Origin of the sequence: Pseudomonas sp. 8 R 14, from assembly GCF_900005955.1 — a bacterium.
GTDB classification, from domain to species: Bacteria; Pseudomonadota; Gammaproteobacteria; order Pseudomonadales; family Pseudomonadaceae; genus Aquipseudomonas; species Aquipseudomonas marginalis.
The window spans coordinates 56,214-170,847 of sequence record NZ_CVTH01000058.1; the positions used below are offsets into that span (position 1 = coordinate 56,214).

Annotated in this window: 98 protein-coding genes and 2 tRNA genes (2 of these 100 only partly in view); 57 read left to right on the forward strand and 43 right to left on the reverse strand. The window is 61.9% G+C overall.

What is annotated here, in order from left to right:
* The 4 genes from speA to BFQ01_RS12775 all read right to left on the reverse strand — a co-directional run.
* Nucleotides 1-1,880: the 5' portion of an arginine decarboxylase gene (gene speA / locus BFQ01_RS12760; protein ID WP_065925556.1), read on the reverse strand. 34 nt of this gene lie to the left of the window's left edge; only the first 1,880 of its 1,914 coding nucleotides appear in the window; it begins with the start codon at nucleotides 1,878-1,880; its stop codon lies off the left edge, out of view.
* Between the two features lie 143 nt (nucleotides 1,881-2,023).
* The gene (locus tag BFQ01_RS12765) at nucleotides 2,024-2,395 is read right to left on the reverse strand and encodes a translation initiation factor Sui1 (RefSeq protein WP_027607992.1); all 372 of its coding nucleotides are present in this window, start codon (nucleotides 2,393-2,395) and stop codon (nucleotides 2,024-2,026) included.
* Nucleotides 2,396-2,711: 316 nt separating this feature from the next.
* The gene (locus BFQ01_RS12770) at nucleotides 2,712-3,248 is read right to left on the reverse strand and encodes an NUDIX hydrolase (protein WP_065925557.1); all 537 of its coding nucleotides are present in this window, start codon (nucleotides 3,246-3,248) and stop codon (nucleotides 2,712-2,714) included.
* A gap of 2 nt (nucleotides 3,249-3,250) precedes the next feature.
* Nucleotides 3,251-4,228, reverse strand: a complete 978-nt coding sequence (locus tag BFQ01_RS12775) for a DUF2333 family protein (protein WP_370671257.1) — start codon at nucleotides 4,226-4,228, stop codon at nucleotides 3,251-3,253.
* A 389-nt stretch (nucleotides 4,229-4,617) separates the two neighbouring features.
* Between BFQ01_RS12775 and BFQ01_RS12780 the strand changes: the two genes are divergently transcribed.
* The 13 genes from BFQ01_RS12780 (at nucleotide 4,618) to BFQ01_RS12840 (ending at nucleotide 21,552) form a co-directional block, all read left to right on the forward strand.
* On the forward strand, nucleotides 4,618-6,288 hold the full coding sequence (locus tag BFQ01_RS12780) for a response regulator (RefSeq protein WP_065925558.1): 1,671 nt from the start codon (nucleotides 4,618-4,620) through the stop codon (nucleotides 6,286-6,288).
* A 53-nt stretch (nucleotides 6,289-6,341) separates the two neighbouring features.
* A complete protein-coding gene (locus tag BFQ01_RS12785; RefSeq protein ID WP_065925559.1) occupies nucleotides 6,342-8,303 on the forward strand; it encodes a methyl-accepting chemotaxis protein in 1,962 nt (653 codons plus the stop codon).
* 318 nt (nucleotides 8,304-8,621) lie between these two features.
* The gene (aroQ, locus tag BFQ01_RS12790) at nucleotides 8,622-9,077 is read left to right on the forward strand and encodes a type II 3-dehydroquinate dehydratase (protein ID WP_065925560.1); all 456 of its coding nucleotides are present in this window, start codon (nucleotides 8,622-8,624) and stop codon (nucleotides 9,075-9,077) included.
* A gap of 24 nt (nucleotides 9,078-9,101) precedes the next feature.
* On the forward strand, nucleotides 9,102-9,563 hold the full coding sequence (accB, locus tag BFQ01_RS12795; RefSeq protein WP_027607997.1) for an acetyl-CoA carboxylase biotin carboxyl carrier protein: 462 nt from the start codon (nucleotides 9,102-9,104) through the stop codon (nucleotides 9,561-9,563).
* 17 nt (nucleotides 9,564-9,580) lie between these two features.
* A complete protein-coding gene (accC, locus tag BFQ01_RS12800; protein ID WP_027607998.1) occupies nucleotides 9,581-10,942 on the forward strand; it encodes an acetyl-CoA carboxylase biotin carboxylase subunit in 1,362 nt (453 codons plus the stop codon).
* 174 nt (nucleotides 10,943-11,116) lie between these two features.
* On the forward strand, nucleotides 11,117-11,995 hold the full coding sequence (gene prmA, locus BFQ01_RS12805) for a 50S ribosomal protein L11 methyltransferase (protein ID WP_027607758.1): 879 nt from the start codon (nucleotides 11,117-11,119) through the stop codon (nucleotides 11,993-11,995).
* A gap of 30 nt (nucleotides 11,996-12,025) precedes the next feature.
* A complete protein-coding gene (locus BFQ01_RS12810; RefSeq protein ID WP_065925561.1) occupies nucleotides 12,026-13,264 on the forward strand; it encodes a DUF3426 domain-containing protein in 1,239 nt (412 codons plus the stop codon).
* A 185-nt stretch (nucleotides 13,265-13,449) separates the two neighbouring features.
* Nucleotides 13,450-14,463, forward strand: coding sequence for a tRNA dihydrouridine synthase DusB (gene dusB, locus BFQ01_RS12815; RefSeq protein ID WP_065925562.1), 1,014 nt, complete (start codon nucleotides 13,450-13,452; stop codon nucleotides 14,461-14,463).
* Nucleotides 14,460-14,780, forward strand: a complete 321-nt coding sequence (fis, locus tag BFQ01_RS12820) for a DNA-binding transcriptional regulator Fis (protein ID WP_002555375.1) — start codon at nucleotides 14,460-14,462, stop codon at nucleotides 14,778-14,780. Before dusB ends, fis begins: the two co-directional genes overlap by 4 nt.
* A gap of 81 nt (nucleotides 14,781-14,861) precedes the next feature.
* Nucleotides 14,862-16,469 carry a bifunctional phosphoribosylaminoimidazolecarboxamide formyltransferase/IMP cyclohydrolase gene (gene purH, locus BFQ01_RS12825; RefSeq protein WP_065925563.1) on the forward strand — a complete coding sequence of 536 codons (1,608 nt, stop codon included), beginning with the start codon at nucleotides 14,862-14,864 and terminating at the stop codon, nucleotides 16,467-16,469.
* Nucleotides 16,470-16,641: 172 nt separating this feature from the next.
* A complete protein-coding gene (purD, locus tag BFQ01_RS12830; protein WP_065925564.1) occupies nucleotides 16,642-17,934 on the forward strand; it encodes a phosphoribosylamine--glycine ligase in 1,293 nt (430 codons plus the stop codon).
* 102 nt (nucleotides 17,935-18,036) lie between these two features.
* A complete protein-coding gene (locus BFQ01_RS12835; RefSeq protein ID WP_065925565.1) occupies nucleotides 18,037-20,808 on the forward strand; it encodes a hybrid sensor histidine kinase/response regulator in 2,772 nt (923 codons plus the stop codon).
* 147 nt (nucleotides 20,809-20,955) lie between these two features.
* The gene (locus BFQ01_RS12840) at nucleotides 20,956-21,552 is read left to right on the forward strand and encodes a MarC family protein (protein WP_003217330.1); all 597 of its coding nucleotides are present in this window, start codon (nucleotides 20,956-20,958) and stop codon (nucleotides 21,550-21,552) included.
* Here BFQ01_RS12840 and BFQ01_RS12845 read toward each other — a convergent pair.
* From BFQ01_RS12845 to cobG, 5 genes are all read right to left on the reverse strand, one after another.
* A complete protein-coding gene (locus BFQ01_RS12845; protein ID WP_065925566.1) occupies nucleotides 21,549-22,328 on the reverse strand; it encodes a hypothetical protein in 780 nt (259 codons plus the stop codon). The genes BFQ01_RS12840 and BFQ01_RS12845 overlap by 4 nt on opposite strands.
* Nucleotides 22,329-22,565: 237 nt before the next feature.
* On the reverse strand, nucleotides 22,566-24,203 hold the full coding sequence (gene cobJ, locus BFQ01_RS12850; RefSeq protein ID WP_065925567.1) for a precorrin-3B C(17)-methyltransferase: 1,638 nt from the start codon (nucleotides 24,201-24,203) through the stop codon (nucleotides 22,566-22,568).
* On the reverse strand, nucleotides 24,203-24,934 hold the full coding sequence (locus tag BFQ01_RS12855; protein WP_065925568.1) for a precorrin-2 C(20)-methyltransferase: 732 nt from the start codon (nucleotides 24,932-24,934) through the stop codon (nucleotides 24,203-24,205). Before BFQ01_RS12855 ends, cobJ begins: the two co-directional genes overlap by 1 nt.
* Nucleotides 24,934-25,560 carry a precorrin-8X methylmutase gene (locus tag BFQ01_RS12860; RefSeq protein ID WP_065925569.1) on the reverse strand — a complete coding sequence of 209 codons (627 nt, stop codon included), beginning with the start codon at nucleotides 25,558-25,560 and terminating at the stop codon, nucleotides 24,934-24,936. Before BFQ01_RS12860 ends, BFQ01_RS12855 begins: the two co-directional genes overlap by 1 nt.
* Complete coding sequence (gene cobG, locus BFQ01_RS12865) at nucleotides 25,553-26,899, reverse strand: precorrin-3B synthase (protein ID WP_065925570.1); 1,347 nt, start codon at nucleotides 26,897-26,899, stop codon at nucleotides 25,553-25,555. Before cobG ends, BFQ01_RS12860 begins: the two co-directional genes overlap by 8 nt.
* Before the next feature lie 38 nt (nucleotides 26,900-26,937).
* Between cobG and BFQ01_RS12870 the strand changes: the two genes are divergently transcribed.
* From BFQ01_RS12870 to BFQ01_RS12885, 4 genes are all read left to right on the forward strand, one after another.
* Nucleotides 26,938-28,143: a bifunctional cobalt-precorrin-7 (C(5))-methyltransferase/cobalt-precorrin-6B (C(15))-methyltransferase gene (locus tag BFQ01_RS12870; RefSeq protein ID WP_065925571.1), complete on the forward strand. Its 1,206-nt coding sequence runs from the start codon at nucleotides 26,938-26,940 to the stop codon at nucleotides 28,141-28,143.
* Nucleotides 28,140-28,865, forward strand: a complete 726-nt coding sequence (locus tag BFQ01_RS12875; protein WP_065925572.1) for a cobalt-precorrin-6A reductase — start codon at nucleotides 28,140-28,142, stop codon at nucleotides 28,863-28,865. Before BFQ01_RS12870 ends, BFQ01_RS12875 begins: the two co-directional genes overlap by 4 nt.
* Before the next feature lie 128 nt (nucleotides 28,866-28,993).
* A complete protein-coding gene (locus BFQ01_RS12880; RefSeq protein ID WP_065925573.1) occupies nucleotides 28,994-29,272 on the forward strand; it encodes a hypothetical protein in 279 nt (92 codons plus the stop codon).
* Complete coding sequence (locus BFQ01_RS12885) at nucleotides 29,269-29,757, forward strand: PIN domain-containing protein (RefSeq protein ID WP_027607744.1); 489 nt, start codon at nucleotides 29,269-29,271, stop codon at nucleotides 29,755-29,757. Before BFQ01_RS12880 ends, BFQ01_RS12885 begins: the two co-directional genes overlap by 4 nt.
* A gap of 58 nt (nucleotides 29,758-29,815) precedes the next feature.
* Here BFQ01_RS12885 and BFQ01_RS12890 read toward each other — a convergent pair whose 3' ends face one another.
* Nucleotides 29,816-30,067 (reverse strand): DUF6124 family protein, encoded by a 252-nt coding sequence (locus tag BFQ01_RS12890; RefSeq protein WP_027607743.1) that lies wholly within the window; start codon nucleotides 30,065-30,067, stop codon nucleotides 29,816-29,818.
* A 518-nt stretch (nucleotides 30,068-30,585) separates the two neighbouring features.
* On the opposite strand from BFQ01_RS12890, the gene BFQ01_RS12895 reads away from it, so the two are divergent.
* The 11 genes from BFQ01_RS12895 to BFQ01_RS12945 all read left to right on the forward strand — a co-directional run bounded on the left by BFQ01_RS12895 (nucleotide 30,586) and on the right by BFQ01_RS12945 (nucleotide 41,338).
* Nucleotides 30,586-30,894, forward strand: coding sequence for a type II toxin-antitoxin system RelE/ParE family toxin (locus BFQ01_RS12895; protein ID WP_065925574.1), 309 nt, complete (start codon nucleotides 30,586-30,588; stop codon nucleotides 30,892-30,894).
* A gap of 3 nt (nucleotides 30,895-30,897) precedes the next feature.
* Entirely contained in the window at nucleotides 30,898-31,185 is a 288-nt protein-coding gene (locus BFQ01_RS12900; protein ID WP_065925575.1) for an addiction module antidote protein, read from the forward strand.
* Nucleotides 31,186-31,282: 97 nt separating this feature from the next.
* Nucleotides 31,283-31,678, forward strand: a complete 396-nt coding sequence (locus BFQ01_RS12905) for a DUF2946 domain-containing protein (RefSeq protein WP_065925576.1) — start codon at nucleotides 31,283-31,285, stop codon at nucleotides 31,676-31,678.
* 47 nt (nucleotides 31,679-31,725) lie between these two features.
* Complete coding sequence (locus BFQ01_RS12910; RefSeq protein ID WP_065925577.1) at nucleotides 31,726-32,208, forward strand: copper chaperone PCu(A)C; 483 nt, start codon at nucleotides 31,726-31,728, stop codon at nucleotides 32,206-32,208.
* An 11-nt stretch (nucleotides 32,209-32,219) separates the two neighbouring features.
* On the forward strand, nucleotides 32,220-32,621 hold the full coding sequence (locus BFQ01_RS12915) for a DUF2946 domain-containing protein (RefSeq protein ID WP_065925578.1): 402 nt from the start codon (nucleotides 32,220-32,222) through the stop codon (nucleotides 32,619-32,621).
* Between the two features lie 93 nt (nucleotides 32,622-32,714).
* Nucleotides 32,715-34,784: a TonB-dependent copper receptor gene (locus tag BFQ01_RS12920; protein WP_065925579.1), complete on the forward strand. Its 2,070-nt coding sequence runs from the start codon at nucleotides 32,715-32,717 to the stop codon at nucleotides 34,782-34,784.
* Between the two features lie 132 nt (nucleotides 34,785-34,916).
* A complete protein-coding gene (locus BFQ01_RS12925; protein WP_065925580.1) occupies nucleotides 34,917-36,299 on the forward strand; it encodes a PepSY-associated TM helix domain-containing protein in 1,383 nt (460 codons plus the stop codon).
* Between the two features lie 152 nt (nucleotides 36,300-36,451).
* A complete protein-coding gene (locus tag BFQ01_RS12930; protein ID WP_065925581.1) occupies nucleotides 36,452-38,560 on the forward strand; it encodes a TonB-dependent receptor in 2,109 nt (702 codons plus the stop codon).
* 44 nt (nucleotides 38,561-38,604) lie between these two features.
* A complete protein-coding gene (locus tag BFQ01_RS12935) occupies nucleotides 38,605-39,387 on the forward strand; it encodes an ABC transporter ATP-binding protein (protein WP_065925582.1) in 783 nt (260 codons plus the stop codon).
* The gene (locus tag BFQ01_RS12940) at nucleotides 39,384-40,331 is read left to right on the forward strand and encodes an ABC transporter substrate-binding protein (protein WP_065925583.1); all 948 of its coding nucleotides are present in this window, start codon (nucleotides 39,384-39,386) and stop codon (nucleotides 40,329-40,331) included. Before BFQ01_RS12935 ends, BFQ01_RS12940 begins: the two co-directional genes overlap by 4 nt.
* A complete protein-coding gene (locus BFQ01_RS12945) occupies nucleotides 40,328-41,338 on the forward strand; it encodes a FecCD family ABC transporter permease (RefSeq protein ID WP_065925584.1) in 1,011 nt (336 codons plus the stop codon). The genes BFQ01_RS12940 and BFQ01_RS12945 overlap by 4 nt, the downstream gene beginning before the upstream one ends.
* Before the next feature lie 3 nt (nucleotides 41,339-41,341).
* Here BFQ01_RS12945 and BFQ01_RS12950 read toward each other — a convergent pair whose 3' ends face one another.
* Entirely contained in the window at nucleotides 41,342-47,902 is a 6,561-nt protein-coding gene (locus BFQ01_RS12950) for a DUF4329 domain-containing protein (RefSeq protein WP_176718750.1), read from the reverse strand.
* Between the two features lie 312 nt (nucleotides 47,903-48,214).
* On the opposite strand from BFQ01_RS12950, the gene urtA reads away from it, so the two are divergent.
* The 11 genes from urtA (at nucleotide 48,215) to ureC (ending at nucleotide 58,164) form a co-directional block, all read left to right on the forward strand.
* Nucleotides 48,215-49,480 carry an urea ABC transporter substrate-binding protein gene (gene urtA / locus BFQ01_RS12955; RefSeq protein WP_027607732.1) on the forward strand — a complete coding sequence of 422 codons (1,266 nt, stop codon included), beginning with the start codon at nucleotides 48,215-48,217 and terminating at the stop codon, nucleotides 49,478-49,480.
* Between the two features lie 76 nt (nucleotides 49,481-49,556).
* Nucleotides 49,557-51,059, forward strand: a complete 1,503-nt coding sequence (gene urtB / locus BFQ01_RS12960; protein WP_065925586.1) for an urea ABC transporter permease subunit UrtB — start codon at nucleotides 49,557-49,559, stop codon at nucleotides 51,057-51,059.
* Complete coding sequence (urtC, locus tag BFQ01_RS12965) at nucleotides 51,059-52,126, forward strand: urea ABC transporter permease subunit UrtC (protein ID WP_065925587.1); 1,068 nt, start codon at nucleotides 51,059-51,061, stop codon at nucleotides 52,124-52,126. Before urtB ends, urtC begins: the two co-directional genes overlap by 1 nt.
* The gene (gene urtD / locus BFQ01_RS12970; protein WP_174562753.1) at nucleotides 52,123-52,956 is read left to right on the forward strand and encodes an urea ABC transporter ATP-binding protein UrtD; all 834 of its coding nucleotides are present in this window, start codon (nucleotides 52,123-52,125) and stop codon (nucleotides 52,954-52,956) included. Before urtC ends, urtD begins: the two co-directional genes overlap by 4 nt.
* A 12-nt stretch (nucleotides 52,957-52,968) precedes the next feature.
* Nucleotides 52,969-53,667: an urea ABC transporter ATP-binding subunit UrtE gene (gene urtE, locus BFQ01_RS12975; RefSeq protein WP_016972546.1), complete on the forward strand. Its 699-nt coding sequence runs from the start codon at nucleotides 52,969-52,971 to the stop codon at nucleotides 53,665-53,667.
* A gap of 33 nt (nucleotides 53,668-53,700) precedes the next feature.
* Nucleotides 53,701-54,540, forward strand: a complete 840-nt coding sequence (locus BFQ01_RS12980) for an urease accessory protein UreD (RefSeq protein WP_027607727.1) — start codon at nucleotides 53,701-53,703, stop codon at nucleotides 54,538-54,540.
* A 146-nt stretch (nucleotides 54,541-54,686) separates the two neighbouring features.
* A complete protein-coding gene (gene ureA, locus BFQ01_RS12985; RefSeq protein ID WP_003171437.1) occupies nucleotides 54,687-54,989 on the forward strand; it encodes an urease subunit gamma in 303 nt (100 codons plus the stop codon).
* Between the two features lie 9 nt (nucleotides 54,990-54,998).
* A complete protein-coding gene (locus tag BFQ01_RS12990; RefSeq protein WP_065925589.1) occupies nucleotides 54,999-55,511 on the forward strand; it encodes a GNAT family N-acetyltransferase in 513 nt (170 codons plus the stop codon).
* Nucleotides 55,512-55,516: 5 nt separating this feature from the next.
* Nucleotides 55,517-56,050: a GNAT family N-acetyltransferase gene (locus BFQ01_RS12995; protein ID WP_027607725.1), complete on the forward strand. Its 534-nt coding sequence runs from the start codon at nucleotides 55,517-55,519 to the stop codon at nucleotides 56,048-56,050.
* The gene (locus tag BFQ01_RS13000; protein WP_027607724.1) at nucleotides 56,047-56,352 is read left to right on the forward strand and encodes an urease subunit beta; all 306 of its coding nucleotides are present in this window, start codon (nucleotides 56,047-56,049) and stop codon (nucleotides 56,350-56,352) included. Before BFQ01_RS12995 ends, BFQ01_RS13000 begins: the two co-directional genes overlap by 4 nt.
* Before the next feature lie 111 nt (nucleotides 56,353-56,463).
* Nucleotides 56,464-58,164: an urease subunit alpha gene (gene ureC, locus BFQ01_RS13005; protein ID WP_065925590.1), complete on the forward strand. Its 1,701-nt coding sequence runs from the start codon at nucleotides 56,464-56,466 to the stop codon at nucleotides 58,162-58,164.
* Nucleotides 58,165-58,210: 46 nt separating this feature from the next.
* Here ureC and BFQ01_RS13010 read toward each other — a convergent pair whose 3' ends face one another.
* Complete coding sequence (locus tag BFQ01_RS13010; protein ID WP_065925591.1) at nucleotides 58,211-59,149, reverse strand: DnaJ C-terminal domain-containing protein; 939 nt, start codon at nucleotides 59,147-59,149, stop codon at nucleotides 58,211-58,213.
* A 238-nt stretch (nucleotides 59,150-59,387) separates the two neighbouring features.
* On the opposite strand from BFQ01_RS13010, the gene BFQ01_RS13015 reads away from it, so the two are divergent.
* Nucleotides 59,388-60,656: an Hsp70 family protein gene (locus BFQ01_RS13015; RefSeq protein ID WP_065925592.1), complete on the forward strand. Its 1,269-nt coding sequence runs from the start codon at nucleotides 59,388-59,390 to the stop codon at nucleotides 60,654-60,656.
* Nucleotides 60,657-60,739: 83 nt separating this feature from the next.
* On the opposite strand, the gene BFQ01_RS13020 is transcribed toward BFQ01_RS13015, so the two are convergent.
* The 3 genes from BFQ01_RS13020 to BFQ01_RS13030 all read right to left on the reverse strand — a co-directional run bounded on the left by BFQ01_RS13020 (nucleotide 60,740) and on the right by BFQ01_RS13030 (nucleotide 63,103).
* Nucleotides 60,740-61,753, reverse strand: coding sequence for an AI-2E family transporter (locus BFQ01_RS13020; protein ID WP_065925593.1), 1,014 nt, complete (start codon nucleotides 61,751-61,753; stop codon nucleotides 60,740-60,742).
* 190 nt (nucleotides 61,754-61,943) lie between these two features.
* On the reverse strand, nucleotides 61,944-62,243 hold the full coding sequence (locus BFQ01_RS13025; protein ID WP_065925594.1) for a PsiF family protein: 300 nt from the start codon (nucleotides 62,241-62,243) through the stop codon (nucleotides 61,944-61,946).
* A gap of 71 nt (nucleotides 62,244-62,314) precedes the next feature.
* Nucleotides 62,315-63,103 (reverse strand): AraC family transcriptional regulator, encoded by a 789-nt coding sequence (locus tag BFQ01_RS13030; protein WP_065925595.1) that lies wholly within the window; start codon nucleotides 63,101-63,103, stop codon nucleotides 62,315-62,317.
* 97 nt (nucleotides 63,104-63,200) lie between these two features.
* Here BFQ01_RS13030 and BFQ01_RS13035 point away from each other — a divergent pair, with 97 nt between their 5' ends.
* The gene (locus BFQ01_RS13035; protein ID WP_065925596.1) at nucleotides 63,201-64,079 is read left to right on the forward strand and encodes a DMT family transporter; all 879 of its coding nucleotides are present in this window, start codon (nucleotides 63,201-63,203) and stop codon (nucleotides 64,077-64,079) included.
* On the opposite strand, the gene BFQ01_RS13040 is transcribed toward BFQ01_RS13035, so the two are convergent.
* The gene (locus tag BFQ01_RS13040; RefSeq protein WP_065925597.1) at nucleotides 64,076-64,966 is read right to left on the reverse strand and encodes an esterase/lipase family protein; all 891 of its coding nucleotides are present in this window, start codon (nucleotides 64,964-64,966) and stop codon (nucleotides 64,076-64,078) included. The two genes, BFQ01_RS13035 and BFQ01_RS13040, sit on opposite strands and share 4 nt — an antisense overlap.
* A 176-nt stretch (nucleotides 64,967-65,142) precedes the next feature.
* Between BFQ01_RS13040 and BFQ01_RS13045 the strand changes: the two genes are divergently transcribed.
* Nucleotides 65,143-65,673 carry a ferritin-like domain-containing protein gene (locus BFQ01_RS13045; protein WP_027607715.1) on the forward strand — a complete coding sequence of 177 codons (531 nt, stop codon included), beginning with the start codon at nucleotides 65,143-65,145 and terminating at the stop codon, nucleotides 65,671-65,673.
* 418 nt (nucleotides 65,674-66,091) lie between these two features.
* Here BFQ01_RS13045 and BFQ01_RS13055 read toward each other — a convergent pair whose 3' ends face one another.
* Complete coding sequence (locus BFQ01_RS13055) at nucleotides 66,092-67,069, reverse strand: hypothetical protein (protein WP_065925599.1); 978 nt, start codon at nucleotides 67,067-67,069, stop codon at nucleotides 66,092-66,094.
* A gap of 345 nt (nucleotides 67,070-67,414) precedes the next feature.
* Nucleotides 67,415-69,484 (reverse strand): AsmA family protein, encoded by a 2,070-nt coding sequence (locus BFQ01_RS13060; protein WP_065925600.1) that lies wholly within the window; start codon nucleotides 69,482-69,484, stop codon nucleotides 67,415-67,417.
* Nucleotides 69,485-69,842: 358 nt separating this feature from the next.
* Here BFQ01_RS13060 and BFQ01_RS13065 point away from each other — a divergent pair, with 358 nt between their 5' ends.
* Both BFQ01_RS13065 and BFQ01_RS13070 read left to right on the forward strand, forming a co-directional pair.
* Nucleotides 69,843-70,214, forward strand: a complete 372-nt coding sequence (locus BFQ01_RS13065; protein WP_065925601.1) for a hypothetical protein — start codon at nucleotides 69,843-69,845, stop codon at nucleotides 70,212-70,214.
* Between the two features lie 163 nt (nucleotides 70,215-70,377).
* Nucleotides 70,378-71,010: a TetR family transcriptional regulator gene (locus BFQ01_RS13070; protein WP_065925602.1), complete on the forward strand. Its 633-nt coding sequence runs from the start codon at nucleotides 70,378-70,380 to the stop codon at nucleotides 71,008-71,010.
* A 5-nt stretch (nucleotides 71,011-71,015) separates the two neighbouring features.
* Here BFQ01_RS13070 and BFQ01_RS13075 read toward each other — a convergent pair whose 3' ends face one another.
* Nucleotides 71,016-71,537: a C40 family peptidase gene (locus BFQ01_RS13075; RefSeq protein WP_065925603.1), complete on the reverse strand. Its 522-nt coding sequence runs from the start codon at nucleotides 71,535-71,537 to the stop codon at nucleotides 71,016-71,018.
* Between the two features lie 340 nt (nucleotides 71,538-71,877).
* Here BFQ01_RS13075 and ureE point away from each other — a divergent pair, with 340 nt between their 5' ends.
* The 5 genes from ureE (at nucleotide 71,878) to BFQ01_RS13100 (ending at nucleotide 75,527) form a co-directional block, all read left to right on the forward strand.
* A complete protein-coding gene (gene ureE, locus BFQ01_RS13080) occupies nucleotides 71,878-72,378 on the forward strand; it encodes an urease accessory protein UreE (RefSeq protein ID WP_065925604.1) in 501 nt (166 codons plus the stop codon).
* Nucleotides 72,375-73,049, forward strand: coding sequence for an urease accessory protein UreF (locus tag BFQ01_RS13085; protein WP_065925605.1), 675 nt, complete (start codon nucleotides 72,375-72,377; stop codon nucleotides 73,047-73,049). The genes ureE and BFQ01_RS13085 overlap by 4 nt, the downstream gene beginning before the upstream one ends.
* Nucleotides 73,050-73,070: 21 nt before the next feature.
* The gene (ureG, locus tag BFQ01_RS13090) at nucleotides 73,071-73,685 is read left to right on the forward strand and encodes an urease accessory protein UreG (RefSeq protein WP_012721947.1); all 615 of its coding nucleotides are present in this window, start codon (nucleotides 73,071-73,073) and stop codon (nucleotides 73,683-73,685) included.
* 22 nt (nucleotides 73,686-73,707) lie between these two features.
* On the forward strand, nucleotides 73,708-74,280 hold the full coding sequence (locus BFQ01_RS13095; RefSeq protein ID WP_065925606.1) for a HupE/UreJ family protein: 573 nt from the start codon (nucleotides 73,708-73,710) through the stop codon (nucleotides 74,278-74,280).
* A gap of 125 nt (nucleotides 74,281-74,405) precedes the next feature.
* Nucleotides 74,406-75,527 (forward strand): AGE family epimerase/isomerase, encoded by a 1,122-nt coding sequence (locus tag BFQ01_RS13100; RefSeq protein ID WP_065925607.1) that lies wholly within the window; start codon nucleotides 74,406-74,408, stop codon nucleotides 75,525-75,527.
* A 155-nt stretch (nucleotides 75,528-75,682) separates the two neighbouring features.
* Here the strand turns inward: BFQ01_RS13100 and BFQ01_RS13105 are convergent, their stop codons facing one another.
* The 8 genes from BFQ01_RS13105 to BFQ01_RS13140 all read right to left on the reverse strand — a co-directional run bounded on the left by BFQ01_RS13105 (nucleotide 75,683) and on the right by BFQ01_RS13140 (nucleotide 85,636).
* A complete protein-coding gene (locus BFQ01_RS13105; RefSeq protein WP_053134501.1) occupies nucleotides 75,683-76,447 on the reverse strand; it encodes an SDR family oxidoreductase in 765 nt (254 codons plus the stop codon).
* A gap of 786 nt (nucleotides 76,448-77,233) precedes the next feature.
* Nucleotides 77,234-77,950: an ABC transporter ATP-binding protein gene (locus BFQ01_RS13110; RefSeq protein WP_065925608.1), complete on the reverse strand. Its 717-nt coding sequence runs from the start codon at nucleotides 77,948-77,950 to the stop codon at nucleotides 77,234-77,236.
* Nucleotides 77,947-78,822: an ABC transporter ATP-binding protein gene (locus BFQ01_RS13115; protein WP_027607703.1), complete on the reverse strand. Its 876-nt coding sequence runs from the start codon at nucleotides 78,820-78,822 to the stop codon at nucleotides 77,947-77,949. The genes BFQ01_RS13110 and BFQ01_RS13115 overlap by 4 nt, the downstream gene beginning before the upstream one ends.
* Nucleotides 78,819-80,096 carry a high-affinity branched-chain amino acid ABC transporter permease LivM gene (gene livM, locus BFQ01_RS13120; RefSeq protein WP_027607702.1) on the reverse strand — a complete coding sequence of 426 codons (1,278 nt, stop codon included), beginning with the start codon at nucleotides 80,094-80,096 and terminating at the stop codon, nucleotides 78,819-78,821. The genes BFQ01_RS13115 and livM overlap by 4 nt, the downstream gene beginning before the upstream one ends.
* Before the next feature lie 2 nt (nucleotides 80,097-80,098).
* Nucleotides 80,099-81,013, reverse strand: a complete 915-nt coding sequence (locus BFQ01_RS13125) for an ABC transporter permease subunit (protein WP_003236186.1) — start codon at nucleotides 81,011-81,013, stop codon at nucleotides 80,099-80,101.
* Nucleotides 81,014-81,195: 182 nt separating this feature from the next.
* Nucleotides 81,196-82,332, reverse strand: coding sequence for a branched-chain amino acid ABC transporter substrate-binding protein (locus BFQ01_RS13130; protein WP_027607701.1), 1,137 nt, complete (start codon nucleotides 82,330-82,332; stop codon nucleotides 81,196-81,198).
* Between the two features lie 374 nt (nucleotides 82,333-82,706).
* Nucleotides 82,707-83,990, reverse strand: a complete 1,284-nt coding sequence (locus tag BFQ01_RS13135) for an L-pipecolate oxidase (protein WP_065925609.1) — start codon at nucleotides 83,988-83,990, stop codon at nucleotides 82,707-82,709.
* A 155-nt stretch (nucleotides 83,991-84,145) separates the two neighbouring features.
* A complete protein-coding gene (locus tag BFQ01_RS13140; RefSeq protein WP_065925610.1) occupies nucleotides 84,146-85,636 on the reverse strand; it encodes an L-piperidine-6-carboxylate dehydrogenase in 1,491 nt (496 codons plus the stop codon).
* A gap of 153 nt (nucleotides 85,637-85,789) precedes the next feature.
* Between BFQ01_RS13140 and BFQ01_RS13145 the strand changes: the two genes are divergently transcribed.
* The 3 genes from BFQ01_RS13145 to nadE all read left to right on the forward strand — a co-directional run bounded on the left by BFQ01_RS13145 (nucleotide 85,790) and on the right by nadE (nucleotide 88,872).
* Nucleotides 85,790-86,680 (forward strand): LysR family transcriptional regulator, encoded by an 891-nt coding sequence (locus BFQ01_RS13145; RefSeq protein WP_065925611.1) that lies wholly within the window; start codon nucleotides 85,790-85,792, stop codon nucleotides 86,678-86,680.
* A gap of 146 nt (nucleotides 86,681-86,826) precedes the next feature.
* On the forward strand, nucleotides 86,827-88,041 hold the full coding sequence (gene pncB, locus BFQ01_RS13150) for a nicotinate phosphoribosyltransferase (protein WP_065925612.1): 1,215 nt from the start codon (nucleotides 86,827-86,829) through the stop codon (nucleotides 88,039-88,041).
* Nucleotides 88,042-88,044: 3 nt separating this feature from the next.
* Nucleotides 88,045-88,872 carry an ammonia-dependent NAD(+) synthetase gene (gene nadE, locus BFQ01_RS13155; RefSeq protein ID WP_027607697.1) on the forward strand — a complete coding sequence of 276 codons (828 nt, stop codon included), beginning with the start codon at nucleotides 88,045-88,047 and terminating at the stop codon, nucleotides 88,870-88,872.
* Between the two features lie 74 nt (nucleotides 88,873-88,946).
* Here the strand turns inward: nadE and azu are convergent, their stop codons facing one another.
* On the reverse strand, nucleotides 88,947-89,393 hold the full coding sequence (azu, locus tag BFQ01_RS13160; RefSeq protein WP_027607696.1) for an azurin: 447 nt from the start codon (nucleotides 89,391-89,393) through the stop codon (nucleotides 88,947-88,949).
* A 332-nt stretch (nucleotides 89,394-89,725) separates the two neighbouring features.
* Here azu and BFQ01_RS13165 point away from each other — a divergent pair, with 332 nt between their 5' ends.
* Nucleotides 89,726-89,908, forward strand: coding sequence for a hypothetical protein (locus BFQ01_RS13165; protein ID WP_032890516.1), 183 nt, complete (start codon nucleotides 89,726-89,728; stop codon nucleotides 89,906-89,908).
* 103 nt (nucleotides 89,909-90,011) lie between these two features.
* On the opposite strand, the gene BFQ01_RS13170 is transcribed toward BFQ01_RS13165, so the two are convergent.
* The 13 genes from BFQ01_RS13170 to rnr form a co-directional block, all read right to left on the reverse strand.
* Complete coding sequence (locus BFQ01_RS13170; RefSeq protein ID WP_065925613.1) at nucleotides 90,012-90,902, reverse strand: transglutaminase family protein; 891 nt, start codon at nucleotides 90,900-90,902, stop codon at nucleotides 90,012-90,014.
* The gene (locus BFQ01_RS13175; RefSeq protein WP_065925614.1) at nucleotides 90,902-93,388 is read right to left on the reverse strand and encodes a circularly permuted type 2 ATP-grasp protein; all 2,487 of its coding nucleotides are present in this window, start codon (nucleotides 93,386-93,388) and stop codon (nucleotides 90,902-90,904) included. Before BFQ01_RS13175 ends, BFQ01_RS13170 begins: the two co-directional genes overlap by 1 nt.
* Before the next feature lie 96 nt (nucleotides 93,389-93,484).
* Nucleotides 93,485-96,775, reverse strand: coding sequence for a transglutaminase family protein (locus BFQ01_RS13180; protein ID WP_065925615.1), 3,291 nt, complete (start codon nucleotides 96,773-96,775; stop codon nucleotides 93,485-93,487).
* A gap of 342 nt (nucleotides 96,776-97,117) precedes the next feature.
* Nucleotides 97,118-97,576, reverse strand: coding sequence for a hypothetical protein (locus BFQ01_RS13185; RefSeq protein WP_065925616.1), 459 nt, complete (start codon nucleotides 97,574-97,576; stop codon nucleotides 97,118-97,120).
* The gene (locus tag BFQ01_RS13190; protein WP_065925617.1) at nucleotides 97,573-98,493 is read right to left on the reverse strand and encodes an NAD synthetase; all 921 of its coding nucleotides are present in this window, start codon (nucleotides 98,491-98,493) and stop codon (nucleotides 97,573-97,575) included. The genes BFQ01_RS13185 and BFQ01_RS13190 overlap by 4 nt, the downstream gene beginning before the upstream one ends.
* Before the next feature lie 157 nt (nucleotides 98,494-98,650).
* Nucleotides 98,651-100,954, reverse strand: a complete 2,304-nt coding sequence (locus BFQ01_RS13195) for a YgiQ family radical SAM protein (RefSeq protein WP_065925618.1) — start codon at nucleotides 100,952-100,954, stop codon at nucleotides 98,651-98,653.
* 96 nt (nucleotides 100,955-101,050) lie between these two features.
* Nucleotides 101,051-102,448, reverse strand: a complete 1,398-nt coding sequence (gene dnaB, locus BFQ01_RS13200; protein ID WP_017526410.1) for a replicative DNA helicase — start codon at nucleotides 102,446-102,448, stop codon at nucleotides 101,051-101,053.
* A gap of 110 nt (nucleotides 102,449-102,558) precedes the next feature.
* Nucleotides 102,559-103,005 (reverse strand): 50S ribosomal protein L9, encoded by a 447-nt coding sequence (rplI, locus tag BFQ01_RS13205; RefSeq protein WP_003171376.1) that lies wholly within the window; start codon nucleotides 103,003-103,005, stop codon nucleotides 102,559-102,561.
* An 18-nt stretch (nucleotides 103,006-103,023) separates the two neighbouring features.
* A complete protein-coding gene (locus tag BFQ01_RS13210; RefSeq protein WP_065925619.1) occupies nucleotides 103,024-103,914 on the reverse strand; it encodes a hypothetical protein in 891 nt (296 codons plus the stop codon).
* Nucleotides 103,915-103,950: 36 nt separating this feature from the next.
* Nucleotides 103,951-104,181, reverse strand: coding sequence for a 30S ribosomal protein S18 (rpsR, locus tag BFQ01_RS13215; protein ID WP_003171373.1), 231 nt, complete (start codon nucleotides 104,179-104,181; stop codon nucleotides 103,951-103,953).
* A 29-nt stretch (nucleotides 104,182-104,210) separates the two neighbouring features.
* Nucleotides 104,211-104,633: a 30S ribosomal protein S6 gene (gene rpsF / locus BFQ01_RS13220; protein WP_003171371.1), complete on the reverse strand. Its 423-nt coding sequence runs from the start codon at nucleotides 104,631-104,633 to the stop codon at nucleotides 104,211-104,213.
* A 247-nt stretch (nucleotides 104,634-104,880) separates the two neighbouring features.
* Nucleotides 104,881-105,636 (reverse strand): 23S rRNA (guanosine(2251)-2'-O)-methyltransferase RlmB, encoded by a 756-nt coding sequence (gene rlmB / locus BFQ01_RS13225; protein ID WP_010213600.1) that lies wholly within the window; start codon nucleotides 105,634-105,636, stop codon nucleotides 104,881-104,883.
* Nucleotides 105,633-108,266: a ribonuclease R gene (gene rnr / locus BFQ01_RS13230; RefSeq protein WP_065925620.1), complete on the reverse strand. Its 2,634-nt coding sequence runs from the start codon at nucleotides 108,264-108,266 to the stop codon at nucleotides 105,633-105,635. Before rnr ends, rlmB begins: the two co-directional genes overlap by 4 nt.
* Nucleotides 108,267-108,490: 224 nt before the next feature.
* On the opposite strand from rnr, the gene BFQ01_RS13235 reads away from it, so the two are divergent.
* From BFQ01_RS13235 to BFQ01_RS13250, 4 genes are all read left to right on the forward strand, one after another.
* Nucleotides 108,491-108,577 (forward strand) — tRNA-Leu (locus BFQ01_RS13235).
* Between the two features lie 154 nt (nucleotides 108,578-108,731).
* A tRNA-Leu gene (locus BFQ01_RS13240) sits at nucleotides 108,732-108,818 on the forward strand.
* Nucleotides 108,819-108,964: 146 nt separating this feature from the next.
* A complete protein-coding gene (locus BFQ01_RS13245) occupies nucleotides 108,965-109,990 on the forward strand; it encodes an iron ABC transporter substrate-binding protein (protein WP_065925621.1) in 1,026 nt (341 codons plus the stop codon).
* Complete coding sequence (locus tag BFQ01_RS13250) at nucleotides 109,990-111,555, forward strand: ABC transporter permease (protein ID WP_065925622.1); 1,566 nt, start codon at nucleotides 109,990-109,992, stop codon at nucleotides 111,553-111,555. Before BFQ01_RS13245 ends, BFQ01_RS13250 begins: the two co-directional genes overlap by 1 nt.
* 46 nt (nucleotides 111,556-111,601) lie before the next feature.
* On the opposite strand, the gene BFQ01_RS13255 is transcribed toward BFQ01_RS13250, so the two are convergent.
* Nucleotides 111,602-113,536: a methyl-accepting chemotaxis protein gene (locus BFQ01_RS13255; RefSeq protein ID WP_065925623.1), complete on the reverse strand. Its 1,935-nt coding sequence runs from the start codon at nucleotides 113,534-113,536 to the stop codon at nucleotides 111,602-111,604.
* Nucleotides 113,537-113,675: 139 nt separating this feature from the next.
* Nucleotides 113,676-114,634, reverse strand: partial view of an adenylosuccinate synthase gene (locus BFQ01_RS13260; RefSeq protein ID WP_027604896.1) — the 3' portion only. Its footprint extends 331 nt past the window's final position; the window shows 959 of its 1,290 coding nt (coding positions 332-1,290); its start codon lies beyond the right edge, outside the window; it ends in the stop codon at nucleotides 113,676-113,678.

Genomic DNA, 114,634 nt, shown 5'->3' on the forward strand with positions numbered 1-114,634 from the left:
AGGCGCAAGGCATCAAGGAACTGGGTACGTTCCGACGCGGAGATCTTCGCGCTCGCACACTTGTCACGGTAGTGCGTCATCAACTCCTCCGGCGACAAGTGCACATAGCGCAGCATGTCTTCGATGGTGTCGTGGGTCTCGATCCCGGCGCTGTACACCGAACCGTCTTCGCGCTGGTAGATGTTCACCGAGTCGGTGTCACCGAACAGGTTGTGCATGTCGCCAAGGATTTCCTGGTAGGCGCCGACCAGGAAGATGCCCAGCAGGTAGTCTTCGCCTTCGTTCAAGGCGTGCACCGGCAGGCTGGTCTCGATGCTCTGCTCGTCGACGTATTGCTTGATCTTGCCGTCGGAGTCGCAGGTCAGGTCTTGCAGCACGGCGCGGCGCAGCGGCTCTTCGTCGAGGCGGTGCAGCGGCAGGATCGGCAATACCTGGCCGATGGCCCAGGTGTCCGGCAGGCTCTGGAACACCGAGAAGTTGCAGATGTACTTGTCGGCCAGCTTGTCGTTGAGTTCGTCCAGCACCTGGCGGTGCGAGCGCTGGCGGGCTTTCAGCGAGTTGTGCAGGCGGCGGCACACGGCGAAGTAGCACTGTTCGGCCAGGGCTTTTTCGGCCAGGGTCAGTTTGCCGTCGGCGTACTGGGTGGCCACGTCGCTCATGTAGTGGGTGGCGCGCCAGTAGGTTTCGGTGACCATCTCGATGTCGGTCGGGCCCAGCAGGTCTACCAGCCACTGCACGGTTTCCGGCAGGCTTTCCTTGTTTTCGATGGTCGGGATTTCGTCGTTGTGTTTCTCGACGTCGGTCACCTGCACCACCAGCATGGCGTGGTGCGCGGTCAGGGAGCGGCCGCTTTCAGAGAAGATATTCGGGTGCGGCAGGCTCTGCGCGTCGCAGAATTCCTTGAGCATGCCCACGACCACACCGGCGTAGTCGTCCATGTCGTAGTTGATCGAGCTGGCGTTACGCGAGTGAGTACCGTCGTAGTCCACGCCCAGGCCACCGCCGACGTCGATGTGATCCACCGGCAGGCCGAGGTTGCGCAGTTCGCCGTAGTAACGAATGGCTTCCTTGAACCCGTGCTGGTAGTCGGCCAAGTTGGCGATCTGCGAACCCATGTGGAAGTGCAGCAGGCGGATGCCCTGGTCCAGGCCCGCCGCGCGGAAGCGCTCGACCACCGACAGCAGTTGCGCCGCCGACAACCCGAACTTGGACTTCTCGCCACCGGTGTCCGCCCACTTGCTCGACGCCAGGGAAGACAGGCGCACGCGCAGGCCCACCTGTGGCTTGACCTTGAGGCTGGCGGCCTCTTCGATCACCAGTTCAACCTCGGATTCTTTCTCGATCACGATAAATACGTTGTGGCCGAGCTTCTGGCCCATCAGCGCCAGGCGGATGAACTCGCGGTCCTTGTAACCGTTGCAGACGATGGTGCCGCCCTTCGGCGCCAGGGCCAGCACGGCCAGCAGCTCAGGCTTGGAGCCGGCTTCGAGGCCGATGGAAACATTCTGGGTGGCGATGATGTTCTCGATCACCGCTTCCTGCTGGTTCACCTTGATCGGGTACAGTGCGGTGTACTTGCTCTGGTACTCCAGGCGCTCGATGTTGGCATCGAAAGCGCCGGTCAGCTGGCGTACACGGTCTTGCAGGATGTCGGGAAAACGCACCAGCAGCGGCAGGGAAAGGCCGCTCTTGCGCAGCTCGTCCACTTGCTCGTAGAGGTCGACGGGTGTGCTGTTCGGGCCGTTCGGACGGACTTCAACGCGACCGGCATCATTGATCGCGAAATACCCGGCCCCCCAATGGCGAATCCCGTAAACACTGCGGCTGTCCGCAACTGTCCATTGGCTGCCATCGTCTTTGCGTGTGCGTCGTACGGACATCGAAGTCCCCTATAAATGAAGGCGAAGGCGCCACCTCTCGTTCGAGGCTGGCGCAGTCTAAAGAATGAAAATGACGATTTGCCTGTAAGCAAGGTAGACCCCACTCGCAGGACAGAGTTTAGACACAGGTTGGGAAGAGGCTTTCAGCCGCCGGACTTCTTGGCCTTGTAACCCAGCCTGATCAGCTCGGCCAACAGCAGTTCGACGTGATCGCCCTGGATCTCGATGACACCGTCTTTCAACGCGCCACCGGTGCCACAGCGCTTTTTCAGCGTGGTGGCCAGTGCCTTGAGCGGCTCTTCGGCCAACGGCACGCCGGTGATGGTGGTCACCGTCTTGCCGCCACGGCCTTTGCTTTCGCGGCGCACGCGGGCAATACCGTCGCCTTCGGGGATCAGGGTCTGTTTGCAGGTACACGAATCCACGGGCTGACGACAGTCCGGGCAGTGTCGACCTGCGTCGGTGGAAAATACCAGGCCGCCGAGGGCGGCGAAGGATGCGGCTTTTTTGGCCACCGGCAATCCTCTCGGGAGGACAAAGACTGATCGGCCTCCGCTAAGGGACGACCGACCGCGAAGCCCCACTCAGGCAGGGGCAGCGCTACCGAGCCGCCAAGGCTGATCCCCACCTGTAGGAGCGAGCTTGCTCGCGAAAATCGTCAACGATGAAGCGTGCATTCCGAATGCACGCGGCGTTCTTGAGTTTTTCGCGAGCAAGCTCGCTCCTACAGTGATCCCAGGGTGAAACAATGGCGGTTCGGGTGAAAAGTCGCGCAGTGTAACGGCAAAAAGCCCACTTGCTAAGAGCCAAATGGCGCCAATTTATGCAGCTTTAGCGACGCGAGGCCAGATAGCGCCGCAAGCCCTCCTGGGCGTCCGGGCAGTAAGGCTTGTGCTCGGCTTCCTGCAGGACCGTTTCTACGGGCAAAAAGCGCGCCTCCATGACTTCTTCAGGCTGCAGGCGCAATGGCCCATCCCAGATCGCCGAGTAGGATTTGCACCAGAGCCGACTCTCGCCATCCTCAAAGTAGAAATGGTCATGCTCGGTCAGTTCCACCCCGCCAACACCCAGTTCCTCTTCCAGCTCGCGGGCCGCAGATAACGCGTAGGACTCTCCCGCCGCGACCATCCCGCCCGCCGCCGTATCCCAGAACCCCGGGTACAGGGCCTTGCTCAGGGTGCGCCGATGCACGCACAGCTCACCCTTGGAATTGAACAGGAAGATAAAGGTGCAACGGCCGATCAGGCCGCGCTGGCGCAAATCGGACCTGACGAGGTGGCCGAGCAGGTTGTCCCGCTCGTCGACCCAGCAGATCAGTTCGGCATCAGAGGCCGCACGGTGCGCGGCCTCGTTTTGAGCTGCGTCCATCATCAACCCTGGTTGAGCAGTTGACGCAAATCGATCACCGCCGCGTTGGCCCGGGAAATGTAGTTGGCCATGACCAGCGAATGGTTAGCCAACACGCCGAAACCGCTGCCGTTGAGGATCATCGGGCTCCAGACCGGCTCTTGCGAAGCCTCCAGCTCACGAATGATCTGACGCACGCTGACGGTGGCGTTTTTCTTGGCCAGCACGTCGGCAAAGTCGACTTCGATGGCACGCAACAGGTGGGACAGCGCCCAGGCCTGGCCACGGGCCTCGTAGAACACGTTATCGATCTGCATCCAAGGGGTTTCCACCACTTCTTCGTCGACCTGCGGCACTTCACCCGGCGCCAGGGCTTCGGTTTTCAGTGCGGTGTTCAATTTAACCCGGCCCACGCTGGCCGACAGGCGTTGCGACAGCGAGCCCAGGCGGGTGGCCACATCGCCCAGCCAGTTGTTCAGGTTGTCGGCGCGGGCATAGAACAAGGCGCCACGCTGATTCGGGTCGGACAGGCGTGCTTCATAGCGGTTCAGGGAGTTGATGCCTTCCTGGTACTCCGACTCACTGGACGGCAGCACCCAGCTCTTGTTGTCGAAGTTGAACCGCGGCTCGGCCTTGGCCAGATCGGCGTCTTCGGCCGACTGCGACTGGGAGCGGGCGAAGTCTTTACGCAAGGCGCGGGTCAGGTCGCGCACCTGCACCAGCACGCCGTATTCCCAGCTGGGCATGTTGTCCATCCACAGGCCCGGCGGGAAACGGTCGTTGGAAATATAGCCACCGGGCTTGTTCAACAACGTGCCAACCACGGTCTTGAGGGTTTCGACGGTGGTATAGCCCACCACCATCTGCTTGCCTTCCTTCTCGGCGGCAAGTTGCGCATTCTGCTGGACCGGGAACAGCGCCGGCTCTTCGCTCCAGTACCAGCCCAGGGCGCCGGTGACCAACAGATACAGGCCGAGCACGCTGAGCACGGCTCGGCTCATCAGCAAGGTACGAAAATAGCTGCGGTTGGCCGACTTGGGCTCAGGGGCAGGGCCTTTGGCACTGCCCGCACGGTTTTTCCAGTCCAGCATGGCGATATCCTTTCAATCACTTGAGTTCATGCACTTGAATTGAGGGCGTGCGTTCAAACACTCCGACCACAACCCTACCCCATCGTGCCCGCCCATGCGGGGCTTTTCACCAAACGTGCATACGGCAAGCATTCGACTATAAAGGATGCACGCTTTTTAAGCTGCGCGACCGTCAGGTCACCAACTGAATATCAGGGACACGCAGTTAATTGACATATGACACTCATCCCATTGGAAAGAGGTGCTAGCATAGAGCCATCAGTTCGACCTCAGCATGCACCCTCACTAGTAGTCAGGATATGACCGAGCCAGAAGACCCCAGCCGTGAGCGTCTCAAGCAGCATTTTGCCCAGCGGGTAATTCATCAGGCACGTCAAATTCTTGAGATCTGGCAGCGCCTGCAACGCAGCGAATGGTCAGGCGCCGACCTCTCCGAACTCAGCGAGGCCAACCTGCGCCTGCAACGCTTCGCCGAGCGCTTCGAACAACCCGAACACGGCCAACTGGCCCGGCACATCGGCGAATCGCTCAAGGCCGTCGACGAAAACCGCGGACGCCTGAGCAGCCACCTGATCACCGAACTCAACCGCTTGATGCAGCGCCTGTCCCGCACCGGCCTGCGCCAGGGCGACCAGCTGGAACAAACCTTCCTGCCGCCGATGCGCAAGCCGATCTACGTGATGCTGGCCGATCACGACCGCGCCGAGCGCCTGGCCAAGCAGCTGGAATTCTTTGGCATGAGCGCCCAATCCCTGGACAGCGTCGCGGCGTTTCGCGCGTCCCTGGCCGAGCGCCTGCCGTCGGCGATCGTGATGGACGTGGATTTCTGCGGCGCCGGCCTGGGCCTCAAGCTCGCCGCCGAAGCCCAGGAAGGCCTGGAGCATAAACTGCCGCTGTTGTTTTTCAGCCTGCACGAAACCGACACCCCTACTCGCCTCGCCGCCGTGCGCGCCGGCGGCCAGGAATTCCTCACCGGCACGCTGGAAGCCTCCAGCCTGCTGGAAAAGATCGAAGTACTGACCTGCGTCGCCCAGTACGAACCGTACAAAGTGCTGATCATCGATGACTCGCGGGCCCAGGCGCTGCACACCGAGCGCTTGCTCAACAGTGCCGGCATCGTCACCCGCACCTTGATCGAGCCGATCCAGGCCATGGCCGAGCTGGCAGACTTCCAGCCCGACCTGATCATCCTCGACATGTACATGCCGGCCTGTACCGGCACCGAACTGGCCAAGGTCATTCGCCACAATGACCGTTACGTCAGTGTGCCGATCATCTACCTGTCGGCCGAAGACGACCTGGACAAGCAGCTGGACGCCATGAGCGAAGGCGGCGACGACTTCCTCACCAAACCGATCAAGCCGCGCCACCTGATCACCACGGTGCGCAACCGCGCCGCCCGTGCGCGCAACCTCAAGGCGCGGATGGTGCGCGACAGCCTGACCGGGTTGTACAACCACACCCATATCCTGCAATTGCTTGAAGACTGCAGTTTCCGTGCGCGCCGCGAGGACAAGCCGTTGAGCTTTGCCATGCTCGACATCGATCACTTCAAGCGGGTCAATGACAGCCACGGCCACCCCATGGGCGACCGCGTGATCAAGAGCCTGGCGCTGTTTCTCAAGCAACGCCTGCGCAAGACCGACTACATCGGCCGCTACGGCGGTGAAGAATTCGCCATCGTGATGCCCGACACCGACCTGGAATCGGCCTGCAAGGTACTGGATGAAATTCGTGGGCGCTTTGCCGAGATTCACTACCCGGCGCAGCCGCAGGATTTGTGGTGCACCTTCAGCGCCGGGGTGGTGGAGCTGTGTGACGGCTCCGACAGCCTGATGATGGCCGCCCAGGCCGACGAGGCGCTGTACCGCGCCAAGGATGCCGGGCGTAACCGCGTGCAAGCGGCGCGCACGTCAAAGCAAAGGGCCACCTTTTCACCAGAATCCACTGATTCCGTCATAACCCTGTAATGAAAACGCAATAACTTCAGGCACTTACCTTTTGCTGTCGGTTGATACCCCGCATGCGCCTGAAGCTGCTGACCAATCTCAATACCCTCCTGCTGGTGGCCGTGTGCCTGGCACTTGGAGCGACGCTGTGGTGGTCGCAACGGGCGCTGGAACGGCCTTATTTGCTGATGGAGCGCTACCTCGGCCTGTCACAGACCTTCCAGAACCAGGCCGCACGCAATATCGACGACTATCTGGGCAGCGGTGATGCATTGCGCTTGAGCAGCGCCAGCCAGAGCCTGGAAAGCCTGTTGCAGCACCTGGATGAACTGCCCGCCGACCTCGCGCAGAACCTGCGCCCCAGCCTTGCGGACCTGAATACCTTCAGCAAGACCGACCTGCTGGCGGCCGGTAAGTTGGCAGGTGACCCACAAGCCCTGTTGCTGCAGGCCGAGCGGGAGCTGGGCGCCAACCTGGAGCAGTTGAGCCAGTACGCCAAGGGCGTCAACAGCGCCGAGGCCGCGCGCTACCTGCCGCCGCTGCTGGCGGCCTCACAGCACCTGGGCAAGCTGTCCCTGGCTCGCGACAAACTGGTGAGCAGCGGCCGCGCGGAACTGGCGGACGATGTGGAACGCGAAGTCAGCAATATGCGCAGCCAGGCCGACCTGCTGGAGCAACTGCCATTACTCGGGGTAAAGGCCAGCGCAGAATCCAACACCGATGACTTTTCGGCCTTGATGGGCCTGGAAAACAGCGCAAAAACCGAAGCCCAGGACACCGGCGTCGAGCTCAAGCGCGAACTCAACGGCCTGCTGGCCCGCTACCCCGCCGAACTCCAGCGCACCCGCACGCAGATCCAGCAGCGTGCCGACCTGGCCGCCGCCACCCACTTGAAAATCGCGGCCGTTCAGCAGGCCATCGCCGGCCTCGAGCCGGCGGTGCGCGCGCAACACGGTAAGATCCAGGGCGAAGTGCGCCTGATGCAAGGGGTGATGATCGGCCTGATTCTGCTGATCGCCCTGTTGATCGACACCCTGCAGCGGCGCCTGGCGCGGGTGCTGACCAACCTGGCCCCCGCCTTGTCGACCTGGGGCGAGGGCAACTTCAGCCAACCGATCACCTTGGGCAAGACCAACCGCGAACTGCGCGACATCGAAGCGTCCCTCAACCGTTTACGCGCCTATCTGGTGGATCTGGTGGGTACCATCCGTGGCAATGCCGAAGAAGTGGCCGGCAGCAGCCGCGCCCTGGCCGAACTGAGCAGTGGCCTGCACGACGGCGCCGAGCGCCAGGCCGGGGATACTGCGCAGATTCGTGATTCCCTGGGCGAACTGGAAGCCACCATCCAGCAAGTCGCCGGTGATGCCAGCCAGGCGGCCGGCGCCAGTCGCAGCGCGGGCCAGGCGGTCGAGCAAGGCCAGCGCGTGATCGGCCTGAGCCTGACCGGCCTGCACGCGCTGGTGGGTGAAGTGCAGCAAAATGCGCAGATGATCGAAAAACTTGCCGAGGAGTCCGCCACCATTGGCGGCGTATTGACCGTGATTCGCTCGATTGCCGACCAGACCAACCTGCTGGCGCTCAACGCCGCCATCGAAGCCGCACGCGCCGGTGAGGCCGGGCGCGGCTTTGCCGTAGTCGCTGACGAAGTGCGCACCCTGGCCCAACGCACCGCTGGCGCCACCGCCGAAATCCAGGGCTTGATCACCGGCCTGCAAACCGCTGCGCACCAATCGGTGCAGGGCATGCGCGCCCAGGTTGAACACGCCGAGGCTACCGCCCAGCAAGCCCAGGCTGCGGATGGCGCGCTGGATGAAATCGTCGGCGCGATCCAGACCATTTCCGACACCGCCGTGCGGATTGCCGATGTAACGGCGCAGCAAAGTGGCGCCGTGAGTGAGATTCGCGACAACAGCGAGCGGATTCATCAGCTCGGCGAGGATAATTTGCTGCGCATCGGCCAGGGCCGCAGCCAGGGTGAGCATTTGCTGGTGCTGGGTGGGCAGCTCAATACGGCTGTGCAGGCGTTCCGTGTCTGACCGGCCCCATGAAGATCCAAAATCAAATGAAGATTAAAATGTGGGGGGCTTGCCCCCGATAGCGGTGGATCAGTTACACATGCGAGACTGACACACTGCAATCGGGAGCAAGTCGAATCGTCGCACCGCCCCTCCCACATTTGATCTCCACGGGATTCAAGGGCGTATTACCCATGACCGGATCCCGACCCCCAGTCACAAATTTTGCGCAATCCTCGCTAATCGTGCCGCCTACTGCATAGAACTGGACAGTCACAAAGGCTTTGCGGCATAGTCGCCGGGTTCTGCCTTGCCCACATCAATAACAAGGAACAGCCGATGGCGACCTTACTGGTTCTTCACGGACCCAACCTGAACCTGCTCGGCACCCGTGAACCGGGCGTCTACGGGGCAGTGACCCTCGATCAGATCAACCTTGACCTGGAACGACGGGCACGTGAAGCCGGCCACCATCTGCTCTACCTGCAAAGCAATGCCGAGTATGAATTGATTGATCGCATCCATGCCGCCCGTAGCGAAGGCGTGGACTTTATCCTGATCAATCCCGCCGCTTTTACGCACACAAGCGTTGCATTACGTGACGCGCTGCTGGCGGTGAGCATCCCATTCATCGAAGTGCATTTATCGAACGTGCACAAACGCGAACCTTTCCGCCATCACTCCTACTTCTCCGACGTTGCGGTAGGAGTGATCTGCGGCCTTGGCGCCAGCGGTTACCGACTGGCCCTGGAGGCCGCCCTGGAACAGCTTGAAGAACAGGCCAAGCGCCCCTGACCGACCCTTGGGAGTTGATGATTCATGGATATCCGTAAAGTTAAGAAACTGATCGAACTGCTGGAAGAATCCGGTATCGACGAGCTGGAAATCAAGGAAGGCGAAGAGTCCGTACGGATCAGCCGCCACAGCAAGACCCCGGCCCAACAGTTCTACGCACCACAGATGCAAGCACCGGCACCGGCTGCTGCTCCGGCCGCCGCGCCTGCTGCCGCCGCCGCACCTGCCGCACCGGCAGCCCCTGCGCTGAACGGTTTCGTGGTCAAGTCGCCAATGGTCGGTACGTTCTACCGCACCCCGGCACCGACCTCGCCAGCCTTCGTTGAAGTAGGCAAGACCGTGAAAGTGGGCGACACCATCTGCATCGTTGAAGCGATGAAGATGATGAACCACATCACGGCCGAAAAAGCCGGCGTCATCGAATCCATCCTGGTAGAAAACGGTCAGCCGGTTGAGTACGACCAGCCGCTGTTCACCATCGTTTGAACCGCGGAGCGCCTTCGATGTTGAAACCTGCGAAGAAACTGCAAAAAGTCCTGATCGCCAACCGCGGCGAGATCGCGCTGCGTATCCTGCGCGCCTGTAAGGAAGAGGGCATCAAGACCGTCGCTGTTTACTCGACGGCCGATACCGAATTGATGCACGTGAAACTGGCGGACGAGAGCATCTGCATCGGCCCGCCACTGGCCACGAACTCGTACCTGAAAGTCTCGAACATCATCGCCGCCGCTGAAGTGACCGGCGCTGATGGCATCCACCCGGGCTACGGCTTCCTCGCGGAAAACGCCGATTTCGCCGAACAGGTGGAAAAATCCGGGTTTGCCTTCATCGGCCCGAAAGCCGAAACCATTCGCCTGATGGGCGACAAGGTCTCGGCCAAGGACGCCATGATCGCCGCCGGCGTGCCAACCGTTCCTGGCTCCGACGGCCCACTGCCTGAAGACGAGGAAACCGCACTGCGCATTGGTCGCGAAGTCGGCTACCCGGTGATCATCAAGGCCGCCGGTGGCGGTGGTGGTCGCGGCATGCGCGTGGTGCATAAGGAAGAAGAGCTGATCGAAGCGGCCAAGCAGACTCGCTCCGAAGCGGCTGCCTGGTTCGGCAACCCGATGGTCTACCTGGAGAAGTACCTGACCAACCCACGTCACGTGGAAGTGCAGGTACTGTCCGACGGCCAGGGCCACGCCATCCACCTGGGCGATCGCGATTGCTCGCTGCAACGTCGTCACCAGAAGGTGTTGGAAGAAGCCCCGGCACCGGGTCTGGATGAAAAAGCGCGTCAGGAAGTCCTGGCTCGCTGCGTCAAGGCGTGCATCGACATCAACTACCGTGGCGCCGGTACCTTTGAGTTCCTCTACGAGAACGGCCGTTTCTACTTCATCGAGATGAACACTCGCGTGCAGGTAGAGCATCCGGTGTCGGAGATGGTCACCGGTATCGACATCGTCAAGGAGATGCTCAGCATCGCCGCCGGCAACGTGCTGTCCTTCACCCAGGACGACGTGAAGATCCACGGTCACTCCCTGGAGTGCCGGATCAACGCCGAAGACCCGAAGACCTTTATCCCAAGCCCTGGCCTGGTCAAGCATTTCCACGCGCCCGGCGGCAACGGCGTACGTGTGGATTCGCACCTGTACAGCGGCTACAAGGTTCCGTCCAACTACGACTCGCTGATCGGCAAGCTGATCACCTGGGGCGCGACCCGCGACGAGGCCATGGCCCGTATGCGCAATGCCCTGGACGAAATCGTGGTCGACGGCATCAAGACCAACATCCCGCTGCACCGGGACCTGGTTCGTGATGAAGGCTTCTGCGAAGGTGGTGTGAACATTCACTACCTGGAACACAAGCTGGCCAACCAGTAAGTGTTCCACCCAACAAAGCCGCCTTCGGGCGGCTTTGTTGTTTCTGCACACCGCCCCTCCCACATTTGGTCCGCATTCACTCAGTAATGTCGTCTTATGCTGTTCGCTCGCGTAAACTTGCGCGCTTTCGCAGCCTACCCCGCTGCACACTCATTTTTTTCAAAGGTGCCCGCCATGCCTTGGCTGCAAGTCCGTCTCGCCATCAGCCCAGAACAAGCCGAAACCTACGAAGACGCGTTCCTCGAAGTGGGCGCCGTCTCGGTGACCTTCATGGACGCCGAAGACCAGCCGATCTTCGAACCCGAGCTGAATACCACCCCGCTGTGGTCCCACACCCATCTGCTGGCCCTGTTCGAAGACGGCACCGATGCCGCCGCCGTACTGGCCCATATGGAATTGCTCACCGGCAGCCCGTTGCCCGAGCATCACAGCGAAATCATCGAAGACCAGGACTGGGAACGCAGCTGGATGGACAACTTCCAGCCGATGCGCTTCGGCCAACGCCTGTGGATCGTGCCGAGCTGGCATGCCGCCCCGGAGCCGAACGCGGTCAACCTGCTGCTGGATCCGGGCCTCGCATTCGGCACTGGCACCCACCCCACCACCGCGCTGTGCCTGGAGTGGCTGGACGGCCAGGACCTGACGGACAGCCACGTGCTGGATTTCGGCTGCGGCTCGGGGATCCTGGCGATTGCCGCCCTGTTGCTGGGCGCCAAGGAAGCCGTGGGCACCGACATCGACGTGCAGGCCCTGGAAGCGTCCCGGGATAACGCCGGGCGCAACAACATTCCTGAAGGCAAATTCCCGCTCTACCTGCCGCAGGATTTGCCCCAGGTGCAGGCCGACGTGCTGGTCGCCAATATCCTCGCCGGCCCGCTGGTGTCCCTGGCGCCACAACTGTCGAGCCTGGTCAAGCCGGGCGGGCGCCTGGCGCTGTCGGGCATCCTCGCCGAGCAGGGCGAAGATGTCGCCGCCGCCTACGCCAAGGATTTCGAGCTGGATCCGATCGCTAACCGTGATGGCTGGGTACGCATCAGCGGGCGTCGGCGCTAGAATGAGCGCTTGCCTGAATCGGATGGCCGCATGACCGACAGTTTCGTCACCCAGTGCCCGCATTGCCAAACCCGCTTTCGCGTCAACCACGCCCAATTGAGCGTGGCTCGCGGCGTGGTTCGCTGCGGCTCGTGCCTGCAAGTCTTCAACGCTGCCCGCCAGCTGCTGGAGCAGCGCGCCCAGGCGCCTGCGCCGGAGCAACCGGCCACGATCGAGCCCGTGCGCGAAGCCGCGCCTGAGCCGCAGCGGGCAATCAGCCAGAAGCAGTGGAGCGCCGAAGAGCTGGACCTGGACAACCTGGATCTGGACAAGGAACTGGCCAAGCTGGAACGCCGCGAGATTCAGCACACGCTGCCCGTGGGCGCAGAACGCCGCCAGCCCGGTGCCGACCGTCGGCAGAAAGAAGACGCTCTCAGCGCCAGCCGCGAAACCGTCAAGGCCGAAGAAGAAAAATGGGCCGCCAGCCTGTTCAGCGAACCGCCTGGAGAACGCGCCAACGCTTCCGAAGACGAACCTGAACCGGCCAAAGCCCCTGCGACCAGGCAGCGCACCGAGCCCTCCATGTCGTTGCACCTCGACGATGAGCCTGCGCTGCGCTCAACCCCGGAAGATGAACACTCCGACCCGCCGTTCACGCCCCTGACAGCGGCAGCGGATGAAGCGGAGCCCGAAGAGCGTGTGCAATCCCATCGCAAGCGCCCACGCCCCGAGGCCGGCGTCCATGACGACCTGCTCCAGGACCTGGAAGACGACCCTCTGCACCTGTACGCGCAAAAACGCCCGCAGGGCCTGGGCCGTCGCCTGATCTGGATACTGCTGGTACTGATCGCCGCCGCCGGCCTGGCTGCGCAGTACATTGCCTATCAGTTCGACGATCTGGCCCGCCAGGACGCTTACCGCCCATGGTTCCAGCAACTGTGCCCCACACTGGGCTGCACGGTGCCGTCGCGGGTCGATATCGCCCATATCAAGAGCAGTAACCTGGTGGTACGCAGCCACCCGGAGTTCGCCGGGGCGCTGGTGGTGGATGCGATCATCTATAACCGCGCGACGTTCTCCCAGCCCTTTCCGCTGCTGGAACTGCGTTTCGCCGACCTCAACGGCAACCTGATTGCCAGTCGTCGCTTCAAGCCCGCCGAATACCTGAGCGGCGAGTTGGCCGGGGTGAGCGAAATGCCATCACAAACCCCGATCCATATCTCCCTGGATATCCTCGATCCGGGCAATAAAGCCGTGAATTACAGCCTGAGCTTCCACTCGCCCGAGTGAATCGGCCTACGCACCGTCGCTTGACGGTGGAGTATTGACTGGGCGCCGCCCATCCAAACCGGCGGCGATAAAGAAATAACTGTTCAGATTTTATCCAATTCAGCCTTTATCCAGTCATCGAGAGCGGGTATCATGCCAACCCTTTTTCGAACTCTAATGATCCGGCCCCACAACAGGGAAGTCCTATGTCGGCGGTACGCATCGGCCCATATACATTGCAGAATGGCTTGATTCTCGCCCCGATGGCGGGCGTCACCGACCAGCCCTTTCGTCAGCTGTGCAAGCGTTTGGGCGCGGGTCTAGTAGTCTCGGAAATGGTCACCAGCGACATGAGCTTGTGGAACACCCGCAAATCGCGGATGCGCATGATCCACGAAGGTGATCCCGAGCCCCGCTCGGTCCAGATCGCCGGGGGTGATGCGCAGATGCTGGCGGATGCGGCCCGGGCCAACGTGGCGTTGGGCGCACAGATCATCGATATCAACATGGGCTGCCCGGCCAAGAAGGTCTGCAACAAGGCCGCCGGTTCCGCGCTGTTGAAAGATGAGCAGTTGGTTGCGGAGATCCTGCAGGCCGTTGTTGCCGCAGTGGATGTGCCGGTGACCCTGAAGATTCGTACCGGTTGGGACCGGGACAACAAGAACGGCCTGACGGTGGCGAAGATCGCCGAACAGGCAGGCATTACAGCGCTGGCGGTGCATGGTCGCACCCGCGCCGACCTTTACACCGGTGAAGCCGAGTACGACACCATCGCCGCGATCAAGCAGGCGGTGTCGATGCCGGTATTTGCCAATGGCGACATCGACTCGGCCGAAAAAGCCCGGCGCGTGCTGCACGCCACCGGTGCCGATGGTGTGTTGATTGGCCGGGCCGCCCAGGGGCGGCCGTGGATTTTTCGTGAGGTCGAGCATTTCCTGCGTACGGGTGAAGTCCTGCCGGCGCCGGAACTGGTCGAGGTGGAACGTATTCTGCTAGAGCATCTGGCTGCACTTCACACCTTCTATGGAGAGGTGATGGGCGTGCGTATTGCTCGCAAGCATGTGGGTTGGTATCTCGCAACCCTGCCAGGCGCCAGGGAGTTTCGCGCCGGGTTCAATCGTTTGGATGAAACGCAAGCACAGGTCACCGCCGTTCGTGAGTTTTTTGCCGAACGAGACAAGAGCCTGAGAGCAGGGGACGGAGAATGGGTGGCCGCATGACGATGATGACCGAGACTTTAGTGAGTGGAACAACACCCGTGAGCGACAACGTCAATTTGAAACAGCACCTCAACACGCCGAGCGAAGAAGGCCAGACCCTTCGCGGGAGTGTCGAGAAGGCGCTGCATAATTATTTCGCCCACCTTGAGGGCGCTTCCGTCACGGACGTGTACAACCTGGTGCTCTCCGAAGTCGAGGCGCCCCTGCTCGAAAGCGTGATGAACTACGTCAAGGGCAACCAGACCAAAGCCAGTGAGCTGCTGGGCCTCAACCGTGGCACCTTGCGCAAAAAGCTCAAGCAATACGATTTGCTGTAAGCATTCAATCAAACCAGAAAGGCGCCCGCGTAAAACCGGTCGCCTTTTTTGCTGACTCCTTTGCTTTTGATGGAAATTGAAATGACCGACCAGACTACCCGCCTGCCGATCCGCCGCGCCTTGATCAGTGTCTCCGACAAGACCGGGATCCTCGAATTTGCCCGGGAGCTGGAAGCCCTGGGCGTGGAAATCCTCTCCACGGGCGGGACCTTCAAGCTGCTGCAGGACAACGGCGTGGCCGCAGTGGAAGTGGCGGACTACACCGGCTTCGCAGAAATGATGGACGGTCGCGTCAAGACCCTGCACCCGAAAATCCACGGCGGCATCCTCGGCCGTCGCGGCATCGACGACGCCATCATGACCGAGCACGGCATCAAGCCGATCGACCTGGTGGCCGTCAACCTCTACCCGTTCGAAGCCACCATCAACAAGCCAGGCTGCGACCTGCCGACCGCCATCGAAAACATCGATATCGGCGGCCCGACCATGGTTCGCTCGGCGGCCAAGAACCACAAAGACGTGGCCATCGTGGTCAACGCCAGCGACTACGCCCACGTGCTGGAAAGCCTGAAAGCCGGCGGCCTGAGCTACGCCCAGCGTTTCGACCTGATGCTCAAGGCGTTCGAACACACCGCCGCCTATGACGGCATGATCGCCAACTACATGGGCACCGTGAACCAGGCCGCCGAAACCCTGAGCACAGAAGGCCGCAGCCAGTTCCCGCGCACCTTCAACAGCCAGTTCATCAAGGCCCAGGAAATGCGCTACGGCGAGAACCCGCACCAGAGCGCGGCGTTCTACGTGGAAGCCAAGCCTGCCGAAGTGGGCATCGCCACTGCGACCCAACTGCAAGGCAAAGAACTGTCCTACAACAACGTGGCCGACACCGACGCCGCGCTGGAGTGCGTGAAGAGCTTCGTCAAGCCGGCCTGCGTGATCGTCAAGCACGCCAACCCGTGCGGCGTGGCCGTGAGCCCGGACGCTGAAGGCGGCATTCGCCAGGCGTACGAACTGGCCTACGCCACCGACACCGAATCGGCCTTCGGCGGCATCATCGCCTTCAACCGTGAACTGGATGCAGAGACGGCCAAGGCCATCGTCGAGCGTCAGTTCGTCGAAGTGATCATCGCCCCTTCCGTGAGCGAAGAAGCCCGCGCCATCGTGGCCGCCAAAGCCAATGTGCGCCTGCTGGCCTGCGGCGAGTGGTCGGCTGAACGTGCCGCTGCCTGGGACTACAAGCGCGTCAACGGCGGCCTGCTGGTACAGAGCCGCGACATCGGCATGATCGGCAGCGCAGACCTCAAGGTAGTGACCAAGCGCGCCCCGACCGAGCAAGAGATCAACGACCTGATCTTCGCCTGGAAAGTGGCCAAGTACGTTAAATCCAACGCCATCGTCTACGCCAAGAACCGCCAGACCATCGGTGTCGGCGCTGGCCAGATGAGCCGCGTGAATTCGGCGCGTATCGCCGCGATCAAGGCCGAGCATGCCGGTTTGCAGGTGGCCGGCTCGGTGATGGCGTCGGATGCATTCTTCCCGTTCCGTGATGGCCTGGACAACGCCGCGAAAGCCGGCGTGACTGCCGTGATCCAACCGGGTGGCTCGATGCGTGATGCCGAGGTGATCGCCGCTGCTGATGAAGCCGGCATTGCCATGGTCTTCACCGGCATGCGCCACTTCCGTCACTGATCCAAATGTGGGAGGGGCTTTTTGTGGTGAGCGGGCTTGCCCCGCGCTGAGCTGCGCAGCAGCCCCACTGGATCTCCAGTGAACACAGCGGGGGGCAAGCCCCCTCACCACAAAAAGCCCTCCCACATTTAAAAGCGCTCCAGCGGCGCCTACAGAATTTGAGGTTTTTGAAATGAATGTTTTGATCATTGGCAGCGGTGGCCGTGAACACGCCCTGGCCTGGAAAGTTGCCCAGGACCCACGGGTCCAGAAAGTCTTCGTCGCCCCCGGCAATGCCGGTACCGCCATCGAAGCCAAGTGCGAAAACGTCGCCATCGACGTACTGGCCCTTGAGCAACTGGCCGACTTCGCCGAGAAAAACGTCTCCCTGACCATCGTCGGTCCGGAAGTGCCATTGGTTGCCGGTGTCGTAGACCTGTTCCGCAGCCGCGGCCTGGATTGCTTCGGCCCAACCGCCGGCGCCGCCCAGCTGGAAGGCTCGAAAGCCTTCACCAAGGATTTCCTGGCGCGCCACAAGATCCCGACGGCCGACTACCAGAACTTCACCGAGATCGAGCCCGCCCTGGCCTACCTGCGTGAAAAAGGTGCGCCGATCGTGATCAAGGCCGACGGCCTGGCCGCCGGTAAAGGCGTGATCGTCGCCATGACCCTGCAGGAAGCCGAAGACGCCGTGCGTGACATGCTCGCCGGTAACGCCTTTGGTGACGCGGGTTCGCGCGTCGTCATCGAGGAATTCCTCGACGGCGAAGAAGCCAGCTTTATCGTGATGGTCGACGGCAAGAACGTGCTGCCGATGGCCACCAGCCAGGACCACAAACGCGTCGGCGACGCCGACACTGGCCCGAACACGGGCGGCATGGGTGCCTACTCCCCTGCCCCGGTGGTGACCGCCGACGTGCACCAGCGCGTGATGGACCTGGTGATCTGGCCGACCGTGCGCGGCATGGCCGATGAAGGCAATGTGTACACCGGTTTCCTCTACGCCGGACTGATGATCGACAAAGCCGGTAACCCGAAAGTCATCGAGTTCAACTGCCGCTTCGGCGACCCGGAAACCCAGCCGGTGATGCTGCGCCTGCAATCGAGCCTGGTGCTGCTGGTGGAAGCCGCGCTGGCCCAGGCCCTGGACAAGGTTGAAGCGCAGTGGGATCCACGTCCGAGCGTCGGCATTGTGCTGGCCGCCGGTGGCTACCCGGCCGACTACGCCAAGGGCGATGTGATTGAAGGCCTGGACGCGGCGGCCACCTTGGAAGGCAAGGTGTTCCATGCGGGCACCGCGCTCAAGGACGGCAAGGTCGTGACCGCCGGAGGCCGTGTGCTGTGCGCCACCGCCATGGGTGCCAGCGTCGACGCCGCACAGCAACAGGCGTACAAGCTGGCCGCAAAAATCGACTGGCAAGGCTGCTTCTACCGCACGGACATCGGCTACCGCGCCATTGCCCGTGAACGTGGCGAAAGCCAGTAACGCTAGCTATCCGTTCGGTTAGGCAAGGGCTTCTGGCCCTTGCCGTATACAGGCCTCCCCGCGCATAGTTAACCGTGCATCAACCTACGAAGGGATTTCGCCGTGCGCTGGCTCAGGATCGCCATAGGTTTTACTGTCAGTCTGCTGACGCTGCTCTGCCTGTTCCCGGCCCAGGCCGCCGCGCAAGGCAGTGGCTGGGCAGTATTGCTTGATGAACAGGCCGACCTGCAGCTGAGCGACATCCGTTCCTCGCGCTACACCAATCAATTCAGCCCCATCGAACTGGACCGCATTACCGCCGCGGAACCGGACGGTGCGTTGTGGGTACGTTTCAAGCTGCAACCCGGCAAGCACGAGCAGGTGCTGCGGGTATTCGCCCCGGACCTGGCGCACCTGAGCCTCTATGTGCTGGACGGCGACACCCTGATCGAGCAACAAAGCAGCGGTAACCGCCAGCCCCAGGCGGAACGCCCGCTGCCCAGCAACGACTTCATGCTGCCGATGCCCCAGAGCCAACAGACCCTCGACGTCTACCTGCGCCTGGTTTCCGAGCACGAACTGCGCCCCTATATCACCCTGGAACCGGCCGTGCTGGCCGCCGCCGACCAGACCCAGACATTGATCTACGGCCTGCTGTTCGGCTGCCTGCTGATGCTGATCCTGCACAACCTCACTCGCTTCGCTTACCACCGCTCGCGCAGCAGCCTGTGGCTGGCGGCCTGCGAACTGCTGCTGATGCTCAGCCTGGCGCTGCTGCTCAACCTGGTAGGCCCATGGCTGCCGAACTGGCACGCGGTCCAGACCCCGGGCGCCTACCTGGCCCTGCTGCTGACAGCGCCCTGCGGGCTGATGTTTGCCTATCGCTTCTTCATGCCCCTGGGTCCGCACCCGCTGAACAAGCTGTTGATGGCCGACATCCTGTTTATCGTGCTGTGCGGCCTGCTGCTGTTGTTCGTCAGTACCCTGCCGCTGAACATCATCACCTACGCGCTGGTGGCCCTGGCGGGCCTGAGCATGCTGTTTGTCTCGGCGTATCACTGGCAGAAAGGCTATCGCCCGGCGCGCTTGTTCGTGGCGGGCATGGTGGTGTTCAACATCGGCACGCTGATCATTCTCCCGGCGTTGCTGGGGCTGACGATGGTGTCGCCCCAGGGGTTGATCGTCACATTGCTGGCCTTCATCTGCCTGAGCGGCCTGTTGATGAGCCTGGCCCTGGGCGAGCGCCAGCGCGCGATTGTCGAGGCCCGCTTCAGCCTCAGCCGCGACCTGGCCGCCAGCAATGCCGAGATCGCCGCCAAGGCCGAATTCCTGGCCAAGATCAGCCACGAAATCCGCACCCCCATGAACGGCGTGCTGGGCATGACCGAACTGCTGCTGGGCACGTCACTGTCGGTGAAACAGCGCGACTACGTGCAAACCATCCACAGCGCCGGTAACGAGCTGCTGACATTGATCAACGAGATCCTCGACATCTCCAAGCTCGAATCCGGGCAGATCGAGCTGGATGACGTGCAATTCGACCTCAATGCGCTGATCGAAGACTGCCTGAGCATCTTCCGCGCCAAGGCCGAGCAGCAGAACGTCGAGTTGATCAGCTTCATCCAGCCACAGGTGCCCCGCGTCATCAGCGGCGATCCGACCCGCCTGCGCCAGGCGCTGTTGAGCCTGCTGGAAAACGCCCTGCACAAAACCGACGAAGGCGAAGTGCTGATCGTCGTCGCCCTGGATGACCGCAGCACCAAGCCGCGCCTGCGCATTGCCGTGCAGGACAGCGGCCTGCCAATGGAAGCCGCTGAACGCGAGGCCCTGCTGCACAGCGAACTGCACAGCAAGAACTTCCTCTCGGCCACCCGCTTGAGCGGCCACCTGGGCCTGGTGATCGCGCGCCAGCTGATCCTGTTGATGAACGGTGAGTTCGGCATCAAGAGCGGCAGCCATCAGGGCAGCACGTTATGGCTGACCCTGCCGCTGGACCCGGAACGCCTGGAACACCCCACCTCCGACCTCGACGGCCCGCTCAAAGGCGCGCGCGTGCTGGTGGTGGACGACAACGATACGTGCCGCAAAGTGTTGGTGCAGCAATGCTCGGCCTGGGGCCTGAATGTCAGCGCCGTGCCGTCGGGTAAAGAGGCCTTGGCCTTGCTGCGCACCAAGGCGCACCTGCGCGATTACTTCGATGTGGTGCTGCTGGACCAGAACATGCCCGGCATGACCGGCATGCAACTGGCGGCGAAGATCAAGGAAGACCCGAGCCTGAACCACGACATCCTGCTGATCATGCTCACCGGCATCAGCAATGCGCCGAGCAAGATCATCGCGCGTAACTGCGGGATCAAGCGCATCCTCGCCAAGCCGGTTGCCGGTTACACCCTCAAGACCACCCTGGCCGACGAGTTGACCCAACGCAGCAAAGGTGGCGTGCAGCCCCGTCCGCCCCTCAGCGTCCCGGCGGCGGTGACCGTGCCCAGCGACTTCAGGATCCTGGTGGCCGAAGACAACAGCATCTCCACCAAAGTGATTCGCGGCATGCTCGGCAAGCTCAACCTCGACCCGGATACCGCCAGCAACGGTGAGGAAGCCCTCGAGGCGATGAAGGCCCAGCGTTATGACCTGGTGTTGATGGACTGTGAGATGCCGGTTCTCGATGGTTTCTCGGCTACCCAGCAACTGCGGGCGTGGGAAGTCAGCCACCAGCGCATTCGCACACCCGTGGTAGCGCTCACGGCGCATATCCTCTCGGAGCACAAAGAACGCGCACGCCAGGCGGGGATGGACGGGCACATGGCCAAGCCGGTGGAGTTATCACAATTGCGTGAGCTGGTGGAGTTCTGGGTGGCGCAGCGTCAACAACGGCCTGAACACGCCCCGTCCTGACTTTAAATGCAATTCCAATGTGGGTGGGGGCTTGCTTCAGTCAAGAGCGAACACTGTAACTGACTGGCATTAGGGCGAGCCCCCTCCCACATTTGATCTCTGGCGCCTGATAGACTCTCCACACTTTCCCCGCCTGCGAGCCCCCCCATGCTCCACGTGTTATTCAGCGTTTACCTGAAGATGCTGGTGCTCTACAGCCCGTTCTTCGTGCTGTCCTGCTTTATCAGCCTGACCCGTGGTTATTCGAGCAAAGAGCGGCGGCGCCTGGCCTGGAAAGTAGCGCTGGCGACCCTGGTGTCGAGCGTGTTGCTCTACCTGTTCGGCCGGGTGATCTTCAGCGTGTTCGGCATCACCGTGGATGCCTTTCGCATCGGCGCCGGCAGTGTGCTGTTTATCTCCGCCCTGGGCATGGCCCAGGGCAAGTCGGCCGTGCAGACCGACAATGTGCAGCAGGACGTGACCATCGTGCCGCTGACCATTCCCCTCACGGTCGGCCCCGGCACCATCGGTGCGCTGTTGGTCATGGGCGTCAGCCAACCGCACTGGGATGACAAGATCACGGCCATCCTCAGCATCGCCCTGGCCAGCCTCACGGTCGGTGTGGTGCTGTACCTGTCCAACCGTATCGAACGGATTCTCGGTGACCAGGGCCTGCAGATTGTCAGTCGGTTGATGGGATTGTTCGTGTGTGCCCTCGCCGCGCAAATCATCTTTACCGGGGTGCGCGGCTACCTGGTGCCTTAGATCCGGTATTTGGCAATCGCCGACTGCACCTTGTCGCCCGCGCTCTCGCGCATCAGTTGGAGGGTTTTTTCGTTGACCATCGAGGTATTCAGCACCAGGCAGGTCTGCCCGCTGAAGGCCTCGAACGAGGAACTGTCCCACTCCAGAAACGGCAGCCCCACCTGTTTGTTCACGCCTTGGGTGCTGTACGTCACCAGCACCATCATCAATTCGCCGTCGGTTTCGGCGCAGGATGCCAGGCCGAAATCACCGCCCTGGTGCACCGTACTGTTGCGCTTGAACAGTTCGAAAGAACTCGGTTGCTGCTTCAGTGCCTCCAGCGCATCGGCCGCCAGTTTCGGCAGCGCCGTAACCAGCGGTCCCGAAACCGACACCCCCGCCAGTATCGCGGTGATGATATTCAACGCCGCCAGTTGCACGGTCAGGCCCTTGCCCGACTGTGAGACCCGCTCGAAACTGCTGCGCACCGGTAGCCAGCCCAGGCTGATCATCACCTTGATAAATTCGTCGTACCAGGCCTCGGTACCTCGCTGGATTTTCAATACATCGCTGACGTAGCCGCTGGCCAGCAGATAGCTTTTGCGGATGTATTCCCGGTTCAACCCGGACAGCCCCTCGGCAAACGAAATCACGCTGTTGTTGACTACCGCCGCGTTGCAGTCGTCCTCCGTGTCGAGCGGCAATGAGGGCTGCGCACCTCGCGCCCTCGGCAATGTGTAGCGCGCAATCAACTTGCGCCGTTTTGTGTTGTTGATCCTTCTGTGATGTCGCTCCATTTCAGTTCTCCACAAACACCCCGGCTCGGGGCTTGTGTCCACACTAGTCCAGTCAGCGGCGGCTCTTCCATGCCACAAACATCGCTTGCCGGCACGCGGCAAAAAACGCTGCCCAGCAATGACAGGGCGCCCCTCGGGGCCTTCCGGCTTTCGTCACTCAAAAAAGAAAAAGCCCCGAGCAACAGCAGGTGATCACCCATTGTCATTCGGAGCTTTCGTGCAGCCACCCAAGCGTTTTCAGGAGGCAGGCTTTGCACCGTACCAGCGCGGCGTGTACACCCATTCACCGCCATCGGCGCGAGGGAATGTGCAGGTAGTGGATGAGCCGACCAGCACCATGGTGCGCATGTCCACCTGGTCTGGCGTGAGTTGCCCGAGGGTGGTGACGCGCAGGGTCTGGCCGGGGCGACCGATATCGCGACCCAGCACTACCGGGGTCTCAGGCGTGCGGTGTTGCGCGACTATTTCCAGGGCGCGCCCCAGCTGCCAAGGCCGCGAACGCGAAATCGGGTTGTAGAACGCCAGGGCCAGGTCGGCCTGGGACGCGAGGTCCAGGCGCTTTTCGATGATCGACCAGGGCTTGAGGTTGTCCGACAGCGACATCACGCAAAAGTCGTGGCCCAACGGCGCGCCGGCCTGGGCCGCGGTGGCCAGGGAGGCCGAAACCCCCGGCAGGATTTCCAGGTCGACCTGATGCCACGCCGGATCGCCGGACTCGTGCAACGCCTCGATCACCGCCGCCGCCATGGCGAAGACGCCCGGGTCGCCGGACGACACCACCACCACCGAACGCCCCTGGGCGGCCAGCTCGAAGGCGTGGCGGGCGCGCTGCATCTCTTCGCGGTTATCGGTGCAATGCTGTACCTGATCGTCACGGAACGGCCCGGCCATGCGCACATAGGTTTCATAGCCCAGCACATCGGTGCAGCGCGCCAGTTCGGCCTTGACCGCCGGCACCATCAGCTCGGCGGCGCCAGGGCCCAGGCCAATCACGGCAAGGCGGCCACGGCGGCGGCCGACCTGGGCCAGGTCCAGCGGTTGGTCAGCCACCTCGATGACAATATCGGCAGCCTGGGTAACGCCGCCAAAGCGCAGCGGCACGCCCAACGCCGACGCGGCTTCGTGCAACGACGGGTCAGCCATCTGCGTATCGCTGGCCAACAGGCACGCCAGGGATTGCACGGCAATGCCCGCCTCGTGCAAGGCCGCGCGCACACGCTCGGCCAACTGCGTACCCGGCTTGCAGGTCACGCACACCGTCTTTGGATAGATCAGCAACTCGTTGGCGGAAGGCACACGCTCGGCACTGCCCACGCGAATGGCTAGATGCGCTTGCTGGTCCTGGGGCAAATTCGCCTGGTCCAACCACGGCGCCGCGCCTTCGATGCGCACGCTTTCGCCGGCCAGCAGGTCGGACACGAAGCGCTTGCCCAGCTCCAGGTCCGCCAGCTCATAACCCGCAGGCGGGTTGAGCAGGCAGGTGCCGAAACGCAACTCGCCACTGGTGGTGATCGCCGCAGTGACACCCAGCGCCGCCGCGATGTCCCGTGCCATGACGTTCACCCCGCCAAGACCACCGAGCAACGGCACCACGGCGCTGCCATCTTCCGCCACGGCCAGCACGGCGGGTTCTTCGCCTTTCTCCAGCAGCAGCGGCGCCAGGGTGCGGATCACGATGCCGGCGGCACACAGGGCGATCAGCGGCGTGCCCTGCTGGTAGAGCTGACGCAGGGTCGCGCCGAATTCGCCGTAAGGCTGGTCCGCCCCCTCAACCCGCCCGGCCAGGCCGTGGATCAGTGCCCCAGGGTAAACCTGCTGGATCCTGCGCGCGGTGGCCAGGCTGCCCTGGCCCAGAATGACAATCGCCGGGTTCATCAACCTTGCCACCTTTCACCCGGCACGATGATCAGCGAGAAGTACGGCGAAGACATCGGCTCCACCTGGTCCAGCGCCACGATTTTCTGGTTGGCCATGGTCGCGCGCTCCACATACAGCGCGCGCTCGGCCAGGCCAAGTTCTTCGAGTACCTGGCGCACCTTGGGGAAGTTGCGCCCCAGCTTCATGATCACCGCCGCGTCAGCATCCGCCAGGCGGCGCTTGAGGTCTTCGTGGGGCAATACGCCCGACAGCACCGACAGGCTCTGGTTGCGATACACCAACGGCGCGCCCAGCACCGAGGCGCCGCCAAGCATCGAGCACACACCGGGGATAACCTGGGCTTCGTAGCGCTCGGCCAAGCGGTCATGCAAATACATATAGGAGCCGTAGAAGAACGGATCGCCTTCACAGATCACCGCCACGTCGCGACCGGCGTCCAGGTGCACGGCCACCTCGACACTGGCGGTGTCGTAGAAGTCGCTGATCACTTGTTCATAGGACAACGGCGCCGGCAGCGCTTCGGTGGTTACCGGGTACACCAGCGGCATCAGGGTTTGTTGCGGCACCAGGTGGTCTTCGATGATGCCGAAGGCGTTACCCTTCTTGCCCTTGGCCACGAAATAGGCCACCACCGGCGATTCGCGCAGCAGGCGCAGGGCCTTGAGGGTAATCAGTTCCGGGTCGCCGGGGCCGACGCCCAGGCCGATCAAACGTCCGCGTGCCGGCATTATTCGACCTCCGTGGCGAGCGCATTCACCGCCGCCGCGGCCATGGCACTGCCGCCCAGGCGGCCCTGCATGATCACGAACGGTACGCCACGGCTGTCCGCCGCCAGCATCGCCTTGGATTCGGCAGCGCCGACAAAGCCGACCGGGAAGCCGAGGATCAACGCCGGTTTCGGTGCCCCCGCGTCAAGCATTTCCAGCAGGTAGAACAACGCGGTCGGCGCGTTGCCGATTACCACCACGCTACCTTCCAGGTGCGGACGCCACAGCTCCAGGGCCGCAGCGGAGCGGGTATTGCCCAGCTCCCGCGCCAACTCCGGCACGCTGTCGTCGCGCAGGGTGCAGATCACCGGGTTGTTGGCGGGCAGGCGCGCACGGGTCACGCCTTCGGAGACCATCCGCGCATCACACAGAATCGGCGCGCCAGCGGCCAGCGCATCGCGCCCGGCCTTACCCGCACCTTCGGAGAACTGCAGGCCGTCGATGGCCTCGACCATGCCGCAGGCATGGATCACCCGCACCGCGAGTTTCTCCAGGTCGGCCGGGATACGCTCCAACTTGGCTTCCGCGCGAATAATGGCGAAGGAGTTGCGATAGATCTCCTGACCGTCGCGGATGTAATCAATCATCGGTGTTGCTCCGTGGGTGAGCGCGCAGCAAGGCGCCCGCCGCTTCAATGGAAAGGGTGCGTGCGCGCAGCCGGCCGAAACCGGGGTGGGCTGCATCGCGAAAATACAGGTCGTAGTGGCCGGGGCTCACCGCCAGCAAGGTGACCGGCGCGATATGTGCGGCGGCGCAGGAACGTGGGCAGCCGGACAGGTGCACGTCATGGCCGGGATGCAGCGCGGCCAAGTGCACGGCGTCGGCCTTGGTGTCGGCGAGGGCTTTGGCGCAGCCGCTGGAACCGGTGCAGGCGATCACGCGGGCCAAGGGTTGGTCGACGGTGCAGAGGAAGCCCAGTTGCGCCAGGCGTTGGGTCAAGGCGTGAGGTTTTTCGACGTTGGGCAGTAACACACCTTGCCAGGGGGTGAAGCGCAAGGTGCCGTCGCCATATTCGCTGGCGAGCTGCGCCACGCCTGTGAGCATCGTCGAATCCAGGCGCCCCAAGGGTGCGATGGCCGCGACGTAGAATTGATTGCTTTGAGCCTGTGGATAACTCCCGAGGTGCAGCAAAGCGCCGCTGGGCGGGCGTTTGAAGCCATCGGCCGGCAGCAGCGGCAGGCTGAGGCGGCTCAACAACTTATCCACAGCCAGGTGGCGCATGCGGGTTTGCTCGGGGGTGGCGAGGTCAAGAAACGCCTCCAGCACTGCCACCACCAACCCATGACCCTGTGCCAACGGCACGGCGGCCAACGGTGCATCCAATCCTGGACAACCTGCCAGGCCGAACGCGAGGAGTGTCTCGCCATTGCGTACGAACGCCGACAGCCACAGATCATGATGATGCTCGAGCATCGCCAGGGCCTCACCGCCATCCAGTTGCACGGCGAACTTGGCCGACAGCTCATGGAAACGCGGACGGTTTTGCAGGGTGGCGAGGATCTGCTCGGCCAGCGGCCGGGTGTCGAACAGCATCTGCGGGTCGATACCGGCGCTGGGGCTGAGCATCAGGTTGCGCACGTCATCGCCAGCGGCGTTACTCGGGCCCAGATCGGCGGCCAGCAGCATGGCGATCAAGGCGTCTTGCTCGGCACCGATCCCACGTATCTGCAGGTTGGCGCGGTTGGTCGCCTCGATCACCCCGCCCGCATAGGCCAGGGCCGCGTCCGCCACGGCACGGGCCTGGGCGGCGCTGATCGAGCCACCGGCCAGTTTGATCCGGCAGATGCCGCCATCCAACGCCTGGACGATACGCAGCAACCCCGGACAAGCCGAGGGGCGCAAGGTATTCACAGCGGGCGTTGGGTTCACGGGGCTACCGGTTGACGGGTAAAGGCGCGGTATTATGCCTGCTTTGTCCGGCGGCATGAAAAGCCTGCCCGTCGGATGTCGCTCAAGGAATTGATATGTCGCCCTGGCTGACGGTTGTAGGCATCGGTGAAGACGGCTTCAAGGGGCTGGGCAGGAATGCCCGGCATGCCCTGTTGCGCGCTTCGCGGATTATAGGTGGCCAGCGCCAGTTGGACCTGTTGCCGGTGTGTATTCGCGGTGAGCGCCAGGTGTGGCCGAGCCCGTTCTCCCTGGAACCGGTACTGGCGCGGCGTGACGAGCCTGTGTGCGTGCTGGCCAGTGGTGACCCGATGTTTTATGGCGTGGGGGCCAGCCTGGCGCGACAGGTGGCGGCTGAAGAACTGCTGGTTTTACCGGCGCCGTCGTCGGTGTCGTTGGCGGCGGCGCGGCTGGGCTGGCCGTTGCAGGAGGTGGTGACGCTGTCCGTAGTGGCACGGCCAGTGGCGGCGATCAATGCGCATCTGGCCACCGGTGTGCGTTTATTGGTACTGAGTAATGACGGCGGCAGTCCCGCGTTGATTGCTTCGTTGTTGGCTGAATCCGGGTTCGGGCCCAGCCGATTGACAGTATTTGAACACCTGAGCAGCGCGAATGAGCGGCGCATCGACGGTTTGGCTGAGGATTGGCAGCACGCCTGTGTCGCCGATTTGAACCTGGTCGCCATCGACTGCGTGGCCTCCAGCGACACACCACGTCTGTCGCGCCTCGCAGGCTTGCCCGATTCCGCCTTCCAGCACGACGGCCAACTGACCAAACGCGATGTGCGCGCCATGACCCTCGCCCGCCTCGCCCCGATGCCCGGCGAACTGCTGTGGGACGTGGGTGCGGGCAGCGGCTCCATCGGTATCGAATGGATGCGCGCCCATCCGAGCTGCCGCGCATTGGCAATTGAAGCAGACGAAGGCCGCCAGAGCCTTATTGAACACAATCGCGACGCCCTCGGCGTGCCCGGTTTGCAGTTGATTCGTGGCAAAGCCCCGGAAGCGTTGCACGGCCTTACAGCTCCCGACGCCATCTTCATCGGCGGCGGCGTCACCCGCGACGGTGTGCTCGACACCTGTTGGCAACACCTGCGCCCCGGCGGTCGGTTGGTGGCCAATGCCGTCACCCTGCAAAGTGAAATGACCTTGATGAACTGGCGCGCGGCGCATGGCGGCGAACTGACGCGCATCCACGTCGCTCAGGCCCAGCCACTGGGTGAGTTCGATACGTGGCGGCAGGCGCTTCCAATCACCCTGCTGGAAGTGGTCAAGCCGCGATGAAACGCATCCTGCTGCTGGGCGGTGTGACCGAAGCGCTGGCTATCGCGCGCACCTTGGGGCCGGAGCATATCTACAGCCTGGCGGGTGTGGGGCGTGTGCCTACCGATCTTACCTGCCAAGTGCGTGTCGGCGGTTATGGCGGCGCCGAAGGGTTGGCGCAGTTTGTTCGCGACGAACAGATCAGCCTGATCCTCGATGCGACCCATCCGTATGCGGCGCAGATCAGCCAGAACGCCGCGCTGGCGGCGCAGTTGTGCGGTGTCCCCTGCTGGGCGTTGCGCCGACCGGCGTGGCAGCCGCAGGCCGGCGATGACTGGCGGGAGGTCAGTGACTGGGCTGAATTGATCGACGCCTTGAAACCCTTCAAGCGTCCGCTGTTCACCTTGGGTCGCGAGCCATTGCAGCATCTCGACGAAATCCCCGCCGAGCAGTTCTGGACGTTGCGCGCGCTGGATGTGTATCCGGGCAATGAGCGGTGTGAAGTGATCGGCGCGCGCGGGCCGTTTCTGATCGAAGACGAACGCTCGCTGTTTGAACGGCGGGGGATTGATGTGCTGATCAGCAAGAACAGTGGCAGCACCGCCACTGAGCCGAAGCTGGAAGTGGCGCGGGAACGGGGGGTGCCGGTGTTGGTGTTGAAGCGGCCGGTATTGGCGGCGGTGGATCGGGAGCTTTTGTCGCCCGCAGAAACAATCGATTCGTTGGCAGATTTCATTCGATAGATCAGGATCATCCGCCACCCTCTATCCAATCTATTTTGTTACCTCAAGGGACGGCGATGAACCCACAACACGAAGTGCTAAACTCCAGGAACAGTTCAAGCCAGGCCCAACGGTATTCAGGAGCTGACATGATAGAAGTTAAAGAAGCCGTACAAGTCGCCAAGGCGGTCGCAAACGACTTTCTCGGGCAAGAAACAGCACTACAAGACCTGATGCTTGAGGAAGTAGAGTTAGACCCAGACAATAAAACCTGGGCAATAACACTGGGCTTCAATGTCCCCAACCCTAATAACTATGAAAGGCTAGGCGCATCTTTAGCCGGACAAATGCATGCAAGAAAATACAAAACATTCATCATCGACTCGGAGACTGGCGAGTTCCGCTCCATGAAGATCCGCGAAGTATGATCGAAGCCTACATCAAGCAATACCGAAGAAAAGGAATCATCGTTGATACTAACTTGCTGCTTCTGGCACTGATAGGAGGAACGTCCAGCATCGTGGAGTTCAAGAGAACACGCGGCTACAGCGATGCAGACTATCAACTTTTGCTCAAAGTGATTGACCAGTTCGAAAAACTTGTTTCAACCCCTCACATTCTCGCTGAAGTCAGCAACCTGACAAATGGACTTCATGGAAACAAGCTGCGCGATTTTTATGCAACGTTAAAAAACTCACTATCAACAATAATCGAAGTCCATCATCCAGCCTTGGATATAAGTCGCGATTATGAGCTGTCACCCTACGGCCTTACCGACGTTGGCATTGTTGCCGCAGCAAAAGATAACTATCTGGTTTTGACTGACGATCTCAGAGTCGCTGGGTTTGCTCATCAGCACTGCGTAGATGTCGTCAACTTCAATCATATACGGGAAGCCAGCTGGGAGGTCTAAGACCTGCCACACGATCATTCCCACACATATGCGCAGGAACGATCGCTCATCGAACTTGTTAACTACTCGCGGCGGTTGCCTGCCCTGCGCCTTCGTGCACCCTGTCAGCGAGCAATTGTGCCAGCTCGATCAACTGCGCAACGCCCAGTAATTCCTCGCGTGGTGCGCCTTCCAGGTTAAAGGCAAGGTCGCAACTCAGCGCGTTGGCCGAAGCAAGTGTTTCACTGAGGTTGACCAGCAGGTCTTCGGTGCTGATGCCATCGGCCACGGTGAAGAGCCGAACGGGGGGATTTGGGGTGGGTTTGATCATTGTGAAGCTCCTTAGAAAGGTGGAGCTGCCACTGATTCGCCGCGACGCGATAGGGTGGCAGCTGTACGCAGGTTCGCGGACCGGTCTAAGGCATCCCGGCATACCCGAAGGTATCCCGCGCACAGCCACCATTTAGCCGCACAGTAGACGATAAAAAAGCATCAACTGAAAGCAGGCGATAGCGCTTTTGCTCTTAGAAAACCCGGGCCGCGACGCCCGTCCGCCGCGTTGGCAGCGGTGCACGGAGACTAGAGATCAAGCGTCCTAGGGACAACCTCAAAGGCTTGTCGGAAATTTCTTTTTAGACGAATAGCCAACCGGACATCCATCTATCAGGCTTGACCGTCGAAAGGCGAATGCCCCTACAAACACTTCCGAACCAGCTGGCTGGCTCAGCCAAAAGCCCCCGCCCTAACCTCCCCCCTCGCGGTTTCGCGTCAGCCATCCGCGAGGGGGACGCCTGCTTTTTGCAGCGCGTCGAAACTTGCCAACATGTATCCCAAGGAATACGATCCGAGATGATTCACTTCAAGAGATCTGATGAGTTTCAGGAATGGCTTTATTCGCTACGCAGTAAACCCGTCCATGGACGTGTGCTTACAAGATTGGACAACGCAAGAATGGGCAATTTTGGAGACTGCGAAAACGTCGGAAATGGCGTATCCGAAATGCGCATCCACTATGGTCCTGGATACCGATACCGGGTGTACTTCAAGCGTATAGGTGAGGTGGTTTATCTACTGTTGATAGGTGGCGATAAATCAACGCAAAAACGCGACATCGAGCGAGCTAAAGAAATTGCCGAAGAATTTGAGAAAAAGGAGTGACCCATGACTCAATTTAAAGATTTCGACATAGCCGAGCATCTGACGACTCCTGAGGACATGGCGGAGTATCTCGAAGCTTCTTTCGAAGAGGATTCTGGTGACGGCCTGCTGATTCGTTCAGCGCTCAACAACATCGCCCGCGCCCAAGGCATGACCCAAATTGCTCGCGACGCCGGCCTCGGAAGAGAAAGTCTATACAAAGCCCTCTCCAGCAATGGCAATCCCGAGTTCGCGACTATCATGAAAGTCATGAAGGCTTTGGGCCTCAAGCTTCACGCTACAGCGATCTGATAGCACTGCGACACCAAACCACACCACCACTTTTTACTTATCCCCCCCGATCAGGCTAAATACCCGCCTGATCGTTTAACCCTACGGATTGTCCGCCATGGCCCGTCAACGCGTTGCAATTGCCTGGATCGCCTGCCTTGCAGTGCTGTTCAACGCCTTTGCCATGCCAATGGCCAGCGCGATGCAGCAGTCCAAGGACCCCGTGCAGCAATTGCTGTGGGGCAGTTTCTGTTCGTCCACTGGCGCCAGCCTGAAGACCATTGCCCTGGGCAAGCTGGAGATTCCGGCGCCGCAGCCGGACGATCATTCCACCATGCAGCATTGCTGGTGTTGCTCGGGCTCGGCGCCGTTGGTGGCGTTGCCGGGGCATGTGCCGCAGTTGTATCTCACGCGATTCGAGACGGTACAGCGTCAACCACACACACCATTGCAAACCCCAACCCCGCGCCAGCAATGGCCGAGCCTTAACCCCCGCGCCTCTCCGACGGCCTGATCTTCTTCGCAAGTGAACTGCGTTTAGAACCGTTCTGGAGAACTGCCATGCTTAAATCTTCCCTGCTTCTGGCTGCGTTGCTGCTGCCGGTGTTCAGTGCTGCCAATGCCGAAGACTACAAGGCCGGCGACCTGCTGGTCAGCGATCCCTGGTCCCAGGAATTGCCGCCCAACGCGCCCACCGTCGCCGCGTATTTCGTGATTCATAACACCGGTACGACACCGGATCGCCTGCTCAGTGTCGACACGCCAGTGGCCGATAAGGCCGAGCTGCATGAGCATGTGATGCAGGGCGACTTGATGAAGATGCAGCAAGTCCCCAGCGTTGCCGTACCGGCCAAGGGTGACTTGACCTTCGCGCCCATGGCGTATCACGTCATGTTGCTGGGCCTCAAGGACCGCAGCCTGCTGGCCGATGGCAAGCAATTCCCGCTGACCCTGACCTTTGAAAAAGCCGGCAAGGTCGAGGTGGAAGTCTCGGTACAGAAAGTACCGCCGATGGTCGGCCACGAGCACAAGCACCCTCAATAGACTGACTCCAGATGGGCGCCCCTCGCGCCAGGCTATCCCCACACCGCCGCGTGAAGCGCGGCAGTTGGATCAGCCTGTTCGCCATGCTGATGATCTTTATCGGTCCGCTGATTTCCCAAGCGATGCCGATGGATCATCACGCCGGTATGTCGATGAACATGTCCATGGACATGCCCGGCGACCACGGCGACGCCCATCACAAGAAAGCCCCTGACGAACACCACGCGCTCTGGTCCAAGTGCGGCTATTGCGACTTGCTCTACAGTTGCCCGGCCCTGCCCGGCAGCGTGTCATTCGTGGCCATCGGCAGCCCGCCGCCGACCAATGCCCTTACCCCCGCACCGCGCCTGGGCCATGCCCGGCAGAGCATCTTCCCCGGCGCCCGCAGCCGCGCCCCGCCCATCGCCTCGTAAGCCCCTGCCACCGTTACTTCACCCCGGCCGACTTTAGACAGACAGCCGCAGGCTGCTGGCCGTGTTGTTTACGATTGATTGATGGAATTTGTCATGTCCAGGTTTACTGCTGACTCCCGTTTGGGAAGCACCTCTGTGCTCGCTGCCCTATGCGGCGCCCTGCTCGTTCCCCACGCCCAGGCCGATGAACACGCCGAGCATGAGCTGACGCCCACCGTGATCACCGCCATTGCGCCCAGCTCGCCGCTGACCGTGGTCACCAACCCCAAAGACCCTCGCCAACCGCTGCCCGCCAGCGACGGCGGCGACTACCTCAAGACCATCCCCGGCTTCGCCCTGGTACGCAACGGCGGCACCAATGGCGACCCGGTACTGCGCGGCATGTTCGGTTCGCGCCTGAACATCCTCACCAACGGCAGCATGATGCTCGGCGCCTGCCCCGGCAGGATGGATGCGCCGACCTCGTACATTTCGCCGGAAACCTACGACAAGCTCACCGTGATCAAGGGCCCGCAAACCGTACTCTGGGGCCCCGGTGCTTCAGCCGGCACCATCCTGTTCGAGCGCGAACCGGAACACTTCGGTGAACTCGGCACGCGGCTCAACGCGAGTGTGCTGGCAGGCTCCAACGGGCGCTTCGACAAGGTCATCGATGCCGCCGCCGGTGGGCCGCTGGGCTATGTGCGGGTGATCGGCAACCAGGCCCATGCCGATGACTACAAGGACGGCAACAACGACACCGTCGCCTCGCGCTACGACAAATGGAATGGCGACGTCGCCGTCGGCTTCACCCCGGATGCCGACACCCTGCTGGAGCTCACCGCCGGCCGTGGCGACGGCGAAGCGCGTTACGCCGGGCGCGGCATGGACGGTTCGCAGTTCCTGCGCGAAAGCCTGGGCCTGCGCTTCGAGAAATCGAATATCGGCGAAGTGCTGGATAAGGTCGAAGCCCAGGTCTACTACAACTATGCCGACCACGTGATGGACAACTACAGCCTGCGCACGCCCTCGGGCACCGGGATGATGGCCGGGCCCATGGCCTCCAACGTCGACCGCCGCACCCTCGGCGCGCGCATCAAGGCCACCTGGCGCTGGGCCGATGTGCAACTGATCAGCGGCCTGGATGCGCAGACCAACGAACACCGCCAACGCAGCAGCATGGGCATCGACACCTACAAGGATTTGCCCAAGGTCAAGGACGCCAACTTCCACAACTACGGCGTATTCGGCGAGCTGACCTGGTACGCCGCCGACCATGACCGCCTGATCACCGGTGCGCGCCTGGACCGCGCCTCGGCCAAGGACTTCCGGCAAACCACCGGCTCCGGGATGAGTGCACGCGCCAACCCGACCGCCGACGACACCCGCGCCGACACCCTGCCCTCGGGCTTTATGCGCTACGAGCACGACCTGGCCGACAGCCCGACCACGCTCTATGCCGGCCTGGGCCACTCGGAACGCTTCCCGGATTACTGGGAGCTGTTCTCGCCCAACACCGGCGCGGTTGGTTCGGTCAACGCCTTCGATGGCGTGAAACCGGAGAAAACCACCCAACTCGACTTCGGCGCGCAATACAAAGCCGACGACCTGGAAGCCTGGGCGTCGGGCTACGTCGGCCAGGTGCGTGATTTCATCCTGTTCGATTACCGGGCGGGGATGATGGGCACCACCTCCCAGGCGCGCAATGTGGACGCACGCATCATGGGCGGTGAAGTGGGCGCGGCCTACAAGCTAACCCCCAATTGGAAAGCCGACGCCACCCTCGCCTACGCCTGGGGCAAGAACAGCAGCGACGGCAAGGCCCTGCCGCAAATGCCGCCGTTGGACGTACGCTTCGGCCTGACCTACAGCGAAGACGACTGGAGTGCCGGCGCGTTGTGGCGGGTAGTGGCGGCGCAGAACCGCATCGACCAGAACAAGGGCAATGTGGTCGGCAAGGACTACGACAAGAACGGCGGCTTTGGCGTGTTCTCGGTCAATGGCGCGTATCGCATCAACAAGAATTTCAAGGTCAGCACCGGCGTCGACAACCTGTTCGGCAAGGCCTACGCCGAACACCTGAACCTGGCCGGCAACGCCGGATTCGGCTACCCGGCCAACGATCCGCAGGCCATCAAGGAGCCGGGGCGGACCCTTTGGACCAAGGTCGACATGAGCTTCTAAACGCATCGGGGGCGCCCCCCTTCCCACATAGGAACGCACTCCAAATGTGGGAGGGGCGGTGCGACGATTCGACTTGCCCCCGATAGCGGCCTGATCAACGACAAAAAATTCAAGCTTTGCGGAGCATCCCCGATGACCACTCAAAAAGTTTCCTTCTACAACCTGGCCTGGCGCTGGCACTTCTACGCCGGCCTCTTCGTCGCCCCCTTCATGGTGCTGCTGGCCCTGACCGGCATCATCTACCTGTTCAAACCCCAGCTCGATCCGCTGATGTACGGCGACCTGCTCAAGGTGCAAAGCGCCGAGCAAGCCTTGAGCGCCGACGAGCAATTGCAACGCGCCCAGGCGGCCTTTCCCCAGGGCAAGATCAGCAAGTACCTGCCACCCGCCGACGCCACCAGCAGCGCGCAGTTCGTGATGCACGACGGCGGGCGCGAAGTGACGGTGTTCGTCGACCCCTATCGCGGCACCGTACTCGGTGAGCAGGATGCGAAAAACAACCTGCAAGCCATCGCCCGCGCCCTGCACGGCGAGCTGATGATCGGCACCGTCGGCGACCGCCTGGTAGAGCTCGCCGCCGGTTGGGGCGTGATGCTGGTGGTGTCCGGCCTGTACCTGTGGTGGCCGCGCGGCAAAACGTCGGCCGGCGTGTTGTGGCCGCGCTTCACAACCCGTGGCCGCGTGTTCTGGCGTGACCTGCATGCCGTCGCCGGCTTCTGGGGCGCGGCGTTTCTGCTGGTGATGCTGCTCAGCGGCATGACCTGGACCGGCTTCTGGGGCAAGCAATACGCCGACCTCTGGAACACTTTCCCGGCGGCGATGTGGAACAACGTGCCGCAGTCCGATCAGCAGGCGCGGGTGCTCAATACCGCAACGCAACAGACCGTGCCCTGGGCGATGGAAAACACGCCGATGCCGATGTCCGGCGACCATGCCGAACACATGAACCACGGCGCCATGCACGCTGCTCCCGCCGCGCCCACGGTGCGCCTGCAACAGGTGGTGGACCTGGCCACGGCACGCAAGGTCGAGCCCGGCTACAGCATCACTTTCCCCACCACCGCCGAAGGCGTGTTCACCGTCGCGGTGTTCGCCGACGACCCGCGCAACGACGCCACCCTGCATGTGGACCAGTACACCGGCAAGGTCCTCACCGATGTGCGCTGGGCGCACTACAACACCGTGGCACGGGCCACCGAGACCGGCGTGATGCTGCACGAAGGCAAGATGTTCGGCTGGGTGAACCAGCTGATCGTGCTGCTGATCTGCCTGATGATCCTGCTCAGCGCGGTGAGTGGCGTGGTGATCTGGTGGAAGCGTCGGCCCCAGGGCGGCCTGGGTGTTCCGCCGTTGCGTCATGACCTGCCGAAGTGGAAAACCGCGATGGTGATCATGCTCGCGCTGGCGCTCCTGTTCCCGCTGGTGGGCGCCTCATTGATCGCGGTCTGGGCGCTGGATCGCCTGGTGTTGTCACGGTTGTTCAGCCAACGTGAATCCACCTCAGGTTCGCTATGAAGTAGGCGAGATGCCCTACATAGAGGCGTTAGGTAGTCTTACGCGGGCTTTCGCCAAAGACGCAGGAAGTGTTAACTTATAACACTTGTTGCATACCTCAGCTCGCCGCGCCCAGCGGCGAGCACCGCCTCGAAGAAGCGATTTTCCGCCCAATGAACAAGTACCTAGTGTCCGGCCTGTGCCTGCTCGCCCTGCATGACAGCGCCCAGGCCCTGACCCTGCCCGCCAGCCCGGTGACCGCAGCGGCCGTGGATGACCAACACGTCGACCTGAACACGCCGACCACCGCAGGCTCGCGCCTGAATCTCAGCGCGCTGCAAACCCCGGGCAGTGTCGAAAGCCAGACCGGTACGCAGATCCGCGAGCGTGGCGACGCCAGCGTGCAGGACGCCATTTCCCGTGCCACCGGCATCAGCCGCACCGGCACACCGGGCGATGGCGGCACCTCGCTGTCGGCCCGTGGTTTTACCGGCCAGGGCTCGGTGATGCAACTGTACGACGGCACCCGCATGTACATGGGCATGGGCACCTCGACCTTCCCGGTGGACACCTGGGCGGTGGAACGCGTAGACGTTTTGCGCGGCCCGGCCTCGGTGCTGTACGGCGAAGGCGCCACCGGTGCGGTGATCAATACCGTGCCGAAAAAAACCTTCGAAGGCGAGATCGAAAACCACCTCCGCCTCGGCTACGGCGCCTACGATCGCCAGCAACAAGCTCTGGACAGCGGCGGCTCGCTGACCGACACCCTGAGCTATCGCCTGAACCTCAACCGCCTGCGCAGCCACGGCTTTATCGACCATGGCGACTCCAGCAGCGACTTCGTCAGCGGCGCCCTGCGCTGGCAGGCGGCGGACAACCTGAGCTTCACCCTGGCCAGCGACTATGGCGACCAGCGCCCGCAGAACTACTTCGGCACGCCGCTGATCAATGGCCAGTTGCACAAGGGCCTGCGCCACAAGAACTACAACGTCAGCAACGACACCCAGCACTACAACGACCAGTGGACGCGCCTGACCAGCGAGTGGCAGATCAATGACAACGTCAGTGCCACCAATGAACTGTTCTACCTGAAGAACCAGCGCCGCTGGCAGAACGCCGAGAACTACAACGTCACCAACGGGCAACTGACCCGCAGCGGCAACTTCGGCATCAAGCACAACCAGGAACAGGTCGGCGATCGCCAGACCGTCACCTTCAAGCACAGCCTGTTCGGCCTCGACAGCCAGACCGTGACGGGCGTGGAATACAACCGCATCCGTTTCCGCCTGGCCAGCAACTCACCGTTCAACGACGTGCTGCCCGGCGGCCAGCCGGTGGATATCAACGATCCGGCGCCCGCTCGGTTCGACAGCCAGAACCCGTTCAAACCGCTGTTCGCCACCACCACCAAAACCGTTGCCGGTTTCGCCGAAAACCGCCTGCAACTCACCGACCAACTGGCGCTGGTCACCGGCATCCGCCGCGACTACGCCCACGTCGAGCGCGATGATTTACGTGACGCCAGCCAAAGCGACAAGACCCTCACCGGCAATAACTGGAAGGCTGGCCTGGTCTACGCAATCACCCCCGACACCTCGGTCTACAGCCAGTACGCCACCAGCACCGACGGGGTCGGCGGCCTGATTTCCCTGAGCCCTGGCCAGCAGCAGTTCGACCTCTCCACCGCCAGGCAAACCGAGATCGGCCTCAAGCAGGCCTTCTGGGATCAACGCGGCGAATGGACAGTGGCGGCCTACCATATCGTCAAGAAGAAACTGCTCACCGACGTCCCTGGCAACCCGGACCTCAAGCAGCAAGTCGGCCAGCAATCCTCCAGCGGCCTGGAAGCCAGCCTCGACCTGCAACTGCCGCACGCCTGGGCGCTGCAAGCCAACGCAGCCATCGTGCGGGCGCAGTACGACGACTTCAAACAGGCTGTCGACGGCGTACAAGTGTCCCGCGACGGCAACCGCCCGGTGGACGTGCCACGCCGCACCGCCAACCTGTGGCTGAGCAAGGCCCTGAGCGACGACATCCGCGCCGGTGCCGGAGTGCGCTATGTCGATGCACGGTATGCCGACATGGCCAACCAGAACGAGCTGCCGAGCTACACCGTGGTCGATGCCACGCTGTCGTGGAAGGCGATGCGCAACACCACCCTGGGCCTGCAACTGAATAACCTGTTCGACCGCACCTACGCGGTCAGCCAGTACAACGACGGCCAGCAATGGATCCTCGGTGAACCGCGCTCGTTCTTCGTCACGGCGGACTACACCTTCTAACTGACCAAAACACCGTTAGAACCCTGCAGGCCTTGAGAGACTTGATGACTTCACTCACCCTCACCCGCATCAACTGGGCCTCGGCGAACCACAGCCAACACCCGTTCCAACTGCGTGACGCCGGCCTTCACGTCGCTGCGGGGGAGTTCGTCGGGCTGATCGGCCCCAACGGCAGCGGCAAGACCAGCCTGTTGCGCTGCGCCTATCGGTTCACCCAGCCGGAACGCGGCGACGTATTGCTCGCCCATCGGAACCTGTGGAAGCAAGGCGCCAAGTGGTGTGCGCAACGTATCGCCGTGGTGTTGCAGGAGTTCCCGGATGCCTTTGGCCTGCGAGTCGATGAAGTGGTCGCCATGGGCCGCACGCCCCACAAGGGCCTGTTCGACAGCGACACCCTGGAGGATCGGCAGCTGGTGCAACAGGCGCTGGTATCGGTGGGCATGCAGGGCTTTGAAGCGCATGCCTTCGCCACCCTCTCGGGCGGTGAAAAACAGCGCGTCATCCTCGCCCGCGCCCTGGCCCAGCAACCGCAATTGCTGATCCTCGACGAGCCGACCAACCACCTCGATCCACGCTACCAGCTTGAGCTGTTGAGGCTGGTCAAGCGCCTGGGTATCGGTACCCTGGCCAGCATCCACGACCTCAACCTGGCCGCCGCTTTTTGTGATCGGCTCTACGTGATCGACCACGGGCGCATCGTCGCCAGCGGCACGCCTCACCAGGTGCTGACCACTGAACTGCTGCGCGATGTGTTCGGCGTCGAGGCGCTGATCGACACTCATCCCCTGGCCGACTATCCCCGCATCACCTGGATAACCCAACCATGATCCTGCGCGCCTTCGCCCTTGTGGCCCTGCTGTTCGGTGCTTCACCAGCCTTCGCTGAAGCCACCCATTACCCGGTCACCGTCAAAAGCTGCAACCGCGACGTGACCTTCCAGGAGGCGCCGAAGCATGCGGTGAGCCATGACATCAATATGACCCAGATGATGCTCGCCCTGGGCCTCAAACCGCGGATGGCCGGCTATAGCGGCATCACCGGCTGGAAGTCGGTCACCCCGGACATGGCCCGGACCCTCGATGGCCTGCCGGAGCTGGCGAGCAAGTACCCGTCGGTGGAAACCCTGCTCAATGCCAATGTGGATTTCTTCTTTGCCGGCTGGGACTACGGCATGCGCGTGGGCGGCGACCTGACGCCGAACACCCTGCAGCCGCTGGGGATCAACGTCTACGAGCTGACCGAGTCGTGCGCCTTCGTGATGAAGCGCCCGGCCGCGACCCTGGACGACACCTATAACGACCTGCGCAACCTGGGCAGGATCTTCGACGTGCAGGACCGCGCCAATGCCTTGATCGCACAGATGCAGGCACAGGTCGCCGAGGTGCAGACAGACCTGCCCGCCGACAAGCCGCGCGTGTTCCTCTACGACAGCGGTGAAGACCGCGCCATGACCTCCGGCCGCCTCGGTATGCCCCAGGCGCTGATCGACGCAGCCGGCGGGCGCAACATCCTCGATGACGTCGACGCCAGTTGGACCCGCGTCAACTGGGAGACCGTGGTCGAGCGCAATCCACAGGTGATCGTGATCGTCGACTACAGCGAAGTCACCGCCGATCAAAAACAGCAGTTCCTGCTCAACAACCCGGCGCTGCAAGGGGTGGACGCGATCAGGCACCAGCGCTTTATCGTGATCCCGTATGTACAAGCCACGCCGGGCATCGATAACGTGCTGGCGGTGGAAACCCTGGCCAAGGGGTTCCACGGCGAATGATCACCCGTCGTTACACCCTGCTGCTTGCCGCCCTGGGCGCATTGCTGCTGGTGTCCTGCGTGATATCCCTGGGCTTCGGCCCGGCGCGGGTACCAGCGGACGTGGTGTGGCGCATCCTGCTGTACAAGGTCTTCGGCATCGGCGAAGTGAGTTGGTCGGCCGGGCAGGTACCTATCGTCTGGCTGATCCGCGTGCCGCGCATGCTGCTGGGGGCGTTGGTGGGGGCCGGGCTGGCGTTGATCGGTGCGGTGTTGCAGGCGGTCACGCGTAATCCGCTGGCCGATCCGCACCTGCTGGGTGTCACTTCCGGCGCGACCCTGGGCGCGGTGATCGTGGTGCTGCATGTAGGTGAAATCATCGGCTTGCTGACCTTGCCCATCGCCGCCTTTATCGGCGCCCTGTCGAGCATGATCGTGGTGCTCGCGGTAGCCAGTCGCAATGGCCGGCTGGAGAGTGATCGCCTGTTGCTGTGCGGCGTGGCAGTGTCGTTCGTGATGATGGCGGCGGCCAATCTGCTGCTGTTCATGGGCGACCATCGCGCCGCCTCGGCGGTGATGTTCTGGATGCTCGGCGGCCTCGGCCTGGCACGCTGGGGACTGCTGGCGATTCCGGGCGCCAGCGTAGTGCTCGGGCTGCTGGTGCTGGTGGGCATGGCCCGCCCGTTGAACGCGCTGATGGCCGGCGAACAGACCGCCGTGACCCTTGGCCTGAACGCCCGCAATGTACGGCTGAAGGTGTTCCTGGTCGCCTCGTTGATGACCGGCGTGCTGGTGTCCATCAGCGGCTCCATCGGCTTTGTCGGGCTGATGGTGCCGCACATCGCCCGGCGCCTGGTGGGCGCCGAGCATCGTCGGTTGCTGCCAGTGTGTGCATTGCTGGGCAGCCTGTTCCTGGTCTGGGTCGATGTGGCGGCGCGCACCTTGATCGCCCCCGAAGACCTGCCGATTGGCGTGGCCACGGCGGCGATCGGCGGCCTGTTCTTCATCGGCCTGATGCGCAAGCGCTGACGCTTACAGCTCGTCGCGGTCGCGCAGGCTCAGCGGTTCGTCGACCTCGGGCACGGCGATTTCCAGGCCATTGGAGCGCTCCACTTGCTGTTCGGACAGTAGCCCCTCGTTCATCCAGAAGCCGTCCTTGTCCAGCACAAACAGCTTCCCGGTCCTGGCCACGCCCTTCAGGAACACGGTGGGATACACGTCGGGGCCGCCCACCAGGACCAGGCTTTCCTGCGCCGAATAACTGGGCAGGTACTTCAACAGCGCACCGGCCTGGCTCGACAGATAAAGACCCGGCGACGGCCGCGACAGCCCGCGCAACACCCTGATGAAATAACTCAGGAAGGTCGGCGCCACGAAATGACGCGTCAGGGCGATATCCTTCGGCGCCCGGCTGTCGGTGGCCGGCATGCTGTTGTAGAGCAGATGGACACCCGCAACCGCATATGGCTGCGGAAAATCCGGCAGGGGCGCTGGCGGCACCACCGGTTGTACAGGGCCCAGCGGCCCGCTGTAGAACAGGCGCAGAATCAGCGATTGGTCGGCCCCGGCCGCTACCGGTAAGGTAGCCAGGAACGACGTGCCCGCTGCGTTGGCGAGTATCGCCGAAAGATACTGTTTGCCCCGATATGGCGAAAGCTGGCGCCGGAGATAGCGCGCGGCATCATCCCCAGCGGAAAAAACCGGACCGCAGGCCGCACGCCAAGGCGGCACAAACACCTCATCGACACCGGGCTGCCAGAACGTATCGACACGATTGCGCGTGGTCCAGACCTCGCCTCGGACCAGCGTATCCAGGACCCCTTTGTCGAGCAGGCGATGGACGTAACTGAGCAGGGTCATCCGGCCCGCGCGCAACTGCTGCCGTGTTTCAAGCAGCGAGCCCCACGAATCCAGCTGCGCATCCGTGCCCAGGTATTGATACCTGAGCAGGGCACCGTCCGCGCATGACAGGTAAAACGTGAGTTGCTTGCCCCTGATGCCGTGAATCGAGAAGCGGATGCCGATGTCCATGTCCGTGGGCGAAAAAAATGCCTGGTGCAACGGATCCGTGGCCGGCGTGACGCTGTCGCTGCTGGCACACAGGTAGAAGCCTTCCAGCCCATAACCCTGGGGGAAAAGACCGTCGGGAAAGACTTGCGCAAAGTCACGATAGCTCTGGCGCACCAGCGGCATGCTGACCATGTAGTGCCCGTTTTTCTGCGATTTGAACACGTAGCCGAACTGCAGGTGTTCGCCATGCCGACGATGCTGATGGGCATACCGCACCGCGTCCTGCTCCTGGGTGAACAGCGGACTGAACGCCGGGTCTGCCAGTGCGTTCCGGATCGCCAATGGCGCGGGACGGTCGCTATTGACGATGAAGGCGCCAGTGATCCGGCGTGGCGTGCCCCACGTCGGGCTGCCCTCTACCACTCGCAAACTACCCGCATTGGCCAGGCGCGTGACAAATTCGCCAGGCGCCAGCACGGCATTGCGAATCTGACGCTCGAGCAGGTTTTCCAGGCGATCGAGTCGTGTCTCGTCGAGGGGCAAAAGCTGTTTTCTCAGCGCTTCTTCCAGCGCGGAGTGGCTGCGTGTGTAGCTCACCACACAGCCATCGGAACCCAGCAGGTACTCGCGGTTCAGGCGGGCGTCCTGGCCTGCGAGGGCCGATGAAATCACGCGGGTGGACAGCATGTTGCGATAGAGGCCGGCCTGCGCCAGTTCAAGTACGAAGGGCAACTCCCGCGCCGGGCTGGAACGGTAACGTGCAACCACCGTATGGGCCGCCGGGAAGCCACCGGTACTGACCACCTCATCCGGGAAAATCCACTTGGGGTCGAAGTCTTCCTGGGGCACCTTGAGCGGCTCGGTGGCGACAAACAGGCCATCGGGACGCTGCAGAATCAACCCGCCCAGCAGACCATTGCCCTGCAGCAGCGAACGGGCGTGCCGGGCCGCATCGTCCTGGGAATGAAAGGCCGGGCCCAGGCGACGGCGGATGAAGTTGGCGTAGGGTCGCCAGGCCACGCCACCCTGGCCCACCGCTCCCCGGCGGTCCCAGCACTGGCTGGTGTAGAGCACCCGCAGGTCCGCAGGCCGGGCGACCTGTGAGACATAGCGCTGGACGTCCAGCGTCCCGTTGTGCAGGTTCATCCCGGCGATGATCACGCCCGTGCCGTCGGTGGCCTCCTTGAGCAGGGAGGATGCCGGAGGTTGGTAGCGCAACAAGGCGCCATCGTGTGTCGACACATACACCGGCAGTATCGCAGTGGCTGCCGGACGCGGCAGATGCCGGGCATCCTGTTCGGCGCGCAGCAGCACCTCGGGGGTGATGAAGAACCGCGCCAGCCAGGCCTCGGGGGTGGGCAATCCCGCCGGCACCCATTGCTGCGAAAACAGCAGGCCGGCCAGCTCGAACCCCTTGGCGAATTCGCCACCGGCCAGATAACCGACGCCCCTGGAGGAGTCACTCAACCAACGCCCGCCGGAGGTGATCGCCAGCAGTTCACTGACCACAAACTCATCGCGCTGCGGATGCTTAAGGATGTACGCCGTACAGCGTTGTGCATCCAGGTTCCTGCCGTACCAGCGCACATGGGCATTGAGTGCCGCGGCATCGAGACTGTCGAAGATCGCGCCGAACGCCGGTGCCTGCAGATCCACTTCGGCGTAGTCGAAGTTGGGCGTCCAGTCGCTGTAGACCCTGCCACGCGGCCCCCACAGCGCGCTGCGCACCAGCACGCTCAGGGTGCCGGCATCGGCCAGCCGGGCGACGATGTCCACCGGTTTGAGCTGGCCGCTCTCCAGCCGTTCGAAATAGCCATGCTGGCCGGGCTCGCGCTGGGTATTGCTCAGTACCAGCAGCTCATTGGCAGAACCACTGGGGCGATAGCTGATCAGGTTATTCGGCGAACCGCTCAGATAGGCCGGCAGCCGCGATTCGATCACCGAACGGATCTCCACATCGGAGAACAGCGTGGCGTTGACTTCCAGGTCGGCCAGCGTCCAGCCAAGACGCCGTTGGCGTTCCAGGTCAGCCACGGATAACGCGGTATGCGAACTGTAGCGCGCATAGAGCTGATGGTCCGCAGGCGGCACCAGATAAGCGCTGCCGTTGGCAGGGCGCAGCAGGTCGGAGGCAAAGCCGTCGCCGGAAATGGCCACCGGCTCGGTGAACACAAATCGCCCATCGTCCCGCTTGAGGACATACCCGGCATAGGCATTGCTGCGGCGAACGCCGATGCGTTCATGGGCATGCCGCGCAGCGTCGTCCGCGGTCAGGAACATCCCGCTCAAGGGCCGCTCGCCGGAGCCAAGCGGCAAGTGCTCGCTGTCATACAACGGCCCGAGGGTGTTCCACAGGCCACCTTGCTGGACCACCGACAACTCCCCCGCGCGCATCACGCGGCGCACGAAATCCCGCGGCGACAATGTGCCGTCGAGCAAGGCCGCTTCATTGCCGTTGTCGGTCACGGTTTGTCCGTCGACGACAAACAGCTCGTTGGCAGACGAGGCACTCGGCACCTGCCAGTGCAGCAAAGCGTTATCAGCGGTGCGCAGATACAGCTTGAGACCGAGCGCGGCGATCTGCATACCGGCGCTGGCGATCGACTGTCTCATGGCATCCACCAGCACCGCCGGCGTAGCGAAACGCTTATAGAGCCATGCGTCCATGGGTGGCAGCCTCTGCGGCGCCTGTGCTGATTGGGCGTGATAGAGACCCACCAGGCGATAATTCGGCACCAGCCTTGGCTCACCGCGGTCCCCCACGGGAAACAGACTGTCCAGGGTCGTCCCCAACGGCGCCGGCAGCGTAGCGATGTAATTCGAGGTGGTACGGTGTTTCAGCACCACGCCCACCGCCGCCTGCCCCAGCAAGTCGACGCTGCTCAGGGCGACCAGCACCGCACTGTGCCCCATCGACAGCAGCGGGGTAAAAAACGGCAGGTCCTGCACCGAGGTAACAGGGCTGCCCAGGGTCCAGCCGTGCAGCACACGCCCCCGCACCCCACCCCAGACCTTGCTGCCCACCACAACCCGCAAGTCCCCGGCCTGCGCCAGGTTCCACACCGCCCCCTCGAACCCGGTGAGAGGCTGCGCCGGCTCGATCCCCGTCAACTGCCGCAACAGGGATTGTTCGGCCTGGGAACCGCTGCTCGTGTACTTGAGCAATGTGCCGTCAGGACCGGACAGATAATGCACCGGGGTGAAATCACGGTGGGACAGGGCAAACACCTGATCGGCATTCGAGAAGAAGCTGCCGGTCAGCTCGACCTGGTCCGGGTTGAAGCCCGGGTTGTAGCGCTCCACCTCGTCAGGCTCGGCCGGATAGGAACGGTAGAAGCCCTGGCATTCATAAGAGGGCGGAGCAATGAACTGGGCGCGATCATCCGTGGCCAGGAGGGTGAGGAAGTCGAACCGCGCGCCGGTGCTGACTTGCGGCTCGGTGGCAAAGAAATGCCCGCCAGGCTTTTTCAGGATGACCCCACCGAACTCACGCTCGCGTCGCGTCCCGATACGCCGGTGAGCCCAGAGCGCCGCATCATCCGCGGACACAAACGCCGGGCTCAAGGCCGGCAGAGTGGCCACGGCGGTCGCGCCGCTCGGCAGGGACGGCTCAGCGGCAAACGCTCGCCAGTGCCGGTCAATCACGCCAGGCGACCCCCATAGCGCATTGCCCAGGACCACCCGCAGGCGACTGACCCCAGCCAACTTGCGCACGCCTTCGGCAGGCGTATAGGTACCGTCCGCCAGGTCTCTGGCAATCAGGCTGCCGCCCGGCGCCGGCGCGAACAATCGCGTGAATGCGGCCTGGTCCGCCCCTTCCGGCTCCAGCACAAGCAGGCAGTCTGCCGCGCCAGAGAGGTAGCCCGGCACGCGCAGTTGATGAATCCTGTGGGCCTCGACATCAGTAAAGCCCTGGAAGTAGACGCTGGCATCGTCGCGGGTCCACTTCGTCTTGAAGTCGGCATCGAGGTTCCCCCATGACAACGCCATGTGCGAGCCGAACCAGGCGTGCAGTTGATAACCACCGGGCAACGCCAACTGTTTGCTGTAAGCGTCCCACGGATAGAACCCCTGGAACCCATAAGGGTTGGTGCCCGCCTGCAGCAATTGCGTCAGTACAAAGTGCTGGTCGGGGTGCTTCAGAATCAGCGCCACATAGGCGCGGTCACGGCGCTCGCCCACCTGCGCATGGGCAAACTGTGCGGCCTTGTCGGCCGACGAAAACGCCTGGCCGAGGCTGGCCTGCTTGAACGGGAAGCGTGCATAGGGCGTCCAGTTGTTCTCGACCACGCCTTCCACGTCCCACAGCGGGCTGGTCTGTTCGACGCTCAACTCACCGGCTTCGGCCACCTGCTTCACAAACTGGCGCGGGGTCAGGGTTCCCGCCGCGAGGGCCAGGTGAAGGCCGGGCTCATCGGTGGTGAACAATCGCGTTTCCGCCGGTGAGCCGCTGAACCGGTAGCGCAGCAAGGCATTGTCCTTGGTGCGCAGGTACAGCGAGATGCCCAGCACGGAGGGCGCCGTATGCATGTAGCGGCGGGCCGTGGCGATGTAGGCCGCCAGCTCCCGAGGGCTGAAGAACTGCTGGTACAGCCACGGTTCCACCGTCGGAAACTGCGCCGGTACCGGCCGCGACAGATAGAAGAAGCCCTGCAGGTGAAAGCCTTCCGGCAAGGGTGGCCCGCCCGCCAGCAAAGGCAGGTGGTTGTCGGTGGGCAACTGCTCGGCACTGCTGAGTACGAAGGGCTGGGTGGCGGCGAATTCATCGCGCAGCTCATGCTTGAGCAGCAGGGCCATCTGGCTGACATTCGGCATGCGCCGCATGCGCGCCTGCACGGCGTTGAGCGCCTGGGTGACCTCGGGATACACCGCCCCGCAGGCGATGGTGGGCTGGCCGCTGTTCAATGGCAGATAGGGCCGCCAGCGCTGATCGATGACACCGGGCACCCCGCCCCAGTCATCGCTGGCGACCAGCAACGACAAGCGGCCTACCGACGCCACTTTCTTGATAAAGCCTTCGAGCGTGCCATCGTGACCATCGGCGGGCACGGCCGTGCTGACGTCGTCGATCCAGTCGACAAACTTGCGTTCGGCCTCGGAAAAACCCGGCTGGTACTTGAGCAATACACCCTGGGGGCCCGACAAGTAGGCGGTGCCGAACGCACGCCCTTCGTAGTGGTTGAAGACCACATCGCGGGTGGAAAAAAAGCTGTTGAAGATACGCACCTGGCGATCCCGATAACCGGGATTGAGGGCCTTGAGCTGGGCAAACTGGTCAGGGTGAGAATGCACCCCGCCCACCAGTTTGTAGCCCGCAGGATCGAGGAACTCGTTCTGCGCCCCGCGCTCCAGCAACAGCGAAAAGTCGAACGTCGCCGCCTTGCCGGGAATCGGCTCGGTGGCAAACACTTTGCTATCGGCCAGGCGCTGGAGAATGACACTGCCGTACTCGCGATCGCGCTTGTCGCCAATGCGCTCGTGCACATAGCGTGCAGCATCGTCGGCACTGATAAACCCAGGGCTGAGGGTGTATCGAAGGCCCCTCGCTGCCGCGCGCTCCTCTCTGGATAAATGCTCTTGCATGACACTCCCTTGATCATGTTCGTCGTCGGTGCCCATGGGCACCGGGCTCGCACAACGCTTGCCATGCAGAAGCGTCCTCGCTTGAACCGCCAGCAGGGCGCTGCATAGTTATCGAGGCCCCCAGGCACTCTTTAGGCGCATCCCCTGCACCGCCAACGCCTGCACGCTCCGCATTGGTGCGCCAACGCCAGGCACCGGGCTCCAGCCCCCGCAAAACCGGGTGTTTGGCCATCGGGCACAGCCCTTGCTAGTACCCCTTCAGCGTTCACATCGGCCTATCAAAAAAAACTAAACGTTTACGGAGACCGCACCATGAAGCGTCGCAGCTTGATCAAGGCTTTCACCCTGTCCGCCTCCATTGTCGCCATGGGCCTGACCTGGACCGTGCAGGCCGCCGAGACCATCAAGGTCGGCATCCTGCACTCGCTCTCCGGGACCATGGCCATCTCCGAAACGTCCCTCAAAGACATGGCGCTGATGACCATCGACGAGATCAACGCCAAGGGCGGGGTGAACGGCAAGATGCTTGAGCCGGTGGTGGTGGACCCGGCGTCGAACTGGCCGTTATTCGCGGAAAAGGGCCGGCAGCTGCTGACCCAGGACAAGGTCGCCGTGGTGTTCGGCTGCTGGACCTCGGTGTCGCGCAAGTCGGTATTGCCGGTGTTCGAAGAGCTCAACGGCCTGCTGTTCTACCCGGTGCAATACGAGGGTGAAGAGATGTCGCCGAACGTGTTCTACACCGGTGCGGCGCCGAACCAGCAGGCGATCCCGGCGGTGGAATACCTGATGAGCGAAGAAGGCGGCAGCGCCAAGCGTTTCTTCCTGCTCGGCACCGACTATGTGTACCCGCGCACCACCAACAAGATCCTGCGCTCGTTCCTGCATTCCAAAGGCGTGGCGGACAAGGACATCGAAGAGGTCTACACCCCGTTCGGCCATGCCGATTACCAGACCATCGTCGCCAACATCAAGAAGTTCTCCGCCGGTGGCAAGACGGCGGTGATTTCCACCGTGAACGGCGACTCCAACGTGCCGTTCTACAAGGAGCTGGCCAACCAGGGTTTGAAGGCGACCGACGTACCGGTGGTGGCCTTCTCCGTGGGTGAAGAAGAACTGCGCGGCATCGACACCAAGCCGCTGGTGGGCAACCTCGCGGCCTGGAACTACTTCCAGTCAGTGGAGAACCCGGTGAACAAGAAGTTTGTCGCCGACTGGAAAGCCTACGCGAAGAAACACAACCTGCCGGGCGCGGACAAAGCGGTGACCAACGACCCTATGGAAGCCACCTACGTGGGCATCCACATGTGGGCGCAGGCAGCCGAGAAAGCCAAGTCCACCGACGTCGACAAAGTGCGCGAAGCCCTGGCCGGCCAGACCTTCGCCGCGCCGTCGGGCTTTACCCTGACCATGGACAAGACCAACCACCACTTGCACAAGCCGGTGATGATCGGCGAGATCCAGTCTGACGGGCAGTTCTCGGTGGTATGGCAGACCCAGGAGCCGATCCGGGCGCAGCCGTGGAGCCCGTACATTCCTGGCAATGACAAAAAGCCGGACTACGCGGTGAAGAGCAACTAAAGCCCGACCACAGGTCAACTGTGGGAGGGGGCAAGCCCCCTCCCACACTGTCCGCGCATGACTAGGACATTTGTTTATGCCCGCTGCCCTCAATCGCTATTTCCTGGCATGGCTGCTGTTACTGCCTTTGGCGGTACATGCCGGCGACGCCGAAGACTTCCTGGCCGCCAACCCGACGCAACAAGCCAAGCTCCTCCAGGACTGGGCCGCCCAGCCCGACCCGGCGCGCATCGAGTTGGTGGACGCCCTGCAACAAGGTCAGCTCACGCTCAACGGCGAGACCAAGACCGTGCGCCTGAACAACCGCCTGCGCGGCTTGATCGACAACGTGCAGGCCAGCCAGCAACTGCTCGCCGCCGACCCCAAGGTGCGCCTGGCCGCGGCACGCACCCTGCAAAAAAGCGCGCAACCTGCGCAACTCAAGTTTCTTGACCAGCAGGTCGCCGCCGAGACCAATGAGGACGTGCACACCGCCCTCAGCCTGGCCCTGGCCAACCTGCAACTGGTCGACACCGACCCGGCCGTGCGCCTCGCCGCCGTGCGTTTGCTCGGCAGTACCGGCGACCCGCTGGCCCGCACGCGCCTCGAAGCGCTGCTGGCGCCCGGGGTGGAAACCGACGCCGCCGTGCACACCGCCGCCGAGACCAGCCTGGCACAGGTCAAACGAAAACTGATGATGGGTGAGATCCTCGGCCAGGCCTTCAGCGGCATGTCCCTGGGCTCGATCCTGCTGCTGGCGGCCCTGGGCCTGGCGATCACCTTCGGCCTGCTCGGTGTGATCAACATGGCCCACGGCGAGATGCTGATGCTCGGCGCCTACTCCACCTATGTGGTGCAGCTGCTGATGCAGCGCTACGTGCCGGCGGCCATCGAGTTCTACCCGCTGATCGCGCTGCCGGTGGCGTTCTTCGTCACCGCCGCCATCGGCATGGCCCTGGAACGTACGGTGATTCGTCACCTGTACGGGCGCCCGCTGGAAACCCTGCTCGCCACCTGGGGCATCAGCCTGATGCTGATCCAACTGGTGCGCCTGGTGTTCGGCGCGCAGAACGTCGAGGTCTCCAACCCTGCGTGGTTGTCCGGCGGGATCCAGGTGCTGCCCAACCTGGTGCTGCCGTACAACCGCATCGTGATCATCGCCTTCGCACTGTTTGTGGTGGTGCTGACGTGGCTGCTGCTGAACAAGACCCGCCTGGGCCTCAACGTGCGCGCCGTCACCCAGAACCGCAACATGGCCGCCTGCTGCGGCGTGCCCACCGGGCGTGTGGACATGCTCGCCTTTGGCCTGGGCTCCGGCATCGCCGGGCTTGGCGGGGTGGCGCTGAGCCAGATCGGCAACGTCGGTCCGGACCTGGGCCAGAGCTATATCATCGACTCGTTCCTGGTGGTGGTGCTCGGCGGTGTCGGCCAGTTGGCCGGTAGCGTCATGGCGGCGTTTGGCTTGGGTATCGCCAACAAGATCCTGGAACCACAGATCGGTGCCGTGCTCGGCAAGATCCTGATCCTCGCGCTGATCATTCTGTTTATCCAGAAACGCCCGCAGGGACTCTTCGCACTGAAAGGACGGGTGATCGACTGATGAACCAGCCATTGATGCTTACGGCCACGCAAAAGGCCGGCCCCCAGGTGACGATTGCAGTCGGCGCGGTGGTGCTGTTGCTGCTGCTGGCCCTGCCGTTGTGTTCGCTGCTGTCGCCGGAAAACCCGCTGCATGTATCGGCCTACACCCTGACACTGGTGGGCAAGATCCTCTGCTACGCCATTGTCGCCCTGGCCCTGGACCTGGTGTGGGGCTACGCGGGGATGTTGTCCCTGGGTCACGGCCTGTTCTTTGCCCTCGGCGGCTATGCCATGGGCATGTACCTGATGCGCCAGGCTTCCGGCGATGAGCTGCCGGCGTTCATGACGTTTTTGTCGTGGACCGAATTGCCCTGGTATTGGGTCGGCACCGAGCACTTCCTCTGGGCCCTGTGCCTGGTGGTGCTGGCGCCGGGCGTGCTGGCGCTGGTGTTCGGTTTTTTCGCCTTTCGCTCGCGGATCAAGGGCGTGTATTTCTCGATCATGACCCAGGCGCTGACCTTTGCCGGGATGCTGTTGTTCTTTCGCAACGAGACCGGGTTCGGCGGCAATAACGGCTTCACCAACTTCCGCAGCATCCTCGGTTTCGGCATCACCGAACCGGGCACGCGGGCGGTGCTGTTCGTGGCCACGGTGGTGCTGCTGGTGGCGAGCCTGTACATCGGCTGGCGCCTGGCCCGGAGCAAGTTCGGCCGGGTGCTGACCGCCCTGCGCGATGCCGAGAACCGCCTGATGTTCTGCGGCTACGACCCGCGCGGCTTCAAGCTGTTCGTGTGGGTGCTGAGCGCGGTGCTGTGCGGCCTGGCAGGCGCCTTGTACGTGCCGCAGGTGGGCATCATCAACCCGAGTGAAATGTCGCCGACCAACTCCATCGAAGCCGCCGTGTGGGTGGCCCTGGGCGGGCGTGGCACGCTGATCGGGCCGTTGCTTGGCGCCGGCGTGGTCAACGGCATGAAGAGCTGGTTCACCGTGGCCTTCCCGGAGTACTGGCTGTTCTTCCTCGGGGCGCTGTTCATCATCGTCACCCTGTACCTGCCCAAGGGCGTTATCGGGCTGTTGAAGAAATGAGGAACGTCATGCTCGAACCTATTTTCGATGCGGGCAGCGGCCGCGATGCCATCGGCATCGGCCAGGCCGCAGGCACCGGCCTGAACACCCGCCACGGCACCATCCTGACCCTGGAAGATATCAGCGTCAGCTTCGATGGGTTCAAGGCGCTCAACGACTTGAACCTGTACATCGGCGTCGGTGAATTGCGCTGCATCATCGGCCCCAACGGCGCGGGCAAGACCACCCTGATGGACGTGATCACCGGCAAGACCCGGCCCAGCCACGGCAAGGCCTGGTTTGGCGAAACCCTCGACTTGACCAGCATGAGCGAAGTGCAGATCGCCCAGGCCGGCATCGGCCGCAAGTTCCAGAAACCCACGGTGTTCGAAGCCCTGAGCGTGTTCGAAAACCTGGAGCTGGCGCAGAAGACCGACAAGTCGGTGTGGGCCAGCCTGCGTGCGCGCCTGAGCGGCGAGCAAAAGGATGGAATCGACGAAGTGCTCGACACCATCCGCCTCACCGCCTCCGTGCATCGGCCCGCCGGCTTGCTCTCCCACGGCCAGAAGCAGTTCCTGGAAATCGGCATGCTGCTGATGCAAGACCCGCAACTGTTGCTGCTGGACGAACCGGTGGCGGGCATGACCGACGCCGAGACCGAATTCACCGCCGAACTGTTCAAACGCCTGGCGGGCAAGCATTCGTTGATGGTGGTGGAACACGACATGGGGTTTGTCGGCTCGATTGCCGACCACGTGACCGTGTTGCACCAGGGCAGCGTGCTGGCCGAAGGGTCGCTGGAACAGGTGCAGGAAAATGAGCGGGTGATCGAGGTGTACCTCGGTCGCTAAGGAGAACTGAACATGCTGCAAGTCGACAAGCTGCACCAGTACTACGGCGGTAGCCACATCCTGCGCGGTCTGTCCTTTGACGTGAAGATCGGCGAAGTCACCTGCCTGCTCGGGCGTAACGGCGTGGGCAAGACCACCCTGCTCAAATGCCTGATGGGTTTGCTGCCGGCCAAGGAAGGCGCGGTGAACTGGGAGGGCAAGGCCATCACCGGCTTCAAGCCGCACCAGCGGGTGCACGCAGGGATCGCCTATGTGCCCCAGGGCCGGGAGATTTTCGGGCGGCTGACGGTGGAGGAAAATCTGCTGATGGGGCTGTCGCGTTTCCCCGGTGCCGAAGCCAAGGAAGTGCCGGCGTTTATCTATGAACTGTTCCCGGTTTTGCTGCAAATGAAGCACCGGCGCGGCGGCGACCTGTCCGGCGGCCAGCAGCAACAGTTGGCCATCGGCCGCGCCCTGGCCAGCCGCCCGCGCCTGTTGATCCTCGATGAGCCCACCGAAGGCATCCAGCCCTCGGTGATCAAGGAGATCGGCGCCGTGATCAAGAAGCTCGCGGCGCGCGGCGATATGGCGATCCTGTTGGTGGAGCAGTTCTACGACTTTGCCGCCGAGCTGGCCGACCAGTACCTGGTGATGTCGCGCGGTGAAATCGTGCAGCAGGGCCGTGGTGAAAATATGGAGAGTGAGGGTGTGCGCGGTTTGGTTACCATCTAACCTGTAGCGTCCTGACGATAAGCACAAGAAACCATGAACCTGCCCGTTTCCCCTGCCCTGTTCACCCCCAGCTGGCACGCCGAGCTGGACCTCGGCTACGCGCGTTTCGGCGACACCACGCGCCCGGTGATGCGCCGTCACCTTGGCCCGCTGCGGGTGCAAAAGCACCTGTATGCCGAAGGCCCCGAGGTGTGCCAGCACATCATCGTGCACCCGCCTGGCGGGATTGCCGGCGGTGACCGCCTGGACATCCGCGCCCATGTCGCCGAGGGTGCGTGGGCGCAATTGACCAGCCCCGGCGCGGCGAAGTGGTATCGCGCCAGCGGCCCGGCGTATCAGCAACTTGATCTCACCGTGGAGGCCGGCGCGACCCTGGAATGGCTGCCCCAGGAAACCATTGTGTTCAGCGCCGCCCAGGCCGAACTCAGCACCCGCATCGACCTGCACGGCGATGCCCGGCTGTTCTACTGGGACGTGATCGCCCTGGGGCGTCCGGCCAGTGGCGAGCGCTTCGACCTGGGCCACTTTCAATCGCACCTGGATATCCGCCGCGACGGCCAGTTGCTCTGGCACGAGCGCCAGCGCATTGTGGGCGCCGATGGCCTGCTCGACTCGCCCATCGGCCTGGACGGCCAACCGGTGTTCGCCACCCTGCTGGTGACCGGCGATATCGAGCCCGAATTACTCGAACACTGCCGCGCCCTGCCCCACGCCGTGCGCGGCGACCTGACCCAACTGCCCGGTTTGCTGGTCGCCCGCTGCCTGGCCAGTGAAGCGCTGCTGGCGCGGGGGTGGTTGATTGATTTATGGAAACTGTTACGCCCGGCGGTGCTAGGACGGGAAGCAGTCTCACCACGAATATGGAGCACATGAAGATCAAAATGTGGGAGGGGGCTTGCTCCCGATGGCGGTGGGTCAGTGAAAGATGTATTGCCTGACACCCCCCATCGGGGGCAAGCCCCCTCCCACACTTGATCTCTGTTGTATTTAAGAATGCATTCTTTGAAGGACCTTGAACCATGGACCTGACCCCACGGGAAAAAGACAAACTGCTGATCTTCACCGCAGGCCTAGTGGCCGAACGGCGCCTGGCGCGCGGTGTGAAGCTCAACTACCCGGAAACCATCGCCTATATCTCCGCAGCCTTGATGGAAGGCGCCCGCGATGGCCGCACCGTGGCCGACCTGATGCACTACGGCACCACCCTGCTCAGCCGTGAACAGGTGATGGAAGGCATCCCGGAAATGATCCCGGACATCCAGGTGGAAGCCACCTTCCCCGACGGCACCAAGCTGGTGACCGTCCACCAACCCATCGCGTGAGGCACGGCCATGATTCGTGATGCAACCGAGCAAGACCTGCCGGCGATCCGCGACATCTACAACGACGCGGTACTCAACACCACGGCGATCTGGAACGAACAACTGGTGGATCTCGGCAACCGCCAGGCCTGGCTCAGTGCACGCCAGGCCCAGGGCTATCCGATTCTGGTGGCGACCGAAAATGAGCAAGTGATCGGCTATGCCTCGTTCGGCGATTGGCGCGCGTTCGAAGGCTACCGCTACAGCGTCGAACACTCGGTGTATGTACGCAACGACCAGCGCGGCAAGGGCCTTGGCCCACGGCTGATGCAGGCCCTGATCGAACGCGCCAGAACCTGTGGCAAGCATGTGATGGTGGCGGCCATCGAAAGCGGCAACCTGGCCTCGATCCGCCTGCATGAACGCCTGGGGTTCGTCACCACCGGGCAAATGCCCCAAGTGGGCATCAAGTTCGGCCGCTGGCTGGACCTGACCTTTATGCAACTGACATTGAATCCGGGCGCGCAACCGCCCAAGGAGTGAGTTCGATGAACGCCGCGCAACTGCGTCGAGTCAATGCTGAAAGTTTTGCCCACTACCGTCGGGGCCTGATCGAGCTGTTGCTGGATGCGGTCAAGCACGGTGCGTCGGTGGGTTTCATGGCCGACTTCGATGAAGCCCAGGCCCGTGCCTATCTGGACGGGGTACAGGCGAGCATTGAAGACGCCAGCCTGTTGCTGTGGGTGGTGGTGCGCGATGAGCAGGTGATCGCCAGCGTGCAGTTGGCGCTGTGCCAGAAAGCCAACGGCCTGAACCGCGCCGAAGTGCAAAAGCTGCTGGTGCACAGCAACGCGCGGCGCCACGGCCTGGGCCAACAATTGATGAACACCCTGGAACTCGCCGCGCGCCAGCACAAGCGCGGCCTGCTGTACCTGGACACCGAAGCCGGCTCGCCTGCCGAAGCCTTCTACCAGTCGCTGCGCTACACCAAGATCGGTGAACTGCCCGACTACTGCCAAAGCCCGGACGGGCGCTATAGCCCGACCGCCATCTACTTCAAGACCCTGGGGCAACCTGCATGATTCCTGGCGAATATCAGATCCAGCCTGGCGAGATCGAACTCAACGTCGGCCGACGCACCGTCACCCTCAGTGTGGCCAACAGCGGCGACCGGCCGATCCAGGTGGGTTCGCACTACCATTTTTTCGAGACCAATGATGCGCTGACATTTGACCGCCCATTGAGCCGCGGCATGCGCCTGAATATTCCGGCGGGCACGGCGGTGCGGTTCGAGCCGGGGCAGAGCCGTGAGGTCGAGCTGGTGGATTTGAGCGGCGGGCGGCGGGTGTTCGGGTTTGCCGGGCGGATCATGGGCGACCTTTAGGGCCTCATCGGGGGCAAGCCCCCTCCCACAGGGGAACGCATTCCAAAGGTGGTAGGGGGCTTGCCCCCGATAGCGATTTCACATTCAACACAAATATTTCAGGGCACACACATGAAAATCAGCCGCCAAGCCTACGCCGACATGTACGGCCCCACCGTCGGTGACAAGGTCCGCCTGGCCGACACCGAGCTGTTCGTCGAAGTCGAGCAGGACTTCACCGTCTACGGCGAAGAAGTGAAATTCGGCGGCGGCAAAGTGATCCGCGACGGCCAGGGCCAGAGCCAATTGCTCGCCCATGAAGTCGTCGACACCCTGATCACCAACGCGCTGATCATCGACCACTGGGGCATCGTCAAGGCCGACGTCGGCTTGAAGAACGGCCGCATCCACGCGATCGGCAAGGCCGGTAACCCGGATATCCAGCCCGGCGTGACCATGGCCATCGGCGCCAGCACCGAAGTGATCGCCGGCGAAGGCATGATCCTCACCGCCGGCGGCATCGACTCCCACGTGCATTTCATCTGCCCGCAGCAGATCGAAGAGGCGCTGACCAGCGGTGTCACCACCATGATCGGCGGCGGCACCGGGCCGGCCACCGGCACCAACGCCACCACCTGCACCTCCGGGCCCTGGCACCTGGCGCGCATGCTGCAGGCCAGCGACTCGTTCCCGATGAACATCGGGTTTACCGGCAAGGGCAACGCCAGCTTGCCCGAGCCGTTGATCGAACAGGTCAAGGCCGGCGCCATCGGCTTGAAGCTGCACGAAGACTGGGGCACCACGCCCGCCAGCATCGACAACTGCCTTAGCGTCGCCGACCAGTACGACGTACAGGTGGCGATCCACAGCGACACCCTCAACGAATCCGGTTTTGTCGAAACCACCCTGGCCGCGCTCAAGGGCCGCACCATCCACACCTACCACACCGAAGGTGCCGGCGGCGGCCACGCGCCGGACATCATCAAGGCCTGCGGCTTTCCCAACGTGCTGCCCAGCTCCACCAACCCGACAAGGCCGTTCACGCGCAACACCATCGACGAGCACCTGGACATGTTGATGGTCTGCCATCACCTGGACCCGAGTATTGCCGAAGACGTGGCCTTCGCCGAAAGCCGCATCCGCCGCGAGACCATCGCCGCCGAAGACATCCTGCACGACCTCGGCGCGTTCTCGATGATCAGCTCCGACAGCCAGGCCATGGGCCGCGTCGGTGAAGTGATCACGCGCACCTGGCAGACCGCCGACAAGATGAAGAAACAGCGCGGCGCCCTGCCCGGTGACGGCCCGGGCAACGACAACTTCCGCGCCAAGCGCTACATCGCCAAGTACACCATCAACCCGGCGATTACCCATGGCATCAGCCATATCGTCGGTTCCATCGAAGTGGGCAAGTGGGCTGACCTGGTGCTGTGGCGTCCGGCGTTTTTCGGCATCAAGCCGACCCTGATCCTAAAGGGCGGCGCGATTGCGTCCAGCCTGATGGGCGATGCCAATGCGTCGATCCCCACCCCGCAGCCGGTGCACTACCGCCCGATGTTCGCCAGTTTCGGCAGCTCATTGCATGCCACCAGCCTGACGTTTATCAGCCAGGCGGCGCTGGACGCAGGCTTGCCGCAAGCCCTGGGTTTGAAGAAGCAGATTGGGGTGGTGAAGGGCTGTCGCGACGTGCAGAAAACCGACCTGATCCACAACGATTACCTGCCGGACATCGAGGTGGACCCACAGACCTATCAGGTCAAGGCCGACGGGGTGCTGCTGTGGTGTGAACCGGCGGATGTGTTGCCGATGGCGCAGCGGTATTTCCTGTTCTGACTTGAAACCTGTGGTGAGGGAGCTTGTGCCCTCACCACAAATCCCCTTAGAACTGCTCGCGCGGATTGAACGCGGCTTTTTTGGCCAGCTCCTGCCACAACGCTTTCACGCCGTCATCGCCTGCCGGTGGCATCACCGCCTTGAGCTGCACGTACAGGAAGCCGCGCTGCCCGGCCTTGTTCAGCAAACCATGGCCCTTGGCGCGCATGCGCTGGCCGTTCTGGCTGCCGGCCGGCACCTTGAGGTTGATCTTGCCGGTCAGGGTCGGCACGGCCACTTCCGCGCCCAGCGCCAATTCCCATGGTGCCAGCGGCAGGTTGATGATCAGGTTTTCGCCATCCACTTCGAACTTGGGGTGCGGCGCAAACTTGACGATCAGGTACAGGTCACCGTTGGCCCCGCCGCCAACACCCGGTGCGCCCTGGCCTTTGAGGCGAATACGCTCACCGTCGGCGACACCGGCGGGGATCTTCACGTTCAGGCTCTTGGTGGTGTTGCTGACATGCCGGCCCGAGGCGTCGTATTGCGGCACCTGGAAGCTGATCTGCTTGGACTCGGTGGACAGTGTCTCTTCGAGGAACACCGACAGCTGCATCTCCACGTCCTGGCCTTTACGCCCGGTTGGACGACGCTGGCCGCCACCGAAGGCATCGCCACGCCCGCCAAAGATCGAGCTGAAGAAGTCGGAAAAATCCTCGGTGCCCTGGCCACCGCCAAACCCGCCACGGCTCTGCCAGCCTGGCGGGCCCTGGAACGGCTGGCCATGCTGGCCGTATTTGCGCAACTCGTCATATTCGGCACGCTTGTCGGCGCTTTTAAGCGCTTCATAGGCTTCGGACGCGTCCTTGAACTTGGCTTCGGCGTCTTTTTCCTTGCTTACGTCCGGGTGATATTTGCGCGCGAGCTTGCGATAGGCAGCCTTGATTTCCTTGTCATCGGCGCTCGGCTCGACACCCAGAATCTTGTAGTAGTCTTTGAAATCCATCGGCGGTTCACCATCCTTAATCGAGATCGCACAGCCCGGGGCACAACGTGCGCTGGTTTGCACCTGTTGAGTCTTGTGGCCTGGGGGTGCGTCAAAGTGTTATCGGCGCTTGCCGTATGCACCAGATGTGGGGGCGAATGCCGAACTTTCAAGCACGATTTAACGGATGGTCGGCCTACGCATCCGCCCTCGACTGGCATACACTGCGCGGCCGTTTTTCAACCGGAACCCGATAGACATGAAAAACCCATCCCCAGCCCGTGCCTGCGGTATCGACTTCGGCACGTCCAACTCCACCGTCGGCTGGATCCGCCCCGGCATGGAAACGCTTATCGCGCTGGAGGACGACAAGATCACCCTGCCGTCGGTGGTGTTCTTCAACTTCGAGGAGCGCCGCCCGGTCTACGGTCGCCTGGCCCTGCACGAATACCTGGAGAACTACGAAGGCCGGCTGATGCGCTCGCTCAAGAGCCTGCTGGGTTCCAAGTTGATCAAGCACGACACCAGCGTCTTGGGCACGGCGATGCCGTTCACCGACCTGCTGGCGCTGTTTATCGGCCAACTCAAGAGCCGCGCCGAAGCCACCGCCGGCCGCGAGTTCGAAGAAGTGGTGCTGGGCCGCCCGGTGTTTTTCGTCGATGACGACCCGATGGCCGACCAGGAGGCCGAAAACACCCTGGTCGACGTGGCGCGCAAGATCGGTTTCAAGGACATCTCGTTCCAGTACGAACCGATTGCCGCCGCGTTCGACTACGAATCCACCATCGAGAAGGAAGAGCTGGTACTGATCGTCGACATCGGCGGTGGTACGTCAGACTTTTCGCTGGTGCGCCTCTCCCCGGAGCGCCGCCACAACGACAACCGCCAGGACGACATCCTCGCCACCGGCGGCGTGCACATCGGCGGGACCGACTTCGACAAGCAACTGTCCCTGGCCGGCATCATGCCGCTGTTCGGCTACGGCAGCCGCATGAAAAGCGGCGCCTACATGCCCACCAGCCACCACATGAACCTGGCGACCTGGCACACCATCAACTCGGTGTACTCGCAGAAATCCCAGCTGGCCCTGGGCAGCATGCGCTATGACATCGAAGACACCGGCGGCATCGACCGCCTGTTCAAGCTGATCGAACAGCGCGCCGGGCACTGGCTGGCCATGGAAGTGGAAGAGACCAAGATCCAGCTCACCCACGAAGACAACCGCCACGTGCTGCTGGACCGCGTTGAGCCGGGGTTGAGCGTGGACCTGAGCCGCGCACTGTTCGAGTCGGCCATCGATGGCTTGCTGGAGCGCGTGCGCAACAGCGTGACGCAGTTGCTCACCGATGCTTCGGTGGCGGTGGCCCAGGTGGACACGGTGTTCTTTACCGGCGGTTCCAGCGGCATCCCGGCGCTGCGCCACAGCATCTCGGCCATGCTGCCGAATGCGCGGCATGTGGAGGGGAATATCTTCGGCAGTATCGGCAGTGGTTTGGCAATTGAGGCGAGCAAGCGGTACGGATCTTAAGCGGCAAGCGTTGAGCTGCAAGCTGCAAGTAAAAGCAAATCTGCTCCTGCTTGCAGCTTGAAGCTTGTCACTCACAGCGGCTCTTAAACCATCCCGCCGAGCTTCAGCTCACTCTTCAGATACGCATAGTAAATCGGCCCCGCCACCACCCCCGGCAAACCAAACGCCGCTTCAAACACCAGCATCGCCAGGAGCAATTCCCACGATTTTGCACTGATCTGCCCGCCGACGATGCGCGCGTTGAGGAAGTACTCGACCTTGTGGATCACGATCAGATACCCCAGCGCCGCCACCGCCACCCAGATCGACAGCGACAGCGCGACGATGGTGATCAGGGTGTTGGACATCAGGTTGCCGATCACCGGCAACAGGCCGAGCAGGAAGGTCAGCACGATCAGGGTCTTGGTCAGCGGCAGGTGAATGCCGCACAACGGCAGCACCACAGCCAGGAAGATTGCGGTAAAGACGGTGTTGAGCGCGGCGATCTTGATTTGCGCGAAGACGATGTTGCGAAAGGCTTGGACCAGCAGGTGCAGGCGGTCGAACAGTGCGGCGGCCAGGGGCTTGCGTTTGGTCAGGTCAGGCACCCGCTGCAGGGCGATGATCGCGCCGAGCACCATGCCGATCAGCAGGGTGACGAACATGTGGGCGGCGTCTTTGCCGACCAGTTGCAGTTCGCTCAGGTGCTTGCTCAGCCAGTCGCCGATAGCCACGCGAAACTCGGCCGCGCTGGCGGGCAGGTAGGCATCAAGGAACGGCGGCAGTTGACCACGCGCGCGGTCGACCACGCCCATGAATTTATCCAGGGAGGCGCCGGGGTTTTCCGCTTCGTGAAGCAGGAAGCTGATGGCGCCGGCGAAGATCAGGGCGAGCACGCTGACGATCAGGGTGCCGAGCAAGGCCACCGCCAACCAGCGCGCGCGGCGCCCTTCGATCAACCGTTGCAGTTGGGGGGTGAGCATGTTGACCAGTTCATAGACCAACAGGCCGGCCAGCAGGCTGGGCAGCAATTTCAGCGGCAGTACCAGCAGCAACCCGCCGAAAATGATGATGTAGCTGGCCAGCAATAACACGTGACGCTGAGAAAACGTTGGCATACAGCCTCAAAACGAACGGCGTTAAAGGATGTGTAGGAGCGAGGGGGACGCCTAGTTCTTGCTCGCGAAGGTCGCCAACGATAACGCGTTTATTCTGAATAAACGCGGGGTAATTGCGTTCTTCGCGAGCAAGCTCGCTCCTACAGGGGGGCTGTGTACGAGTGTCGCAGCCTTCTATGGCCCGGGGCTATTATTTCTTCAGACAAGTGCTCATAAAGGTCTTGCGCGCATCGCCGGTCAACGCCTTGGTTTTCGCCGACGCATTGCAATCCTTCATCTTCTGCTGTTGCGGGGTGAGCGTCTTCGCATCATTGGCCGCCGGGGCCGACAGGCAGGTTTTCATGAAAGCCTTGCGCTCGTCGCCTTTGAGCGTCTTGGTGGTGGCTTCGGCATTGCAGGTGGTCATCTTGTTTTGCTGGGCGGTGGCGGCAAAGCCCTGGGAACACAGCAGCAGGCCCATCATCAACAACGGAATACGCAGCATCTTCATGGAGTTTTCTCCCTGTTACCGTGCCGGGAGGCACGGCCTACCCAGCAGTGTAGCCAAACCTTGTTACATCTTCATCGGCTGCGAATATTCGTCCGCCGGTACTGCTCCGGGGTGCAGCCGGCCTGGCGCTGGAACATCGCGATAAACGCCGAGGCGCTGCTGTAGCCGAGGTCAAACGCCACATTTTGCACACTGCGCTCGCTGTCGAGGGCTTCGATGGCGGCAAGGTAGCGCAAGCGTTGGCGCCATTCGCCGAAGCTCATGCCCAGCTCGCGCACAAATTGTCGCGCCAGGGTGCGCTCGCTGACATGCACCTGCTCGGCCCAGTGCGCCAGGGGGCGGTTGTCAGCGGGGTCGGCCTGCATGCCTTCCAACACGCCGAGCAGCCCGGGGTGGCGGGCGTAGGGCAAAAAACCCTCGTGGATCGGCGCCTGCCTGAGCTGATCGACCAGCACCTGGGCCAGGCGAATATCGGCGTCGGAGTGCGGGATGTTGACGTCACGCTGGGCGAAGTCGCTGAGGATGGCCTTGAGGATGTCGCTGATCGCCAGGGTGCAGGGCTGCTGGGGCAATTGCTCGCAGAGCGGCGGCGAAAGGCCCACCGAACGGTAGACAATCGCCTCGGCGTTGTAGGAACTGTGTTCGGTATTGGGTGGGATCCACACCGCGTATTGCGGTGGCGACATAAAGCGGTTGCCGGCCACTTCCATGCGCATTACGCCACTGGCGGAGTAGTCCAGCGAACCCCAGACATGCTGGTGCGGGGTGCACTCAGTGTCGGGGGCAAAGTCGGAGTAACGGAAGTACACGGGGCTTGGCAGGCTGCCAAAATCCGCAAGGCGTACGGTGTGTCGGGCCATATTGTCTGGATACAGAGGTCGTTTGTCTGGATCGCAGTATAGGCTTCGATCCAGACAAGGGATAATCCTGGCTCATCAACACATCTGGTTTCTTTCGATGCAATACGCGTATCCCCTGCTGGCCATTTTTATCTGGGCCGGCAATACCGTGGTCAACAAACTGGCCGTGGGTTCGATCTTCCCCGCTGAAATCGGCTTTTACCGCTGGTTACTGGCTGCATTGCTGTTTACACCGTTCATGCTCAAGCCGGTCATCGCCCACTGGCCGCTGATCCGCCCGAACCTGGGCAAAATCTGCATCCTCGGCGTGCTGGGCATGGCGGTGTACCAGAGCCTGGCGTACTACGCTGCCTCGCTGACCAGCGCCACCAACATGGGCATCATCCTGTCGTTGATGCCGTTGATGGCGTTGACGGCGGCCATCATCAGCCTGGGCCAGCGCCTGACCTTTGGCGCGCTGACGGGTGCGGTGCTGTCGTTCGCCGGGGTGGTGGTGGTGGTGTCGGCCGGCAGCCTTGGCGCGTTGCTGCAGCACGGCGTGAACCTGGGCGATGCGATGATGCTGGTCGCGACCCTGGCATACGCGGTCTACAGCACCCTGTTGAAAAAATGGCAACTGCGCCTGCCGCCGCTGGTGCTCCTGTATTTGCAGGTGCTGGTGGCGGTGGTGGTGCTGTTTCCGCTGTTTCTGTTCTCGGCAAAAGCCGGCCTGGGCTGGACGAATATTCCGCTGGTGCTCTATGCGTGCTTGCTGGCTTCGATGCTCGCGCCACTGGCGTGGATGCATTCGGTGAAGACCCTGGGACCCAGCCGCACCACGTTGTTTTTCAACCTGCTGCCGTTGATTACCGCATTGATTGCGGCCGTGGTGCTCAGGGAAGAATTGGCGTTGTATCACCTGGTGGGCGGTTTGCTGACGTTGGGCGGGGTGATTTTGTCGGAGCGCTGGACCACACCGGTCCGCCGCCAGGCTTAAACCCCGGCCGCCTTCAGGCGCTGGGCATGCTCGACGAACAGGCGGATAGGCTCGGCGCCCTTGCCGACCAGGCCCATGGATTGGTTGACGATATCGAAGTGGTCCAGGGCGTAGTCATCGCCGATCACCCGCCCCAGGTGCGAGCTGCAGCGCCCGACCATACCGTCGCACTGGCCCTTCTCGCGCACGAAGCTGCGGGCAAACAATCGGCAACTGCGATTCGTCCCGTCCAGCAGGTTGCGTCCGCGATCGGTCTTGCCCGGTTGCAAGGTGCCGGACCATGAGTAGTAGCGCACGCCATTGACCACCTCCGCCCCGTGCCCGCCCCAGGTGTGCGGCAACCCTTGGGGATACTTGCGGTTGAACAGCGCCACACCTGCGCTGGTCAGGGAATGGTGGGACGCCTGCAAGTCCGCCTTGAAGCGCGGGCCGCGATAACCGGTTTCCAGCAGGCTCATCAGCGTTGCAACCAGATGAAACAGTGCGCTCATCAGCCGCCCCTTCACGCTGTCGGCCGGATAATGGGCGTGGATATGGTCCGCCAGTTCCGAACCGTGGTTGGGCCCGGCCACCGACGTCACCGACGCCACCCACTCCGGGCGCGTGGCCGCCGCATAACGGGCGGTCAGCGCGCCCTGGCTATGGCCGATCAGGTTGACCTTGTCGGCGCCGGTCTCAAGGCGAATCCGCTCGATCTGCGCCAGCAGCTGCTCGCCACGCACCTCGCTGGAGTCCAGCGGCGCCACCTGGATGGGAAACACCTGCGCCCCACCCGCCCGCAATGCCGGGACAATGCCGTACCAGTAAGGGAAAAACCCCAGGCGCACGAACCCGAGCATGCCGGGCACCAGCACCAAGGGATAACGCGTGGCTAACGACTGCGACATGAAGCGAACGTCCTTGATCAAGAAAGGATGATGGCAGGCTAGCCCAATTCCGGCGACGCGCTGATGACACGCCTGGCAAATCCAATAAAACTTTTTGCCGCGCCCGTGACTCACAACTGGGAGCGATCACGCCGACAGAGCGTGGCGTAAAACCGGATTAGCCCCAGGAGATTGAGATGACTGAAGCAAACTTGACTGACGTTGCGACCCTGCGCAGCCGCGCCCGCCAGAACGTCGAAAACGGTGCCGTGACCGAGGGCTATGACGCCGACCGCGAAGAGATCATCCGCCTGCTCAACGGCTCCCTGGCCACTGAACTGGTGTGTGTGCTGCGCTACAAGCGCCACTACTTCATGGCCAGCGGCGTCAAAGCTGCCGTCGCAGCGCAGGAATTCCTCGAACACGCCACCCAGGAAGCCGAGCACGCCGACAAACTCGCCGAACGCATCGTGCAACTGGGCGGCGAGCCGGAGTTCAACCCGGACCTGCTGTCGAAGAACTCCCATGCCCAATACGTGGCCGGTAACAGCTTGAAGGAAATGGTCTACGAAGACCTGGTGGCCGAGCGGATCGCGGTGGACAGCTACCGCGAAATCATCCAGTACATCGGTGATAAGGATCCAACCACGCGCCGTCTGTTTGAAGAGATCCTGGCTCAGGAAGAAGAGCATGCGGACGATATGGCCGACATCCTCGAAAGCCTGTAAATAGCGGCGCAAAAAGGTGGGGAGAGTTGGTTAACCGGCTCTCCCCACTTTTTCTGCCATGACCGTTATCCAGTCAGAAACCAAGACAGGGCCATTCCAGCGAAGGAAGACATAGTTAGCAGGTAGGGAACTACAATCCAAAGCTTGAGACTTCTTGGAATACGTTTCACATCCTCAACGAGTACGAGGTATCTCCATTGAAAAAGCCTCGGCATAAGGATGACAGGGGCAATAGCGAAGAGACGTTTCAACTTCCCACCAAACGGTCCGAATCCAAACTTGTATTTGAACGTCACTATGAATGAACTGAACTTGAGATAGTCTTCAGCCTCTTCAAGCCTTGTATAGATGACATATAAATTTAAGGGAACGCTCAGCAACATCAACACACCCGACCACATACCGATGGACTCTGGCATCATTCCCCCCCTGAAACTTCATAAAGGCGGGTTCCTATTTGCTCACCCGTGTGGCTTCCTAAAGCACCCACGGCGAGGCCACCAATGGCCCCGCCCACTATGGCGCAGCCTAGCGCACTCGCTCCGGCGGTAGGTATGGCAAAAACTGCTGCACATACGGCAACCCCAAGTCCCACTCCTGCGTACCCCCCGTAAGCGGCGCCACCAACTCCTAACACCAGCTTCCCTCCCTCCACAAACTTCGCCCGAGTACATTCCTGCTCGCGCCCGGTGGAACATGCCTCCGTTATTTCCAAGGCCGTCGCTCCAACATCCAGTGCGATACCGATATAAGTACCCTTTTTCAACATCTGTGATGCTTTGGCGATGCGCTTGACTGTCTCTTCGTACTTACGAATTTCACCGTGATGCCAATAGCTTTTAGTAGAAATACCCAACATCTTTTTTATCGACCCTTCATTTTTCAGGCCCGTACCAAAACGAGCCATACCCGAGAGCTGCTCCTCCAGCTTTGCAAACAACATCCTGCGTTTAGCCAGAAACTCATCCCTCGCGGCCGTTGTACCCTTGCTCAAGTACTGCTTATGCAAAGCGTCGATTTCGTGGAGTGTCCTCTCGACTGCCGCAAGATGCTTACTCCAGGCACTGCTGGCACTCCCGACACCGATCGAAGCATTGGTCATGATGATCTGTAGTAGATCGTAGTTTTTGATCAAAAACTGATCGGTTGCGGAATGCGCCAGCAACGCATGTTTTATGTTCTGCGCAGCGCGCATCAGTTGCGCTTCTTCAGCGGTGCAAGACGCCGTACGCGCATCAGGAATGATCACCAACTGCCCCGGCAAGACCACCACATTGCGGATGTGTTGGTTGACGATGTCGAACTTTGTTTGCGTATAAGGGCTAAGAGAAAGACTGAGCTTGAGCAGTGGATACGGCTGTGGTCGCTCATTGATAAATGCGTAGGCTCCCTGCATGGATTACACCTCCAAGTGACTGTGGCGGTCGACTATAGGAAGGCAACCCAGGAGGTGTAAGGGGAAACAGGGGCGGTTTTAGCGCTTCAGAAATGAGCTACACAAGACAAGGATCATACTTACGGCGCCCCGATAAAAAAGGCGACCAAAGGGTCTAATGCCAGTCAGTTAAGGCTTTTTGTAGGAGCGAGCTTGCTCGCGAAAAACTCACAGGCGCCGCGTTCATTCAGGAAGCGCGCGTTATCGTTGACGTTTTTCGCGAGCAAGCTCGCTCCTACAGGAGGCGATGTACGCTTAACTGACTGGCATTAACCAAAGGGTCGCCCTTTCTGACAATTTCAACGATCAGCCTTTCACCGTCTTCGGCGCCTTGCCTTCCCTCATCTGCTGCAACAACGGTGCACACTGGTTCGGCGCATCGGCGCTCGGTGCCACCAGCGCCAACAGACCCGCTGCCGGGCCGGCGATCACACCCAGTGCCACCATGCCCGCGCCCCGCAGGGCCAGGGGAATGGCTTTTACACCCGCATTGGGCTTGATGAACGGGCCATTGACGTACAACGGCGAACGCAGGGAAAACAGGCGGAAGCCCTTCGATTCCGGTGTGACGGTCAAGTCCAACTGCTCGGTGGCCATGTTGGCGGTGCCATCGATATAGATGATCGCGTTCTCGGTATCGAACACAAACAAGCGCGTGGTTGCCAGGCCGGTCTTGATCCCGAAATCCGCCGCCGCGCAGTTGATCTTCACTTCCTTGTCGCCGAACAGGCGCCCCACCACATAGTTGCCGACGTTGAGCCCGGCAATTTCCATCAGGCCACGGCTGATGGCGCCGTCGTTGATCAGCATCTTCAGGTCACCGTTGGAGCTGCCCAGCAGCGCCGCAACGGAGTTACCGCGCCCGGAAAGATCGGCATCGCCGTTGAGTTCACCGAAGCTGGTTTTCATCGGTTCGAAGGTGGGGAACAACTGCTTGAGCTTGAAGTTGCGTGCAGTCAGTTTGGCGCGGCCTTCCATCGGTGTGGTGCGGCCATTCAAGCGGATCTGCGCATCGAGCTTGCCGCCGGCGACGCCGAATCGCAGCGGTTCCAGGCTCAGTTCGCCGTCGTTGAGCACCAGGTGGGTGTACAGGTCGTTGAAGGGCAATTCGGCACTGTGCACGATGCGTTTGCCGGTGAATTCCACATCGGCATCCATGTCGCGCCAGCGCTCGGTGCGGAACTCTTCCACCGGCAGCACTTTGGTCGCCGGCTGTTTGCTCTCACCGCCACGCGCTTTTTGCTTGGCGTTGGAGTCGGCACCGATCAGGGGGGCGAGGTCGCTCATCAGCAATTGGTTGGACACCAACGCACCACTGAGCTTGGGACGTGGCTGGCTGGCGACATAGGCGAGGTTGCCGTGAATATCGCTGTTGCCGATCTTGCCGTTGAAGTTTTCGTAGCTGAATGACGCGCCGCTGGCCTCGTGCAACTTGGCGATCAAGTGGCCGTCAGTGGAGTAGGCCGGCGAATCCGGCAAGGTGACGCCGGTCAGCGGGTAGAGGTTACCCAGGCTGCTGCCGGACAGTTTCAGGCGAAGGTCCAGGGCGCCGAGGTTCAACGGGTCGGTCAAGGTGCCCGCCAATGCGATGCTGGTATCGGCAATCTTGACCTGGGCTTGCAGCGGAAACGGCTTGGCCGCGTCCTGCAAGGCCAGCAGGCCGCCGATCTTGCCGCTGCCGTCGAGCCTCTGGCCGTGGTACTGGCCCCTGACCTTGAGGGCGAACGCATAGTCCTGGGGCGCGGAGCCTTTTTCCAGGGCCTTCCTGGCATCGGCGTCGCCGACGATTTCGCCGAACGGGATCGGCTTGCCCAGGGGGTCGATGATCACGTCCAACTGAGTCTTGAGGGTCTGGTCGTCGAGGGTCACGTGGCCCTTGTCGAACCCAATGGCGCCGATGTCCACCACCCAGTTGGAAGGTTCGGCGTCGGGGTCCTTGGGGTCGAACGTGAACGTCCAGTTGGCGCGGCCATCGGCCAGGCGCTGCAACTCGGCACTCGGTTCGGTGAGGTCGATACGGGGGATCACCACGCGCTGCACCAGCAACGCCAGCGGCGAAATACGCAGCTCGACCTTTTTCAGCGTGACCATCTGCGGTTTTTTTGACCAGTCGGGATTGCCCAGGGTCAGGTCCTCGGCAATCACATGGGGCCACGGCACCCAGGCGCGCCAGCCGCCTTCGTCCGGCTCACGTGCCCACACCACCGCCAGGTTGCCGTTGATGGCAAACGGGCGATGCAGTTCTTCGGAGACTTTGGCATTGAGGGGCGGTTTGATGCGGTTCCAGTCAAAGAACACCAGGACCAGTACCACCACAGCGATTAACACAACGAAGCTGGCGCAGCTCCACATGACGATTTTACGAGTGCGCGTCATTGCACAGGACTCCTGAATACGACCGGCTGAACCAACACCTGTAGGACAGCTTATAAAACTACGACTGGCAAACCGCTCGTGGGTTTAACCCAATCTCCGATTTACCCTTGAAAACCTGCTTTCCTGACCGTTTCGACAGATTCGATCATCCACGGCGCACCATTGTTACCCGGGTTCGTGTCGAAAATACCCACCTCGGTGCAAAACCGCGTGCTTGAGAGGCCCGATCTAGAGCCTCCCTGACGAACAATCAATTCTGTTGATTATTACCATTGTGTTTATGAACTTTTATATCGACTTATCGAGAGTAGCATTAGCCCTGTACTCACTTTATCGCCCTCCCAAGGAGCAACCCATCATGAAACGCCAAGTACTCGCTACCGTCCTGTTATCCATCCTGGCTTCCAGCGCCTTTGCCCTGCCAGCCGCCGAACAGGTTACCCCACAAGCCAAGGCTGACGCCGTTCACTTCAACCAGACCCTGGCCCGCAGCGGTTCGCAAGAAGACGAGAACCGTGACTACGCCAAAGGTGCTGTCGCTGAAAACGGTTCGGAACACGCCAACAAGCGTGCGTACACTGAAGGTGTTGCCGAAGGTGGCCGTGATCGCCTGGAACAGAAAGGCCTGGTTGAAGGTGGTGCGGAACAAGCCAACGAACGTGCCTACACCGAAGGTGTTGCCGAAGGTGGTGCTGATCGCCTGCAAGAACTGCATCAAGCTCAGAGCTGACCCTGTGGTGGCCCAGAAAAAAGCCCGATCTGCCGACCGGGCTTTTGACTTTTTGTAGCGCCTGTCACGCAACACTCCCCACCTATTCCCCGCCAAGTTCGACGTCAATGAAGCTGTTTTGCTAGAGTGCGTCGCTGTACTTGCCGACAAAGCCCGCCCGCCCATGCTGCCCCGTGCCGAACAGAAGCAACAGACCCGCCTCGCCCTGATGGACGCTGCCCGCCATCTGATGGAGTGTGGCCGTGGGTTTGGCAGCCTGAGCCTGCGTGAAGTGGCCAAGACCGCAGGCATTGTCCCCACCGGCTTCTATCGCCACTTTGCCGATATGGACCAGCTTGGACTTGTATTGGTGAGTGAGGTGGGCCAGACCTTTCGCGCCACCATTCGCCTGGTGCGCCACAACGAATTCGTGATGGGCGGCATTATCGATGCCTCAGTGCGGATTTTTCTCGATGTGGTCTCGGCCAACCGCTCGCAATTCCTGTTCCTGGCCCGCGAGCAATACGGCGGTTGCCTGGCGGTGCGCCAAGCCATCGGTGCCCTGCGTGAAGACATCACCCGCGACCTGGCGGCCGACCTGGCCCTGATGCCCAAGTTGCAGCACCTGGACGCCGATGGCCTGCATGTAATGGCCGACCTGATCGTCAAGAGCGTGTTCGCCACCCTTCCCGACATCATTGACCCACCGGCCCAGGCCTTGCCTGCCCACCTCACGCCCCAGGCGAAAATCACCCAGCAGCTGCGCTTTATCTTTATCGGCCTCAAGCATTGGCAAGGCCTGGGCAGTACGGAGTAAGCCGGCTAGCCCGCCGAGTGAAAGCGCTTGGCGGTACTGTAGTTCTTGTTCCAGTAGCGATTGTTCAGCGAGTCGATTCGCACCGTCTTGCCGGCGCGCGGCGAATGAATGAATTTGCCCTCGCCTATATAAAGGCCGACATGGCTGACCTGACTGCGCCCATTACCTTTGAAGAACACCGCATCCCCAGGTTTGAGCGCGTTACGCTTGATCGTCATGGCGTTTGAACGGTGCATCGCCGCCGTGGTGCGGGGTATACGGATATTGGCTTCGGTCCTGAACAGGTAGACCAGCAAGCTGCTGCAGTCGAAGCCCTGCTCCACCGTGTTCCCGCCCCATTTATACGAGGTACCCAGCAATTGATGGGCGCGGTCGATCACATTGTCGATGGCTGGGCGTTTTTGCAGCGACTGCAGGGGCGTCGCGATCTCGAGAGGGGCTACCCCGCGCGGCTTGATATTGGCCGAGGACGAGGGAGTGACCAGGTAAAGACTGAAAATGAATAAACACACAATTGATTTGAACATACTGGAGCTCGCCGTGGATGTTTAGCACGGCGCAAATCCTAACGGTCTGGCGCGTAAGCAGATGAACGCCGAATCCTTACATCCAGTAGGACAAATCCGAAAATTCCATATACGAAAAAAACGGAAGGAACTTGATGTGATAAACACCACTCGCCAACAAAAAACGCCCCATTTAAGTGCTCAATATCCGACAGAGCACCAACATTAAGCACTCGCAGTACTCAGCCCCGCCCTATTCAGTGGCAACTCCTTGCGCACCGACAGAGAATTCCTACATCAATACCTGATTGGCAAGCCCCTTGCTCTAGCACTTCCATCGCTCATAGCTGGAAGCTTCCTGATGCTGGTGATCCACCGCCGAATCGCCCCCCAAGCCCTCTGGGCCGCTGAGCTGCTGCTGAATTTCGAAGCACGCAGCAAGAGCCGCCTGCGCTGTTTCAGTGCCGACGGTGAAGACGTCGGCCTGTTTCTGGAGCGCGGCCAGCCGCCGTTGCACGATGGCGAATTCCTGCAAGCCGAAGACGGACGTGTCGTACGCGTGTGCGCCCGCCCTGAACACCTGTTGCATGTCACCTGCAGCAACGCCTTTGAACTGAACCGCGCCGCCTACCACCTCGGCAACCGCCATGTGGCCTTGCAAGTGGGGGATGGCTGGTTGCGCCTGCTCGACGACTACGTGCTCAAGGCCATGCTTGAGCAACTGGGCGCCCACACCGAAACCATCGAGGCGCCGTTCCAACCGGAACACGGCGCCTATGGCGGCGGCCACCACCACTCCCGGCATGGCGATGAAGATTTCAACTACCCGCCCAAGCTGCATCAGTTCGGCGTACGTCTATGAACCCAGCCTGGGCGCTGTTGCGTCTGGCCAGTCCGCAATTGCCGATTGGCGGCTACAGCTATTCCCAAGGCCTGGAAATGGCCGTGGAGAACGGCCACGTCAACGATGCCGCCAGCGCTCGGCGCTGGATCAGCGACCAATTGCTGCTCAACCTCGCGCGCTTCGAAGCCCCGCTGTTGCTCGCCCATTGCCGCGCCGCTGCAGAGCAGGACTGGCCAGCGTTGGCGCAGCTGTGCGAAGCGCATCAAGCCAGCCGCGAAACCCGGGAGCTGTATCAGGAAAGTCGGCAGATGGGTTATTCCCTGCAGCAGTTGCTCAATGGCCTGCCGGAACTGGACAGCGACGCCCGCAGCTTCCTGGAGCAACGCCGCGAACCGCACTTGGCCCTGGGCTGGGCACTGGCCGCGCGCGCCTGGGCGATCAGCGCCGACGACGCCCTCGCCGCCTGGCTCTGGAGCTGGCTGGAAAACCAATTGGCCGTGCTGATGAAAACCCTGCCCCTGGGCCAGCAAGCCGCGCAGCGCCTGACCAGCGAGCTGCTGCCCCTACTGCAACAGGCCCAGCACGACGCCGTCCGCATCGCCCCCCACCATTTCGGCAGCGCCGCCTTCGGCCTGTCCCTGGCGAGCATGGCCCACGAGCGCCAGTACAGCCGCCTGTTCCGTTCCTAAGGTTTTTTTGGAGAATCAGACATGAACACACAACCCCTGCGTGTCGGTATCGGTGGCCCGGTCGGCTCCGGCAAGACCGCCCTGACCCTGGCCCTGTGCCTCGCGCTGCGCGATCGCTACAACCTGGCGGTGGTCACCAACGACATCTACACCCGCGAAGACGCCGACTTCCTGGTGCGCAACCAGGCCCTGGCGCCGGAGCGCATCATCGGCGTGGAAACCGGCGGCTGCCCGCACACGGCGATTCGCGAGGACGCCTCGATCAATCTGGAAGCGGTGGACCAACTCAACCGCCGCTTTCCCGGCCTGGACCTGATCCTGGTGGAGTCCGGCGGCGATAATTTGTCGGCCACCTTCAGCCCGGAGCTGTCGGACCTGACCATCTATGTGATCGATGTGTCCGCCGGCGACAAGCTGCCGCGCAAGGGCGGGCCTGGTATTTGCAAATCCGACCTGCTGGTGATCAACAAGATCGACCTGGCGCCGCTGGTGGGCGCGTCGCTGGAGCTGATGAACAGCGACACCCAGCGCATGCGCAACGGCAAACCCTTTGTGTTCAGCAACCAGAAAACCGGGGTAGGCCTGGAAGAAATCGTCGCCTTCATCGAACGCCAAGGCCTGCTGACCGCCGCCTGATCAACCCATAAGGAACCTGTTTATGAACCTCAATAAATTCCTCGCAGCCGCCGCCCTGCTGCTCGCGCCCGCCCTGGCCTTCGCTCACCCTGGCCACGGCGACAACGGCCTGGTGGCCGGTATCAGCCACCCGCTGGGCGGCCTCGACCACCTGCTGGCCATGGTCGCGGTCGGCCTGTGGGCCGCGCAACAAAAGGGTGCCGCGCGCTGGGCCCTGCCGTGCACCTTTGTCGGCACCATGCTGATGGGCGGCGTGCTGGGTTTCGAAGGGCTGCAATTGCCCGCACTGGAAAGCGGGATCGCCGCCTCGGTGCTGGCCCTGGGCCTGGCGGTGGCACTGGCGGTGCGTCCGCCGTTGTTCATGGCCATGGGTGCGACGGCGTTGTTTGCGTTGTTCCATGGTGTGGCCCATGGCTTGGAGCTGCCGGACATGTCGAGCCCTTGGGCGTATGCCGCCGGCTTTGTCGGCGCGACCGCTGCACTGCACGCGGCCGGGTATACGCTGGTGCGCTGGTTGCCGGCCGCAGCGGCACCGTTGGTGCGGATTGCCGGAGCGGCTTCGGCGGCGACTGGGGTGTGGCTGCTCGCCAGCTAAACGTCGCAAGCTGCAAGCTGCAAGTAAAAGCCGAACCGCTCTTACTTGCAGCTTGCAGCTCACAACTTAAAGCTGCCCCTCTGCTACCATGCGCGCCTACACCCCTGCCGTGACGACGCCAGCCGATGCCCATCGCTCCAAGCTCCGCCCCCCAGCCTTCGTTGAATGCCGTGCTCACGCACTTCCACACCCTGATCGTGCCGCTCTGGCAGGGCCCGGGCTGGAATGCCGAATTGGCGCTGCCCTATGAGGCGCTGGACGCCGATCACCGCCCACTGCCCCCGCAACGCTACCGCGCCATGGCCTGCGCGCGGCAGTTGTACCTGTTCGCCAGCCTGATCGGCGAGCCAGGGGCGGCCTTCGCTGAAGAGCGCGCGGCGGTGCTGTTCCGCTCCCTGCAACGGCATTTCCACGATGCCGAACACGGCGGCTGGTTCTACAGCGTCGACCCCGCCGGCCAGCCGCTGGACAAGCGAAAAGACCTCTACACCCACGCCTTCATCATCTTTGCCTGCGCCCATTACTGGGCCAAGGTGCGTGAACCGCTGGTGGAATCGGTGCTGAACGCCGCCCTCGAAGTCGTGGCCCAGCGCTTCGCCACCGAAGACGGCCTGTACGAGGCGGTGCTGGAACGCAACTGGTCGTCCCTCCAGTCCGGCCCGCTGCAAAACCCGTTGATGCACCTGGCCGAAGGTTTCCTCGCCACACTTGCGGTGCGCGAGGATGCCCCTGTGCAAGCGGCCCTGCTGGCCTTGGCGACGGCCATGCAGCAGCGTTTCATCGACCGCCGGCACGGCGTGATGATGGAAAAGCCGCTGGGCGCTGTGGATAACTGGTTTGAGCCGGGGCACCAGTTCGAGTGGTTCTTTTTGCTCGAATCGTCGCCCGTGCTGCGCGGCACCCCGCTGCATGCGTCACTGACGCGGGCGTTTGCCTACGCTGAGCACAAGGGTGTGGACGGCGCGACCGGAGCGGTTAGCGGCATGTTGGCGCTCGACGGCAGCGTGCGCGACGGCACCCAGCGTATCTGGGCCCAGGCCGAGTACCTGCGGGCACTGACCTTGCGCCCTGGCAGTGAGGCGGTGCTGCAGCGCCAACTGCTGGCGCTGCAACAGCATTTCCTGCATGAGAAAGGCTGGCATGAATGCCTGGATGCCAACGGCGCGGTGAGCCGACGGGATATGCCATCGACCACACCGTATCATTTGGCAACCTGCTACCAGGGGCTGATCCAGCATCTCGGGTGACCTGCTGGGCCTCATCGGGAGCAAGTCGAATCGTCGCACCGCCCCTCCCACATTGGACCGTGTTCACACATTCAGATTTGTGAATACGGTCAAATGTGGGAGGGGCGGTGCGACGATTCGCCAAGCCCCCGATGGCAGCAACGCGGTCTAGAGCCTTACTTGGCCCCCCGCTCAATCGCAAACCCAGCCCAGGTCTGGCTCACCGGCATCAGTTCCAGGCGGTTGATGTTGACGTGCGCCGGCGTGTTCAGCACCCAGAAGATGGTGTCGGCAATGTCCTGCGGCTGGATCGGCTCGGCACCGGCGTAGGTGGCGTCGTAGCGCGCCTGGTCACCGCCGAAGCGCACCAGGGAGAACTCGCTTTCGCACAGGCCCGGCTCGATGTTGGTCACACGCACGCCGGTGCCCTGCAGGTCACAGCGCAGGTTCAAGGAGAACTGCTTCACGAACGCCTTGGAACCGCCATACACATGGCTGCCCGGGTACGGGTAGCTGCCGGCGATGGAGCCCAGGTTGATGATCCCGGCGCCACGACCATGGGCGATCAGGCGCGGCAGCAGCAGGCTGGTGGTGGTCAGCAGGCCTTTGATGTTGGTATCGACCATGGTTTCCCAGTCGTCGAGGTCGCACTTGGGCGCCGGGTCAGTGCCCACGGCCAGGCCGGCGTTGTTGATCAGCCCGCGCAGGGTGGCGAACGATGGCGGCAGGTTGGCGATCGCGTCTTCCATGCCTTTGCGATCCCGTACATCCACCACCAGGCCGTGCACTTCGGTCTGCTTGGAAAGCTCCTCGACCAGCGCATTCAAACGCTCGGCACGACGACCGGTAAGCACCAGTTTCCAGCCGGCCTCGGCAAACCGACGGGCGCAGGCTTCGCCAAAACCTGAGGTGGCGCCAGTAATAAACAGCGTGTTGGACATGGTGTTCTCCTTGCGGGCATCGGGAAAAAAATCAGCCAGCAGAATGCCCTTACGCCGCGGTTGCGGCAACCGCCATGCACAGAACTTCATGCACGACTGGTCATTTTTTAATCATTCAGACCAAAGCCTTATGAACCGTGGCTTGCAGCCATATGCGCGCAGGTTATCCACAGCTGCGCCCACAGTCTCTGGGGGCAAGTGCAAAACGCTTCAGGCCGCTGTGTACAAGGCTTCCAGGCGATTTTAGAAAGTTTTTTGCTTGACCTGGACGAAGGCGTATGTAGGCCCAGGGGCAGCGGGACAAATCGAGCGATGGCTCCAGGCCAGTCATTCCGGCCTCTGCGGCCGTCTTTCCAGAGTTTAGTCACAGACTTATCCACAGGCGGGCGGGACATATTTCAGTCATATACCTGTGTCTTTAAACAGGTTGACAAACCCCTCGATCGGCCGCGAAAAAGCCACTGATCAAAAAACAACCACACAGCTGAAAGCCACGGTTTTAAAGGGGTTCAGCCAGCTACTCCCACGTTACCCACAGCCGGTTCCACAGTGAATGGGGACAAGTCAAAAGTGTGACAAAACAGGGATTTGCGGCGGCTATATGTCGCGCTTTGGAGGGGGGCTGGATTTGTTTTCCACAATTTGGGATCGGTCTTGCAGGCGACACAAAACAAATGTGAGAGGGGGCTTGCCCCCGATGGCGGTGTGTCAGTTTCAGGTGTGCTGACTGATACAACGCCATCGGGGCAAGCCCCCTCCCACAGGGGTACTGCTTCGTTATTTAGATCAGTGGCCACCGAGGTAAGCGTTGCGCACTTCCTCGTTCACCAGCAGCTCCTTGCCGGTGCCTGTGAGGCGAATCTCACCGTTGACCATCACGTACGCCCGATCCGACAAACGCAGTGCATGGTTGGCGTTCTGCTCCACCAGGAAGATGGTCATCCCGGTGGAGGCCAGCTCGCGCAGGGTGGAAAAGATCTGCTTCACCACAATCGGCGCCAGGCCCAGGCTCGGTTCGTCCAGCAGCAACAGCTTGGGTCGGCTCATCAGCGCGCGGGCGATGGCGAGCATTTGCTGCTCGCCACCGGACATGGTCATGGCGCGCTGGTTACGTCGCTCCTTGAGCCGTGGGAACAGCTCGAACATGCGTTGCATATCTTCCTGGGCGAACTTGTCGCCAATGGGGATGGTGCCCATCAGCAGGTTTTCCTCGACGGTCATGTCGGGGAACACCCGCCGCCCTTCCGGCGACTGTGCAATGCCGTTGGAGGCAATGTAGTGGGACGACTTGTGGGTAATGTCGACGCCGTTGTAGAGGATCTGCCCCGACTCGGCCCGTGGCTGGCCGAAGATCGACATCAGCAGCGTGGATTTACCCGCGCCGTTGGAGCCGATCAAGCTGACGGTTTCGCCTTCGTGGATGTGCAGCGAGACTTTTTTCAGGGCCTGGATCGGGCCATAGAACACGTCCAGGTCCTTCATTTCGAGGATAGGTGCACTCATACCAGCTCCTCTTCGTCGGCGCCCAGGTAGGCGGCAATCACTTTCGGGTCGTTGCGGATCGCTTCCGGCCCGCCTTCGGCAATCACGTTGCCGTGGTCCAGCACCACAATGTGGTCGGAAATACTCATCACCATGCCCATGTCGTGTTCGATCAGCACCACCGTCAGGTCGTGTTCGTCGCGCAACAGGCGAATCATCGCGCTGAGGGCTTCGGTTTCCTGGGGGTTGAGGCCCGCTGCCGGTTCGTCCAGGCAGATGATCTGCGGCCGGGTGCACATGGCGCGGGCGATTTCCAGGCGGCGCTGCTGGCCGTAGGAAAGCTCACCGGCCAGGCGGTTGGCGCAGTCCACCAGGTCCACCACTTCGAGCCAGTAGAACGCATGGTCGAGGGCATCGCTTTCGGCCTTGCGGTAGCCCTTGGTGTTGAGGATGCCCGCCAGCATGTTGCGGTTGACCCACATGTGCTGGGCCACCAGCAGGTTTTCCAGCACCGACATTTCCTTGAACAGGCGAATGTTCTGGAAGGTCCGGGCCAGGCCGGCGCGGTTGACCAGGTGGGTGCCACCGAACATCTTGTAGTACACCCGGCTCAAGAAGCTTTTTGGCGATACGAAGTCGACCGCCTTGAAGCGCTCGCCGAGCAGCTGGATCACATTGGTCTGCTTGCCGCGGATGTTCAGTTCGATCTTGCCGCCGCTGGCTTTGTAGAAGCCGGTGAGGCAGTTGAACACGGTGGTCTTGCCGGCTCCGTTGGGGCCGATCAGGGCGAAGATCGAGTTGCGTTCAACCTTGAGGCTCACATCGCTCAAGGCCTTGATGCCACCGAAGTGCATCATCAGGTGTTCCACGGAGAGGACGACTTCCTTGCTCATGGCGCTACCCCCTTGCGCGGTGTCACACCGGTGCGGCTGATCCGGATCAGGCCGCGCGGTCGCCAGATCATCATCACCACCATCAGCACGCCAAACAGCAGCACGCGGTATTCGCTGAAGCTGCGCAGCAGTTCAGGCGCGACCGTCAACACGAACGCGGCAATCACCACGCCGACCGTCGAGCCCATGCCGCCCAGTACCACGATGGCCAGGATCAGCGCCGACTCGAAGAAGGTGAACGACGACGGGTTGACGAAGCCTTGGTAGCTGGCGAAGAACACCCCGGCCAAACCGGCAGTGGACGCGCCAATGGTGAAGGCCGAGAGCTTGACCAGCACGTGGTTCAGGCCCATGGAGCGGCAGGCGATCTCATCTTCGCGCAAGGCTTCCCAGGCGCGGCCGACCGGCATGCGGGTCAGGCGGTGCTTGATGTACAGCACGGCCAGCACCACCAGGAACAGCACGATGTAGATGAACATGAACTTGATATTGGGGTTGTAGTCGATGCCGAAGAACTCGTGGAACGGAACCCCGCCCTCCTTGGCCTTGCGCCCGAACTCCAGGCCCAGGAAGGTCGGCGAAGGCACCGGCATACCGTTGGGGCCGCCGGTGAACGAGAGCCAGTTGTTGAGCACCAGGCGAATGATTTCACCGAAGCCCAGGGTCACGATGGCCAGGTAGTCACCGTGCATTCGCAGCACCGGAAAGCCGAGTATGCACCCCGCTAAAGCCGCTGCGATGGCTGCCAGCGGCAACACGCTCCAGAAGCCCAGGCCGAGGTATTGATAACCCAGCGCCAGGCCGTAGGCGCCGATGGCGTAGAACGCCACGTAACCCAGGTCGAGCAGCCCGGCCAGGCCGACCACGATGTTCAGGCCCAGGCCCAGCAACACGTAGATCAGCCCGAGGATCACCACGGTCAGCAGGTACTTGTTGGCGAAGATCGGGAACACGATGGCGATCACGATCAGCGCCGGGATGATCCAGCGCAGCCGCGACTTGTAGTCCGGTGGCAGTACATGCACGCCGGAGCCGCTGCTTTCGAAGCCCTGCAGAATCTTCAGGCCCTTGGGGGTTTGCAGGAACAGGCTGAGGGCAAAGCGCCCGGCCATCACGATGGCGACCAGGGTAGCCACACGGGCCGGTTCCAGGTTGAAGCTGTAGCCGTCGAGGACCACGCCGACGATCGGACCGAACACGATCAACGAAATCAGCCCGGCAAGGACCGTATCGACCACACTTTTCTTGATATCGATGGGTTTGGCAGCAGACATGTTTACACCTTAGCCACGAGTGGGCGACCAAGCAGGCCCTGGGGACGGAAAATCAGAATCACCACCAGCAGGGAGAAACTGAACACGTCTTTGTAGTCGGAGTTGATCAACCCCGAGAACAACGACTCGGAAATACCCAGGATGATCCCGCCCAGCATCGCCCCAGGCAGGGAACCGATGCCGCCGAGTACCGCTGCGGTAAACGCCTTGATGCCGATGATGAAGCCGGCGTAGAAGTCGAACGTGCCGTAGTTGAGGGTGATCAGCACGCCGGCCAGGGCCGCCATGGCGGCACCGATGACAAACACGTAGGAGATCACGCGGTCGGTGTTGATCCCCAGGATCGAGGCCATCTTGCGGTCTTGCTGGGTGGCGCGGCACATGCGGCCGAGCTTGGTGTACTTGATGATGTAGGTGAGCAACGCCATGCCGGCAAACGCCGCCACGAGGATGAAGACCTTGGTGTACGTGAGTTGGACGAACCCACTGCCGATGTCGACGCGCCAGGCGCCGGCCAGCAGGGTTGGAATGCCTTGTTGTTTCGCGCCCTGGGCGATCTGCGCGTAGTTCTGCAGGATCAGGGAGATGCCGATGGCGCTGATCAGCGGAGCCAGGCGGGTGGAGTTGCGCAGCGGTTTGTAGGCGACCCGTTCGATGACCCAACCGTACACGCCGGTGACGACCACGGTGAAGATCAGGGTGCCGAGAATGAGCAGCGGGAAGGATTCGATGCCGAAGTAAGCCAGCAGTGCCAGACTGATCGCCGCGAGGTAAGCGGAAATCATATAAACCTCGCCGTGGGCGAAGTTGATCATGCCAATGATGCCATAGACCATTGTGTAGCCGATGGCGATCAGGCCATAGACCGACCCGAGGGTCAGGCCGTTGACCAGTTGCTGCAGGAAAATACCATCCATAACGCAATCTCACGCGGTGAGCACCTGCACACCAGTCGGTGTGCGGCGCTTCTGGAGGAAAAGACAGATCTCAATAACAACGCTGTCCCAATGTGGGAGGGGGCTTGCCCCCGATGCGGTGGGTCAGCTGAACAACTGTTGACTGACCCACCGCTTCGGGGACAAGCCCCCTCCCACATGGATTACTTCTGCTTTTCCAGCTGGTGGTATTTGCCGTCTTTATCCCACTGGTAAACCACGTAGTCGGAGACTTTCAGGTCGCCCTTCGCGTCCCAGGTCTTCTCGCCCATCACGGTTTTGACCGGGTGCGCTTTCAGCCATTTGGCCGCGTCTTCGCCCTTGTTGGACTTGGCGCCGTTGAAGCCGGCGGCCAGGGCCTGCAGCGAGGCGTAGGCGTACAGGGTGTAGCCCTCAGGCTCGTAGCCGGCCTTGCGGAACTCTTCCACCACGGCCTTGCTGTCCGGCAGCAGGCGCGGGTCGGCGCCAAAGGTCATATACACGCCATCGACGTATTGCGCGCCGCCAGCGGTGGCCACCAGTTCATCGGTCACTACGCCGTCATCGGACATGAACTTGACGTCCTTCAGGCCCGCTTCACGAATCTGGCGAACCAATGGACCGGCTTCCGGGTGCAGGCCACCGAAGTACACGACGTCGGCGCCCAGGGAGCGGATTTTGGTGACCAGCGCACTGAAGTCCTTCTCGCCACGGGTCAGGCCTTCTTCCAGCACCGGCTTGACGCCGCGCTTGGTCAACTGGGCAGCGGTGGCGTCGGCCAGGCCTTTGCCGTAGGTGTCCTTGTCGTTGATGACGGCGACTTTCTTGCCCTTGAGCACGTCGACGATGTAGTCGCCGGCGACGATGCCTTGCTGGTCGTCACGCCCGCACATACGGAACATGGCGCCCAGGCCGCGCTCGGTCACTTGTGGGTTGGTAGAGCCTGGGGTGATCGCGATGATGCCCGCTTCGTCGTAGACCTCGGAGGCCGGAATGGTGTTCGACGAGCAGAAGTGCCCGACTACGCCAATCACTTTGTCCTGGTCAGCCAGGCGGTTGGCCACGGCAACGGCCTGTTTCGGCTCACAGGCATCGTCGCCTGCCACCAGCACGACTTTCTCGCCATTGATGCCACCGGCCTTGTTGATCACCTCGGCTGCCGCCTGGGCACCCTTCATGTACTGCTCACCGAACGAGGCGTTGGCGCCGGTCATCGGCCCCGCAACGCCAATCTTCACATCAGCTTGAACAAAAGTAGAAACACCCAGCGCCGCTGCAACGGCGAGGGCCAGAAAACCTTTCTTGTAAAACGTCTGGGACATGAGTGGTGCTCCGATATTTTTGATTTTTGGCACGACAACTTGCGTTCAAACTTTTCACTGAAAGCCCAGAGCAAGCCTCGTGCCATTACGTTTTTATTCTTCAAAAAGACACGGTGTCATTGTTATTGCAGGCGTTTCGGCTCCGCTCGCCAGGACGTGCAACCCTCTAGCATCGATAGGTGCAACCCATGGGCCGAAAAAGTACAACCCTGACGGGTCGCACCTGCAACCAAAGCAATAAACGACAGTTCCTACAGCTGTAACAGCCTGCGTAACGGAACTGCACATTTACAGTGCGCAACTGCTACGACCTGCACCAATACAGATTAGTAGCCGGCTAAGAAAATGCAGGCTTCTGAGCGGTATTTCGCTGATCAGATCACGATCCTCAGGCATTGCCCGGCGTGATACAGCGAGAATCCGGCTTCATACAGGCAACTGCGCAGCCCAACCCCGGCCAGCGGTTGCATGGGTGCAAACGGAATCGGCAAGGCTTGGGGATTCTGGTGACATAGATAGTCGGCGAACGCCTTGCCGACCACGCTGCCGGTGGTCACGCCGCGCCCGTTATAGCCGGTTACCGCCACCAGGCCGGGAGCTGGCTCGAACAGGCGCATCAGGTGATCGGGGGTGAAGGCGATGCAGCCGGTCCAGGTGAATTCCCATTGCACCGATTTGAGGTACGGGAAGTAATGTTGCTGCACCCGATCAGCCCACGCCTTGAGGAACCAGGCCGGTTTCTGGTTACCGTTGCCCAGGCTGCCGAGCAACAGGCGGCCATCGGCATCGCGGCGGATGCTGCTCAGTACCTGGCGCGTGTCCCATGAGCCTTGGCCGCCGGGCAGAATCTGCTCGGCGGCGGCGTCGGTCAGCGGCGCGGAGGCGACCTGGTAGTAGTAGCCGGGGAAAAAATTGCGTCGCAGCTCGGTCCACTCACCTTCGGTGTAGGCGTTGGAGGCGATGACCACTTGTGCAGCCTGCACCGAACCGCTGGCGGTCTGAACGGACCAACTCGCACCTTGGCGCTCCAACCGGGCGACCGGAGAATGGTCGAACAACTGCCCGCCAAGCCCCACGGCGGCATTCGCCAGGCCACTGGTGTAGGCCATCGGGTTCAAGGTGCCAGCACGCCGATCCAGCAAGGCGGCGGCGATTTTTTTCGTGCCGGTGGCGTGCTCGCAGGCCTGGCCGGTGAGCAACTCCACCGGCGCGCCACGGCGCTTCCATTGTTCTTCACGGCTGCGCAAATCCGCCTCGCCACGGGCGTTATGCGCCATGTGCAAGGTGCCCTCGCGGCGCAATTGGCAATCGATGTTGTATTTGTCGATCAGGCTGAACACCAGCGACGGTGCCGCGCCGAGCATGCGGTTGAGCTGGCTGCCCACCGCTTCGCCGAAACCGGCTTCGATCTCGTCCGGAGGGATCCACAGGCCGGCATTCACCAACCCGACGTTGCGCCCCGAACCACCGTGGCCGGTGCGATGAGCCTCCAGCACGGCGACGCTTTTACCCTGCTCCAGCAAGTGAATGGCGGCCGACAAACCGGTGATGCCGGCGCCGATCACGCACACATCCACCTTGACCTCGCCCTTGAGCGCGGCACGATCCGGCCGGCCAGGGGTGAGGTGTTCCCACAAACATGCTTCGCGTAGTGCCATTGCCAGACTCCGGTGAGACCCAACAAGCGTTTTTCTTGTTCAACACCATCACTGTAGGAGCGAGCTTGCTCGCGAAAAACGCGAGAGCGGCGCGGGCATTCAGGATGCCCGCGTGATCGTTGACGATCTTCGCGAGCAAGCTCGCTCCTAAAGAATCAGTCGAAGGTGATGCCCTGGGCCAGCGGCAACTCCAGCGAATAGTTCACGGTGTTGGTCTGGCGGCGCATGTACCCGCGCCATGCATCCGAACCCGACTCGCGCCCGCCACCGGTCTCTTTCTCACCGCCAAACGCGCCGCCAATCTCCGCGCCGCTCGGGCCGATGTTGACGTTGGCGATCCCGCAGTCGCTGCCCACTGCCGACATGAATTGCTCGGCCTCGCGCACGTCAGTGGTGAAGATGCACGACGACAGGCCTTGGGGCACGGCGTTGTTGAGGCGCAGGGCTTCGGCGAAGTCCTTGTAGCCGACGACATACAAAATCGGCGCGAAGGTTTCGGTGCACACCACATCGCTCTGCTCAGGCATTTCGACAATGGCCGGCGACACGTAGTAGGCGTTGGGGAACTTGTCTTCCAACTGGCGCTTGCCGCCGAACACCTTGCCGCCTTCACTCAAGGCCTGCTCCAGGGCGTCCTGCATAGCGTCGAAGCCATGCTTGTCGATCAGCGGGCCAATCAGGTTGCCCTCCAGCGGGTGGCCGATGCGCACTTTGGAATAGGCGGCCTTGAGGCGGGTGACGATTTCTTCCTTGACCGACTCGTGGGCGATCAGGCGGCGCAGGGTGGTGCAGCGCTGGCCGGCGGTGCCGACGGCGCTGAACAGGATGGCGCGCACGGCCATGTCCAGGTCGGCGCTCGGGCCGAGGATCATGGCGTTGTTGCCGCCCAGCTCGAGGATGCTGCGGGCAAACCGCGCGGCAACTTTCGGCGCCACTTCGCGGCCCATGCGGGTGCTGCCGGTGGCGCTGATCAGGGCCACGCGTGGGTCATCCACCAGTGCAGCGCCGGCATCGCGGCCGCCGATGATGACCTGACTCAGGTATTGCGGCGCGTCCTTGAAATTCTTCAGCACACGCTCGAACAGCGCCTGGCACGCCAGGGCGGTGAGCGGGGTCTTTTCCGACGGTTTCCAGATCACTGCGTTACCGCACACCAGCGCCAGTGTGGTGTTCCACGCCCACACGGCTACCGGGAAGTTGAAGGCGCTGATCACCCCGACCACGCCCAGCGGGTGCCAGGTTTCACGCATATGGTGGCCTGGGCGCTCGGAGGCGATGGTCAAGCCGTACAACTGGCGGGACAGGCCCACGGCGAAGTCGCAGATGTCGATCATTTCCTGCACTTCACCCAGGCCTTCCTGGGTGATCTTGCCGGCCTCCCAGGACACCAGCTCGCCCAGATCGGCCTTGTATTCGCGCAGTACATCGCCGAACTGGCGCACCAACTCGCCGCGACGGGGGGCCGGCACGTTGCGCCAGGCCTCGAATGCATGCTCGGCGCGACTGACCTGTTGCTCCACCTCGGCGGCACCTTCCCAGTGCACACTGCCGATACGGCTGCCATCAATGGGCGAATGCACGGGTTGTTTACCCGCCTGGTACAGCGCCGGGTTTACCCCGAGACGATCAAGCAATGCGGCAACCATGGGTCACTCCTTTAATCTTCGAACAAAAAATCGCACCGCGGCACGCACGGCGATCCAGGCCTTATTTGTAGCTGGCCCAAGACTTGCCAACAAACGACGATTAGGCGAGATATCATTCCGTTTATTCATGCAAAGAATAAAAAGAGGCATGCCGTGCTGAACAAAAGACATTTGCCCTCGATCACCGCCCTGCAGTGTTTCGAAGCCGCCACCCGCCACCTGAGCTTCACCCGCGCCGCCGAGGAGCTGAACCTCACGCAAAGCGCAGTGAGCAAACAGGTCGCGCAGTTGGAAGAATTGCTCCAGCACCTGCTGTTTCGCCGCGTGCGTCGCCGCTTGCAGATGACTCCGGCAGGCGACCTGTACCTGGTGGAAGTGCGCAAGATCCTCACGCAGGTGGAGATGTCCACCCACTACCTGCGCTCCTATGGCGGCGAGACCGAAGTGTTGCGCGTGTCCACCCCCTACACCTTTGGCGCGCGCTGGCTGGTGCCGCGCCTCAAGGGCTGGCGCCTGCGCCACCCGCAGATCCACCTGGACCTGTGCAACGAACAGGAGCCGGACGAACTGCTGCAAGGCAAGGCCGACATGGCCTTCTACTTCGGCCAGGGCTCGCGACCCGGCACCGAGAGCCTGAAACTGTTCAGCGAAGAGCTGGTACCGGTGTGCGCCCCGGAAAGCCTGCCGGCGCAGCCCTTCACCGACCCCACGCAACTGAGCGACCTGGTGCTGCTGCAAAACGCCTCGCGCCCCCAGGGCTGGCATGACTGGTTTGCCGATCAGGGGTATCACACCGAGCACAGCTACCACGGGCCGCGTTTCGACACCTTTTATATGTGCATTCGTGCGGCGCAGGTCGGTTGCGGCGTGGCGTTGTTGCCGCGCTTTCTGGTGGAAGAAGAACTGGCCGACGGCAAGCTGGTGATCCCCTGGCAGCATGCAATGCCCAGCCAGGACGCTTATTACCTGGCCTTCCCGGAACACGCGGCGGAGGTGCCCAAGGTGCGGGAGTTTGTGAAGTGGATGATGGAGCAGGTTGTTTAATGCCTGGAATATCGCCATCGGCGGCAAGTGGCCTTGGCAAAAAAAATCACTGGCAAACCTACCCGCGTCTATGCGCCACTAGCCCCCTTCCTTAATTGTGCGTAAAGGTCGGCGCCCATCGCCCGACCTGTCTGGAGATTCCCGTTATGAGCGAGAGTGTGTTTGCCGATCGCATCGTGCAGAACTTGCTCGACACCGACTTCTACAAGCTGACCATGATGCAGGCGGTGCTGCACAACTACCCCAACGTGGAAGTTGAATGGGAGTTTCGTTGCCGCAACAGCGAAGACCTGCGCCCGTACCTGGCGGAGATCCGCTACCAGATCGAGCGCCTCGCCGAGCTGAGCTTGAGCCCCGACCAACTGGGGTTCCTGGAACGCATCAGCTTTATGAAGCCGGATTTTTTGCGTTTTCTCGGGCTGTTTCGCTTCAACCTGCGCTATGTGCAGACCGGCATCGAGAACGGCGAGTTGTTTATCCGCCTGCGCGGGCCGTGGCTGCATGTGATTCTGTTTGAAGTGCCGATGCTGGCGATCGTCAGCGAAGTGCGCAACCGCTACCGCTACCAGACGGTGATCCTCGAACAGGCCCGCGAGCAGCTGTACCGCAAGTTCGACTGGCTGACGGCCAACGCCAGCAGCGACGAGCTGGCCGAGCTGCAAGTGGCCGACTTCGGCACGCGCCGACGCTTCTCGTACCGCGTGCAGGAAGAAGTGGTCAGCGTGCTCAAGCATGACTTCCCCGGGCGTTTTGTCGGCACCAGCAACGTGCACCTGGCCCGCGAGTTCAATATGAAGCCGTTGGGCACCATGGCCCATGAATGGATCATGGCCCACCAGCAACTCGGCCCGCGCCTGATCGACAGCCAGATCGCCGCCCTCGACTGTTGGGTCCGCGAATACCGTGGCCTGCTGGGTATCGCCCTGACCGATTGCATCACCACCGACGCCTTCCTTGGCGACTTCGACTTGTACTTCGCCAAGCTGTTCGATGGCCTGCGCCATGACTCCGGCGACCCGGTGCAGTGGGCCGAAAAAGCCATCGCCCACTACCACAAGCTGGGCATCGAGCCGATGAGCAAGACCCTGGTGTTCTCCGACAGCCTGTCGTTGCCCAAGGCCCTGGAGATATTCCGCGCGTTGCGTGGTCGCATTAATGTGAGCTTCGGCATCGGCACCAACCTGACCTGCGATATTCCAGGGGTGGAACCGATGAGCATCGTGCTTAAAATGACCGCCTGCAATGGCCAGCCCGTCGCGAAGATCTCCGATGAAGCGGGCAAGACCCACTGCACCGACCCGAATTTTGTCGCCTATTTGCGTCATGTTTTCAAAGTACCTGCCATCTCTAGCAAGGAGTGAATCATGCAAGCCGTACAGCGTGAGATTGCTGAACAGCTCAAGGTCCAAGCGCCGTTCAAGGACCAGGCCGCCCTCGAGGCCGAAGTTGCCCGGCGCGTAGCGTTTATCCAGGACTGCCTGCGCAATTCCGGGCTCAAGACACTGGTGCTGGGCATCAGCGGCGGCGTCGACTCCCTGACTGCCGGCCTCTTGGCCCAACGCGCGATGCAGGAACTGCGCTCCCGCACCGGTGACGAGGCCTACCGCTTTATCGCCGTGCGCCTGCCCTACGAAACCCAGTTCGATGAAATCGATGCCCAGGCCTCGGTGGACTTTATCGACCCGGACGAGCGCCACACCGTGAACATCGGCCCGGCGGTGAAAGCCCTGGCCAATGAAGTGGCGGCGTTTGAAGGCAAGGCGGCGGTGTCCCGCGACTTCGTGCTCGGCAACACCAAGGCGCGCATGCGCATGGTGGCGCAGTACACCATCGCCGGCGCGGCCAGCGGCCTGGTGATCGGTACCGACCATGCGGCGGAAGCGGTGATGGGCTTTTTCACCAAGTTCGGCGATGGCGCCTGCGACCTGGCGCCGTTGAGCGGCCTGGTGAAAAACCAGGTACGCGCGATTGCACGGTTCTTTGGTGCGCCGGAGTCGTTGGTGGAGAAGGTGCCGACGGCCGACCTTGAAGACCTGTCGCCAGGTAAGCCGGATGAAGCGTCACATGGCGTGACCTATGCCGAGATCGATGCGTTCCTGCACGGTGAGCCGGTGCGTGAAGAAGCGTTCCGGATTATTTGCGAGACGTACCGCAAGACCGAGCACAAGCGGGTGATGCCGTTTGCGCCTTGAGGTGAGACAGATAGTGGTGTGTTGATTGGCAGGCAGTCATCGGGGGCAAGCCCCCGATGAACGATAACGCGGTCTTACTTCAGGACCACAGTGCCTTTCATCATCGAGATGTGGCCCGGGAACGAGCAGAAGAACGCGTAATCCGTACCGGCCGCCAGTTTCGAGACATCGAAGGTCACCGAATCCTTCTCGCCGGCACCAATGATCTTGGTGTGGGCGATGATGCGATCGTCACCCTCTTTCAGGTAGTTCTTGTCGATGCCAGCAGCCATGCCATCAGTGGCAACCGGCTGCATGTTGGCGGCGCTGGTCAGCACCCAGTTATGACCCATGACGTTTTTCGGCAGGCTGCCGGAGTGAGTCAGCTCGACAGTGAACGTCTTGCAGCTCTTGTCGATCGTGATTTCCTTGGTGTTGAAGGACATCTGGTCAGTGGAGTCGACGGTGACCTTGCACTCTGCAGCAAGCAACTGGCCGCTGGCCAGAGTCAGCAGGGAAACAGCAACGAGTTTGGCAAACATGTGAATCTCCAAGGCAGGGTTTAAACAACGCGTAATGCGACAAGGGTGCCTGAGGCAGGCAAAAATTCTTATGACCTGAATCAACAGATTGTATACAACTTTAGGCTATCAGACTTATCGACACAATCAACCAGCCAAAGTGCCGCAGGCTGTCTATGATCGGCCCATCACCCACTGGAGCCCTAGCCATGCACCTCAACCAACTGTTCAATGGCCTCCTGGCCGCGTACGCCTGCGGTAAGTGAAGGCCAAGCGCCCCTTGAAGCTGCTACCATGTCGTCCCAAGGCAGCTGCGCGCCGCCACCCTCACCTTCGACCCTAGAGGATCGCCCATGGCCAAACCTAATTACTCCTTCGCCAAACGTCAGAGAGACTTGGCCAAGGAACAGAAGAAAGAGGAAAAACTGCAACGCAAGAAAGCCGCTGTCGATGAAGAAGCGGGCGCACTGAACCCGGATGCCGAAGGTGAAGTGGCAGCAGACGAGACTGAAACCCCGAAAGACCCGGCTGAATAATTATTTACTGTAGGAGCGAGCTTGCTCGCGAAGAACGTCAACGATAACGCGGGAAGCCAAGATCAACGCGGCGCCCTCAGGTTCTTCGCGAGCAAGCTCGCTCCTACATCAGCGGCATCACCGTCACCCGCACCTCCGGGTCATGGGTCCCTCCCCCCAGAATCACCCCACGCAACGGCGACACATCGGAGAAATCCCGGCCCCAGGCCAGGGTGATGTGCTCCAGCGCCGGCTGCACATTGTTCGTCGGATCGAAATCCACCCAGCCCGATACCGGGCAATACACCGAGACCCACGCGTGGGAGGCATCGGCGCCGATCAGCCGTGGCTGGCCGGGCGGTGGCTGGGTGAGCAGGTAGCCGCTGATGTAACGCGCCGCCAGGCCGCGCGAGCGCAGGCAGGCGAGCATCAGGTGGGCGAAGTCCTGGCACACGCCGCGTCGGCGCTCCAGCACCTCCACCAGCGGCGTGGCGACCTGGGTAGCTTCGGCATCGAAGGTGAATTCGCTGAAGATCTTTTCCATCAAGGCCTGCACCCCCAATAGCAAGGGCGCACCAGGAGGGAAGCAGCTCTCGGAGAACTCGACGAAGGTCTTCTTCAGGTGTACGTAGGGCGATTCGAAGCGATAACGGCAGGCTTCGATCAACTCGGGCGACAGTGGCTGGCTGCTGTAGGTCAGGCTGTCGCGGGTCTGGTCCCAGGCGGGCGAGTGCTGGAAATCCAGCACCGGCCGCGCCAGCACTTCCACAGTCAGCCCAGCGTTCACCAGTAATTCATCATGGGGCCGCTCGAACGCCAGGCGGGTGATCGGGTTGCCGAACACGTCCAGCTCATCCCGGCGTGACGACGGCTGCGGGCTGATATCCAGTTGCTGGTCGCTGCAACGCTGCCAGGCGCACGGCCTCGGCCATAAATGCGCGAGCTGCTGGGCCAGGGACACCGGGCTGTCGTAGTGGTAATGGGTATCGTGGAAAATCTGGTAGCGCGCACTCATCACACCGACACCGTTTGCTGACTGACATCATCCACATGGGCAAAGTGGCGCAAAGCCAGACGATCCGACACTTGCCCACTCTCATCGGCGACCGCCTGCAGCAGGTCGGCCAGGCCTTCCAGTGCGGCACGCACGCTGGATTCGCCAAACAACGGGTTCTCCAGGCACGCCAGGTCGAAACGCGCCAGGCGCTCCACCAACGGCGCCAACCCGGTCTCCCGTGGCACACCGAAATCATCATTAAGACGGCGCAGGGTACGGCTCACCAGTTTCAGCTGGAACAGCACCGCGTGGGGGTTCTGTTCATCCAGCAACAACAAATCCAGGACCGGAATCAGCTGCGGCACCGCCAGGTAGCGCGAGCGGTAGGTGATGCTGCTGTTGCCGAGCTCCAGCAACCACTCCAGGCCCGCTTGATCGAACACCGCCACGCCGCGCAGGAATGCCGCCAGGCTGCTGCTGAGAAATTGCAGGCGCTCGATGCGCCGGCCCATCATCAGGAAGCGCCAGCCTTCGTCGCGGGTCATGTCGTCGAGGGCAAACCCGGACAGCGCCGCCAGGGACATTACCAGGCGGTTGAGAAAGTCCAGCAACTCACCAAAATCCGGGCTTTCGCTCTCCAGCTCCAGGGCTTCGCGCTGCAACTCCACCAGGGCCTGCCAGTTCTCACGGGACAACTTGCCGCGCACCTGGGACGCCGCCCACTGCAAGCGTTGCAGGTTGGCGCGCAGGCTCGACGGCCAATCATCGCCGAGCAAGGCCGCCTGCAAACGCTCGGGCAGCTCGCCCTCCTCCGGCAGCAGGCGCAGGTTTTCACCCAACTCGACCGCCGCCTGCAAGGCCAAGGGGTCGTCGCCGTCGACATAGCGCGCCAGCACGATGCGCAGCCAGCGTGCGCTGTCGTCGCAGCGCTCGCAGTAACGGCCGAACCAGAACAGGTTTTCCACCACGCGGGACGGCAGATAAGGGTCGCGGCGCACCAGGTCGTGTGCACCAATCGCGCGCTGGGCGCGCCAATGCTCGCCACTGCTGGCGCGTTCGCCCAGCACCCAGGTGTCCTTGCTGGCGCCGCCGCGTTGCATCGACACCACTTCGGCATCGGCGTCCGCCGCCACACGGGTCAGGCCGCCGGGCAGTACGCGGTAGCCCTCCGCGCTGGCCACGGCATACACGCGCATGCCGATGGCGCGGTGTTGCAGGTGATCCTCCACGGTGTGCCACACCGGTGCCTGGGACAGTTGTGCCAGCTCCTGGGCGACGTAGGCGTAAGGCCGCGCGCGCATGCGTTCGGCCAAGGCCTGGCGTTGCTCGTCATTCAAGTCGCGACCGAATACCGGGGCAAAACTTTGCGACGGAAACGCCGGTTTGATCAGCAGTTCCGGCAGTTTCTCCAAGGCCTCGGCGAGCACCGGCGCCTCACCGCACCACCAGGTGGCGATGGAGGGCAAGAGCAATTCTTCGCCGAACAGGAACTGGTTGATCCTGGGCAGAAAGCCGAGCAAACCGGGGGACTCCAGCACGCCGCTGCCCAGGGCATTGGCCACCAGTACATTGCCCTGGCGCGCGGCGTCGAGCAGGCCGGGTACGCCGAGGGCGGAGTCGGTGCGCAGCTCCAGCGGGTCGCAGAAGTCATCGTCGAGGCGACGCATGATCGCGTGCACCCGGCGCAGGCCACTGAGGGTTTTCAGGAACACCGTGCTGTCGCGCACCGTGAGGTCGCCGCCTTCCACCAGCGGGTAGCCGAGCTGACGCGCGAGGTACAGGTGTTCAAAATAGCTTTCGTTGAAACGCCCAGGGGTGAGCAACACGATCAGCGGTGGCTGGTCATCGCTCGGCGCCTGGCGGGCCAGGGTTTCCTGGAGCGTGCGGAAGAAACCGGTGAGGTGCTGCACCTGCAGATCACGGTACAGGTCCGGAAAGGCGCGGGACACGATGGTGCGGTTTTCCAACGCATAACCGGCGCCCGAAGGCGCTTGCGTACGGTCGGCGGTGACCCACCAGCGGCCATCCGGGGTACGCGCCAGGTCCACGGCATACAGGTGCAGAAACGCACCGTCAGGCGGTTGGATGCCCTGGCACGGCCAGAGGAAATTGTTATGCCCGAACACCAGTTCGGCCGGCAGCAGGCCTTCCTTGATCAAGCGTTGCGGCCCGTAGAGGTCCGCCAGTACGGCGTTGAGCAGACGCGCACGCTGGGCGATACCGGCTGACAGCTGCTGCCATTCATCGGCCGCCAGCACATGGGGCAGCAGGTCCAGTTCCCAAGGGCGATCGGCGCCCTTGGGGTCGGCGTAGACGTTATAGGTGACGCCGTTTTCCTGGATCTGCCTTGTCAGCAGCGCCTGGCGCTGGGCCAGTTGCGCGGGTGTGCTGCGTTGAAGGTGATCGAGCAAGCGCTGCCAATGGGCGCGTACTGCGCCACTGTCGTCCAGCAGTTCGTGATAAGTACCCGCGGTCAGCGGGTATTGGTCGAGCAAGTCGGGCATGGAACGCTCGGCAGAGGCAAAGGGGCTCAGTTTAATTCAAATTCACTGCAATCTAATGTGGGAGGGCGCTTGCTCCCTCCCACATTGTGATCGCTTTTAGTCATTTTTATTGGGGTGACGCCGCAGATCCAGGGTCATCGGCAATTCGTCATTGATCACAACACTCGGCACGGTGAGCTTTCCTGGTGTATGGCCGAGACGGAAAAACCGCGCCATGCGCCGGCTCTCCGCCTCATTGGCGTTTACCGGCAGGCTGTCGTAGTTACGCCCGCCCGGATGCGCAACATGGTACTGGCAGCCGCCCAGGGAGCGCTGCATCCAGGTGTCCAGCAGGTCGAACACCAGCGGCGCATGCACCGGGATGGTCGGTTGCAGGCAATTGGCCGGTTGCCAGGCGCGGTAACGCACGCCGGCGACGAACTCGCCAATGCGCCCGGTCGGTTGCAGCGGCACCGGGATGCCATTGCAGGTCAGCAGGTAGCGTTGCGGCGGCAGCCCACTCACCTTCACCTGCAAGCGCTCCAGGGACGAATCCACATAGCGCACCGTGCCGCCCACCGCGCCCTCTTCGCCCAGTACATGCCAAGGCTCCAGGGCCTGGCGCAGTTCCAGTTCGATCCCGCTGACGGCGTAATCGCCCACCTTGGGGAAGCGGAACTCCAGGTGCGCGGCGAACCATTCGGCGCGTAACGGGTAACCGGCGGCGTTCAACTCGACGATCACGTCGGCAAAATCCTGCTCGATAAAGTGCGGCAACAGGAAGCGGTCATGCAATTCGGTGCCCCAGCGCGCCAGTTTCGGCGGCGCATAGGGCTCACGCCAGAAGCGCGCCACCAAGGCCCGCAGCAGCAGTTGCTGGGTCAGGCTCATGCGTGCGTGGGGCGGCATTTCAAAGGCCCGCAACTCGAGAAGGCCCAGGCGGCCAGTGGCACCGTCGGGCGAGTAGAGTTTGTCGATACAGAATTCGGCGCGGTGGGTATTGCCCGTTACGTCGATCAACAGGTTGCGCAGCAGGCGATCCACCAACCACGGCGGGCATTCTTCACCCGGCTGCGGCATTTGCGCAAAGGCGATTTCCAGTTCATACAGCGCGTCGTTGCGGGCTTCGTCGACCCGCGGTGCCTGGGAGGTCGGGCCGATAAACAGGCCGGAAAACAGGTACGACAGCGAGGGGTGGTTATGCCAATAGCTGATCAGGCTGCGCAGCAGGTCGGGCCGGCGCAGGAACGGCGAGTCCTTGGGCGTCGCGCCCCCCAGCACAAAGTGGTTACCGCCGCCGGTGCCGGTATGGCGGCCGTCGATCATGAACTTCTCGGTGGTCAGCCGGGTCTGCCGCGCCTCCTCGTAGAGGAATTCGGTGCGTTCCACCAACTCGTCCCAGGTCGCGGACGGCTGCACGTTGACCTCGATCACACCCGGATCCGGCGTGACGCGGAAGTTGCTCAGGCGCATATCGAACGGTGGTTCGTAGCCTTCCAGCAGCACCGGGCAGTGCAATTCCTCGGCGGTGGCTTCGATGGCGGCCACCAGTTCCAGGTAATCCTCGACGCGTTCCAGGGGCGGCATAAACAAGTACAGGCGCCCTTCCCGCGCTTCGGCACACAGGGCGGTGCGGGTCAGCCAGTCGGCGGACTCGTCGACCTCGGGCACTCGCTCGTCGCTCGGCGCGGGGTCGCCATGGCTTTGCAGTTGTGTGCTGGTCGGCAGTTCCGGCTGATCCTGGTTAGGGTCGGTGGGGTGCACGAACGGATACTCCGCTGCCGTCACCCACGGCTGCGAGGCCAACGGCAGGCGATAGCCCAGCGGCGAATCCCCCGGCACCAGACGGCAATGGTTATCGCGCAGGTACCAGCGCCCGCTCTGCCAGCGGTCATTGGCCGCCGTACGAGCCAGCGGCAGTACCTGGCCGATGACTTTATCCAGGCCCTGGCTGAACACCTTGCGCAAGCGTTCGCGCTCCAGTTCGTCGCTCAAGCGCGGGTCCTGGGCCGTGACGTTTTGCGGCAACGCACCTTCGCGCCACAGGTAGTAGAAGTTGTCTTCGAAGGCCGGGAATACAAAGCGCGCCGGCAACTTCAGGCGCTCGGCGACGCTGGCCAGGAAGCGCCCGGCCATTACGCCATCGGCGCCGTAGTCCTGTTGTTCATCGGCGATCAGCGCGCTGTTGTGCCAGATGGGCACACCGTCACGGCGCCAGTAGCAGTTAAGCGACCAGCGCGGCAATTGCTCGCCGGGGTACCACTTGCCCTGGCCGAAGTGCACCAGGCCCTTGGGCGCGTAATGCTTGCGCATGCGCTGGAACAGTTCGGCGGACAAGCGCCGCTTATCCGGCCCGAGGGCTGCGGTGTTCCACTCGGCGCCGTCGGGGTCGTCGATGGAGACGAAGGTCGGCTCGCCGCCCATGGTCAGGCGTACATCATCCTTGAGCAGGTCGCCATCGATCTGCCGGCCCAGGGCCTGGATCGCCAGCCATTGCTCTTCGGTGTAGGGCTTGGTGACCCGTGGCGCTTCCCAGATGCGCTCCACCGACATCTCGTGGGTAAATTCGCACTCGCAGGGTTCCACCAGCCCACTGATCGGCGCGGCGGACGATGGATCGGGACTACAGGCCAACGGGATGTGCCCTTCACCGGCGAACAACCCGGAGGTGGCATCCAGGCCGATCCAGCCGGCACCGGGCAAATACACTTCGCACCAGGCGTGCAGGTCGGTGAAGTCGACTTCGGTGCCGGAGGGGCCGTCGAGGGCTTTGACGTCGGCGGTCAGCTGGATCAGATAACCGGACACAAACCGCGCCGCCAACCCGAGGTTGCGCAGCAATTGCACCAGCAGCCAGGCCGAATCACGGCAGGAGCCGGAAGCGTTTTCCAGGGTGAATTCCGGGGTTTGCACCCCCGGTTCCATGCGGATCAGGTAGCCGATGTCGGCGGCCAGGCGCTGGTTGAGGCCCACCAGGAAGTCCACGGCCGGCAACGGCGTGCGGTCGATACCCGCCAGGTAGGCGGCAAACCTCGGCGTCAGCGGCAGGGTTTCCAAGTACGGCGCCAGCTCGCGCTGTTCATCGGCGGCGTAGCTGAAGGGGATTTTTTCGGCGTAGGGCTCAAGGAAAAAATCGAACGGGTTGAACACCGCCATCTCGGCGACCAGGTCAACCTCGATGCGCAATTCATCGGTCTTTTCCGGGAACACCAGACGCGCCAGGTAATTGCCCTGGGGGTCCTGCTGCCAATTGATGAAGTGCTGCTCGGGCAGCACTTTGAGTGCGTAGGACAAAATCCGCGTGCGGCTATGGGCCGCCGGGCGCAGACGCACGATCTGTGGGCCAAGTTCGACCGCGCGGTCGTAGCGGTAATGCGTAACATGGTGCAACGCGACATGAATCGACACGGCGGCCTCCTGCGAGCCAGGGCATGGACACAAAGCGCGCAAGACTTATGCCAGAGCGGCGGTCATTGCGCTTTATCGTAAGACCCGGTGCAGTACAGCACCAAAACGGCGCCGACGGTGGTGTCGTGGTGCAGGCGCCGCACATATTTGTGGCGTTAATGTGAGGATGGGTGGCGAATCTACCCAATCAACGGGTTTTGCGCTTTGCGATTACGGCTTGGCGCAGGTGGCGTATCTCGGACAGTTTTTTGCGCATTTCGCGGTGGCGTTTGCTATTTAGCAGCAGTAAACCCAACAGCGGGAAATAGCGCGCGAGAAAACCGTTTATCGAAGGCGGCTCCTTCACATGCGACTACTCGATCTGACGGTTGATTTGACCGCCTGCCGAATGCGACGGATTCCCACGAGTTTCGTGCGCATCTCTCGTTGAACCTTACTGTTAAGTGTCAATAATCCGAGCAATGGGAATAACAGCGCCAACCCATAAAGGACTTTGTGAGGCTGGAATTGAACCATCGGAAGTACAAACAGTAGACAGGCGACATAGATACCGACCATTACCCACACCCAGGAGGGTCGGCCCCGCAAAATCATAAAGTTGCTATGGACCGTCAACAGAATGAGCAGCGCCCCGGCAGACATGATCTTGAGCCCCACTTGAGCCATCGGCGCATCACGAAAATAGGTGATGAACGCCAGCGCCACAGCCAACGCCAAAGAAAAACACGCAGCAAATACGCCGCCCATAAACGTCAGAAAGTATTGTCTGAAAAAGTCGCGTAGCGTCATCAATTCGCTCATTCGCTTACCTCCTCGTACAGTCCAATCGCGATGGTGTTGACGTTTCCGGAGTAGGCACTCCCGCCAAACCCAACGCTTGCGCCCAGGACGTCTTTGATCTGGGTAGTGGTGCTGTGCTTGAGCTGCGTAGGGGTGAAACGCTTGGTGAGTTCGCCCGACGCCTGCCTCAATTTGATCATCTTCGCGGTCAAGCTGGGATGGTTGATGCTCAGCAGCTCTTTCGTCAGCTTGGCTCTTTCCTGGCGATTCAAACCGCGAAGCACATCACGCAGGCTCTTGCCCGTCGATGCTTTGGCGGCCCTGACCAGCTTGACCGTCGTCAGGGCCGAAGCGCCCACGCCTACCAGTGATACGGCGTCCAGCACGATGGACGCATTCTGGTACCAGCCTTCACTGTCGAGCGAATCCTTGACCTCAGGTTTGGCGACTTCCAGCGCTGTTCGGGCAATGCCGTTGAAACACTGAAGCGTACTTGCGCCGGCAGCCGCATACCCCACTACAACGATGACGGAACTGGCGCCAGCGCTGAAAGGCACCAGAATTGTTCCACTGGCGATCGCAGCCCAACTGATGACCGCCCCCAAGCAGGAGATTCCGGTATTCACGGCTTCGCCAATCAGTCGCGATTCTCGAGGATTGCTCACGACATGTTGAGCAAACTGTGTTGGCGCAATGTACTTCTGCGCTTCACGCAAAATGATGCGCTTGGGCTTGATGCTGCAGATGGGCTTGAATTCGCGCAGGGTAATGACATTGAAGTCAGCGTCGATATACACCACCCCCGCGCCGACGATGCTGGGGTCGGCGTCGATGGCCGCGAACAGCCGTGGCAGGTTGATCTGGCTTTCGATGCGCTGGCGCGCCATGAACTGGGAGCGGTTGGAGTCCATGCCGATGCCGGCCAGGGGGTTGCCCATGGGGTGTTCTTCCTTGAAGGGGTGGAGACTGGACTGACGCTATCGGGGGCAAGCCCCCGATGGCAATTTAATGGGCGCCACCTTAACAAACAGACTCCCCACCGCCTAGAAAGCAAAACGCCAGCACAAGGCTGGCGTTTGCATTTTCAAGCGACGATCAACGCGGCACGACCGGCTTGCGGGCCGGCTTGCCGCCCTTGCCCTTGGCCGCATCGCTGCGTTCCTTGGCCGCCTGCTTGTTACGCGCCTGGGCCGCCGCCTTGGCTTGCTCACGCTTGTCCCACGGGTTGCTGCCGTCGCTGCCACGGGGCGGCAGGCCGGTGTGCTGGGTAAGGATCTTGGTGGTAGTTTCCTTGGCGACCTTGTGGCTACCGGCCGGCGTCGAGTTCTTGCGACGGGCGCTCTGGTAGCTGTCGGTGCTCGGCTGGTGCAGCGGGATCAGTTGGTCCTTGCCCGGCCCGATCAGGTCGGCACGGCCCATGCGGGTCAACGCTTCACGCAGCATCGGCCAGCCCTTCGGGTCGTGATAGCGCAGGAACGCCTTGTGCAGGCGGCGCTGCTCCTCGCTCTTGACGATGGTCACCGCGTCGCTCTTGTAGGTGACCTTGCGCAGCGGGTTCTTGCCCGAGTGGTACATCGCGGTGGCGGTGGCCATCGGCGACGGGTAGAACGCCTGCACCTGGTCGGCGCGGAAGCCGTTGCCCTTGAGCCACAGGGCCAGGTTCATCATGTCTTCATCGGTGGTGCCCGGGTGAGCCGCGATGAAGTAAGGGATCAGGTACTGCTCCTTGCCCGCTTCCTTGGTGTACTTCTCGAACATGCGCTTGAACTTGTCATAGCTGCCAATGCCCGGCTTCATCATCTGGTTGAGCGGACCTTCCTCGGTGTGTTCCGGGGCGATCTTGAGGTAGCCACCGACGTGGTGGGTGACCAGCTCCTTGACGTATTCCGGCGACTCGACCGCGAGGTCGTAGCGCAGGCCGGAAGCGATCAGGATCTTCTTCACACCCGGCAATGCACGGGCGCTTCGATACAGCTGGATCAACGACGAGTGGTCGGTGTTCAGGTTCGGGCAGATACCGGGGAACACGCACGACGGCTTGCGGCACGCGGATTCGATTTCCGGGCTCTTGCAGGCAATGCGGTACATGTTCGCAGTCGGGCCGCCGAGGTCGGAGATCACACCGGTGAAGCCCGGCACCTTGTCGCGGATCTCTTCGATTTCGCGAATGATCGACTCTTCGGAACGGTTCTGGATGATCCGCCCTTCGTGCTCGGTGATCGAGCAGAAGGTGCAGCCGCCGAAGCAGCCACGCATGATGTTCACCGAGAAACGGATCATGTCGTAGGCCGGGATCTTCTCCTTGCCGTACGCCGGGTGCGGAACACGGGCGTAAGGCATGCCGAACACGTAGTCCATTTCTTCGGTGGTCATCGGAATGGGCGGCGGGTTGAACCACACGTCCACTTCGCCGTGCTTCTGCACCAGGGCGCGGGCGTTGCCTGGGTTGGTTTCCAGGTGCAGCACGCGGTTGGCGTGGGCATAGAGCACGGCGTCGCCACGGACTTTTTCCACCGAGGGCAGGCGGATCACGGTCTTGTCGCGGGTCATGCGCGGGCTGGCCAGGATCTGCACGACCTTGGCTTCTTCCGGATCATCGACCGGCCCCTTTTCCTGCTCGATGGCGCAGGCCTGGGTGTCCTGGGTGTTGACGTACGGGTTGATGATCTTGTCGACCTTGCCCGGGCGATCGATACGCGTGGAATCCACTTCGTACCAGCCGGCTGGGGTATCGCGACGGATGAACGCGGTGCCGCGCACATCGGTAATGTCTTCGATCTTGTGGCCCCACGACAGGCGCTGGGCGACTTCGACGATAGCCCGCTCGGCGTTGCCGTACAGCAGGATATCGGCGGTGGCGTCGATCAGGATCGAGTTGCGCACGCGGTCCTGCCAGTAGTCGTAGTGGGCGATGCGGCGCAGGGATGCTTCGATGCCGCCGAGTACGATCGGCACGTTCTTGTAGGCTTCCTTGCAACGCTGGCTGTACACCAGGCTGGCGCGGTCCGGGCGTTTGCCGGCCATGCCGCCTGGGGTGTAGGCGTCGTCGGAACGGATTTTCTTGTCGGCGGTGTAGCGGTTGATCATCGAGTCCATGTTGCCGGCCGCGACGCCGAAGAACAGGTTCGGCTCGCCCAGTTTCATGAAGTCGTCTTTGGACTGCCAGTTCGGCTGCGCAATGATCCCGACGCGGAAGCCCTGGGACTCCAGCAGCCGGCCGATGATGGCCATGCCGAACGACGGGTGGTCCACGTAGGCATCACCGGTGACGATGATGATGTCGCACGAATCCCAGCCAAGCTGATCCATCTCCTCCCTGCTCATCGGCAGGAATGGCGCAGGGCCGAAACATTCGGCCCAGTACTTGGGATAGTCAAATAACGGCTTGGCTGTTTGCATGACGGTGACCGGTGTTGAGATGAAAAATCGCGGGCGCGGAATATAGCACAAATTTTGACCAATTCCGACGGTAATGGTCGGAATTGAGCAGACGGGTTATTCGTCGTCGTCGAAGTTGTAGCTGCCCGGCGCCAGGTTCTCGAAGCGCGTGTATTTACCGATGAACGCCAGGCGGATAAAGCCGATCGGGCCGTTACGCTGCTTGCCGATAATGATCTCGGCAATGCCTTTGTGCTCGGTCTCGGGGTGATACACCTCGTCGCGGTACACGAACATGATCACGTCGGCATCCTGCTCGATCGCTCCGGATTCCCGCAAGTCGGAGTTCACCGGGCGCTTGTTGGGGCGTTGTTCCAGGGAACGGTTGAGCTGGGACAGTGCCACCACCGGGCAGTTGAATTCCTTGGCCAGGGCCTTGAGTGACCGGGAGATTTCGGAAATTTCGTTGGTCCGGTTATCGCCGCTGGAACCCGGGATCTGCATCAACTGCAGGTAGTCGATCATGATCAGGGCGATGTCGCCGTGCTCACGTACCAGGCGGCGGGTACGTGCACGCATCTCGGACGGGCTGATACCGGCGGTGTCATCGATAAACAGCTTGCGGTCGTTGAGCAGGTTGACCGCCGAGGTCAGGCGCGGCCAGTCGTCGTCTTCCAGGCGACCGGCACGCACCTTGGTCTGGTCGATACGGCCGAGGGAAGACAGCATACGCATGATCAGCGATTCGCCTGGCATCTCGAGGGAGTACACCAGTACGGTCTTGTCGCTGCGCAACACGGCGTTTTCCACCAGGTTCATCGCAAAGGTGGTCTTACCCATGGATGGACGGCCGGCGACGATGATCAGGTCGGACGGCTGCAGGCCGCTGGTCTTCTCGTCGAGGTCGGTGTAGCCGGTGGAAATACCGGTGATGGCGTTGTCGGTGTTGAACAAGGTGTCGATGCGGTCGATGGCCTTGGTCAACAGGTCATTGACGCTGACCGGGCCGCCGGTTTTCGGGCGCGCTTCGGCGATCTGGAAGATCTGGCGCTCGGCTTCGTCAAGGATTTCGGCGGCGGTGCGACCTTCGGGGTTGAAGGCGCTGTCGGCGATTTCGGTGCTGATGCCGATCAACTGGCGCAGGGTGGCGCGCTCGCGAACGATCTGGGCATAGGCCTTGATGTTGGCGACGGACGGCGTGTTTTTTGCCAGTTCACCCAGGTAGCCCAGGCCACCGACCTGGGAGGTCTGGCCTTCCTTGTCCAACTGCTCGGCCAGGGTCACCACGTCGATTGGGGAGTTCTGGTCGGCCAGCTTGGCGATGGCACGGAAGATCAGGCGGTGGTCATGACGATAGAAATCACCGTCCGAGACTTGATCCAGCACGCGTTCCCAGGCGTTGTTGTCCAGCATCAGGCCACCGAGCACGGCCTGTTCGGCCTCGATGGAATGCGGCGGCACCTTCAGGGCAGCGGTTTGCAGATCGTATTGCTCAGGAGCTGAAATATCGTTCATGGCCACTTGGAATTAGGGGATTGTAGAAAAACAAAAGGCACGACCTGTAAACAGGATCGTGCCCGATGTTAACTGCCCGACACACGAGGTGCCAGTCAGTTAGGTGCGACTTAAGCTGCTACCACGACAACGCGTACGGTGGCTTCAACTTCGGCGTGCAGGTGCACGGCTACGTCGAATTCGCCTACGTTGCGGATGGTGCCGTTCGGCAGACGAACTTCGCTCTTCTGCACTTCAACGCCGGAGGCGGTCAGTGCATCAGCGATGTCGTGGGTGCCGATCGAACCGAACAGCTTGCCTTCGTCACCGGCGGTGGCAGTGATAGTCACTTCCAGCTCAGCCAGTTGGGCAGCGCGAGTTTCAGCCGAAGCTTTCTTGTCTGCTGCTGCTTTTTCCAGCTCAGCGCGACGCTCTTCAAACGCAGCCAGATTGGCAGCGGTTGCAGCGGTGGCTTTGCCGTATGGCAGCAGGTAGTTACGACCGTAGCCGGCCTTAACGTTCACTTTGTCGCCCAGGTTGCCCAGGTTGGCGACTTTTTCCAGAAGGATCAGTTGCATGTGAAAATCCTCTAACTTTTAACCTTCACCGTTCGCGTTATCGGCGTCTTTCGGCGCAGAACGTCCGCGAAAATCAATCAGGCTGTCGACAATGGCCAAGACCACGAGTAACGGACCGATCAAGTGCATGAGCGGCAGGACGGTGACGTAGATCCCCACCAGCCAGAAACTGGCCAGTCTTTTCTGCGCGACAAGCCCGTGAATCAGGGACAAGCCAGCGAAGAACAGCGGCACACCGCACAACGGCAACAGGATCAAGGTGTGCCACCCGATAAACGGGGCAACGCACATGACGGCCAGCAGTGACAGCGCAACGCGCTTGGGGATCCGGATTGCGCGAAACTCGCTTCCGAAACCGCCGGGGTTATACAACAACGCCTGCCAATAGCGCCCAAGAATCAGGCACAACACACTAAAGACCTGCACCGAAACCGCTGTCGAAATGATCAACATCGGAACTGCCAGTGAAGCGAGTGCTGCTTTCTGGTCTGCCGAGAACTTCTCGTAAGACTCACCCATCACCAGCGGCAAGACGTGTTGAAACGTCTGCGCCAACGACTCGATGAAGGAACCGAAGACGGTCCCCAGGCTCACCGCACACAACAACCCCACGGCCGTGCTGACCAGCAGCACGCGATTCCAGGAATGCCCGGCGCGCAAAACCAACGCCAGGCTGCAACTCCCCAACAGCACCAGAAGCGCTGTCGGGTCTTGCAGGAAATGCCAGCTCACCAACACTGACAACAACCCCAGACCCAGGACGCTCAAGGCGTCCGAACCGCGCCGCAGGAGCACAAGGCAACCCGCGGCGGCACCCAACCAGAACAACAACGGCAACACTGCACATCCAGCCACTACCAGAGTGGCCTGCACACGACCGCGCATGATGAACTCAGCTAAGGCGCGCATGCATTCAATCCCTTACTACTTGTCGACTGCCCGGTCTCAGCGGCCGTGGCTGTCGGTGTAGGCCAGCAGGGCCAGGAAGCGGGCGCGCTTGATAGCGGTAGCCAGCTGACGCTGATAACGTGCTTTGGTACCGGTGATACGGCTTGGAACGATTTTGCCGGTCTCGGATACGTAGGCTTTCAGAGTGTTGAGATCTTTGTAGTCGATCTCCTTCACTTCTTCAGCGGTGAAGCGGCAAAACTTACGACGACGGAAGAAACGTGCCATTTGATAGGCTCCTTAATAAGGTCCGTGGATTACTCGTCAGCGTTATCGCTGCTGTCGCTGTCATCACTATCAGCGCTATCAGCGCCTTCGTGCTCAGGACGGTCGCGACGCTCACGGCGCTCACTGCGGTTTTCTTCAGCCTTGAGCATCTCGGATTGGCCGGTAACGGCTTCTTCGCGACGGATGACCAGGTTACGGATCACTGCATCGTTGTAGCGGAAGTTGTCTTCCAGCTCGGCCAGGGCCTTGCCGGTGCACTCAACGTTCAGCATCACGTAGTGAGCCTTGTGAACATTGTTGATTGCGTAGGCCAGTTGACGACGACCCCAATCTTCCAGACGGTGGATTTTGCCGCCGTCTTCTTCGATCAGCTTGGTGTAACGCTCAACCATGCCGCCGACTTGCTCGCTTTGATCCGGGTGGACCAAAAAGATGATTTCGTAATGACGCATGAATGCTCCTTACGGGTTGTAGCCTGCCGCTCAAAAACGGTCAGACAAGGAGTGAATGACACTTATGGATCTTGCCGCAGGGAGGCACATCGGTGCCTGCCAGGAAGGCAAGGGGCGCAATTGTAGAGAAGGGGAAGAACGGGCGCAAGGTGATTGGTGATTATTTGAACAATCTCCCAGACACCACAAAAGCACATGTGGGAGGGCAAGCCCCCTCCCACATGTTGGTTCTACGCCAGGCTTGGAATTACTTCTTCGCCTTGGCCTTGGCACCACGCTGACGCTGGGCCTCAAACAGGCACACGCCGGTCGCGACCGACACGTTCAGGCTGCTGACGCTACCGGCCATCGGCAGGTGCACCAGGTAATCGCAATGTTCACGGGTCAGGCGACGCATGCCCTTGCCTTCGGCTCCCATGATCAGGATGGTCGGGCCGGTGAGGTCCTGGTCATAAATGCTGACCTCGGCCTCTCCCGCCGTGCCCACGACCCACAGGCCGCGCTGCTGGAGTTTCTCCAGGGTGCGCGCCAGGTTGGTCACGGCCACCAGCGGAATCACTTCCGCCGCGCCACAGGCGACTTTACGCACCACCGGCGTCAAGGTAGCCGACTTGTCCTTAGGCACAATCACCGCCAGCGCACCCGCAGCATCGGCCGAGCGCAGGCACGCGCCGAGGTTGTGCGGGTCGGTCACGCCGTCCAGCACCAGCAGCAGCGGTGCACCTTCGGTACGGTCGAGCAGCTCATCGAGCATCGCTTCGCCCCAGACCTGGCTCGGACTGACGTCCGCCACCACACCCTGGTGGACGCCTTCGACCCACACGTCCATTTCACGCCGTTCGGCCTGGCCGATGGCGACTTTGTTTTGGGTGGCCAACTCGACCAACGCCTGTACGCGCGGCTCGCTGCGACCTTCGGCCAGCCAGACTTGCTTGACGCGCTTAGGGTGGTGACGCAGCAGTGCTTCTACGGCGTGGACGCCGTAGATTTTTTCCAGACTCATGACTTGGCCTTAGGTTTGCGCGACCCGCCGCTTTTCGCGGGGGCCGAACCCGCTTTTGGCGGGCCTTTACGGTGTTTACTTGGCTTGCTCGACGGCTTTTCCGCCCCCTGGGACTTTCCCCCAGACGCCGCTTTACCACCGCTTTTGGCTTCGTTGAGCAACTGCTGCTTCAACTCACGGCTCTTGCGCAGTTCGGCGTTTTTCGCCGCCGCATCGCTTGGGCGGTAGGCCTCGGGTGCTTTGTCCTTGGCTGCTGGACGGCGCCCGGCCTTGGCCGGAGCAGGCTCTGCAACTGCCGCTTTGGCGGGAGCGCCTTTGCCTTTGCTTGCAGGCGCGGTCGTCTCGCTGCCACGCTTTTTACGGCCCGGCGCTTCGGCGGGCTTGTCAGGCATGCCAAAGTCGATCTTGCGCTCGTCGAGATCGACGCGCATGACCTGCACTTCCACGGTATCGCCCAAACGGAAACTGCGACCGGTACGCTCACCCGCCAGGCGGTGGTGCACAGGGTCGAAGTGGTAGTAGTCACCCGGCAAGGCGGTGACGTGCACCAGGCCTTCGACGTAGATGTCGGTCAGCTCGACGAACAGGCCAAAGCCGGTCACGGCGGTGATCACACCTGGGAACGACTCGCCCACGCGGTCCTTCATGAACTCGCACTTGAGCCAGTTCACCACATCGCGGGTGGCTTCGTCGGCGCGGCGCTCGCTCATGGAGCACTGCTCGCCCAACTGTTCCAGGGCCGCTTCGTCGTACGGATAGATCCGCGCCTTCGGAATGGTCATGGCACCGGCGCGCTTGACGTGCGGGGTGTTCTGCCTGGAATGGATCACGCTGCGGATTGCGCGGTGCGTGAGCAAGTCCGGATAACGGCGAATCGGCGAGGTGAAGTGGGTATACGCCTCGTAATTCAGGCCGAAGTGGCCCTGGTTATCGGCGCTGTACACCGCCTGGCTCAGGGAACGCAGCATCACGGTCTGGATCACGTGGTAATCCGGACGGTCCTTGATGCTGGCCAGCAGTGCCTGGTAGTCCTTCGGCGTCGGGCCGTCCTTGCCTTTGTGCAGGGACAGGCCCAGCTCGCCGAGGAACGCGCGCAGTTTTTCCAGGCGCTCCGGTGGCGGGCCATCGTGCACACGGTAGAGCGCAGGGATTTCGTGCTTTTTCAGGAATTCAGCGGTGGCCACGTTGGCCGCCAGCATGCATTCCTCGATCAGCTTGTGCGCATCGTTACGGGTGGTCGGGGTGATCGCGGCGATCTTGCGCTCGGAACCGAAGACAATCCGGGTTTCCTGGGTTTCAAAATCGATCGCGCCACGCACATGACGGGCACCCAGCAACACTTTGTACAACGCGTACAGCTGCTTGAGGTGCGGCACCACATGCCCGTACTCACCACGCAACGCCTTGGCTTCGCTGGTTTTCGGCTGTTCCAGGATGGTGCTGACCTTGTTGTAGGTCAGGCGCGCCTGGGAGTGGATCACCGCTTCATAGAACTGGTAATCGGTCATTTCGCCGGTTTTCGAGATAGTCATCTCGCAAACCATGGCCAAACGGTCGACTTTCGGGTTCAGGGAGCACAGGCCGTTGGACAGCTGCTCAGGCAGCATCGGGATCACGCGCTCAGGGAAATACACGGAGTTGCCGCGTACCTGGGCCTCGTTATCCAGGGCCGAACCGATCTTCACATAGCTGGAAACGTCGGCAATCGCGACGAACAACTTCCAGCCGCCGGAGAACAGGCGCAGCTTGCCGGGCTTGGCTTCGCAGTAGACCGCATCGTCGAAGTCGCGGGCATCTTCACCGTCAATGGTGACGAACGGCAGATGGCGCAGGTCGATGCGTTTTTCCTTGTCCTTTTCTTCGACTTCCGGCTTGAGCTTGGCGGCTTCCTTGAGCACAGCCTCAGGCCAGACGTGAGGAATATCGTAGGTACGCAGCGCGACGTCGATTTCCATGCCCGGCGCCATGTAGTTGCCGACCACTTCTACAATATCGCCCTGGGGCTGGAAGCGCGCAGTCGGCCAGTGGGTGATTTTCACCTCGACGAACTGGCCGACCTTGGCAGCGCCATTGCGGCCCGGGGTGATCAGCACTTCCTGCTGGACCTTCGGGTTATCCGGCACAACAAAGCCGATACCGCCTTCTTCGAAGTAGCGGCCGACGATGGACTCGTGGGCACGGGACACCACTTCGACGATCACGCCTTCACGGCGACCACGACGGTCCAGTCCGGAAACCCGCGCCAGGGCACGGTCGCCATCGAACACCAGGCGCATTTGCGCCGGGCTCATGAACAGGTCATCACTGCCGTCATCCGGGATCAGGAAGCCGAAACCGTCACGGTGGCCGGCAATGCGGCCGAGGATCAGGTCGAGCTTATCCACGGGTGCATAGGTGCCACGGCGGGTGTAGATCAGTTGAGCATCGCGCTCCATGGCACGCAGGCGGCGGCGCAGGGCTTCGAGCTGGTCTTCGGTGGTCAGACCGAACTCTTCGACCAACTGCTCACGGCTAGCAGGCGAACCCCGATCGGCGAGGTGCGCCAGGATCAGTTCGCGGCTAGGAATAGGGTTTTCATATTTTTCCGCTTCACGAGCGGCCTCGGGATCGAGGGACTGCCAATCGGCCATTAGAGATTTTTCACCTTGTCTATATGCGGGTTAGTTTGGCATACGCGTATTGAAACGGGAAATTTCAGGCATCAACAAGCGTTTAAAAGCCTTTTACAGCCCTCGCCGCGCACCTTGCACGACCATTGGCGAAATTTTCCAGGTTTTTTTCATAGCAGGGGTTTACAGCTAAAAAACCGCTCCGTATAGTGCGCGCCATCGACGACGGCAACGTTGTTGATGTTGCCCAGGTGGTGAAATTGGTAGACACGCCAGCTTCAGGTGCTGGTGATCGCAAGGTCGTGGAAGTTCGAGTCTTCTCCTGGGCACCAAATTCAGATCAAACCCGCGAAAGCGGGTTTTTTCGTTTCAGGCTTCTGATTTTTAACGAGAAAATCGATTTATATTTTTCGAATCAGGGGTTTACAGATTAAAAAGCCCGCCGTATAGTTCGCCCCATCAACAGCGGCAACGTTGCTTGATAATGCCCAGGTGGTGAAATTGGTAGACACGCCAGCTTCAGGTGCTGGTGATCGCAAGGTCGTGGAAGTTCGAGTCTTCTCCTGGGCACCAAATTCAGATCAAACCCGCGAAAGCGGGTTTTTTCGTTTCCGGAGTTTGAAAACCTCAACCAGCAATTCCCCCCCTTCGGCGCACTTGAGAAGTTTTATCGTTTATCCTTGCAATGATTTGTTGCACTCAAGTGAGGAAAACCCCGGATGATGATCCGCGATACCCGTCTCAAGACATCCCTTCTGCGTGGCCTGACCATCACTCTGCTCGGCCTGACCCTACTCTCCCCCGCCGCCTATTCCGCCGACAAGGTCTCCCTGACCCTGTACAACGGCCAACACAAAGAAGTCGGCGATGAACTCGCCAAGGCCTTCGAAGCCAGGACCGGTATTCACGTCAACGTACGCAAGGGCAGCAGCAACCAACTGGCCAGCCAAGTCGTGGAGGAAGGCGACCGCTCCCCTGCCGACGTGATCTACACCGAGGAATCGCCGCCACTGAACAAACTTGGCGAGCAAGGCCTGCTGGCCAAGATCGATGCAGGCACGCTCGACGTCCTGCCCAAGGATTACGTGGGCCGTAACGGCGACTGGATGGGCGTGACCGCACGCACCCGCGTCGTAGCCTTCAACCCCAAACTGATTGCCGAGAAAGACCTGCCCAAGTCGGTATTGGATTTCGCCGGCCCCGAGTGGCAAGGCAAGGTCGGTTTCGTACCTACCAGCGGCGCCTTCCAGGAACAGGCCGTGGCGATCATCAAGCTGCACGGCCGTGAAGCCGCCGAAGAATGGCTGACCGGCCTACGTGCCTTCGGCAAGGTGTACAGCAACAACATGGTCGCCCTGAAGGCCGTGGAAAACGGCGAAGTAGCCACCGTTCTGGTGAACAACTACTACTGGTTTGCCCTGAAGAAAGAAAAAACCAACCTCGACTCCCAACTGCACTACTTCACCGATGGCGATGCCGGCGGCCTGATCACCGTGTCTTCGGCGGCCGCGCTGAAGTCCAGCAAGCATCCCAAAGAAGCCCAGCAACTGCTGGCGTTCATGGCCAGCGAAGAAGGCCAGCGCGTGATTACCACTACCTCGGCCGAGTACCCGCTGCGCAAAGGCATGGAATCCAACCGCGGCCTCAAGCCTTTCAGCGAACTGCAGCCGCCGAAAGTCACGCCTGCCGACCTCGGCAACGCAGAAGAGGCCTTGGACCTGGAACGTGAGGTTGGCTTGAACTGATGAACCCATCGCTACCCACCCCCGCCCTGCGCGGGGGGCTCAGCCCGCGCCGCAAGCGCCCTTCGATCTGGCTACTGCTCCCCGTCCTGCTACTGGTTGGCCTGAGCCTGCTGCCGCTGGTGTACGTCGGGCTAAAGGCTTGGCAGGCGGGCTGGGCGCAGGCGGTACATCTGCTCTGGCGGCCCTATGTGTTCGGGCTGCTGCGCAACACCCTGGCGCTGATGGTCGGCGTGACGCTGGCGTGCGGCGTGATCGGCCTGTCCCTGGCCTGGCTGCTGGAACGCAGCAATCTGCCGGGACGCCGCCTCTGGGGCGTAGTCCTGTGCCTGCCGTTCGCGGTGCCGGCGTTTGTCAGCAGCTTCACCTGGGTATCCCTGAGCGCCCACTTCGAAGGGCTCGGCGGCGCGATTCTGGTGATGACCCTGTCCAAATACCCGCTGGTGTTTTTGCCAGTGGCCGCAACCTTGCGCAACCTGGACCCTTCCCTTGAAGAATCGGCCCGCACCCTGGGGCAGAATCGCTGGGGCGTATTCCTGCGCATCACCCTGCCCTTGCTGTGGCCGTCGCTGCTGGCTGGGGCACTGCTGATTGCCCTGCATATGCTGGTCGAGTTCGGCGCGCTGTCGATCATCGGCCTGCAAACCTTCACCACCGCGATCTACCAGCAATTCGAACTGGAGTTCAGCAATGCCAATGCCGCGATGCTTTCGGCGGTATTGCTGGTGATGTGCCTGACCCTGCTGTGGCTGGAACTGCGCGTGCGCGGCAAGGGCCGGCACGTGCGCATCGGCCAGGGCGCGGCGCGGCATGGGGAGCAGGTGCGACTGGGCAAGTGGGCGCCACTGGGCCAGGTGTATTGCCTGACGCTGGCGATCATCGGCAGCGGCATCCCCTTGGGCATGCTCGGCTATTGGCTGGCGGTAGGTTCATCGGCGGCATTTCCAATGGCCGAGATTGGTGAGGCATTGCTGTCCTCCCTGATGCTATCGCTGGGTGGCGCGGCGCTGTGCCTGGCGCTGGCGGTACCGCTGGGGCTGCTGGTGGTGCGCTACAAGGGCCGACTGGCAATCTGGGCCGAGCGCCTGCCGTACCTGTTGCACGCCCTGCCCGGCCTGGTGATTGCGTTGACACTGGTGTATTTCGCCCTGCATTACGTGCCGGCGCTGTACCAGACCTCTGCGTTGCTGCTGATCGCCTATGGGTTGTTGTTTCTTCCATTGGCCCAGGCGCCGATCCGTACGGCCTTGAACAAGGCGGCGCCGCAGCTGGAAGAGGCTGCGCGCACGCTGGGGGCATCGTCGTTCAGTGCGTTTTGCCGAGTGACACTGCCAATTATTTTTCCGGCATTGGGTGCGGCATTTGCGCTGGTGTTCCTGGACGCCATGAAGGAATTGACGGCGACGTTGCTGCTCAGCCCCACCGGGCTGAATACCTTGGCGACTGCCGTGTGGGCGCACACCTCGAATGTGGAGTTTGCGGCGGCGGCGCCTTATGCAGCGTTGTTGATAGTGGTGTCGGGGTTGCCGGTCTATCTGCTGACAACTCGGATGTACTTGAGCCGCTGAGATCGCTATCGGGGGCAAGCCCCCGATGAGGCCAGAACGGACGACGCTAAGCCCGGAACTGCCCCAGACTCGCCTTCAACTGCGCCGCCAACCCATCCAGCACCTTGCCACTGGCGGTAGTCTCCACCACCGCCTGCGCCGCACGCTCGGCCTGGGCATGGATCACCTCGACCCGGCCTCGTACCGCATGGGCACCCTGGGCCTGGTGCTCGGCGGCGCGGGTAGCCAGGCCAATCGCTGCATGCACCTGCTCCACCGAGGCCTGCACCGTCTGCTGCAAGCGCACGCTGTCGCGCAGCACCAGCAAACCTTCGTTGGCCTGGCGCCCGGCCTTGCCGATGGTTTCCACCGCCTCCCGCGCGCCCTGCTGCAACGCGACGATATGGGCCTGGATATCGCCGGTAGAGCTTTGGGTCTTGCTGGCCAACGCACGCACTTCGTCCGCCACCACCGCAAAGCCCCGCCCGGTCTCGCCCGCACGCGCGGCTTCAATGGCCGCGTTGAGCGCCAACAGGTTGGTCTGCTCGGCGATACCATGGATGACCGTCAGCACCACTTCGATCTGCTCGCTTTGCTGGGCCAGGCGCTCGATAACCTGGGACCCGGCCTGGACCTGCCCCGCCAACGCCTCGATCAAACTGCCAACTTCGGCGGACGTGCGCGAGTTCTCGTCCGTCGCCTGACGAATATCCACCACCTGCTGCAACGCCGCCTGCATGGCGTGGCTTTCGGCCTGGGCCTCGTCGGCCATTTGCGACAGTGCGCGCAAACTCTCCGCCACCTCATCACGCTGCAAGCCAGCGGCCGCATCGGCGCCGGCATTGCGCAAGGTCATGGCGCCGATTTCCACGCCGGTACGCTGGGCCACATCGCCCGCCTCGCGCACGATGGGTTGCAACTTATCCACAAAGCGATTGACCGCCGAGGCCATGTCGCCGATTTCGTCCTTGCTGTTGATCTGCACGCGCTTGGTGAGGTCGCCCTCGCCTGCTGCCAGGTCATCCATGGCCGCGATAAGCAGTTTCAGGCGATTGACCACACGGCGGCCGAGAACCACGGCGATCAGCAGCAATACGCCGAAACCGACCACCGCCAGCCCCATGCCGATGCGCCAACGCAAGGTGCCGGCAGCCTCCTGCACGGCGTCGGTGGTGTTGACGGTCATCTGGGTCGCAGTGGCTTGTGCCGACTGCAGACGAGCGCCCATGGCCGCCGCGCTATCCGCCGCAGCACCTTTGAGGCTGTCGCCGACCAACTGATCACCGCTGGCTATCAGTGCGGCAAAACGCTTGTCCAGCGCTTGCAGATCGGCCTCGACCGACGCGGTCGACACCCCCATGAGCACCTTGCCAATCTCCACGCCGTTAGGGCTGATGGACGCCTCGACATAGAACACCGAAGGATCGTTCTTCGCGGCGTTCAGGACTTTGTCCAGGGCGCGATCGCCCTGGCCTTTTTCCAGCAACGCTTTGTTGATCGGATTTTCGCGATTCAGATAACGAGTCAGGTGCTCACCCGCCGCGTCGTCATAAACCACGAACAGCACGTTGGGATTGCGCTGGGCGCGTCGGGCAAACTCGGACAGCGTTGGCACATCGCTGTCCCACATGGCGCGGGGCGCCACCGAGGCCAGCAGTTGCGCCATATCGTTGGCGGAGTCTTGCAGGTCTTTTTCCAGGGTCGCACGCAACTGTTTCTGCTCTGCCTGCAGGCGCTCGGAAAGCCCGGCGGTCAGGCGCTGACGGGTACTGGTGGACAAGCTGTCCAGGCTCGACGTGACTTCCTTGCCGGCCTGGGCCAGTTCACCGGACAGCTTCTGGCTGTCGACGCCCAGGCGACTGCCCAAATCGGCCTCCAGCGCCGTGACCGTGCTCCGGGTGAGAGCGACCGCCACCAGCACTTGCACCAAAAGAGCGATACCTAGGGTAACGAACACCGGCCGCAACAGACGGCTTTGTAACAATGAGAGAACGGCAGACATCGGGAATCCCTCCACCACGGGTGCCACTAATTTGATAGCACCGCGAAAGAGAGAAACACAGCAAGGGTCGTGCCGCTTGGCATGCAGATACGACAAAGGGCTCCCGAAGGAGCCCTTTGCTTTTTACATCAATAGCTTATTAAGCGAACGGGTGACGCAGAACGATGGTCTCGTTGCGATCCGGGCCCGTCGAAATAATGTCAATCGGCGCACCGATCAGCTCTTCAACGCGCTTGATGTAGGCACGGGCATTGGCTGGCAACTCTTCCAGGGTCTTGGCACCCACGGTCGATTCGCTCCAGCCCGGCACTTCTTCGTACACAGGCTGCAGGCCCACGTAGCTGTCGGCGTCAACCGGGGCAACGTCCTTGCCTTCGGCATCTTTGTAGCCGACGCAGATGTTGATGGTTTCCAGACCGTCGAGTACATCCAGCTTGGTGAAGCAGATGCCCGAGATGCTGTTCACATCGATCGCGCGACGCAGGATAACGGCGTCGAACCAGCCACAGCGACGAGCACGGCCGGTGGTCGCGCCGAATTCGTGACCTTGCTTGGCCAGGTGCGCACCGACTTCGTCGAACAGTTCAGTCGGGAACGGGCCCGAACCTACACGGGTGGTGTAGGCCTTGGTGATGCCGAGGATGTAGTCCAGGAACATAGGACCAACGCCCGAACCGGTAGCGACGCCGCCAGCAGTGGTGTTGGAGCTGGTCACGTACGGGTAGGTACCGTGGTCGATGTCCAGCAACGAACCCTGGGCGCCTTCGAACATGATGTCCTTGCCGGCGCGACGCAGGTCGTGCAGCTCGGCGGTCACATCCAGCATCAGCGGCTTGAGCAGCTCAGCGTATTCCTTGCACTCGGCCAGGGTCTTGTCGAATTCGATGGCGGGCTCTTTGTAGTAACCCACCAGCATGAAGTTGTGGTAATCCACCAGTTCACGCAGCTTGTCTTCAAAGCGCGGCATGTTGAGCAGGTCGCCCACACGCAGGCCACGACGCGCGACCTTGTCTTCGTAGGCCGGGCCGATGCCGCGACCGGTGGTGCCGATCTTCAGCTCGCCACGGGCCTTTTCACGGGCCTGGTCCAGCGCAACGT

Excerpts from the sequence above, each read along its gene's own strand:
- BFQ01_RS13000 (WP_027607724.1), top strand. The coding sequence starts at position 56,047 with ATGATTCCTGGCGAATATCAGATCCAGCCTGGCGAGATCGAACTCAAC.
- BFQ01_RS13175 (WP_065925614.1), bottom strand. The coding sequence starts at position 93,388 with ATGCCCGACTTGCTCGACCAATACCCGCTGACCGCGGGTACTTATCAC.
- BFQ01_RS12925 (WP_065925580.1), top strand. The coding sequence starts at position 34,917 with ATGACCACTCAAAAAGTTTCCTTCTACAACCTGGCCTGGCGCTGGCAC.
- BFQ01_RS12855 (WP_065925568.1), bottom strand. The coding sequence starts at position 24,934 with ATGCCGGCACGCGGACGTTTGATCGGCCTGGGCGTCGGCCCCGGCGAC.
- BFQ01_RS13085 (WP_065925605.1), top strand. The coding sequence starts at position 72,375 with ATGAACCCAGCCTGGGCGCTGTTGCGTCTGGCCAGTCCGCAATTGCCG.
- BFQ01_RS12860 (WP_065925569.1), bottom strand. The coding sequence starts at position 25,560 with ATGATTGATTACATCCGCGACGGTCAGGAGATCTATCGCAACTCCTTC.
- BFQ01_RS13125 (WP_003236186.1), bottom strand. The coding sequence starts at position 81,013 with ATGGATGGTATTTTCCTGCAGCAACTGGTCAACGGCCTGACCCTCGGG.
- BFQ01_RS12870 (WP_065925571.1), top strand. The coding sequence starts at position 26,938 with ATGTCGCCCTGGCTGACGGTTGTAGGCATCGGTGAAGACGGCTTCAAG.
- cobG (WP_065925570.1), bottom strand. The coding sequence starts at position 26,899 with ATGCCGCCGGACAAAGCAGGCATAATACCGCGCCTTTACCCGTCAACC.
- BFQ01_RS12905 (WP_065925576.1), top strand. The coding sequence starts at position 31,283 with ATGGCCCGTCAACGCGTTGCAATTGCCTGGATCGCCTGCCTTGCAGTG.
- BFQ01_RS13035 (WP_065925596.1), top strand. The coding sequence starts at position 63,201 with ATGCAATACGCGTATCCCCTGCTGGCCATTTTTATCTGGGCCGGCAAT.
- urtD (WP_174562753.1), top strand. The coding sequence starts at position 52,123 with ATGAGGAACGTCATGCTCGAACCTATTTTCGATGCGGGCAGCGGCCGC.
- BFQ01_RS12990 (WP_065925589.1), top strand. The coding sequence starts at position 54,999 with ATGATTCGTGATGCAACCGAGCAAGACCTGCCGGCGATCCGCGACATC.
- rpsF (WP_003171371.1), bottom strand. The coding sequence starts at position 104,633 with ATGCGTCATTACGAAATCATCTTTTTGGTCCACCCGGATCAAAGCGAG.
- dusB (WP_065925562.1), top strand. The coding sequence starts at position 13,450 with ATGTCGGCGGTACGCATCGGCCCATATACATTGCAGAATGGCTTGATT.
- BFQ01_RS12810 (WP_065925561.1), top strand. The coding sequence starts at position 12,026 with ATGACCGACAGTTTCGTCACCCAGTGCCCGCATTGCCAAACCCGCTTT.
- BFQ01_RS12945 (WP_065925584.1), top strand. The coding sequence starts at position 40,328 with ATGATCACCCGTCGTTACACCCTGCTGCTTGCCGCCCTGGGCGCATTG.
- ureC (WP_065925590.1), top strand. The coding sequence starts at position 56,464 with ATGAAAATCAGCCGCCAAGCCTACGCCGACATGTACGGCCCCACCGTC.
- urtC (WP_065925587.1), top strand. The coding sequence starts at position 51,059 with ATGAACCAGCCATTGATGCTTACGGCCACGCAAAAGGCCGGCCCCCAG.
- pncB (WP_065925612.1), top strand. The coding sequence starts at position 86,827 with ATGAGCGAGAGTGTGTTTGCCGATCGCATCGTGCAGAACTTGCTCGAC.
- BFQ01_RS13210 (WP_065925619.1), bottom strand. The coding sequence starts at position 103,914 with ATGCGCGCCTTAGCTGAGTTCATCATGCGCGGTCGTGTGCAGGCCACT.
- aroQ (WP_065925560.1), top strand. The coding sequence starts at position 8,622 with ATGGCGACCTTACTGGTTCTTCACGGACCCAACCTGAACCTGCTCGGC.
- BFQ01_RS13010 (WP_065925591.1), bottom strand. The coding sequence starts at position 59,149 with ATGGATTTCAAAGACTACTACAAGATTCTGGGTGTCGAGCCGAGCGCC.
- BFQ01_RS12775 (WP_370671257.1), bottom strand. The coding sequence starts at position 4,228 with ATGAGCCGAGCCGTGCTCAGCGTGCTCGGCCTGTATCTGTTGGTCACC.
- BFQ01_RS13245 (WP_065925621.1), top strand. The coding sequence starts at position 108,965 with ATGATGATCCGCGATACCCGTCTCAAGACATCCCTTCTGCGTGGCCTG.
- urtA (WP_027607732.1), top strand. The coding sequence starts at position 48,215 with ATGAAGCGTCGCAGCTTGATCAAGGCTTTCACCCTGTCCGCCTCCATT.
- BFQ01_RS12940 (WP_065925583.1), top strand. The coding sequence starts at position 39,384 with ATGATCCTGCGCGCCTTCGCCCTTGTGGCCCTGCTGTTCGGTGCTTCA.
- BFQ01_RS13070 (WP_065925602.1), top strand. The coding sequence starts at position 70,378 with ATGCTGCCCCGTGCCGAACAGAAGCAACAGACCCGCCTCGCCCTGATG.
- dnaB (WP_017526410.1), bottom strand. The coding sequence starts at position 102,448 with ATGAACGATATTTCAGCTCCTGAGCAATACGATCTGCAAACCGCTGCC.
- BFQ01_RS13255 (WP_065925623.1), bottom strand. The coding sequence starts at position 113,536 with ATGTCTGCCGTTCTCTCATTGTTACAAAGCCGTCTGTTGCGGCCGGTG.
- azu (WP_027607696.1), bottom strand. The coding sequence starts at position 89,393 with ATGTTTGCCAAACTCGTTGCTGTTTCCCTGCTGACTCTGGCCAGCGGC.
- BFQ01_RS12780 (WP_065925558.1), top strand. The coding sequence starts at position 4,618 with ATGACCGAGCCAGAAGACCCCAGCCGTGAGCGTCTCAAGCAGCATTTT.
- BFQ01_RS12980 (WP_027607727.1), top strand. The coding sequence starts at position 53,701 with ATGAACCTGCCCGTTTCCCCTGCCCTGTTCACCCCCAGCTGGCACGCC.
- BFQ01_RS13055 (WP_065925599.1), bottom strand. The coding sequence starts at position 67,069 with ATGCAGGGAGCCTACGCATTTATCAATGAGCGACCACAGCCGTATCCA.
- BFQ01_RS13095 (WP_065925606.1), top strand. The coding sequence starts at position 73,708 with ATGAACCTCAATAAATTCCTCGCAGCCGCCGCCCTGCTGCTCGCGCCC.
- livM (WP_027607702.1), bottom strand. The coding sequence starts at position 80,096 with ATGTCTGCTGCCAAACCCATCGATATCAAGAAAAGTGTGGTCGATACG.
- BFQ01_RS12845 (WP_065925566.1), bottom strand. The coding sequence starts at position 22,328 with ATGGAGCGACATCACAGAAGGATCAACAACACAAAACGGCGCAAGTTG.
- BFQ01_RS13250 (WP_065925622.1), top strand. The coding sequence starts at position 109,990 with ATGAACCCATCGCTACCCACCCCCGCCCTGCGCGGGGGGCTCAGCCCG.
- BFQ01_RS13130 (WP_027607701.1), bottom strand. The coding sequence starts at position 82,332 with ATGTCCCAGACGTTTTACAAGAAAGGTTTTCTGGCCCTCGCCGTTGCA.
- purH (WP_065925563.1), top strand. The coding sequence starts at position 14,862 with ATGACCGACCAGACTACCCGCCTGCCGATCCGCCGCGCCTTGATCAGT.
- BFQ01_RS12840 (WP_003217330.1), top strand. The coding sequence starts at position 20,956 with ATGCTCCACGTGTTATTCAGCGTTTACCTGAAGATGCTGGTGCTCTAC.
- BFQ01_RS12935 (WP_065925582.1), top strand. The coding sequence starts at position 38,605 with ATGACTTCACTCACCCTCACCCGCATCAACTGGGCCTCGGCGAACCAC.
- BFQ01_RS13025 (WP_065925594.1), bottom strand. The coding sequence starts at position 62,243 with ATGAAGATGCTGCGTATTCCGTTGTTGATGATGGGCCTGCTGCTGTGT.
- BFQ01_RS12920 (WP_065925579.1), top strand. The coding sequence starts at position 32,715 with ATGTCCAGGTTTACTGCTGACTCCCGTTTGGGAAGCACCTCTGTGCTC.
- nadE (WP_027607697.1), top strand. The coding sequence starts at position 88,045 with ATGCAAGCCGTACAGCGTGAGATTGCTGAACAGCTCAAGGTCCAAGCG.
- BFQ01_RS12915 (WP_065925578.1), top strand. The coding sequence starts at position 32,220 with ATGGGCGCCCCTCGCGCCAGGCTATCCCCACACCGCCGCGTGAAGCGC.
- rnr (WP_065925620.1), bottom strand. The coding sequence starts at position 108,266 with ATGGCCGATTGGCAGTCCCTCGATCCCGAGGCCGCTCGTGAAGCGGAA.
- BFQ01_RS13020 (WP_065925593.1), bottom strand. The coding sequence starts at position 61,753 with ATGCCAACGTTTTCTCAGCGTCACGTGTTATTGCTGGCCAGCTACATC.
- BFQ01_RS12880 (WP_065925573.1), top strand. The coding sequence starts at position 28,994 with ATGATAGAAGTTAAAGAAGCCGTACAAGTCGCCAAGGCGGTCGCAAAC.
- BFQ01_RS12900 (WP_065925575.1), top strand. The coding sequence starts at position 30,898 with ATGACTCAATTTAAAGATTTCGACATAGCCGAGCATCTGACGACTCCT.
- purD (WP_065925564.1), top strand. The coding sequence starts at position 16,642 with ATGAATGTTTTGATCATTGGCAGCGGTGGCCGTGAACACGCCCTGGCC.
- rlmB (WP_010213600.1), bottom strand. The coding sequence starts at position 105,636 with ATGAGTCTGGAAAAAATCTACGGCGTCCACGCCGTAGAAGCACTGCTG.
- BFQ01_RS12910 (WP_065925577.1), top strand. The coding sequence starts at position 31,726 with ATGCTTAAATCTTCCCTGCTTCTGGCTGCGTTGCTGCTGCCGGTGTTC.
- BFQ01_RS12995 (WP_027607725.1), top strand. The coding sequence starts at position 55,517 with ATGAACGCCGCGCAACTGCGTCGAGTCAATGCTGAAAGTTTTGCCCAC.
- accC (WP_027607998.1), top strand. The coding sequence starts at position 9,581 with ATGTTGAAACCTGCGAAGAAACTGCAAAAAGTCCTGATCGCCAACCGC.
- BFQ01_RS12885 (WP_027607744.1), top strand. The coding sequence starts at position 29,269 with ATGATCGAAGCCTACATCAAGCAATACCGAAGAAAAGGAATCATCGTT.
- BFQ01_RS13105 (WP_053134501.1), bottom strand. The coding sequence starts at position 76,447 with ATGTCCAACACGCTGTTTATTACTGGCGCCACCTCAGGTTTTGGCGAA.
- BFQ01_RS13075 (WP_065925603.1), bottom strand. The coding sequence starts at position 71,537 with ATGTTCAAATCAATTGTGTGTTTATTCATTTTCAGTCTTTACCTGGTC.
- BFQ01_RS13115 (WP_027607703.1), bottom strand. The coding sequence starts at position 78,822 with ATGAGCAAGGAAGTCGTCCTCTCCGTGGAACACCTGATGATGCACTTC.
- BFQ01_RS12770 (WP_065925557.1), bottom strand. The coding sequence starts at position 3,248 with ATGGACGCAGCTCAAAACGAGGCCGCGCACCGTGCGGCCTCTGATGCC.
- urtB (WP_065925586.1), top strand. The coding sequence starts at position 49,557 with ATGCCCGCTGCCCTCAATCGCTATTTCCTGGCATGGCTGCTGTTACTG.
- BFQ01_RS12950 (WP_176718750.1), bottom strand. The coding sequence starts at position 47,902 with ATGCAAGAGCATTTATCCAGAGAGGAGCGCGCGGCAGCGAGGGGCCTT.
- fis (WP_002555375.1), top strand. The coding sequence starts at position 14,460 with ATGACGATGATGACCGAGACTTTAGTGAGTGGAACAACACCCGTGAGC.
- cobJ (WP_065925567.1), bottom strand. The coding sequence starts at position 24,203 with ATGAACCCGGCGATTGTCATTCTGGGCCAGGGCAGCCTGGCCACCGCG.
- BFQ01_RS13045 (WP_027607715.1), top strand. The coding sequence starts at position 65,143 with ATGACTGAAGCAAACTTGACTGACGTTGCGACCCTGCGCAGCCGCGCC.
- BFQ01_RS13100 (WP_065925607.1), top strand. The coding sequence starts at position 74,406 with ATGCCCATCGCTCCAAGCTCCGCCCCCCAGCCTTCGTTGAATGCCGTG.
- BFQ01_RS13030 (WP_065925595.1), bottom strand. The coding sequence starts at position 63,103 with ATGGCCCGACACACCGTACGCCTTGCGGATTTTGGCAGCCTGCCAAGC.
- BFQ01_RS13110 (WP_065925608.1), bottom strand. The coding sequence starts at position 77,950 with ATGAGTGCACCTATCCTCGAAATGAAGGACCTGGACGTGTTCTATGGC.
- urtE (WP_016972546.1), top strand. The coding sequence starts at position 52,969 with ATGCTGCAAGTCGACAAGCTGCACCAGTACTACGGCGGTAGCCACATC.
- BFQ01_RS13015 (WP_065925592.1), top strand. The coding sequence starts at position 59,388 with ATGAAAAACCCATCCCCAGCCCGTGCCTGCGGTATCGACTTCGGCACG.
- accB (WP_027607997.1), top strand. The coding sequence starts at position 9,102 with ATGGATATCCGTAAAGTTAAGAAACTGATCGAACTGCTGGAAGAATCC.
- BFQ01_RS13135 (WP_065925609.1), bottom strand. The coding sequence starts at position 83,990 with ATGGCACTACGCGAAGCATGTTTGTGGGAACACCTCACCCCTGGCCGG.
- BFQ01_RS13195 (WP_065925618.1), bottom strand. The coding sequence starts at position 100,954 with ATGCAAACAGCCAAGCCGTTATTTGACTATCCCAAGTACTGGGCCGAA.
- BFQ01_RS13165 (WP_032890516.1), top strand. The coding sequence starts at position 89,726 with ATGGCCAAACCTAATTACTCCTTCGCCAAACGTCAGAGAGACTTGGCC.
- BFQ01_RS13190 (WP_065925617.1), bottom strand. The coding sequence starts at position 98,493 with ATGGGCAACCCCCTGGCCGGCATCGGCATGGACTCCAACCGCTCCCAG.
- prmA (WP_027607758.1), top strand. The coding sequence starts at position 11,117 with ATGCCTTGGCTGCAAGTCCGTCTCGCCATCAGCCCAGAACAAGCCGAA.
- BFQ01_RS12890 (WP_027607743.1), bottom strand. The coding sequence starts at position 30,067 with ATGATCAAACCCACCCCAAATCCCCCCGTTCGGCTCTTCACCGTGGCC.
- BFQ01_RS12895 (WP_065925574.1), top strand. The coding sequence starts at position 30,586 with ATGATTCACTTCAAGAGATCTGATGAGTTTCAGGAATGGCTTTATTCG.
- BFQ01_RS13060 (WP_065925600.1), bottom strand. The coding sequence starts at position 69,484 with ATGACGCGCACTCGTAAAATCGTCATGTGGAGCTGCGCCAGCTTCGTT.
- BFQ01_RS12875 (WP_065925572.1), top strand. The coding sequence starts at position 28,140 with ATGAAACGCATCCTGCTGCTGGGCGGTGTGACCGAAGCGCTGGCTATC.
- ureG (WP_012721947.1), top strand. The coding sequence starts at position 73,071 with ATGAACACACAACCCCTGCGTGTCGGTATCGGTGGCCCGGTCGGCTCC.
- BFQ01_RS13170 (WP_065925613.1), bottom strand. The coding sequence starts at position 90,902 with ATGAGTGCGCGCTACCAGATTTTCCACGATACCCATTACCACTACGAC.
- BFQ01_RS12785 (WP_065925559.1), top strand. The coding sequence starts at position 6,342 with ATGCGCCTGAAGCTGCTGACCAATCTCAATACCCTCCTGCTGGTGGCC.
- ureA (WP_003171437.1), top strand. The coding sequence starts at position 54,687 with ATGGACCTGACCCCACGGGAAAAAGACAAACTGCTGATCTTCACCGCA.
- rpsR (WP_003171373.1), bottom strand. The coding sequence starts at position 104,181 with ATGGCACGTTTCTTCCGTCGTCGTAAGTTTTGCCGCTTCACCGCTGAA.
- BFQ01_RS13185 (WP_065925616.1), bottom strand. The coding sequence starts at position 97,576 with ATGAGCGAATTGATGACGCTACGCGACTTTTTCAGACAATACTTTCTG.
- BFQ01_RS12930 (WP_065925581.1), top strand. The coding sequence starts at position 36,452 with ATGAACAAGTACCTAGTGTCCGGCCTGTGCCTGCTCGCCCTGCATGAC.
- BFQ01_RS13040 (WP_065925597.1), bottom strand. The coding sequence starts at position 64,966 with ATGTCGCAGTCGTTAGCCACGCGTTATCCCTTGGTGCTGGTGCCCGGC.
- ureE (WP_065925604.1), top strand. The coding sequence starts at position 71,878 with ATGCTGGTGATCCACCGCCGAATCGCCCCCCAAGCCCTCTGGGCCGCT.
- BFQ01_RS13140 (WP_065925610.1), bottom strand. The coding sequence starts at position 85,636 with ATGGTTGCCGCATTGCTTGATCGTCTCGGGGTAAACCCGGCGCTGTAC.
- rplI (WP_003171376.1), bottom strand. The coding sequence starts at position 103,005 with ATGCAACTGATCCTTCTGGAAAAAGTCGCCAACCTGGGCAACCTGGGC.
- BFQ01_RS13065 (WP_065925601.1), top strand. The coding sequence starts at position 69,843 with ATGAAACGCCAAGTACTCGCTACCGTCCTGTTATCCATCCTGGCTTCC.